The sequence below is a fragment of the Rhizobium altiplani genome (assembly GCF_001542405.1).
Classification (GTDB): Bacteria; Pseudomonadota; Alphaproteobacteria; order Rhizobiales; family Rhizobiaceae; genus Rhizobium; species Rhizobium altiplani.
The window spans coordinates 56,612-140,439 of the sequence record NZ_LNCD01000034.1 but is presented as its reverse complement, the minus strand read 5'-3'; the positions used below and the strand labels follow the sequence as shown (position 1 = coordinate 140,439).

At 60.0% G+C, this 83,828-nt stretch carries 68 protein-coding genes and 1 pseudogene (1 of these 69 cut by a window edge); 32 read left to right on the top strand and 37 right to left on the bottom strand.

The features are described from left to right. The first annotated feature begins 129 nt into the window (after positions 1-129). The gene (locus AS026_RS07400) at positions 130-1,050 is read left to right on the top strand and encodes an ArdC family protein (protein ID WP_062369212.1); all 921 of its coding nucleotides are present in this window, start codon (positions 130-132) and stop codon (positions 1,048-1,050) included. Positions 1,051-1,251: 201 nt separating this feature from the next. Here AS026_RS07400 and AS026_RS07395 read toward each other — a convergent pair whose 3' ends face one another. Then, entirely contained in the window at positions 1,252-2,964 is a 1,713-nt protein-coding gene (locus tag AS026_RS07395; RefSeq protein ID WP_062369211.1) for a type IV secretory system conjugative DNA transfer family protein, read from the bottom strand. Then, the gene (locus AS026_RS07390) at positions 2,961-3,266 is read right to left on the bottom strand and encodes a hypothetical protein (protein WP_062369210.1); all 306 of its coding nucleotides are present in this window, start codon (positions 3,264-3,266) and stop codon (positions 2,961-2,963) included. The genes AS026_RS07395 and AS026_RS07390 overlap by 4 nt, the downstream gene beginning before the upstream one ends. Before the next feature lie 282 nt (positions 3,267-3,548). Between AS026_RS07390 and traA the strand changes: the two genes are divergently transcribed. Together traA and AS026_RS07380 are read left to right on the top strand one after the other, a co-directional pair. Next, positions 3,549-6,803 carry a Ti-type conjugative transfer relaxase TraA gene (gene traA, locus AS026_RS07385; RefSeq protein WP_062369209.1) on the top strand — a complete coding sequence of 1,085 codons (3,255 nt, stop codon included), beginning with the start codon at positions 3,549-3,551 and terminating at the stop codon, positions 6,801-6,803. 115 nt (positions 6,804-6,918) lie between these two features. Continuing rightward, a complete protein-coding gene (locus AS026_RS07380; protein ID WP_062369208.1) occupies positions 6,919-7,935 on the top strand; it encodes a LacI family DNA-binding transcriptional regulator in 1,017 nt (338 codons plus the stop codon). A gap of 19 nt (positions 7,936-7,954) precedes the next feature. Here the strand turns inward: AS026_RS07380 and AS026_RS07375 are convergent, their stop codons facing one another. The 8 genes from AS026_RS07375 to AS026_RS07340 form a co-directional block, all read right to left on the bottom strand. Beyond that, positions 7,955-8,479, bottom strand: coding sequence for a hypothetical protein (locus tag AS026_RS07375; RefSeq protein ID WP_062369207.1), 525 nt, complete (start codon positions 8,477-8,479; stop codon positions 7,955-7,957). 101 nt (positions 8,480-8,580) lie between these two features. Further along, positions 8,581-9,978, bottom strand: a complete 1,398-nt coding sequence (lpdA, locus tag AS026_RS07370; protein WP_062369206.1) for a dihydrolipoyl dehydrogenase — start codon at positions 9,976-9,978, stop codon at positions 8,581-8,583. Positions 9,979-9,983: 5 nt separating this feature from the next. Then, positions 9,984-11,240, bottom strand: a complete 1,257-nt coding sequence (locus AS026_RS07365) for a dihydrolipoamide acetyltransferase family protein (RefSeq protein WP_062369205.1) — start codon at positions 11,238-11,240, stop codon at positions 9,984-9,986. A gap of 3 nt (positions 11,241-11,243) precedes the next feature. Beyond that, entirely contained in the window at positions 11,244-12,257 is a 1,014-nt protein-coding gene (locus AS026_RS07360) for an alpha-ketoacid dehydrogenase subunit beta (protein ID WP_018857997.1), read from the bottom strand. Position 12,258: 1 nt separating this feature from the next. Beyond that, positions 12,259-13,491 carry a thiamine pyrophosphate-dependent enzyme gene (locus AS026_RS07355; RefSeq protein ID WP_062369204.1) on the bottom strand — a complete coding sequence of 411 codons (1,233 nt, stop codon included), beginning with the start codon at positions 13,489-13,491 and terminating at the stop codon, positions 12,259-12,261. Positions 13,492-13,559: 68 nt separating this feature from the next. After that, positions 13,560-14,687: an acyl-CoA dehydrogenase family protein gene (locus tag AS026_RS07350; RefSeq protein WP_062369203.1), complete on the bottom strand. Its 1,128-nt coding sequence runs from the start codon at positions 14,685-14,687 to the stop codon at positions 13,560-13,562. A 22-nt stretch (positions 14,688-14,709) separates the two neighbouring features. Then, entirely contained in the window at positions 14,710-15,897 is a 1,188-nt protein-coding gene (locus AS026_RS07345) for an acetyl-CoA C-acyltransferase (protein WP_062369202.1), read from the bottom strand. A 25-nt stretch (positions 15,898-15,922) separates the two neighbouring features. Then, the gene (locus AS026_RS07340) at positions 15,923-16,690 is read right to left on the bottom strand and encodes a 3-hydroxyacyl-CoA dehydrogenase (RefSeq protein WP_062369201.1); all 768 of its coding nucleotides are present in this window, start codon (positions 16,688-16,690) and stop codon (positions 15,923-15,925) included. Between the two features lie 154 nt (positions 16,691-16,844). On the opposite strand from AS026_RS07340, the gene AS026_RS07335 reads away from it, so the two are divergent. Both AS026_RS07335 and xdhC read left to right on the top strand, forming a co-directional pair. After that, complete coding sequence (locus AS026_RS07335; RefSeq protein ID WP_062369200.1) at positions 16,845-17,897, top strand: AraC family transcriptional regulator; 1,053 nt, start codon at positions 16,845-16,847, stop codon at positions 17,895-17,897. A 246-nt stretch (positions 17,898-18,143) separates the two neighbouring features. Beyond that, positions 18,144-18,998, top strand: a complete 855-nt coding sequence (gene xdhC / locus AS026_RS07330) for a xanthine dehydrogenase accessory protein XdhC (protein WP_062369199.1) — start codon at positions 18,144-18,146, stop codon at positions 18,996-18,998. A 399-nt stretch (positions 18,999-19,397) separates the two neighbouring features. On the opposite strand, the gene AS026_RS07325 is transcribed toward xdhC, so the two are convergent. After that, on the bottom strand, positions 19,398-20,363 hold the full coding sequence (locus tag AS026_RS07325; protein WP_025660210.1) for a S1C family serine protease: 966 nt from the start codon (positions 20,361-20,363) through the stop codon (positions 19,398-19,400). A 278-nt stretch (positions 20,364-20,641) separates the two neighbouring features. Here AS026_RS07325 and AS026_RS07320 point away from each other — a divergent pair, with 278 nt between their 5' ends. Further along, positions 20,642-21,418 (top strand): DUF1194 domain-containing protein, encoded by a 777-nt coding sequence (locus AS026_RS07320; protein WP_062369198.1) that lies wholly within the window; start codon positions 20,642-20,644, stop codon positions 21,416-21,418. A gap of 22 nt (positions 21,419-21,440) precedes the next feature. On the opposite strand, the gene AS026_RS07315 is transcribed toward AS026_RS07320, so the two are convergent. Next, on the bottom strand, positions 21,441-22,856 hold the full coding sequence (locus tag AS026_RS07315; RefSeq protein WP_205634453.1) for an aminotransferase-like domain-containing protein: 1,416 nt from the start codon (positions 22,854-22,856) through the stop codon (positions 21,441-21,443). A gap of 89 nt (positions 22,857-22,945) precedes the next feature. On the opposite strand from AS026_RS07315, the gene AS026_RS07310 reads away from it, so the two are divergent. Beyond that, positions 22,946-23,809 (top strand): DMT family transporter, encoded by an 864-nt coding sequence (locus tag AS026_RS07310; protein WP_018858007.1) that lies wholly within the window; start codon positions 22,946-22,948, stop codon positions 23,807-23,809. A 28-nt stretch (positions 23,810-23,837) separates the two neighbouring features. Here the strand turns inward: AS026_RS07310 and AS026_RS07305 are convergent, their stop codons facing one another. Both AS026_RS07305 and AS026_RS07300 read right to left on the bottom strand, forming a co-directional pair. After that, positions 23,838-25,181 (bottom strand): GAF domain-containing protein, encoded by a 1,344-nt coding sequence (locus AS026_RS07305; RefSeq protein ID WP_062369196.1) that lies wholly within the window; start codon positions 25,179-25,181, stop codon positions 23,838-23,840. Continuing rightward, positions 25,178-25,651: a pyridoxamine 5'-phosphate oxidase family protein gene (locus tag AS026_RS07300; RefSeq protein ID WP_245307381.1), complete on the bottom strand. Its 474-nt coding sequence runs from the start codon at positions 25,649-25,651 to the stop codon at positions 25,178-25,180. Before AS026_RS07300 ends, AS026_RS07305 begins: the two co-directional genes overlap by 4 nt. 276 nt (positions 25,652-25,927) lie before the next feature. On the opposite strand from AS026_RS07300, the gene AS026_RS07295 reads away from it, so the two are divergent. Both AS026_RS07295 and AS026_RS07290 read left to right on the top strand, forming a co-directional pair. Continuing rightward, on the top strand, positions 25,928-26,389 hold the full coding sequence (locus AS026_RS07295; RefSeq protein WP_018858010.1) for a cupin domain-containing protein: 462 nt from the start codon (positions 25,928-25,930) through the stop codon (positions 26,387-26,389). A 70-nt stretch (positions 26,390-26,459) separates the two neighbouring features. Further along, complete coding sequence (locus tag AS026_RS07290) at positions 26,460-27,305, top strand: arylamine N-acetyltransferase family protein (RefSeq protein WP_062369195.1); 846 nt, start codon at positions 26,460-26,462, stop codon at positions 27,303-27,305. Between the two features lie 226 nt (positions 27,306-27,531). Here AS026_RS07290 and AS026_RS07285 read toward each other — a convergent pair whose 3' ends face one another. Further along, complete coding sequence (locus AS026_RS07285; RefSeq protein WP_062369194.1) at positions 27,532-28,071, bottom strand: Pycsar system effector family protein; 540 nt, start codon at positions 28,069-28,071, stop codon at positions 27,532-27,534. 111 nt (positions 28,072-28,182) lie between these two features. On the opposite strand from AS026_RS07285, the gene AS026_RS07280 reads away from it, so the two are divergent. Together AS026_RS07280 and AS026_RS07275 are read left to right on the top strand one after the other, a co-directional pair. Beyond that, a complete protein-coding gene (locus AS026_RS07280) occupies positions 28,183-31,959 on the top strand; it encodes a FecR domain-containing protein (protein ID WP_062369193.1) in 3,777 nt (1,258 codons plus the stop codon). Next, positions 31,959-33,944: a CHASE2 domain-containing protein gene (locus AS026_RS07275; RefSeq protein ID WP_062369192.1), complete on the top strand. Its 1,986-nt coding sequence runs from the start codon at positions 31,959-31,961 to the stop codon at positions 33,942-33,944. The genes AS026_RS07280 and AS026_RS07275 overlap by 1 nt, the downstream gene beginning before the upstream one ends. An 84-nt stretch (positions 33,945-34,028) precedes the next feature. Here AS026_RS07275 and AS026_RS07270 read toward each other — a convergent pair whose 3' ends face one another. From AS026_RS07270 to mtnK, 5 genes are read right to left on the bottom strand one after another with little or no spacing between them, the layout of a single operon-like run. Further along, positions 34,029-35,165, bottom strand: a complete 1,137-nt coding sequence (locus tag AS026_RS07270; protein ID WP_062369191.1) for a RuBisCO large subunit C-terminal-like domain-containing protein — start codon at positions 35,163-35,165, stop codon at positions 34,029-34,031. Next, positions 35,165-36,166, bottom strand: coding sequence for a transketolase family protein (locus AS026_RS07265; RefSeq protein ID WP_062369190.1), 1,002 nt, complete (start codon positions 36,164-36,166; stop codon positions 35,165-35,167). The genes AS026_RS07270 and AS026_RS07265 overlap by 1 nt, the downstream gene beginning before the upstream one ends. Before the next feature lie 2 nt (positions 36,167-36,168). Continuing rightward, positions 36,169-37,104 (bottom strand): transketolase, encoded by a 936-nt coding sequence (locus AS026_RS07260; protein ID WP_062369189.1) that lies wholly within the window; start codon positions 37,102-37,104, stop codon positions 36,169-36,171. A 3-nt stretch (positions 37,105-37,107) separates the two neighbouring features. After that, a complete protein-coding gene (mtnA, locus tag AS026_RS07255; RefSeq protein WP_062369188.1) occupies positions 37,108-38,202 on the bottom strand; it encodes an S-methyl-5-thioribose-1-phosphate isomerase in 1,095 nt (364 codons plus the stop codon). Continuing rightward, positions 38,199-39,470, bottom strand: a complete 1,272-nt coding sequence (mtnK, locus tag AS026_RS07250; RefSeq protein WP_062369187.1) for an S-methyl-5-thioribose kinase — start codon at positions 39,468-39,470, stop codon at positions 38,199-38,201. The genes mtnA and mtnK overlap by 4 nt, the downstream gene beginning before the upstream one ends. 187 nt (positions 39,471-39,657) lie before the next feature. On the opposite strand from mtnK, the gene AS026_RS07245 reads away from it, so the two are divergent. The 3 genes from AS026_RS07245 to AS026_RS07235 all read left to right on the top strand — a co-directional run bounded on the left by AS026_RS07245 (position 39,658) and on the right by AS026_RS07235 (position 43,348). Then, complete coding sequence (locus AS026_RS07245) at positions 39,658-41,169, top strand: sugar ABC transporter ATP-binding protein (protein WP_062369186.1); 1,512 nt, start codon at positions 39,658-39,660, stop codon at positions 41,167-41,169. Positions 41,170-41,231: 62 nt separating this feature from the next. Continuing rightward, complete coding sequence (locus AS026_RS07240) at positions 41,232-42,233, top strand: ABC transporter permease (RefSeq protein ID WP_062369224.1); 1,002 nt, start codon at positions 41,232-41,234, stop codon at positions 42,231-42,233. A 62-nt stretch (positions 42,234-42,295) separates the two neighbouring features. Beyond that, positions 42,296-43,348 (top strand): substrate-binding domain-containing protein, encoded by a 1,053-nt coding sequence (locus tag AS026_RS07235; RefSeq protein ID WP_062369185.1) that lies wholly within the window; start codon positions 42,296-42,298, stop codon positions 43,346-43,348. Between the two features lie 115 nt (positions 43,349-43,463). On the opposite strand, the gene AS026_RS07230 is transcribed toward AS026_RS07235, so the two are convergent. Both AS026_RS07230 and AS026_RS07225 read right to left on the bottom strand, forming a co-directional pair. Then, complete coding sequence (locus tag AS026_RS07230) at positions 43,464-45,518, bottom strand: bifunctional aldolase/short-chain dehydrogenase (RefSeq protein ID WP_062369223.1); 2,055 nt, start codon at positions 45,516-45,518, stop codon at positions 43,464-43,466. A gap of 64 nt (positions 45,519-45,582) precedes the next feature. Beyond that, entirely contained in the window at positions 45,583-46,554 is a 972-nt protein-coding gene (locus AS026_RS07225; protein ID WP_100248133.1) for a sugar-binding transcriptional regulator, read from the bottom strand. A gap of 352 nt (positions 46,555-46,906) precedes the next feature. Here AS026_RS07225 and AS026_RS07220 point away from each other — a divergent pair, with 352 nt between their 5' ends. Genes AS026_RS07220 through AS026_RS07195 form a run of 6 tightly spaced genes read left to right on the top strand, consistent with a single transcriptional unit; the run spans position 46,907 to position 53,149 of the window. Then, positions 46,907-47,884 carry an AAA family ATPase gene (locus tag AS026_RS07220; RefSeq protein WP_062369183.1) on the top strand — a complete coding sequence of 326 codons (978 nt, stop codon included), beginning with the start codon at positions 46,907-46,909 and terminating at the stop codon, positions 47,882-47,884. Next, the gene (locus AS026_RS07215) at positions 47,881-48,837 is read left to right on the top strand and encodes a DUF58 domain-containing protein (RefSeq protein ID WP_062369182.1); all 957 of its coding nucleotides are present in this window, start codon (positions 47,881-47,883) and stop codon (positions 48,835-48,837) included. Before AS026_RS07220 ends, AS026_RS07215 begins: the two co-directional genes overlap by 4 nt. Continuing rightward, positions 48,837-49,349 carry a DUF4381 domain-containing protein gene (locus AS026_RS07210; RefSeq protein WP_062369181.1) on the top strand — a complete coding sequence of 171 codons (513 nt, stop codon included), beginning with the start codon at positions 48,837-48,839 and terminating at the stop codon, positions 49,347-49,349. Before AS026_RS07215 ends, AS026_RS07210 begins: the two co-directional genes overlap by 1 nt. Further along, positions 49,336-50,325, top strand: coding sequence for a vWA domain-containing protein (locus tag AS026_RS07205; protein WP_062369180.1), 990 nt, complete (start codon positions 49,336-49,338; stop codon positions 50,323-50,325). The genes AS026_RS07210 and AS026_RS07205 overlap by 14 nt, the downstream gene beginning before the upstream one ends. Continuing rightward, positions 50,322-51,875 carry a VWA domain-containing protein gene (locus tag AS026_RS07200; protein WP_062369179.1) on the top strand — a complete coding sequence of 518 codons (1,554 nt, stop codon included), beginning with the start codon at positions 50,322-50,324 and terminating at the stop codon, positions 51,873-51,875. The genes AS026_RS07205 and AS026_RS07200 overlap by 4 nt, the downstream gene beginning before the upstream one ends. Then, entirely contained in the window at positions 51,872-53,149 is a 1,278-nt protein-coding gene (locus tag AS026_RS07195) for a BatD family protein (protein WP_062369178.1), read from the top strand. The genes AS026_RS07200 and AS026_RS07195 overlap by 4 nt, the downstream gene beginning before the upstream one ends. Positions 53,150-53,261: 112 nt before the next feature. Here AS026_RS07195 and AS026_RS07190 read toward each other — a convergent pair whose 3' ends face one another. From AS026_RS07190 to AS026_RS07180, 3 genes are all read right to left on the bottom strand, one after another. Further along, a complete protein-coding gene (locus AS026_RS07190; protein WP_062369177.1) occupies positions 53,262-55,046 on the bottom strand; it encodes an ABC transporter ATP-binding protein in 1,785 nt (594 codons plus the stop codon). 61 nt (positions 55,047-55,107) lie between these two features. After that, complete coding sequence (locus tag AS026_RS07185; protein ID WP_062369176.1) at positions 55,108-56,211, bottom strand: glycosyltransferase family 2 protein; 1,104 nt, start codon at positions 56,209-56,211, stop codon at positions 55,108-55,110. Between the two features lie 3 nt (positions 56,212-56,214). Further along, the gene (locus AS026_RS07180; RefSeq protein ID WP_062369175.1) at positions 56,215-57,402 is read right to left on the bottom strand and encodes an acyltransferase family protein; all 1,188 of its coding nucleotides are present in this window, start codon (positions 57,400-57,402) and stop codon (positions 56,215-56,217) included. Between the two features lie 557 nt (positions 57,403-57,959). On the opposite strand from AS026_RS07180, the gene AS026_RS07175 reads away from it, so the two are divergent. From AS026_RS07175 to AS026_RS07165, 3 genes are read left to right on the top strand one after another with little or no spacing between them, the layout of a single operon-like run. Beyond that, positions 57,960-58,811 carry a D-amino-acid transaminase gene (locus tag AS026_RS07175; RefSeq protein WP_062369174.1) on the top strand — a complete coding sequence of 284 codons (852 nt, stop codon included), beginning with the start codon at positions 57,960-57,962 and terminating at the stop codon, positions 58,809-58,811. 14 nt (positions 58,812-58,825) lie between these two features. Further along, positions 58,826-59,863 carry a DmpA family aminopeptidase gene (locus AS026_RS07170; protein ID WP_062369173.1) on the top strand — a complete coding sequence of 346 codons (1,038 nt, stop codon included), beginning with the start codon at positions 58,826-58,828 and terminating at the stop codon, positions 59,861-59,863. Further along, entirely contained in the window at positions 59,860-60,660 is an 801-nt protein-coding gene (locus AS026_RS07165) for a M55 family metallopeptidase (RefSeq protein WP_062369172.1), read from the top strand. The genes AS026_RS07170 and AS026_RS07165 overlap by 4 nt, the downstream gene beginning before the upstream one ends. 24 nt (positions 60,661-60,684) lie before the next feature. Here the strand turns inward: AS026_RS07165 and AS026_RS07160 are convergent, their stop codons facing one another. After that, complete coding sequence (locus AS026_RS07160) at positions 60,685-61,626, bottom strand: LysR family transcriptional regulator (protein ID WP_062369171.1); 942 nt, start codon at positions 61,624-61,626, stop codon at positions 60,685-60,687. A 218-nt stretch (positions 61,627-61,844) separates the two neighbouring features. On the opposite strand from AS026_RS07160, the gene AS026_RS07155 reads away from it, so the two are divergent. The 7 genes and pseudogenes from AS026_RS07155 to AS026_RS41960 all read left to right on the top strand — a co-directional run. Beyond that, complete coding sequence (locus tag AS026_RS07155; RefSeq protein ID WP_062369170.1) at positions 61,845-63,473, top strand: amidohydrolase; 1,629 nt, start codon at positions 61,845-61,847, stop codon at positions 63,471-63,473. Positions 63,474-63,536: 63 nt separating this feature from the next. Then, entirely contained in the window at positions 63,537-65,129 is a 1,593-nt protein-coding gene (locus AS026_RS07150; protein WP_062369169.1) for an ABC transporter substrate-binding protein, read from the top strand. 97 nt (positions 65,130-65,226) lie between these two features. Next, positions 65,227-66,162 carry an ABC transporter permease gene (locus AS026_RS07145; protein ID WP_062369168.1) on the top strand — a complete coding sequence of 312 codons (936 nt, stop codon included), beginning with the start codon at positions 65,227-65,229 and terminating at the stop codon, positions 66,160-66,162. Between the two features lie 4 nt (positions 66,163-66,166). Further along, on the top strand, positions 66,167-66,988 hold the full coding sequence (locus tag AS026_RS07140) for an ABC transporter permease (RefSeq protein ID WP_062369167.1): 822 nt from the start codon (positions 66,167-66,169) through the stop codon (positions 66,986-66,988). Continuing rightward, positions 66,985-67,893 carry an ABC transporter ATP-binding protein gene (locus tag AS026_RS07135; protein ID WP_062369166.1) on the top strand — a complete coding sequence of 303 codons (909 nt, stop codon included), beginning with the start codon at positions 66,985-66,987 and terminating at the stop codon, positions 67,891-67,893. Before AS026_RS07140 ends, AS026_RS07135 begins: the two co-directional genes overlap by 4 nt. Beyond that, entirely contained in the window at positions 67,890-68,855 is a 966-nt protein-coding gene (locus AS026_RS07130; RefSeq protein ID WP_062369165.1) for an ATP-binding cassette domain-containing protein, read from the top strand. The genes AS026_RS07135 and AS026_RS07130 overlap by 4 nt, the downstream gene beginning before the upstream one ends. Positions 68,856-68,867: 12 nt before the next feature. Beyond that, positions 68,868-69,032: pseudogene (locus AS026_RS41960) on the top strand (Hint domain-containing protein); the annotation flags it as partial. A gap of 160 nt (positions 69,033-69,192) precedes the next feature. Here AS026_RS41960 and AS026_RS07125 read toward each other — a convergent pair. The 8 genes from AS026_RS07125 to AS026_RS07090 form a co-directional block, all read right to left on the bottom strand. Further along, positions 69,193-70,170 carry a L,D-transpeptidase family protein gene (locus AS026_RS07125; protein WP_062369164.1) on the bottom strand — a complete coding sequence of 326 codons (978 nt, stop codon included), beginning with the start codon at positions 70,168-70,170 and terminating at the stop codon, positions 69,193-69,195. 145 nt (positions 70,171-70,315) lie between these two features. After that, positions 70,316-71,095, bottom strand: a complete 780-nt coding sequence (locus tag AS026_RS07120) for an ABC transporter ATP-binding protein (protein WP_062369163.1) — start codon at positions 71,093-71,095, stop codon at positions 70,316-70,318. 569 nt (positions 71,096-71,664) lie between these two features. Then, the gene (locus tag AS026_RS07115) at positions 71,665-72,003 is read right to left on the bottom strand and encodes a slr1659 superfamily regulator (protein WP_025660241.1); all 339 of its coding nucleotides are present in this window, start codon (positions 72,001-72,003) and stop codon (positions 71,665-71,667) included. Positions 72,004-72,021: 18 nt separating this feature from the next. Further along, complete coding sequence (locus AS026_RS07110; RefSeq protein ID WP_062369162.1) at positions 72,022-72,576, bottom strand: slr1658 superfamily regulator; 555 nt, start codon at positions 72,574-72,576, stop codon at positions 72,022-72,024. 4 nt (positions 72,577-72,580) lie between these two features. Continuing rightward, positions 72,581-74,938, bottom strand: coding sequence for a SpoIIE family protein phosphatase (locus tag AS026_RS07105; protein ID WP_062369161.1), 2,358 nt, complete (start codon positions 74,936-74,938; stop codon positions 72,581-72,583). Then, positions 74,935-76,113, bottom strand: coding sequence for a class I SAM-dependent methyltransferase (locus AS026_RS07100; RefSeq protein ID WP_062369160.1), 1,179 nt, complete (start codon positions 76,111-76,113; stop codon positions 74,935-74,937). The genes AS026_RS07105 and AS026_RS07100 overlap by 4 nt, the downstream gene beginning before the upstream one ends. After that, positions 76,110-76,607 (bottom strand): hypothetical protein, encoded by a 498-nt coding sequence (locus AS026_RS07095; RefSeq protein ID WP_062369222.1) that lies wholly within the window; start codon positions 76,605-76,607, stop codon positions 76,110-76,112. The genes AS026_RS07100 and AS026_RS07095 overlap by 4 nt, the downstream gene beginning before the upstream one ends. 14 nt (positions 76,608-76,621) lie before the next feature. Next, positions 76,622-78,349: a putative bifunctional diguanylate cyclase/phosphodiesterase gene (locus tag AS026_RS07090; protein WP_062369159.1), complete on the bottom strand. Its 1,728-nt coding sequence runs from the start codon at positions 78,347-78,349 to the stop codon at positions 76,622-76,624. A gap of 703 nt (positions 78,350-79,052) precedes the next feature. Between AS026_RS07090 and AS026_RS07085 the strand changes: the two genes are divergently transcribed. Beyond that, positions 79,053-79,490, top strand: a complete 438-nt coding sequence (locus tag AS026_RS07085; RefSeq protein ID WP_062369158.1) for a hypothetical protein — start codon at positions 79,053-79,055, stop codon at positions 79,488-79,490. Between the two features lie 105 nt (positions 79,491-79,595). Here the strand turns inward: AS026_RS07085 and AS026_RS07080 are convergent, their stop codons facing one another. Then, positions 79,596-80,228: a hypothetical protein gene (locus AS026_RS07080; protein WP_062369157.1), complete on the bottom strand. Its 633-nt coding sequence runs from the start codon at positions 80,226-80,228 to the stop codon at positions 79,596-79,598. 492 nt (positions 80,229-80,720) lie between these two features. On the opposite strand from AS026_RS07080, the gene AS026_RS07075 reads away from it, so the two are divergent. Next, entirely contained in the window at positions 80,721-81,998 is a 1,278-nt protein-coding gene (locus AS026_RS07075) for a DUF3422 family protein (protein WP_025660250.1), read from the top strand. 106 nt (positions 81,999-82,104) lie between these two features. Here AS026_RS07075 and AS026_RS07070 read toward each other — a convergent pair whose 3' ends face one another. Together AS026_RS07070 and AS026_RS07065 are read right to left on the bottom strand one after the other, a co-directional pair. Further along, a complete protein-coding gene (locus tag AS026_RS07070; protein ID WP_062369156.1) occupies positions 82,105-83,646 on the bottom strand; it encodes a SpoVR family protein in 1,542 nt (513 codons plus the stop codon). 11 nt (positions 83,647-83,657) lie between these two features. Further along, on the bottom strand, positions 83,658-83,828 hold the final stretch of the coding sequence (locus tag AS026_RS07065; protein WP_062369155.1) for a YeaH/YhbH family protein. 1,146 nt of this gene lie beyond the right edge of the window; 171 of the gene's 1,317 nt are visible here — the last part of the coding sequence; its start codon lies beyond the right edge, outside the window; the stop codon is at positions 83,658-83,660.

Here is an 83,828-nt window from a genome sequence, read left to right as displayed (position 1 = left end):
CTGGCCGCAACGGCGTTGCCGTCCTCCACTGGCGTTTCGGCCCTTCGGGTGCCGGCCAGCGCTTGAAGCCCGGCTTTTGGACCGCCGTAGCAGGTCGCGATGGTCGCGACCCCAAGCGGAGGTTCCAACATGACAAGGCAGCAAACCAGCCAACGATCCGACATCCACGGCCGCATCACCGACACAATCATTGCCGCTCTCGAACAGGGTGTCCGTCCCTGGACCCAACCCTGGCATAGCGCTTATCCGTCCGATCCGGTCTCACGACCGCTGCGCTTCAATGGCGCACCCTATTCCGGGATCAACGTCATCCTCCTCTGGTCGGAGGCAATCACCCGCGGCTTCGCATCCTCGACCTGGATGACATTCCGCCAGGCGCTCGAACTTGGCGGCGCGGTTCGCAAGGGCGAGAGCGGAACGACCGTCGTCTTTGCCAGCTCGATCATCCGCACCGAAACGGCTGATGGCGGCGATGACGTCGAACGCTCCATCCCCTTCATGAAAGCCTACACCGTCTTCAATGCCGATCAAATCGATGGCCTCGATGCCCGGGTCCAACCAACAGCAAGCCTCTCGGACCCATTCGACCGCATCGGTGAGGCCGGTCGCTTCTTTGCCAACACCGGCGCCATGATCCGTCATGGCGGCACATCGGCCTATTATGCCGCAGCCCACGACTATATACAGATGCCGCACTGCGACGCCTTCCGGGACGACGCTTCATACGTTGCCATCCTCAGTCACGAGATGACGCACTGGACTTCAGCCAAGGGACGGCTCGATCGCGATCTCAGCCGCTATGGGAAGGATCGCAGTGAGCGCGCCCGGGAAGAACTGATTGCCGAACTCGGCAGCGCATTCCTGTGCGCCGATCTCGGGATCGTTCCGGAACTTGAACCGCGTCCCGATCATGCAAGCTACATCGACAGCTGGCTGACGGTGCTCAGCGGCGACAGGCGCGCGATCTTCCAGGCCGCCTCACAGGCGCAGCGTGCCGTCGATTACCTGCATCACCTGCAGCCACGCATCGCAGGCGAGGGGGCGGCGTGAGCCGCCCTTTCACGCCTGACGATGCTGCCGCATGGAAAACAGGACCCCGCCCAACCCGAGCGGGGGTCTTCCCATTTACGTGTTCAGTGCATCCTTTGGGCAACTCGCGGGCGATGACCGCTGCTCGCCGCTGGCCAAGATACTGACGTCTCGGACTTGGTGTGTAACGAAGGAATGGCGCGCTGAAGAGCACCCGGCAATTTAAGTTTGAGGCTCTTCGAACAGTCCTGCAAATTCCGGATCCGCGTAGTATCTGAGCTTTCCGGCAGCGATCGGCCGCTGTCCGGCGATGAACAGGATCTCGACACTGGCGGGTAGGTTGCGGACTTCGTCGGGTGTCAGAAGCGGGCGGGCGACATGCTGCTCGGCCAACGAGAGACCGGTCTTTTCGGAATCGAGTGCGCGCGCAATCGTATTGAACACGACAGTCTCCTCGCCGAGCAGGTCGGAGACCAGCCGGGCACTGTCATGATCATTGACCCCGAAGACCTGCAACACGCCGGCATTCGACAAGAACGTGCCGGCCCGCTGGCCATAGGTGGCGCGTAGCTGATGAATGTCCTGGACGATCGGCCAGAGCTGCACGCCATACCCTGCCATCAGCCCCATGGCCCGTTCGATCGGGGCCAGATGGCCAAGGGCTGCAAACTCATCGAGAAGATACAGGACGGGTGGTGCCGACGAACGTGACGCCGATGAAACTGACGCCGATGAGTGTGACGAAGGTGGCGTGCGCGCCATCTCGATCAGGCTCTGGGAGATCAACAGGCGCAGCCAGCGCGAATAGGCCGCAAGCCTGTCTGGCGGCAACACCAGAAAGACGGTCGCCTTTTCGGCCTTCAGATCGCCAAACCGGAAATCCGATCGCGACAGCACGTTGGTCATGCGCGGGCTGTCGAGGAAATGCGTGTGCCGCTGTGCGGCCGAAAGCACGCCGCTTGCCTCGCGATCGGACTTGCCAAGATGCCGGTTGGCCGCACGCGCGATCAGTCCATTGACCGCATCACTGTCCTGCATCTCGTCGAGCAGGATGCGGAACGCTTCTGGTGCCAGCGTCAGCATGTGCCTCAGCATCGTCAGTGTGCGCCTGTCATCGGGCTGGGTTGCAACGACATGGAGAAGCAGTCCCGCAATCAGGGCCTTGGCTTCCTCGTTCCAGTGAGCATCACCCGCAAGGCCTGGTTCGTCGAACACGAGCGCATCGGCAAGCGTGGCCGCGTCCTCGGCGACATCGATACTGTCAGCGTCAAAGCCGCTGAGAGGATTGAAGTCGGCAGATGGCTTGCCGGTAATGCCGAATGGATCGAGGATATGAACCGGTCCAAAGCGGAGCCGTGCGTCGCCCGCTACCCTTGCATTCTCGCCTTTTGGATCGACGCAGATGATCGAACGATCTGCCGTCAACAGGTTCGGGATGATCGTCCCGACACCTTTGCCACTGCGCGTCGGCGCCATCGTGATGAGATGCGCCGGTCCGTCATAGCGAAGAAGCCGGCCCGAGCCAGGCGCGCGACCGATCAGCAGACCGTCAGGTGATCGCGTCAGCGGTTTGATTTCCTTTTTGCTGGCCAGGCGCGCCGAGCCATGCGTGTCGTCACTTGCCATTCCAAAATGCGTGATCAGGGGGGCGGACAGCATCCGCAGGAGCAACGCCAGTGCAAACAGGAAAAACACGCAGTTGCCGACAAGGACGAGGATGCCTCCTTCGCTGCTGCCGGGAAGGCGCCGGGTCAGATAGTCGATCCCGATTGAGACAATCAGGATGATCGAAACATAGCTCATCGCATGCATGGCGAACGACTTTGCGTAGCGGAACGGAAACGTGATCATTGCGACGATCGCCCATAATGGGTCGCGCGCGGCCATGCGGATCATGTTTTCCACAGCACGTTTGACGAGAGCAGACTGGGTCATTGACCCACCTCACTGTCAACGGTCTCAGTGCCCGACGTTGGCGCCTGCACCGTGAGCAGGTCGTCAAACAGTTGCCGGTCGGCGTCCCGGACCAGGAACTTCGGCAGTTCGGATCTGAGCCACGTGGCAAGCCCTTCCGATATCTGCACATCACGGTTGGTCAGCCGATGCAGGATGAGGGCGCCGATCAGCACCTTGCGCCTGGTGTCGATGCTGCGCTCCTGCTTGCTGAGGCGGATCTGCAATGTCTTTCGCCGCGCTTCCAGCTGCGCCAGCCGTTCGCCGATCGATTTGCGTGCCACGTTGCTGTCTCCCCTTTGAACTGTTGCTGAAGCGCATGTCCGGCCAGGTGTCGTCCGCGATGAATGCGCGGCCATGAGGCTCATCGAACCCTTGCAATCCGGCAACTCGCAAATCTGCGGGTAGATGCATGCAGCAGGCAGCGAAGACACTGGTCGCGGGCATCGCCTGCATGCTCCCACCAGGGCCGGAGGAGGCAAGCCGACGAGGGCACAAGGGCGCACTTACGAGTTGCGGGGCAACTCAGTGCGCGGGCCGGCAGACCCCGCGGGAAGAGGAGGACTATGGCGATCTATCATCTCAGCATGAAGGCGATCGCTCGCAGTGGCGGGCGCAGTGCTGTCGCCTCCGCCGCCTATCGTGCTGCGGCGAGGCTCACCAATGAGCGCGACGGGATGATCCATGACTTCACCAACAAAAAGGGAGTGGAGCATGCCGAGATCGTATTGCCCGCTGAAGTGTCGGCTGATTGGGCAATGAAGCGATCGGTCTTGTGGAACGCCGCCGAGCGTGCGGAGAAGCGAAGCGACGCGCGTATCGCCCGGGAATTCGAGATCGCGCTGCCGCACGAGCTCAATCCAGATCAGCGCTTGGCTTTGACCCGTGCGCTTGCCCAGCATCTCGCCAATCGCTATGGCGCGGCCGTCGACTTCGCAATCCATCAGCCCGACGTCAAAAGCGATCTGCGCAACTGCCACGCGCATCTGATGATGACGACCCGAGAGGTGAAAGAGTGTGGCCTTGGCGATAAGACGCTGCTTGAGCGAGAGAACCGATGGCTTCTCGCCAACCATATGCTCCCATCGCAGTTGCAGCTGCAGGAGCTCCGGCAAGCCTGGGAGCACCTCGCCAATCGGCATCTTGCGAAAGCAAGCGTCGATGTTCGCATTGACCACCGCTCCCACCTGGAGGCTGGGCTGACGATCGAGCCGACCGAACATGTCGGTGTTCACGCGACCCAGATAGGTCGCCAAGGTGGGCAAGTCTCGCGTGCCCGCATCGCTCCGCAATCGGCCGATCGAAATGCAGAGACCATTCGCCGGCGTCCCGAAGAGATTTTGAAGCTCATCACCAACGAGAAGAGTGTCTTCAACCGTTACGACATTGCCCGGGCCCTGCACCGCTACATCAATGATGATCCGCAGACATTCCAGAATGCCTTTGCATCAGTCATGTCGTCCAAGGCACTGGTCGAACTGAAACCTGAAACAGCTGATCGCGGCGGCAGCGGAGAGGCACGCTATTCGACGATGGAGATGGTTGCGGTCGAGGGTGCGATGGCAACCTCGGTGGTGGCAATGAAAGGACGTCAAAAGCACTGGGTCTCGAAGCGGCACGTTGAAAAAGCGATTTTCGATCAGGACCGGCTGATCAAGGCGAGCGGTGCTTCGTCGGGGCAGGGCCTGTCGGGCGAACAGCGTCGTGCGATCGAACATGTCACCGCGCCTGGTCAGATCGCGGTGGTGCTCGGCATGGCAGGTGCTGGCAAGAGCACGATGCTGGCAGCCGCTCGGCAGGCCTGGGAGGCTCAGGGCTATCGTGTTCACGGGGCAGCGCTCGCCGGCAAGGCGGCGGAAGGGTTGGAGGAATCGTCAGGCATAGTGAGCCGTACTCTTGCGTCCTGGGAATACAGTTGGCAGGCCGGTCGCAGTCGCCCCAAATCGAGGGATGTGTTCGTCATCGACGAAGCCGGAATGATTGGAAGCCGGCAGCTTGCGCGCTTCGTCGAGGAGATCAGAGAGGCTGGAGCAAAACTCGTCCTTGTCGGAGACCATGAACAGCTCCAGGCGATTGGAGCAGGAGCGCCGTTTCGAGCAATCGCAAACGTGGTCGGACATGCGCAGCTTTCTGAAGTTCGCAGGCAAAGATCGGATTGGCAAAAGCGGGCCTCAATCGACTTTGCCTCTCACCGGACCACTGCTGGGCTGTCAGCCTACAACGCACACGGAAATCTCCATCTGAAGGCAAGCCGCGAGGATGCTTTGAAGGCGATCATTGCGGATTATGTTGCTGACCGATCGGCAAACCCTGATGGTACACGCATTGCGATGGCGCACAGTCGCAAGGACGTGGCTTCAATCAATGCTGGAATACGGGCAGCATTACAGGAGTGTGGTGGCCTTGCGAAAGGCGCTAAAGGATCGGACGTCCAGGGTCATGAACTCACTTACCGCACGAACAACGGGATACGCGCCTTCGCCCGGGGCGATCGGATCGTTTTCCTGGAAAACGATCGCGACCTCGGCGTCAAGAACGGCATCTTGGGTGAAGTGATGTCTGTCGCGCCGGATGCAATACAAGTCCGGCTTGATGGAAGCGCACAGGCGGCAAAAGGCCAACGCTGTGTGACCATGCCGGTCAATAGCTATCGGGCGTTTGATCACGGCTACGCGACAACAATCCACAAGACCCAAGGGTCGACGGTGGATTGCAGTTTCGTTCTGGCATCGAGGACCATGGACCGACATCTGGCCTACGTCGCAATGACCCGTCATCGTGAGAAGGCACAGCTTTATGCGGGGTTGGACGAGTTCAAGACGGTGCGGTCCTTGAGTGAGACACTCAGCAGGTCAGGGGCCAAGGAGACCACGCTCGACTATGCCCCATCGGTTGCCGGCCGACACGGCATAGGTGATCACCATGGCAAGGGCGGTGAGGCCGAGAAGGAGGAGCGGTCCGTTCCGGCAGGAAACACTGTCGCGCCCACGCACCAAACGCCGTCGCTGAGTGGTCATAATGTGTGTGAAGGCATCGGTCCTGAGAGGCTTGACCACGGTCATGATCGTCCGGTGCTAGTCCCGGCAATCGCCAAGTATGAGAACAGCGTGGATGACGTAGCACGCTTGAAAGCGATGCCGGTATTTGAACGCGATTGGGAATCCGCGAAGTTGCTTGCCCGACGGATATACTCCGACGCACATGCCGCCATTGACGGGTTGCGGGGCCGCATTGTCGAAGGAAACGCAGACCCTGCTGAACTCGGGAAACAGCTTCGCTCCACACCGGAGACAGTCGGCACTCTCGTGGGAAGGACAGGAACATTCGGAGAGAACACTGAGCGCCGACAGGCACTTGGCCTCGTCAACGCGCTTGCGTTTCGTGTCGAACAGTCCGGAAAGACTTGGCAACGCCGTTTTGAGGCGGAATGCAATTCCGAGCAATGGAGGCGAGAAAAGGAGGATGTGATCGACGTGCCTGGTCTCAGCAACCATGCCGAAGCGCTGCTACGGAAGCTCGATGATCTGCCTTACGCGGAAAAGGGGGCGTTCGTTGCACAGCTAAAGGCGACGATCGAGGGCTCCAAGGCGCTCGACGAAGCAAGGGAGACGGCGAGTGCGGTCGAAAAACGCTTCGGCCGCGCCAATCCGTCTGATCTCGCCGGGCAGCTGAGGAGGGCTGGGCTTGATCAGACTGGCGATATCGAGCGCATCCGCGACGTCGTGCGCCTCGCCGATCGTAGCCATCGGGCCGAACTCACTCGGCAGAGTGAGATGAAGCGCTCGCTTTCACGGAGGAAGGGGTTGCGATTGGGGATGTAGCGTCGACAATGCCGAACGCATGGCTGTCATCAGGTGGTCATGGCGGAAGGCAAAAACTCGACTTGTGCGCCGTTCAGCAATGTGCAGATTTCATGTGGGTGGGAGACGGAATCGCGTGTCGGAGAAGGTATTCGTAAGTGCGCAGGAAGTCGCTGACAGAGCGGGGGTTTCACGATCCGCTGTGTCGCGGACGTTTACGCCGGGTGCCAGCGTCTCACCCGAGACCCGGCGACGGGTGCTCGAGGCAGCCGAAACGCTCGGCTACCACGTAAATGCTCTTGCCCGCGGTCTCATGCGCAATGAAAGCGGCATTGTTTGCCTCATCGTGTCCGACGTGGCGACACCCAATCGTTCTGCTTTGCTACGCGAACTGACAATGTTGCTGCAGAATGCCGGCAAGGTGGCGATGTTGATCAACACGGACCGCTCGGACGGCAGCGTGGACCAGGCCCTTCGCCAAGCGATCCGCTATCGCGCAGATGCTTCGATCATCCTGTCCGGAATGCCGGACAAATCCATCGCACAACTCTGTCTGCGAAGCGGACAGCGGCTTGTCCTCATCAATCGCGATGACGAACAGCCAGGTCCCTTGCGGATCAATCTTGATGATCGCGAGGCGGCTGGGCAGGTGGTGACAGCCTTCGTCAGAGCTGGATGCCGGAAGCTGGCTTTTGCCAACTCGGAAGCCGGAACACCAAGCTTGATGGCTCGTGAGCGGGGATTCGTCGCGGCGGCGAATGCGCTCGGAATGGCGGTTTCTGTCGAACGTCATGGGTGGACGGGTTACGACGCGGGAAAAGTCCTCGCACAGCGAATGTTGACGCGCCCGCAACGCCCGGATGCCGTCTTCTGCGCGACCGACCTCCTCGCATGCGGGTTCATGGACGCCGCCCGCCACCAGTTTTCGATATCGGTGCCAGACCAGCTGTGCATTGCAGGCTTTGACAATATCGAGCAGGCCTCATGGTCCTCGTATGACCTGACGACCTTCGCCCAGCCGGTTTCAGCGATGGCTTCCAAGGCGATCGACTGGCTCTCGCATTCGCAGCCGGACAATGATGGCGCCGTCCACGAGCAGTCGATCAGACTTCATGCCGAACTGGTTTGGCGCGGCTCGATTCGGGGCGGCTAAGTCGATCTGCCCGGCCGCGTTATTTCCATTCCCAGAACAGAGCAGATGCAAAAGGCCTGCGCAGCACCAAACTGTCCGTTCGAGCCGTCTGCTCGTAGGATGTGGCTTCCGCCTCCCCATTTAAACCGACAAAGTGCATCCGGGTGGACGCCGTCTTTGGTTGTCCCTTCCGACGGTAGTCAAAATGTACCGCACAGGTCGGGTACTGCCAATTATCGGTTAGAAGCTCGGCGAACTGTTTGGCATCCTGCTCGCGCCCCTGTCCGGTGAAGGCCAGAAACTGGCCAAGATTGAAGAACCCGCTGAACAGCGCATAGGCGCTTTCCTGCTGCATCCGGACAGCTTGCCCCGTCGTAAAGTCCCGTCGATAGGAGAGGCCTTCCGTTTGCCCCTTCGCTTTTTTTGCGGAGTAGCTGACAAGGTTCTTTTGGGCCAGCAGTTCCATCGTCAACGCGTAGCTCTGATAGCTCTCCGCGTTGGTGTGCAGGTCATCGATCCTGGCTTTCAGGTCAACGATGTAGTCTCGATACAATGCGGCGGCCATCTCAACTGCTCCGGTGACGGTGGAGCGCGCTTGCTATCAGATTGTGCGGCGTGGCCAAACCGATATCGCGCCTCCCAAGCCGTTCCTGCGGAAAAATCGTATCAGATGTGCAGCGCGTGCCCCAACGCCTTCAGTGCTGCTTCCTGCACGGCCTCGCTCCGTGTCGGATGCGCGTGGATTGTGCCCGCGAGGTCCTCCAGCCGTGCGCCCATCTCGATTGCCAGCGCAAAGTTCGCCGACAGTTCTGAGACACCCGCACCGACGGCCTGCAGGCCAAGAACGAGACCGGTATCCGCACGCGCCACGACCCGCACGAAGCCTTCCTCAGACACCATCGTCATTGCGCGGCCGTTTGCGCTGAACGGGAATTGACCGACCCGGATCGCGTAGCCTTGGGCGCGTGCCTCCTCCGGCGAAAGTCCTGCCGTTACGATTTCCGGATCGGTAAAGCAGATCGCCGGGATGCAACGCTTGTCCCAGGCACGCTGCTTGCCGGCAACGATCTCCGCAACCATTTCGCCCTGCGCCATGGCGCGATGGGCCAGCATTGGCTCGCCGGTAATATCACCGATCGCATAGACGCCCCGCATCGAGGTGCGGCAGCGATCGTCGATACGCAGATATGGTCCTGTACGATCGAGATCGAGTTCCTCGATACCCGATCCCGATATTTTGGGGCGGCGACCGACGGTCACCAGCACGCGGTCGGCGGGAAGCAGTTGTTCTTCGCCGTCCGACGTCTCGATGGCCAGCGCATTGCCGTCGTCCGAAAGGCCCTTCGCTTTTGCGCCTGTCAGGACCCGAAGGCCAAGTTCGCCAAGCCGTCGTGCAACCGGCCGCACGAGATCGGCATCATATTGCGGCAGTATCTGCTGCATCGCCTCGACGATCGTTACCTCCGACCCCAGCTTCGCAAATGCCGTGCCGAGTTCGAGGCCGATATAGCCACCACCCACGACGACAAGTTGCTTCGGCAGTTCGGCCAGCGAGAGCGCCTCCGTGGACGAGATGACCCGACCTCTGAACGGCAGGGCTGCGAGTTCCACAGGTTCGGAACCCGTAGCAATCACCACCGTCTCGGCACGAACGACCTGCATGCCGACCTCGGTTTCGACCTCCACGGTTTTGCCGTCGCGGAAGGCCGCGCGGCCGTGAACGATCTTGACCCTGGCCTTCTGCAGCAGGGCGGAGACGCCTCCATTCAGCCGGCCGACGATCCCATCCTTCCAGGCGATGGTTTTTCCAAGGTCGATCGAAGCTGCCTCGACACGAATGCCCATTGCGTTCTTGCCAGCAAGCATCTGTCTTGTGGCCCCAAACTCCTCGGCCGCATGGATGAGCGCCTTTGACGGAATACATCCGACATTCAGGCAAGTGCCGCCGGGCTTGCCCGCCTCGACGATGACGGTATCAAGGCCGAGTTGTCCGGCCCTGATAGCGCAGACATAGCCGCCCGGCCCGGCGCCGATGACGAGAAGCTTGCAGACGATCTCTTTCATGGATGTTAGCCTTCGATGAAGATAAGGGCGGGCGTCTCGAGAAGGACCCGAACACGTTGGACGAAGGTGGCGGCATCCCATCCGTCGATGATGCGGTGGTCGAAACTCGAGGAGAGATTCATCATCTTGCGCGGCACGAATTGGGTGCCGTCCCAGGCCGGGCGCACAGCGATCTTGTTGACGCCAACGATCGCGACCTCAGGGTGGTTGATGACAGGCGTCGAGACGATGCCGCCAAGCGCCCCAAGCGAGCTGATGGTGATGGTCGACCCGCTCAATTCATCGCGGGTTGCGGTGCCCGCGCGCGCAGCATCCGCCAGGCGGCCCATCTCGGTCGCGCAATCCCAGATCCCACGCGCCTCCGCGTTCTTGACCACAGGGACGACTAGCCCGGCGGGCGTCTGCGCGGCAATGCCGATATGGACACCGCCATGCCGGGTGAGGATGCCCTTGTCGTCGTCGAAGGTCGCGTTCACGTTCGGTTGTTCGGCGACGGCCTTCACGATTGCCCGCATCAGGAACGGCAGGACAGTGAGCTTCGGCTGCTCCGGCTTGCGGTCGCGGTTCATGGTGGCCCGCAATTCCTCCAGGGCCGTCATGTCGACTTCCTCGACATAGGTGATGTGGGGAATGCGAGAAGTCGACAACGACATCTTTTCGGCGATGCGGCGCCTGAGGCCGGTGAGCTTGATCTCTTCGGTCGACGTCCTTTTCGCGATCGCCACCGGTTGGGACGGCACTTCGCCGCGCGCGATGAATAGCTCGACATCATCGCGAAGAATGCGGCCGGCGGGTCCCGATCCCTTGAGTTGGCGCAGGTCGACACCACTTTCCCTTGCAAAGAGCCGCACGGATGGTGATGCCAGCGGCTTTTCTGCCGGCGCCGGAGCCTCGTGGCGAAGCACACTCGCGGCCTTGGTGACAGGCCGGGTGTCCGTCTCGACGGCAGGGGGTGGACTGTCGGCAGCTTTCGCCGGTGCCTCGGCAGGAGGTGCCTTCACGTCGCCTGACGTCTCGCCATCGCCAGTCTCGATCCTGACAAGCGGCGCCTTGACGGCGATCTTGTCGCCAATTTCAGCGCCCAACCAGACGACGGTCCCCGTAACGGGCGAAGGGATCTCGACCGTCGCCTTGTCGGTCATGACGGCGGCGATGACCATATCCTCCTTGACCGGGTCGCCCGCCTTGACGTGCCATTCAACAAGCTCGGCTTCCGCCACACCTTCGCCGACATCGGGCATCTTGATCGTGAATTCGCCCATGTGTCAGGCCTCCATGACTTCGGCTAGCGCCCGTCCAACCCGTCCGGGGCCGGGGAAGTAGTCCCATTCCTGCGCATGCGGATAGGGCGTATCCCAGCCGGCAACGCGCATGACCGGCGCTTCGAGATGGTAGAAGCAGTGCTCCTGCACGAGAGATGCGATCTCTGCGCCGAACCCCGACGTCAGGGTGGCCTCGTGGACGACGACGCAGCGCCCGGTCTTGTTGACGGACTGCACGATGCTATCGAGGTCGAGCGGCAAGAGGCTGCGCAGATCGATCACCTCGGCATCGATGCCCGTGTCTTCGGCGGCAGCAAGCGCCACGTGCACCATCGTGCCGTAGGCGATGACCGTCACGGCTGAGCCTGAGCGCCGAATGTCGGCCTTGCCGATCGGGATCGAGTAATGGCCCTCGGGCACCTCTCCGAGGTCGTGCTTCGACCATGGCGTGACCGGACGCTCGTGGTGGCCATCAAATGGCCCGTTGTAGAGCCGCTTCGGTTCCAGGAACATCACCGGATCCGGATCCTCGATCGAGGAAATGAGCAGCCCCTTCGCGTCATAGGGATTGGAGGGTACGACGACCTTCAAGCCGCAGACATGTGTGAACAGTGCTTCCGGGCTCTGGCTGTGGGTCTGGCCGCCGAAAATGCCGCCGCCAGTTGGCATTCGCAACACGATCGGACATGTGAAGTCGCCGTTCGAGCGATAGCGGATGCGGGCGGCCTCCTGGGTGATCTGATCGTAGGCCGGATACATGTAATCGGCGAACTGGATCTCGACACAGGGCTTCAGGCCATAGGCCGCCATGCCGATAGCGGTACCGACAATGCCGGACTCGCTGATCGGCGTATCGAAGCATCTTGTCTTACCGTACTTCGCCTGCAGTCCTTGGGTACAACGAAACACGCCGCCGAAGTATCCGACGTCCTCGCCGAACACCACCACGTTGTCGTCGCGCGCCATTGAAACGTCCATGGCGCTGCGCACCGCTTCAATCATCGTCATCCTGGCCATGTCAGAAACCTGCCTTCTGCCGCTGGCGACGAATGTGTGGCGGCATTTCCGCGTAGACGCCTTCGAAGATGTCTCGCACCGAGGGCTTGCCCCCTGCATGCAGCGTGCCGTGGTGCTCGGCCTGCTTCTGGGCTTCAATCACCTCATCCATGATTTCCGCTTCGGCCTGGACATGCCGCTCTTCCGACCATGCGCCCCTGATGATCAGGTGCTTTTTCAAGCGCAGCACCGGATCGCCCAGTGGCCAGGCTTCGGACTCCGTCTTTGGCCGATAGGCGCTCGGATCATCAGATGTCGAATGGGCGCCAACGCGGTAGGTGACATATTCGATCAGGGTAGGTCCGAGGTTTCGCCGCGCCCGCTCGGTTGCCCAACGTGCGACGGCGTAGACCGCAAGATAGTCGTTGCCATCGACGCGCAAGGCCGGAATGCCGAAACCAAGTCCGCGCGCTGCAAACGTGCCGGAGCCGCCGCGGGCGATCCCCTGGAATGTCGAAATCGCCCACTGATTGTTGACGATATTGAGGATGACCGGGGCTTTGTAGGTAGAGGCGAACACCAGAGCGGAATGAAAATCAGACTCCGCCGTCGAGCCGTCGCCGATCCAGGCAGCCGCGATCCTGCTGTCGTTCTTGATGGCCGACGCCATGGCCCAGCCGACCGCCTGGACATATTGGGTGGCGAGGTTGCCCGAGATGGTGAAAAAGCCGTGTTCCTTCGACGAATACATGATCGGCAGCTGGCGCCCTCGCAACGGATCGCTTTCGTTCGAGAAGATCTGGTTCATCATCTCGACCATCGGATAGTCGTCGGCGATCAGGAGACCTGCCTGGCGGTAGGTCGGGAAGTTCATGTCGCCCTTGCGAAGCGCCTTACGGAAGGCGCAACTGACGGCTTCCTCGCCGAGATGCTGCATGTAGAAGGACGTCTTGCCCTGCCGCTGTGCCATGAGCATTCGAGCATCGAAGGCGCGAAGCTTCATCATGTTGCGCAGGCCGGTCAGCAACTCTTCGTCGGAGAGCATGCCCGACCATGGGCCGACAGCCTCTCCCTCGCGGTTGAGGACACGAATGATCGAGTAGGCGAGGTCGCGGATCTCTTCCGGCGCAACGTCGATCTCGGGGCGCGGCACCACGCCTGCCTTGGCTATCTTCACGTTGGAGAAATCGGGTAGGCCGCCCGGCCGGACGGCAGGTTCCGGCACATGAAGGCTCAGTTGAGCTGTGTCCGTCATATCGTATTTTCCCTCCCAACTGCGATGTTCGCTTCTCTCCTCAAAGAGGAACGCCGCAGTTCTTGTTCTTATAGATTGCGCGCGATCACCATTCTCTGCACGTCGCTCGTGCCTTCATAAATCTGGCAGATGCGCACATCCCGATAGATGCGCTCGACCGGATAGTCCGCCATATAACCGTAGCCCCCATGGATTTGGATCGCATCCGAACAGACCCGCTCTGCCATCTCGGACGCGAAGAGCTTGGCCATCGATGCTTCGGAGAGGCACGGCAGGCCATTGTCGCGCAGCGCCGCAGCGTGAAAGACGAGTTGGCGCGCTGCTTCGATCTGGGTCGCCATATCGGCGAGGCGAAAGGCGACGGCCTGGTGCTCGATGATCGCCTTGCCGAAAGCCGTGCGTTCGCGTGCATAGTCGCGCGCTGCCTCAAAAGCGGCGCGTGCCATGCCGACAGCCTGAGCGCCGATGCCGATGCGACCGCCTTCGAGGTTCGCAAGTGCGATCCGGTATCCCTCACCCTCTGCGCCCAACCGCAATTCGGCCGGGACGCGCATGCTGCTGAAGGCGATCTGACAGGTGTCGGTCGAATGCAGGCCAAGCTTTTCCTCGACGCGGACGACTTCGTAGCCCGGCGTGTCGGTCGGTACGATGAAGGCGGTAATCCCCTTCTTGCCGGCATCCGGATCGGTCACCGCAAAAACGATGATCATCTGACCGTTCTTGCCCGACGTGATGAATTGCTTGGCGCCGTCGAGCACGTAGTGATCGCCATCGAGGCGCGCGCGGCTGCGCAGGTTGGACGCTTCCGAACCTGCTTGCGGCTCCGTCAGCGCAAAGCCGCCAATCCATTCGCCGCTGGCAAGCTTCGGCAGGAAACGCTGCTTTTGCTCCTCGGTGCCGAACTTCAGGATCGGCACGCATGCGACCGAACTGTGGACGCTCATGATGGTCGAGCATGGCCCGTCGCCTGCAGCGATCTCCTCGAGAGCTGCTGCATAAGCGAGCGTTCCGGTATTGGAACCGCCATATTCCTCGGGAACCAGCATGCCAAGCAGGCCGAGTTCGCCCATCTCGCTCAGCTCTGCGCGCGGAAACCTGTGTTCCCGATCACGTGCTGCCGCACCAGGGGCAAGTTGCTCGCGGGCAAAATCCCGTGCCAGATCGCGAATTTGCTGCTGGAGATCGGAAAGAACCATGCTTGCCTCCTTGCTGTCCGCTCTAGTGCCGCTCGATGGCAACGGCGGTCGCTTCGCCGCCGCCAATGCACAGAGCTGCCATCCCGCGCTTCAGGTCGTAGCGCTTGAGGGCGGCAAGCAACGTGACCAGGATACGCGCGCCGGATGCGCCGATCGGGTGGCCAAGAGCGCAGGCTCCGCCGTGCACGTTAACCTTTTCCTCCGGCAGCCTGAGGTCGCGCATCGCAGCCATGGCGACAACCGCAAAGGCTTCGTTGATCTCGAAGAGATCGACGGTCTCGAGCGGCCAGCCGGTGCGATCGGAGAGCTTCTGCAAGGCGCCGATCGGAGCCGTAGCAAAGAGATTGGGCGCCTGCGAGTGCGTGGCGTGTCCAGTAATGGTCGCGAGCGGTGCCAGTCCCCTGCGCTCGGCCTCGGAACGACGCATCAGCACGAGGGCGGCCGCACCGTCGGAAATCGAGCTGGAATTGGCAGCCGTCACGGTCCCGCCGTCGCGAAAGGCGGGCTTGAGGAGAGGGATCTTGTCGATCTTCGCCTTGCCCGGCTGCTCGTCCCGGCTGACCGTTTGTTCGCTCTTTCCCGCAGCGATCGTGACTGGCGTGATCTCGGCGTCGAAGCAACCGGTGTGGATCGCCTCTTGCGCTCGGGTCAATGATGTCACCGCATAATGGTCCTGCGCCTCGCGCGTGAACTGGTAAGCTTCGGCGCAGTCCTCGGCGAAGGTGCCCATCAAACGTCCCTTGTCATAAGCATCCTCCAGCCCGTCGAGGAACATATGATCGATGACGCGTCCGTGGCCGAGCCTGTAACCGCCACGGGCACGATCGAGAAGATAGGGCGCGTTGGTCATGCTTTCCATGCCGCCGGCGACGCCGATCGTGGCGCTGCCTGCTGCCAGGAGATCATGTGTCAGCATGACGGCTTTCATGCCGGAGCCACACATCTTGTTGACGGTGGTTGCACCGGTCGAGAAAGGCAGGCCGGCGCCGATCGCCGCCTGCCGGGCAGGCGCCTGGCCGAGGCCGGCCGGGAGCACGCAGCCGAAGACGACCTCGTCGACGGCATCCAGCTCCACGCGGCTTCGTTGAAGTGCCGCGCGGATCGCGGTGGCACCGAGGTCGGGCGCCGTTGCCCCTTTGAGTTCGCCTTGGAAGCCGCCGATCGGCGTGCGCGCCGTTCCGACAATGACGACAGGGTCCTGCAAAGCCATGTTCAAGTCTCCTGGTCAAAACGCGCTAGCGCGCGCTCATGCGCAGTGCGCCGTCGAGGCGAATGACCTCGCCGTTCAGCATGCTGTTTTCACATATATGGCGCACCAGCGCCGCAAATTCCGCAGGCCTTCCGAGGCGCGGCGGGAAGGGCACGCTCTTGCCGAGCGCTTCCTGCACCTCATGTGGCATGCCGGCCATCATCGGCGTCTCGAAGATGCCCGGGGCGATCGACACGACCCGAATTCCATGGCGGGCAAGCTCGCGTGCAATCGGAAGCGTCATCGAGGCAATGCCACCCTTGGACGCTGCGTATGCGGCCTGTCCAACCTGTCCATCGAAGGCCGCGATCGATGCGGTGTTGACGATGACGCCGCGCTCCCCCTCAGCGTCCGGGTCCTGCTGCTGCATGGCAGATGCTGCCAATCGGATCATATTGAATGTGCCAACGAGGTTGATGGTGATCGTGCGCACGAAGCTGTCGAGGTCGTGGGGGCCGTTGCGACCGATGATCTTCTCGCCCGGCGCCACGCCGGCGCAGTTCACCAGCCCGCTCAGGCCGCCAAAGGCCTCCATCGCAGCGGCTACGACAGCTGCAGCATCCCCGGCGCTTGTCACATCGGCCTTGACGTATCTTGCGTCCCCCCCGAGTTCCGCGGCGATCGCTTCGCCGGCAGTCTCGTTGAGGTCGGCGATGATGACGCGCGCGCCGTTCTCAGCCAGCATGCGCGCCGTGGCAGCGCCCAGGCCAGAACCTCCACCGGTAACGATAAAGCTTCCTTCACGGATCAGCATCGGTTTGCTCCCATCACCTCGCGATCGTCTGCCCGAACCGTGCCACCCTCCCCGGCCCAACCCAAGCCGACGGATTCTATTCCGTCGCCATATTGCAAGCGATGACAAAAATGCTGCATTGTTTCGGACAGTTTTGCCATAGGTGGAGGAGCTGGTGGCTGACATTGAGAGACGCATGATCGCGCGCGGCTTCGTCGAGGAGGCGCTTGACAGCTTGCGCCGAACAGGGCGGCCGACAGCGCCAATTCTTGTGTCGCTGGGGCTGCCCGAGGTTATCGATGAGCCCGTATCCGCCGAGAGCTATGGCGCTCTCTGGCTTGCGATTGCCAGGGAGCTTGATGACGAGTTTTTCGGGATGGGCGGGCGTCCGATGCGCAGCGGCAGCTTTACGCTGCTTTGCCATTGTGTTCTGCACGCGCCGACGCTCGGCCATGCGCTGCGACGGGCACTGCGTTTCCTCGACGTGGTGCTGGACGATCCGCGTGGCAAGCTTGTTGTCAGAGACGGGCTTGCCCAGATCGAATTGACGGACGCCTGTGAAGCACGGTCGGCCTTCGCCTATCGCACCTATTGGATCCTTATCCATGGGATAACCTGCTGGCTGGTCGGCAGACGCATTCCGATTCGGCTTGTCGATTTCCGTTGCGCCGAGCCGACGCAGGGGGCTGACTATCGGCTCTTCTTCGGAGCGCCCGTCAGGTTTGGACAACCAACCAGTCGCCTCGGTTTCGACAGCGCAATGCTGGATTTGCCGGTCACGCGCACGGAACAGGCGCTGAAGCAGTTTTTGCGGGGCGCACCGGCCAATATCCTCGTGCGCTATCGCTACGATGCGGGGCTCGCCTCCAGCGTCAGGCGGCGCCTGGACAAGGTGCCTCCGGCAGCATGGAAGACATTCTCGGATCTCGCTGTTGAAATGCGGATACCGCCCTCAACCTTGCGTCACCGCTTGCGTGACGAAGGCCAGAGTTACGCCGGCATCAAGGATGACATACGCCGCGATCTTGCCGTCGATCTGCTGCTCAACACGTCGAAGACAACAGGCGATATCGCCGCCCAGCTTGGCTATTCGGAGCCCAGCGCCTTCTTCCGAGCCTTCCGCAAATGGATGTCGAAAAGCCCCGACGCGTTCAGGCGCGAAGGCAGTGGCGCGGCCGGGCAGGACGGGCGCAGTTCGCGGACGATGCGTCACATCTCCCGGATCTAGCCCTGAACGTTTCAAAAGTCCGTCACTCGGCGCATGAAAATACCCGGCTGACGATAGTAATTAGACGGCGCACCATTGCCGTGCCGAGTACGAGGGGCCGCTGTCAGGGGAGGGCAACCAGGGATGTGGCGGCAGCGAGCATTGCGGACTATCATGTTCCTTCGTGCATCGTGCTTCGGCCACGCCGGAACGTGTGTTGAGGGCCATCGAGCGCATGCGTGTTCTTGAAAGGAAAGGTTGATCGGTATGCCTGCCGCTCGCGAGGATTTGCGGGACTTTTTGCGCGGAGAACCGGATTGCATACTCGTCGAAGTGACGGGAGCAGTCGGCTCGACGCCGCGCGATACCGATGCCTGGATGCTGGTGTCCAGGAGCCGTTCCTTTTCAACGATCGGCGGCGGCCAACTGGAATACATGGCGATCGACCAGGCACGACGGGCGCTCCGCCAGTCCCAATCGGTAGCGACGATGAGCATTCCTCTCGGACCGGAGATCGGCCAATGCTGCGGTGGTCGCGTTGGCCTTTCCTTCACCGCGGTCACAAGCGAACTGGCCGATGAGTTGATTGCTCGGGCCGATGACGAGATTGCCCAACGGCCCCATGTCTATGTCTTTGGAGCCGGTCACGTCGGCGACGCATTGGCCCTTGCACTGTCACTGGCCCCATTGCGCACAATACTGGTCGATACCCGTGAAGACGAGCTTTCCGCCTCACGTGCTTCGGGGATCGAAACGTGCCTGACCGCAATGCCCGAGGCGATCGTGCGCAATGCACCGGCAGGAAGCGCGTTTGTCATCCTCACCCACGATCACGCGCTCGACTTTTTGATTACCACGGAAGCACTGCGTCGGGACGATGCCGCCTATGTCGGGATGATCGGCTCGAAGACGAAGCGTGCGACCTTCAGGAATTGGCTATCACGCGAAGAGGGTAGGCCAGAGCTCCTTGATCGCCTCGTCTGCCCGATCGGCGGCACCGCAATAAAAGATAAGCGCCCCGCGGTCATCGCAACGCTGGCGGCTGCCGAGATTATGGTGGCGGTGCTATCTTTCGGCGCGGGGGCCGTTAGCGGAAAGCACAAGCTTAAGGCTGACGAATGACCTTTCGACTACCGCTCCCTCGAGGCAGCCGTCGGGTTCCTGACCGACCGTGATTTTGTACGATGTTCACGATCGGTGGCTATCCGATGCCAAAGGGAACTCTTGACAGAGGCGTATGAATTTCGCGCCTTCGATGCAATGTTGTTCTGCCTCGCGCGGCAAGCAGCCTATCCATTTCATGCCGGGAGCTGCCGAAACTGGTCAGCAGCCGCCGCGCTTCTCCCTTGTCGAGGCAATACTGTCTCTGCAACATGGCCGGTGAATACGATATCTCGCGTAACTCTTCTCTCATGACGTCTCCCTTTCAACTAGGAAACAATCGCGGGCGGTCGGTCGTTCCTTCACTGCTTGAGACCGCGTGTAAGATTGGGCGAGGTCGAGGGCTACACGGCCTGACGGTTAAGCCGACTTCGGTCGATGGGTCGGACGGACCGTGTGGCGTTCGATCCGCCCCGCGACTGAAAAGATCAGCACCTCGACGTCCATGTCGATCCTGTCGCCATCCATGAGCCTGACCACGTCGTCGATACCCGAGGTCGGGTGGCCATCAATCGCAAGCAGATAGTCACCTTCCCGAAGCCCGGCTCGCGCTGCGGGACTGTCAATTTCGACCCGGCGCAGTCGCACTGCTGTTGTCTGGACAAGCCCGGCTTCCAGGGCCACGCGGCGTTGCAGTTCCACGGTATCCGCCGCGATGCCGATGTAGGCGCGCCGCACATGGCCGAACCTCAGGAGTTCCGACACAACATGCTTGGCGGTGTTGGAAGCGACAGAGAAGGCGATGCTTTGCGCACCTTGGATCACGGCCGTGTTGACGCCAATGACCTCGCCTGCCGAGGACACGAGCGGGCCTCCGGAATTTCCCGGATTGAGCGCCGCATCGGTCTGGATGATGTCATCCATCAAGCGTCCGCTGGCGGCGCGCATCGATCGGCCGAGCGCGGATACGATGCCAGCCGTCACCGTCCACTCGAAACCGAGCGGATTGCCAATTGCGATTGCGATGTGGCCGCGCTTCAAGCTCTTCGAGTCCCCAAGCTTGGCCCAGGCGCCCGGCCAGTCGTTCGCTCGAATGAGGGCGAGGTCGCTGTCCGGATCCCGGCCCAGCACCTTGCCCTCGATCACAGCGCCATCTGGCGTTTTGATGCGAACGGTCTTGGCATCGTCGACGACATGGTTGTTCGTCACGACAAGACCATCGGGAGAGATCGCGAAGCCGGAACCGTGTCCGGCGCGGCCGCCCACCCTTTCAATGCGACTGACCGCGGGGCCGACGAGGTCGACCGCGTTCGATACAGAATGAGAATAGGCATCCAACAGGCTAGCGTCCTGAGACGGTTGGATGTCACGATCCAGGAATCCCATGAAAACTCCTCCGACGCGCAAGCGTCGCTTTGAGGAACGGCAGCGGCTGCAAAGGCGAGGGGCTGTCGGTTCGACAGGTTGAAATAGTGTCTATTCAGATGAGATTGCGCGCAACTCAAATCAAGGGGTGTCCAAGCTGCTATGTTTGGCAGGTTTCAAAGACACCAGCATCGAGCCGGCCCATCACTGAAATTTGACCCAGGGGATGCAAGGCAACGTCGCCTGCATGTGAAGCTGTGCTACATTTTTGACTGCTTGGATAAGGGGATTGGAATGCCATGTTTGCGACGCTCGCGATGCTGATCAGCCTCTCCGGTGCAACCCCCGCTGTGGCGGAACCCGGGGGAGGCGAGGTTGACGTAAAACTCGTCCTCGCAGTCGATACCTCTCGATCCATGGATCAGGAAGAGGCTCGCATCCAGCGCGAAGGCTATGTCGAGGCTCTCAAGCACAGAGAATTCATCGATGCGGTGACCGGGGGGCTCACAGGACGCATTGCGATCAGTTACTTCGAATGGGCGGGCTATGTGGTGCCGGATTCCGTCATCGACTGGCATGTGATCGCGACGGAACAGGACGCGATCGACTTTGCCAACAAGCTCGAGCAGCGTCCGATCGCCACGCAGCGCCGCACGTCGATCTCCACCGCGATTGCGCAAGGGGCTGCGATGATCGTCTCCAGCCCCTACACCGGTATGCGACAGGTGATCGACGTCTCGGGAGACGGTACGAACAATTCCGGCAGTCCGGTTGCGCCAACTCGCGACAAGGCAGTGGAGACGGGCATGGTCATCAATGGACTTGCGCTCATGCTGCGCCCGTCCGGGGCTCCAGGCGGTCTCGACAGGTATTATGCGGATTGCGTGATCGGTGGCCCCGGTTCTTTTGTCTTGCCAGTCTACAAGATCGAGGATTTCGCCGTCGCGGTGCGGCGGAAACTTGTGCTTGAGGTCAGTGGTCTTCCTCCGCCGCCGGCGACACAGCGGATCGCCGGCCAACCCGCGACCGACTGCATGATCGGCGAGCGGCAATGGCAGGACATGTTCGAGCGATGATCGCGAACCGGCTGCCGCCCTCTCAGCCCCTCAATGTGTCGCGCAGCACATCGAAGACGCGGGCATCCAACGTCTGGGAAACATTGAAGCGCATAAAGTTCTGGGCTGATTGTGAAAGGCTGAACGCGTTTCCTGGGGCGAGGACAATTTTCCGTTCCAGGGCAGCGCGTGCAACATCGGCAGCGTTGACGTCTCCGGGCAACCGGCACCAAAGGAACATGCCTGCCGAGGGTTCCAGCCAGGGAACGATGCCGAGGTTCTTCAGCTTCGCCGAGACGTTAAACATCGCCTCCGAGAGCCGGCTGCGCAGAGCCTCGACATGCTTGCGGTAGCTGCCATCACTGAGGACCTTATAAACAAGTTCGGACGAAAGCCGCCCGCCGCCGAATGTGGTGGCGATCTTGAGATCGATCAGTGCATCGACCCATTCCGGCTTTGCGGCGATGAAACCGCAGCGGGCCGAGGCCGACAGGGTTTTGGAGAAGCTTCCTATATGGATGACCCTGTCCAAGCCATCAAACGCCGCAAGACGGGGCGCCGGCGTGTGCTCGAAATCGGCGAAAATATCGTCCTCGACGATGGTGAGTTCGAATTGATCAGCGATCTTCAAGACCTTGTGGGCCGCAACAGGAGAAAGCGTCGCGCCTGTCGGGTTGTGGATTGCCGAGTTGGTGATGTAGAGGCGTGGTCGGTGTTCAGCCACAACCTGGCTGAACAGTTCGATGTTCGGACCTGAGGGCGTATAGGGGACACTGACGATCCTTGCGCGATGGGCCCGCAGCAGCGCCTGGAAATTGAAGTAGCAGGGATCATCCACCAGCACGACGTCATCAGGTTCGAGAAGGAAACGGCAGAGAAGATCGATCGCCTGTGTGCCCGATTCCGTCAGCATGATTTGATCCGGGGAGGCCTCCACGCCTCGCTCCGCCATGCGTCGCGCAATATGCTGGCGTAACGGCGGTAATCCGAGGGGCGAGCCGTAGTCGGCGAACGCCCTGTTGTCGGCACGCGACAGTGTTCGCAAGGCCCGTCGAATGCCGGTTTCCGGAAGCCAGGACGGTGGGAGCCAGCCGCAACCTGGCTTCAGATCTCCGTCATCGGCTTCAAGCGACTGCCGGGAAACCCAGAACGGATCGACGGCTCGGTCCAGCTTGGGGCCGATGTCGGAGAGGGAAAATGGAGCGGCCTGGTTTGCGACGTAGAAACCGGAACCTGGTCGAGACAGGATCACGCCTTCGGCAACCAGGCGCTCATAGGCGTCGACGACCGTCGACGTGGAGACGCCGGATGCTTTGGCCATTGCCCGAACGGATGGCAATTTTGCGCCCGGCGTCAGGTTGCGGCCGGCGATCCGTTGCCGGATCGTGGCCATGACCGTCGCCACCCGGCTGGTGTTGAGCTCCGTATTTACATCCATCTGTACTGCTACCTCAGGCATAACAGTTTTGTTGAACTGTACCAGATTGTCGCTGGCGCTGCCATGGCTTTGGGCCGATAAGAACGGCATGTGAGAAAGGCAGTGTATACATGGACCGCACCGCATCTGGGTGGCTTAACGGCCTTATTGGCGTAGTGATTTTCAGCGGCTCCCTGCCCGCCACGCGTGTGGCGGTCATGCAGTTTGATCCGGTGTTTCTGACAGTGGCGCGAGCGGGAATTGCAGGAGCACTGGCGCTTTTGCTGTTGCTGCTGTTCAAGGAGAAGCGTCCGGCAAGAGATGATCTGATATCGCTGGTGGTGGTTGCCGCAGGCGTGGTGGTCGGCTTTCCATTGTTGACTGCGCTTGCCCTGCAGCATGTTACCTCGGCACATTCGGTGGTCTTTATCGGGCTCCTGCCACTTGCCACCGCCATCTTTGGCGTGATCCGCGGCGGGGAACGTCCGAAGTTGGCATTCTGGCTCTTTGCAGTGATGGGAAGTGCGCTGGTCTGCAGTTTCGCCGTGGCGCAAGGACTGAGTGCTGCGCCCCTAGGAGACGCCTTGATGATGGCGGCGATCGTCGTCTGCGGGCTTGGTTACGCCGAGGGGGCGAAGCTCTCGCGGAAACTCGGGGGATGGCAGGTCATTTCCTGGGCGCTCGTTCTGTCGCTGCCGCTGATGATCCTTGCATCGATCTGGTTCATGCCGACAAGCTTCTCGGGCATCAATGCCCCTGCGTTGGCGGGCCTCGTCTATGTCTCTTTATTCAGCATGCTGATCGGCTTTGTTTTCTGGTATCGGGGCCTGGCACAAGGCGGAATCGCGAGCGTCGGTCAACTGCAATTGCTTCAGCCCTTCCTCGGCCTGACGCTTGCCGCAACGCTGCTGCATGAAACGGTGACCTGGACGATGTTTGCGGTAACCGCAGCGGTGATTGCCTGCGTGGCGGCTGCCCGCAAATTCGCCCGATAGCGCGACGCCTCGTCGTCGGCAGCGCTTTTCAAGCGCCGTCGAACCTGAGTGCTCCTTCCGCTTCCAGACGAACGCGGCCCCTTCCGACCCTGACAATCCGGATTGGGGCCCGCTTCTCTTCGAGCCGCCGGCGCAGCAGCAACAGCCGGGTCTCGAGATTGTCCTTGATCTCCGGCATCCGGCCGCCAACGGCCAGCCGCATCTCCCTGTTGGTGAACTCGTTGCGGCCCTCGCTCAGGTGCCATTCGAGCATCAGACGAAGCAGCGTACCGGCAATGCCCTTCACGATATAGGTACCGTCGACGAACACGCTGTCGTCCACGCGATGATGGACAACACGGATATCCCGGCCGCTGGCCGCAGGTTCGGATGCAAGCGCGGGTGCACCCTGCGCCGGCTCGGCCGACGCCGCCTCCCGTTCGCTCGCCCTTAAGGCGCTGGCGGCCTGTCCCGCCAGAATTTCAAGGGCTGCCTCATCTTCCTCGCGAAAGGCCAGCCGTTCCGCGCTTTCGACGAAAAGTACTCCGGTCACGGTGCCTCGAGCTGACATGGGAACGGCGATCTGGCTCATTACCATGGGCAATTGCGGAAAGGCGACGATACGCGTGGCGTTTTCCGATGCCTCTGCCTCCATGCCGATCGCTTCCCCGAGCCGGCGCACGCGGCTCATGTCGCTGACCTTGATCGTTTGCCCGCTCGTTGCCGCCGCGCCGATCAGCCCCTCGCTCCCGGCGATTTCGGATCCCAGTCCCGAGCGGTCGTAGCCGAGGCTGCCGGTCGTGATCAGGCAGCCGCGATGGCTATCATGGATGAGCACGACCGCATTTCGATATCCGAGAACGCGCTGAATACCGGCGAGGAGGCTATCGATGATCTCGTCCGCTTCTCCCTGCCGTTCGATGGCCCGGATTGCGTCCGAGAGAGCGGGAAGGCTGACGGGATCACGGCCTGTCGGGCTACGCGCGGTTTCCACCGGGGAGGGGACCTTCTCGATCCGGCGCACACGGAAGATATCAGCGCTCCGCAGCCGCATTACCTCCGACATGCCGACCTGCGCGCTGCTCGCCTTGAGCTGGAGCGCTATCTTGTCGAACAGCTGGCCGGCATCGACGGAGCGCACGAAACCGATGTCGAGCAGGAATTGGTCGCCCGTGAAGCCATCGACGAGGATCAGCGCGACCTGAGGGTTGGCGCGCACGTTCGCCGCCGTCTTGGCAAAGAACTGATTGGAGAGGGCAACGTGGTCTTCGTCGACCCGCACCACATGAGAAAGATAGGAGATGTTCGGCGTTCCGTCGGCCGCGGCAGTGGCGATGATGGAGGGAATGACACCTTCGAAGCAGGCTGACAGGTCGCTGAGACGCAAGCTCATCTGGGCCTCGCGAAAGCCAGCATGCCGGCAAGCGGGCCGGGCGTCTGGATGTATATTTCACTCACGGAAAGCCTGACGACCTTGGCCTCGCGAGCAGTAAGCCACGGCGTAATGATGCGTCCGGGCACTCCAAGGGCTTCAAGCTCGCCCGTGGCTGCCGCGATGAAGCGGTCGGCACAATCGATATCATGTGCCTCAGTTTCCCGCATCGAGGCGGCCCCCTTGAGCTGAAAGCTTACATAGTCAGATGGACTGACGAAGGTGGCGGCAATCCGGCCCGTCTGCCGGACGGAGGTTTCGAGCCGAGGCCATTGCCAGGACGAGAAGATGACGTCGATCGTCTCCCGGTCGTCGAAAATGTGGAAGCCGACTCCGCGTCCAGCGGATGGGTGCCCCGTTTCGTCGGCGGCGGCGATGATGCACATAAGCGGTCGCTTGAAGAAATCGAGAAGCTTGTCGTCGACCTGCACCGCCGCCCCCCTGCGTGTCCTAACCCTCTTTAGCATCCTTTTAGGATATTCGGCACGGTTTGCACATTCTTTTAGGAACGCGCGTTTTTCCTGCGCGCTATAGAAACGCCGCACGGATTGGACCGTCTGGATAACCATCTGCCCGGTCGTTTGTGGATCTATGCCACCGAAGCTGCAAACGCCGAGATCATGCCGGCATGTCGGACCGGCACGGCATCCGAACCCGTCCGTGCACGAATTAGTCGCAACCGAAACGGCTGAAGCCTGGAGTGAATGATGGAGAAGTTTACGCATGCGGCGGTATCGCCGCCGAACCATGGAACGCCGGCAATGGCGTTCGGCAAGCATGTCATACGCATGATGGCGGCCAACACCGGCGGTTCGTTCGGTATGTTTGAGGCCACCGTTCCGCCCGGAGAAGGTCCGCCGCTTCATATGCACGAGCGCGAGGATGAATTCTTCCGTGTCCTGTCGGGCCGCTTCGGTTTCTGGTGTGCCGGTGACTATGTCGAACTGACGGAAGGGGGCTGCATCGCGCTGCCACGCGGCGTTCCGCATCGCTTCCGGAATGTCGGCGAAAGCGAAGGCCATATCATGGTCGTTGTGACGCCCGGCGGGTTCGAGAATTTCTTTCCGATCATCGAGCTTTGCAAGCCCGAAACGCCCGAGCAAATCGCCTCTGTCGCGATGGATTTCGGCCTGACCTTCCTGCCCGTCGAAGGCCGCAAGGTCGCCTGATCCGGCGACAAGCCACCCTGAAATACAGCATCGAGAATTCAATAACGGTCCATCGAAAGGAGACCGAAGGATGACACGCGCGCCTTCAAACGAAAACGAAATGACGCTGACAGCCAATCAGCTGGATGCCTATCTTGCTAAGATCGGGGTCTCCCGGCCTATTTCTCTCGACCTTCAGAGCCTGTCGAGACTGCATCGCGCCCACCTCATGACATTCACATGGGAAGCGCTGGATGCCTTCATGGAGTGGCCGTCCTCGATCACACCAAGATCGGCTTTCGCCAAGATGGTGGAAGGAAGGCGCGGCGGTTGGTGCTACGAGATGAATGGCCTCTTCGGTGCGGCTCTCGATGCACTCGGCTTTCGGGTGACCCGCCTTTGCGGCGGCGTCGACCGTGAAAAACTGGGGGACATCGCGATCGGGAATCACCTGACGCTGCGGGTCGATCTTCATCGACCTTATCTCGCTGAAGTGGGCGTGGCCGACGCCATCATCGAACCCGTCCCGCTTGCCGTCGGACCCATCAGCCAGCGCGGTTTCGATTTTTCGATCATGCCGACAGATGACGGCTGGTTGCGCTTCAACAATCACATGCGGGGTATAGCGCCCAGCTTCGATTTCCGGGCGGACCACAGCGACGAGGCGGCCATGGCAGCGACGCATGCCTGGTTGACGCAGGACCCGGGGTCGCCGTTCACAAATGCGCTTGCCGTTCTGCGTCATACCACGGACGGCTATGTCGCCCTGCAGAACGATCGTTTGCGCAGCGTAACGCCAAACAGCGTTCGCGAGCTGCGCATCACAAGCGCGGACCATCTCGCGGACACGTTCGAAACCTTTTTCGACCTCGACGTTCCCCACCTCGGACGGGTCTGGGAAAAGATCCAGGCGATTGGTCATAACAAGGCGGCCTGAAAAGGCCGCCCATCAACACTCTGGAACTCGAGGAAACATCGATGCTTCACATAATTCTATGACCGTCTCGCCCTGAACACGGCACTCGCCATTGGCGGGGTTCAGGTATCGGCATAAGGTTCCGCGTGCGGGGGCGCCCAAAAGCCCGTGAAACCTGAGAGCTCCGCATTACGACATGGCCAAAGCGGGGCCGTGCCATGCGAGGGATGCCAAAAGACAGAGCCTCTTACGTCGCTGCAAGCAAGAGAATGTAAGCCACGACGGTCACCATCAGCCCCCGGAATGCGCAGACGACGCACCGGTATTTTCCACGCGCGATGGTCGAAAGAATGTCGGCGTTTTCGAGGTATTGTTCAAACAGATAGCCGGCGTCGCGCTTGCCCGCGGCTTCACAAAAGTGTCCTCGGTGCTTGTGCCAGGTGCCCCAGAACAGGGATGTTGACGAATTCAAGTGCCGAGGCAGGACGACGAGAATCGCAGAAAGAATCGAAAAGATTGAAGCCAGAGCAAGCGCGCCGGAGAAAAGAATGCCTACCGGCGTCCCGTGGGCGTAGCGGCTCCAGGCAAAAACCTCACGTCCCTCGCTCGATGTAACAAGAAACGCGAGCATGAATGTAAAAATATACGCAGCTTTTTGGTCTGAAATCTTGATTTGATCGTAGAATATATCGTTTATCTTCTTGATGTGATCGAAGTACTCTGAACTGATATCAGTATTTGATGGCGAACTACTCAAAAAGTCCGTGGTGTTCTCGACGTCACTCACATTGCATCCCCATGCTGAAGTGTTTCCCTAATATTACACTCCGGCAACAAAGCAAATCCCTGTGGTCCTCGCGCTTGACTTTTCAACTATAGGCAGACAAATCCTTCCAATATGTGGGGTAGATTTACGAGATACGCGTGCGGGGGCACAGCGATCGCGGTGATTGCGTTATATTTGACGCATCCCGCCGCAGCAGAGCCTATCCAGCGAACCGCGCGAGCTGCCGGCTCGGTGATTGACCGCAAGACGGGAGAAGAGGTTCGTTTCGTCGATCTTTCCGATTGGCAGAACGTCGCTCTTCATCAGGACTTGCTCGGCGGCGACGTGCTGCGCACCAATGCCAATGGTCAATTGGCGATCCTGTTTGCCGATCACACGCAGGTGCGCCTGGGCCGCAATTCTGCGCTGCAGGTCAAGCAGATGGCTGCCGACGGTGACACGATTCTCAATTTGCAATCTGGTACGATCTGGGCACGCGCTCAGCGCGGTGGCCAGGGCCTGACGGTCGAGACACCGGCCGCAGCCGCTGCCATTCGTGGCACCGACTGGACAATGACGGTCAAGGGCGACCAGACCTCGCTGATCGTGCTCGAGGGCCGGGTAGAGCTTAAAAACGAGCACGGTAGCGTCGAAGTCGCACAGGGCGAAGCGGCAGTTGCGACGATCGGACAGGCACCGCGCAAGCTGGTCATTGTGACACCAGACGATCGCGAGCAGATGCTGTTCTATCTAACGCTGCGCGGTGGTTTTACCTTCATGCCTGCCTCGCCCCTGCCGATGGAGAAAATGAGGTCCGAGCGCGGCCGCATCGAGGCCAGGACACCGGAAGCAAGAACCGCGGAAGACTGGTTGACGCTCGCCGAAGTACAGTTGTCATTTGATGGTCGCCGGGAGGCACTCAAGTCGTTGGCGAGAGCTCGGGCGCTCAAGTTGTCGGTTACCCAAAGCGCCCGTGCAGATTTGATCGAAGCCCTGATCGCCGGTGCTGAAAAACGCTATGACGATGCAGCACGACTGTTTTCACGGGCCGAGCCTGCACTCGATCCGCAGCGCCGGAGCATTGCCGCCTACGGTGGCTACTATTCCCGCTCGCTACGCGACCCCGATCATGTGGAGACGCCCCCCGCATCGATCACAGGTCCCTATGCTGCGGCTATGAAGGCCTATACGGCCGGCTTCCTCGAAGATATTCCCGCGGCCATCAGGACGATGAAGGAAGCAGAAGCGCGTTATCCGACGGATTCGCGGCTGCCGGCACTGCGCGCACAGCTGGCCCTTCTGATCAATGACCGCGCCCAGATGCGGGAGGCGATCGAACGGTCACTTTCGATCGACCCCATGGATCCTGATGGCTTGCAGGCCCGCGCTCGTATGCGCGCCGACTTCGAGGGAAATCTCGATGCAGCGCTTGCAGACCTGAACAAAGCGATCGAGATTGCGCCAGGCTCCGCGATGGCATGGAATGATCTCGGCCTGCTGCAGGACGCTCGCGGTGCCAGCCGTGAGGCGGAGGTTGCCTTTAAAAAGGCGATCGAACTCGATCCCGACGATCCGATCAGCCACGCCAATCTTGCGATCCTTTATCTCGACCAATCGCGCATGAAGGAAGCCAAGCGGGAGATCGACCTGGCATTGGCCGCCGATCCAGCCTTCGACGTCGCACTGCTTGCGCGTGGACGCTACTATCTCCAGACGGGTGAACGAGAAAAGGCGATCGAAGACCTGCTGGCGGCATCCACCGCCAATCCGAGCTACTCGCAAGCGCAGCTCATGCTGGCCGCAGGCCACTATGAGCGTGGCAACAGGGACCCTTCAAATCAGGCGCTCGAGAATGCCGACCGACTGGACAAGAATGATCCCGTTATTGCAGCATTCCGAACCGCCGTTGCCATTGACGACTACGATGCCGACGGCGCGATAGCAAACGCTCAGGAGTTTCTGAGGCGCGCGCGTGCCCGCGGCGGGGATTTCAGCGCGCTTGGAGCCAACCAGGACGCCGGATCTACGCTCAACAACGCGTTTCGCTTGCAGGGCCTCGACGCCTGGGGCCGATATTACGGCGACGCGGTCTTTGATCCGTTTGAAGGTAGCGGGTTTACTGACCAGGCCCTCAAGGGAAGTATCAACCCGTTCAAGAACGCCATTACCTTTGGCGACAGCGTGATTGAAAACACCGCCAACGCAACGAGCTTTTCCTCCCTGTTCCAGGGACTGCTGCTCGATCCGCACATGTTGTCAGGTCGGTCGAGATCGGCCACGCTCCTTCGCACGCCATTTATCGAAGGTTCTATCGGTGGCGGCATAAACAGCGTTGGCGGCCACACCGGGCGTGTCGGTGAAGCCGAGATTCAGGGCTTTGCCAACGAGACGATCCCGATCAGCTTTTTCGGCAATTTCGAGTGGGAGGAAATTCCAGCCGAGGGAGATTATGCCAACTTCGGAAACTTCTCTACCGAGAACAAGCTGCTGAGCGCCAACGGCTATATCACGGCCACTCTAACCCCTGAGGATCGGCTGGTTGCCTTCATCAATCAAAGCCGAAGCGACTTCGACCTGAATTCGCTGACACTTGATCCATCGCCTTCGGCCCGGTTCAATGACGAACTCTTCTTTCCTCTTCTCGGATTTGACCTCGCTCCGCCCGAACTGCCCTTCTATCGCAGCGAACACAACAGTCTCGATAATCTCAACAGTGGCGTAGGCTGGAGCCATACATTCGGCTACCGAAATATCGTTAATGCGGCACTGCTTTATTCTGAAGTTAAGTCGCAGAGTACGAATGACTTCGTGTTCGATCAGTCAGCTGTGCCTTTCCTCGGAGGGCCCCCGCCGGACCTCGTTCCCTTCGGGCACACAAATGAAAGCCTATCGTCCAAAAGCTATGTCGCAGCCATCAGTCACAGCCTTGGCACTGACAACGGCTTGACCTGGCGCTACGGACTTGAGGGAGGATGGATCGACACGCGTGCCAGCGGCTTTGCCGAGTTCTTCGAGCTGTTTTCCCTTTTTGTCCCGGATGTGACGATCGACCCTGAAGAAGCATCCAATCGAACAAACCTGACGCGCGCCTACGTAGACTTGCTGCACGAGATCACTCCGGACCTGAAGGCTGAATACGCGCTCCATGCCACGTGGCTGGATGGAGACGGTACGGATGTCAGCCGGCTGGAGCCGCGATTGGGCGTGGCCTGGGCGCCGGTCGAAGATCAATGGTTGCGCGCCGCATTCATGCGTCAGAGCGTCGAGATCGGCGTTCCGACACTTGCCCCGATCGGTATTGTCGGGCTGCAGCCCAATCAGATTGCGGTTGGAGTCGATGGCTACGTCGACACGGCTCAACTACAATGGGATTCCCAGTGGACGGACAGGTTCTTCACGTCCATGAGCTATCAGCACCAGGAATTGCACGACATGACGATCGGGCTGCCGCTGACGGCGCTTCCCGCCTTCGATAGCTTGACTTTGGAACGAGCAAGCCTCGACCGCGCAAGCGTCACGGCAAATTTTGCGTTGGGGAACGGGTTTGGCCTTTCCGCGACCTATGCTCGTATGGACTCGGAGAATAAGGATGAAGCAAGCGTCAACTTTGGCGGTGCGCTTCCGTTCGTGCCACGCAACTCGGGTCAGGTCGCTCTAACCTGGGTTAACGAAGCGAAGGTGAAAGCGACGATCGCTGCGAATTATATCGGCAAACGGGACGGAGACGACATCGGGACGGAGCTTGATGACTTCTGGACGCTTGATGCCAATATGATATGGGAGCCGTTCGACAAGCGCTTTGCTCTTGAAGTGGCTGCGTTCAACCTCCTCGATGAGAAATTTGAAATAACGCCGGGTGTTCCTGGTTGGGGACGTGCCGTGAAGGGCACATTCAAAGTTCGTTTCTGATGAACAAGACACCGACCCTTGGTCCGGCTTCAGGATCTGCCGGTTGGCTGTTCAGCAACCGCAGCCTCCGGCTGCTCGTCCTTATTCTCCTGACATTGATCGGGATCTCGCTACTCTCGCGCCTGCCAGCTTGGCCGCTGCTGGAGCTCAAATCCTTCGACTATCTGTCGACGATCGATGGCCTGGTGCCGCCGGGGGAGGGGCCGGTGATCGTTGCCATCGACGAGCCTTCGCTTGCTGCGATCAACGCACAATGGCCGTGGCCGCGCAGCCTGCATGCTCAGTTGATCCGGCAATTGCGAGAAGCCGGCGCAAAGGCAGTCGGCCTCGATATCATCATGGCAGAGCCCTCGACACCGGAGAACGATACTGCAATTGCCGCCGCGGTCGGCCCTGACATCGTGCTTGCAGGCGACGAAACCTTGATCGAAACGCCGCAAGCCGACCAACTCGTGCGGGCTACACCTTTGCCGCAACTCACCGCGGCCGGTGCTCGCACGGGCATTGCCTCAATCGAACTTGGTGGGGACGGTGTCTTCCGGACCATCCCGATCTACGAAGACGGCTTTGCCGCCACGCTTTTGCGAGCCGCTGGCCACGATGGAGTGCCGGTCCCGCAGGACGCGATGATCCAGTCCTTTGGCCCGGCACGGAGCTATCAGACGGTCTCATATTATCAGGCACTCGACCCGAAGACGTTCCTGCCCGAAGGAACGTTCAATAACCGCGTTGTCCTGGTGGGTCTTAGTCTCCAGAACGCCCCGGAGATCGACAAGGGAGGTGCTGATGCCTTTGCCACCCCATACACGATGCACACGGGGAAGCTAACGGCCGGCGTCGAGATCCAGGCAACGATCTATGACAATCTTCGGCAGCGGCTGTCGATCAATCGCACGAGCCTGGTGCCTTTTATTGGATTTGTTCTGCTCGCAGCCGCATTCGCTGCTGCAACCGTCTGGAAATCGACTGGCTGGCTCACCCTCCTGGCAACTGTTGTCGCCATCTGCTTATTCGCACTGCTGTCCTACGCAGGCCTGCGTTTCGGCCATTTCTTCGTATCACCGCTTGGGCCGACCGTTGCATTTGCCTCGGTCGCCTTCGGCCAGGCCGCTTTCGACTTTGCGGAAGAGCGCCGAAACAAGCAACGCATTACCCGCGCATTTTCTCAATACATTTCACCCGATCTTGTCAAAAGGCTATCGGATGACCCTTCGCAGCTGAAACTCGGCGGCGAAAGACGAACGTTGTCGGTGCTATTTTCCGACGTTCGTGGCTTTACGACAATCGCCGAAACGATGAAGGATGATCCGGAAAAGCTAACCGGTCTGATCAACCGCCTGCTGACGCCGCTCTCCGATATCGTCATGGATCACGGAGGGACAATCGATAAGTACATGGGCGACTGCATCATGGCATTCTGGAACGCTCCCCTCGATGACCCTGAGCACGCGCTCCGCGCTGTTCAGGCATCGATTGCAATGCAGACGGCCATCGGGAGGCTCAACAAGGAACTCGAGATAGAAGCGCGAGCAAGCGGGTCACCACAGCATGTTCTCAAGATGGGCGTTGGGATCAATACAGGCGAATGTGTCGTCGGCAACATGGGCTCGAGCCGGCGTTTCGACTATTCCTGCCTCGGGGATTCCGTCAATCTCGCCTCGCGCCTGGAAGGGGCGTCAAAAAACTACGGCGTCGCTATCTTGCTTGGGGAGGAAACTGCACGTCTCGTAGGCGGGTTTTATAACGTGATGGAGCTCGACCAAATCGTCGTGAAGGGACGAACGACGCCGTCGCCTGTGTATACGATTGTTGAGGACGCGAGCGCGGAGCTGGTGGAAGTGCATAAAGCTTTCCTGGCCGCTAAGTACAATAGAACGTTGCTTCCCCTCGATGCCATGTTTGAGACGCTCACCGCGGCCTTTCCATCGCTTCGTCTCTATTACTCAATTGTCCAAAGCGAGTGTGCGCGGCGGGTCGACGACTAGTCGGACAACGGCGATCTCGGCCATCTGATCGACACGGAGTTTGCCCTGCGAGCGGTCTCGCGGAGGCGTGCGCAGCGGAGGGCGTTAGTTGGCCGGGAGAGATAGGTCAGCGATGCGCGCTCGCAACGCCCGGCACGCGGATGCGAGATCGCTCTCGCGCAAAAGCGCGCCGCCGATCAGATAAATCACATGGTTCCCGTAAACCTGCTGCATGTCGGCTATCCGCTCGAACGTCATGCCGCCTCCAGGCGCAGGAAAAATGGGCTTCAGCTCGCCAAGATCCTCCGTGCAACCGTGGAGGATGGACAGACACTCTTCGCGCGAGAAGCCGAACCGCCCGCCGAAATTCGGAAACACGACCGCATCGACACCCATGAGCCTTTGCAGCGTTCCGAAGTAGAAGCGGTGCGAAAAACCCGTCGTTGGCGTGATGACATTGGCGCCGGCAAAAGTCGGATGCGAGATGATCGGCAGACAGAAACCGGGGTCGGCGGCAAGCGTACGGGACACGTCAAAGCCGACGAGTGACGGTGCCAGCATAACCGCACCCGCGCCCGCTTCCTTTGCCAAGAAGGCGCGCTCGAAGATCTGCGACGCCGGTCCTGTGATGTTGGGCACGTATGCGCATTGAAATCCGGTGCTGGCATTTGCCTCGGCAACGGCTTCGACGCAGGCCTTAAGGCGCTCGGGATAAGGTGAGGTCGGCTGATCAACGAGCCCGTGGTCGTCCTTGATAAGATGCGTGCCACCCAAGGCAAAGCGGTGAGTGAGATCGGCGAGTTCGGACGTCGATAGACCCACGGGTTTGATCGCCGACATGATGAGCGGACCAGAATTGACCTCTGTTCGGGCGCGCAATCCGGCAGCGCCGAAACGTGGTCCAGGGCAAAGCTTGCGCAAGCCGTCCGACAGCTGCAGAGATTCGACGCGCGTACCGGTTTTGATCGAGGAGTTGCCAAAGACGATGTTCAGAAGCTGCAGGAAATCGCCACCCACATCGTCCTCGCTGTAGGAAATTTCAGCCAGGAAGCCGCCGCGCTCGGCGTCGGCGGATTTCAGGTTTTCCAACCGGCCGAGAATCTCGTCCTCAACGTAGCCACGCGGCACGATCTCTCTTGGGATTTCCACCGTCTGTTCGACTGCGATATCCAAGGCTCGCGCTCGCGCTTCTTTTTCGCCGGTGGCGTCGAGCCAGTAGCTGACGGAAAAACGCGATGCCATCAGAGCGCCTCTGCCTTCTGTACCGAATGAACCGTGTCGAGGCGGACCGCTTCGAACTCAGGATCGGCTATGTCGAGGGCGCGCCCCAGGAGATTGCCGATCGCCTGCGTCAGTGCGCTGGCATCGAGCCCGTACTTCTTCATAAGATAGGGTTTGGAGGCGCCATGCGCGAAGGTGTCTTCCAGTCCCAGTCGGCGAAGGCGGATGCCAAGCCCTTCCTCGGCAAGAATTTCGGCGACCAGCGATCCGAGTCCGCCATTGATTGTGTGGTTCTCGAGCGTGACTATACCTTTCTTGCCGCGTGCCGCCTTCAGCAGGCCGTCGCGATCAAACGGCTTCAGCGTCGAGGCATGCAGGTGGTGGATGCCGATCCCGCGGTTTTTCAGCGGCCCGGCAGCACGTAAGGCCTCTTCGGTGCACACGCCCGAAGAGACGACGAGGATATCGCCTCCCTCGCTCAGCGTCCGCAGTCGGTTGAATTCGAAAGGTGTCGAAAAAAGCCGCGGGACCTCGCCGCGCAGAACTCGGACGTACACCGGGCCGTCGATGCTGTCTGCCACCTCAAGAACGCTCTCCACTTCGGTGGCATCGCCGGTTTCGAGGACCGTCATGTTCGGGATGGCGCGCATGACCGATATGTCTTCGATCGCCTGATGGGTGATGCCGCCCGGTGTCGTAATTCCGGGCAGGAAACCCATCATTCGAACCTTGCGGTTGGAGTAAGCGATGGAGTTGATCAGTTGGTCGTAAGGGCGGCGATAGAGAAAGACGGAGAAGGTATGGACGAAGGGTCGGAAACCCTGCATTGCAAGGCCGCCGGCAAAAGACAGCATGTTCTGTTCGGCCATGCCGAGCGACAGAAACTGATCGGGATAGCGGTCGCGAAAGCCGTCGACTTCGCAGGATGATGTCAGATCGGCGGACAGGCAAAGCACTTCCGGGCGCGAGGAAGCGAAGTCCTCGAAGGCTCTGGCATAGGGGCGGTTGACGATTTCGACCATGATCAGGCCCTCGCGATTTCAGCGGGATCGACGCGAAGCTCGGTGCCGATTGCCGTCTGCATTTCTTCGCGCTCTTCCGCCGATTTGAAACGGACGTAGTGAAGGCGAGGGAAGCGCTTCTTTAAGAACGGCATGCCCTCGTAGGGCGATGTATTGGCAAGGATGACCAGAGGCCTGCGTGCCTCTGAGCTATTGGCTGCAGCCCGAAATGCCTGCAGATCATGTCCGTCAATCGATCGACAGGTAGCGCCGAAGGAAGCGATGCGCGCCGGCAGGTCGCCGAGATCAAGAACCGAGGACATCGCCCCATCGCATTGCTGCCGATTGACATCGACGACGACGCGGATGTTGTCGATGCCGTGATAGCTCATTGCCGCCAGGCATTCCCACGTCTGCCCCTCCTGGAATTCGCCATCGGACATGTAGACCCAGACCTTGCCTGGTTCGCCGCGGCGCTTGCGCGCCCAGGCTATGCCCGATGCCATCGATAGCCCTTGCGCAAGCGATCCGGTTGTCACTTCCATGCCTGGGCTGTGCTCGGCGCCGATCATTTCGACTGACCCTCCGTCCCGATTGAAATGATCAAGCGCGTTCTCGTCCATCCGGCCGACCTGAATCAACGCCGAGTATATGACCAGCGCATAGTGGGCGGGCGAGACGATGAAGCGGTCGTATTCCGGAGCAAAGGCGCCATGATAGCCGGCGCCGGTAAATGCGTCGGGATTTTTGGACGACGGCACGCCCGCGAAGGGCAGAGGGGTCTTCGGCAGCGTCGGTTCGCCAAGGACGAGCGCTTCGTTATAAAGGAACGCCAGACTCTCGGCCGCGGAACAGGCCTGGCTGAGGTAGCCACCGTTGTTGCGCATCGTGTGCACGAAGACACGCCTGCGAATGCCGGCGGCGACATCCTCCGTCGTCTGCTTGTTCGCGATGGTCATGAGTTATCTCCGTTCGGGAAAAAGCGCCTTCAAACCGGCGGGCGATGCTTCTGCAATGCCGCGTTCGGTGATAAGGCCAGTGATCAGACGCGCCGGAGTAACGTCGAAAGCAGGATTGGCTGCGGGGCTTCCTTCCGGCGAAACCCGTACGCTCGCAATTTCGCCGCCCGCACCACGTCCTTGCACGAAGGTGACCTCGTCGCCGCTACGTTCCTCGATCGGGATTTCGCGTACACCGTCCTGCACCGTCCAGTCGATCGTCGGTGAGGGGAGGGCAACATAGAATGGTACGTTGTTGTCCTTTGCGGCGAGCGCCTTCAGATAGGTGCCGATCTTGTTGCAGACGTCGCCGCTGGCCGTGGTCCTGTCGGTGCCGACGATTACCATGTCGACCTCGCCATGCTGCATCAGATGGCCGCCGGCATTGTCGACGATGAGTGTATGGGGAATGCCGTGGCCCTTCAGTTCCCAGGCCGTTAGCTGAGCGCCCTGGTTGCGGGGGCGTGTCTCATCGACATAGACATGGACAGGAATCCCCTCTTCAGCCGCGAGATAGATCGGAGCCGTCGCCGTGCCGTAGTCAACCGTCGCAAGCCAGCCGGCATTACAGTGAGTGAGAATATTCACGGGCTCGCCGGGCTTCTTGCGAGCGGCGATCTCGCGAATGACTGTGAGGCCGTTCATGCCGATGCTGCGGTTGAGGTCGACATCCTCGTCGGCGATGGCGGCAGCACGCCTGTAGGCGGCTTCAGCGCGCTGACTCTCCGGGAGCTCGAGCAGGAAGCTGCGCATCGTATCCAGTGCCCAGCGCAAGTTGATTGCGGTCGGTCGCGTTTCATGGAGTGTATTCCACACTGCGTCGAGGGAGGTGTTCCTGCTGTCGGCGGCCATGGCAAGCGCGACCCCGTAGGCTGCTGTCACGCCGATCAGTGGTGCTCCGCGCACCCACATGTCCCTGATCGCTACTGCGACGTCATCGACGCTCTTCAGCGTAACCACGCGAAACTCGTGCGGCAGCCACCGCTGGTCAATAATGTCGACTGATGCGCCGTCGTCATTCAGCCAGATGGTGTGGTAGTGACGCGCTCCAACTTTCAAATGACTGTCTCCTTCTCGAGTCGTTTGGCGAGCGAGTTGATCTCCGCGAGGCTGTGAATATGCCGGCGATTGACGGCGAGATGGCGGCCGAGTTTCAATGCCTTGCACTCGCAGCGTGCTCGCAAATCCAAATCCGCGATGGTTTCGAAATCGGCATTATGGGCGAGGCCAAGGATGCGACGGTGGATCTCGACGCCGGCAAAGCCGAGCATGTCGGTCCAGATCTCGTGCAAGACGTGATCGAGTGCCTGTTCGGCGCCGAGCAGGTCGCCGCGATCTTCGAAGAGCGAGCGCTGATAGAGGATGCCGTTGCGCTCGCTACGCCACAGGTCCGAAAACTCCTCGCAGAAGGTTGCCCAGATAGTTTCGATGACGTTGAGCAGATAGTCCCGCATAGCCTCGCGATTGCCGTTCTGTTCGTGGCCCGCCTGCGAGAAATAGCTCATCCAGAAATTGGCGATCATCATGCCGACGTCGAAGGCGATTGGGCCATAGAAGGCGAATTCCGGATCGATGACGCGGGTTTCATCCATCGTCACCATCACGGAGCCGGTATGAAGATCGCCATGCAGCAAGGTCTCGGCCTTGGTGGCGAAAAGGTGCTTCAGCTTTTGTGCCTCGACCTTCAAATCGCGATCCGCCCTCAGTTCGGCCACGATCCCATCGAGCTGTGGTGATGTGTGACGATTGAGCGACGCCTCGAAATAGGGGTCTGAAAAGACGAGATTCTCCGTGATGTCGCACAGTTCGACATTGTCGGAAAACAGCGCCAGATCCTGTTTTCGCTCGCGGGCGGTCATGGCGAGATCGGAGCCGCGGAAAAGCGTGCGTGCAGCAAATAGACCGAGATCACGGCCGATCCTGGGCAGTCGCTGGCCCTCGATGAGAGCACGCCTCAGAATGATATGGGGTGACAGGAATTCCATGACGATGATCGCCTGATCGACGTCGAAATGGAAAATCTCCGGTACCATTCCGGGATCGCGGTCCGATTGGCGCATCAGCGCATGATACTCAAAGTAAGAGCGCTTGAGCGGCAGCGGCCAACTCTCGCCGACAAGGCGGACATAGGGCAACGCCTGCTTGACGATCACCTTTCCTCGCTCGCCTTCCACGATGAAGACGAGATTAAGGTTGCCGTCTCCGACTTCCTTGACGCGCCAGCTACCCTGGTTCTCGCCCAATTTTTCAATGAGTGCCGCTAGGCCTCCCAGCCGCTGCGGCAACGTTTCGGGGCACAGGGCCACGAACGGCTTCGTATCCGTCATTTCTTCCTCCCCGGACCGTTTTCGCGGTGCCAACTCCCTCCGCGCGGCTGACTTCCCTCCTCTTTGGGCAGTCAGCGATCTTGCACTCTTCGATCGTGATGACATTTGATATGGGTCGATTTGTCAAATGTCAACGAGCTTGACAAATGATGACGCCCCGGCCTAGCATCACCGTGGGAGGACGGAGATGAACGAAGAACCTGTGTTCCGCGTCGAGGGATTGCGGAAATCTTTTGGTCGTATCCAGGTGCTCGGCGGAGTCGATCTGTCGCTTCGCGCCGGTTCTGTAACCGCACTTATGGGTGCAAACGGTGCTGGCAAGTCTACGCTCGTGCGCATCGTAAGCGGTGTCTACACGCGTGACGCCGGCCATATTTCGCTGGCGGGGCAGATTTTTTCGCCGTCGTCACCGGCTGAAGCCATCCGCGCCGGCGTCGTTACCGTTCATCAGAATATAAACGATGGGGTGGTAGCTGATCTGGATGTCGCAACAAACCTGACGCTTGACCGGCTGAACGGGCGTTCCGCGCGCTGGTTTTTCAATCTGAGGCGCGTGCGGCGCGAAGCCAAGGCAGTGGCCGATCGCATGGGCCTTTCCCTTGATCTCGGCGTTGGCATCTCGGGCCTATCTCTTGCCGACCGGCAGATGGTGGCCATCGCCCGTGCGATGGCCCACGAGCCAAAGGTACTTATCCTCGATGAACCGACGTCTTCGTTGTCAAGCGCCGAGGCCGAGCGACTCTTCCAGCTTGTCGATCGCTTGCGCGCACGGGGTGTCGCCATCCTCTATATTTCGCACCGCATGTCGGATATCCGGCGCCTGGCAGACAGTATCGTCAGCCTGCGTGACGGACGTATTACCGGCACCTTCACGGGACCTGACCTCGACTATGAGGGTGCGGTGAATGCGATGCTCGGCAAAGCGATCAGCCATGACGGCATTGCCGTTCGCGACGGCGGGGCGACAGTCCTCGGCGCCGAAGAGCTCATGCTCTCGCCGAGCGCACGTCCTTTTGATTTCGTGCTGCGTGAGGGAGAAGTCGTTGCCGTCACCGGTCTCGTCGGTGTTGGCAAGACCGCGCTTGCCGAGACGCTTTTCGGCGCCAGACAGCCGTTTGCAGGACGCATGTCGCTTGATGGCAGGCGATATCAGCCGCGCACACCTCAAGAGGCCATTGCCGAAGGAGTTTTCCTCGTCGCCAAGGACCGCGCGGACAATGGCATCGTCCCCGATTTCAATATTTACGAGAATATCAGCCTTCCTTTCCTGAAGCGGCTCGCCCGTGTCGGCGGCATCTCCAGCCGCGGTTCGGAGCGCGGCGAAGCTAAACGGCAGATTTCCGCTCTCGGCATCGTTTGCCGATCGGAACGAGATGAGATGCACACGCTCTCCGGTGGCAATCAGCAAAAGGTGATGGTGGCCCGCTGGCTAAGCCAACCCTGTCGATTGCTGGTTCTCGATGAACCTTTCCAGGGCGTCGATATTGCCGCGCGCCGCGACATTGCCGAGAAGCTTCGAGCATCGGCGCAAGGAAGAGCCACTGTTGTGTTCCTGACGGAGCTCGATGAGGCCTTCGAAATTGCCGACCGCATTCTGGTGATGTCCGAACAGACGCTGGCCGGCGAGCATCTAAACGCCGGTATCGATGTCAGTAAACTCCTGGCCGAGATCGCGGGCCAGCATGAAATGGTGAATTGATGACTGATCACGACACGCCGATCGCGGCAGCGCAGCCGGCAAAAATCGTTCCACCGCAAGCAATGGGCGCCAATATTCGCGAGCTCGCTATCCGCTATGGCTTTCTGCTGCTGCTTGCTGTGATGCTCGTCTACTTCTCTATAGCTACGAGCGGGTTTGCTTCGCCGCAAAGCGCCGTCTTCATCCTGCAGTCGGTATCGATCACAGGCATTCTGGCGCTTGGTGTCACAGCGACCATGGTCGTCGGTGGCTTCGATCTGTCGATTGGTTCGGTCGCAACGACAGCAATGATGGCGTCGTCATACATCATGGTGATCTTGAACGGCGATGCTTTGACGGCGATCGCCGTCTGCCTGCTGATCGGCATAGTGATCGGGTTGGTCAATGGTTTCCTAGTCGTCTACATGCGCGTTCCCGACTTGCTGGCAACGCTCGGAATGATGTTCCTTCTTGTCGGGCTGCAGCGCATTCCGACCGAGGGTCGGTCGATCGCGACCGGGATGAGCCTGCCCGATGGCAGTACCGCAACTGGCAGCTTCAGCCCGGCCTTTTTGGCACTTGGACGTCACAAGTTTGACTTCCTTCTTCCGAATCTGGTGCCAGTTTCGGTCGTCGTCCTGATCGTGCTCGCCATCCTTATCTGGTTTTTTCTGGAATATACCCGCTTCGGTCGGATGATGTATGCCGTCGGCTCGAACGAGCGTGCTGCGGAACTCGCTGGTGCGCCTGTCAATGCCTACAAGATGTTTGCCTACGTCATCTCAGGCGTCTTCGCTTCGATCGGTGGCATTCTGCTTGCTGCGCGTCTGGGTCGTGGTGACATCGCCTCCGGCAACAATCTTTTGCTCGACGCGGTCGCCGCCGCCCTGATTGGCTTTGCCGTGCTCGGAGTCGCCAAGCCGAATGCCTTTGGGACTGCAGTAGGGGCCCTTTTCGTCGGTGTCCTGCTGCAGGGCCTCACGATGATGAACGCGCCTTACTATACGCAGGACTTCGTCAAGGGCGCGGTGCTCGTCATCGCGCTGGTCTTTACCTTTGCTCTTTCGGAGAGAGGCAAACGATAGGGCTGGGAGGCCCTTCGCGCATACGCATGAACAACAAAGCGTCTACTGTGGAGGAGACAGGAATGAAGATTACGCGTAGAACACTCGGCAAGCTGACAATAGGCCTCATGGGAGCGACAGCCTTCTCGGGCTTTGCCCTTTCGGCCGACATGCCCAAGCCCTTCGACAACCCTGGCCAAGTCAAGATCGCTCTCGTGCGCTATCTGTCGACCGGCGATTTCTTCCAGTCGTACCTGTCTGGCGTTGAGGCGCAGGCCAAGGCCCTGGGTGTCGATCTGCGCGTGCTGGATAGCCGCCAGGATGCGGCGCTGCAGGCTGATATGGTCGATCAGGCAATTGCATTGAAGGTCGATGGCATTATCATCCAGCATGGCCTTACGGAGTCGATGAAGGAAGCCGCCAAGCGTGCTGTTGACGCTGGCATCAAGGTCGTTGCCTTCGATGTCAACGTCGAGAACCCGAAGATCCCGCAGATCGAGCAATCGGACCGCGATCTGGCGCGCCTCGCGCTTGAGCAGGCGGTCAAGGACAATGGCGACGCCTGGAAGGCCGGCTACGTCTACGTCGCTGGCATTGCGCCGCTCGATCGTCGCGACGAAACCTGGAAGGAGTTCAAGACAAAGTACCCGGGCATCAATGAAGCGGCGATGTTCGGAACAATGGATAATCCGATCGCAAACTCCGTCGCCAACCAGGCACGCTCCGTGCTGTCGGCCAATCCTGACGTCCAGGTGATGTTCGCACCCTACGACGAGTTCGCCAAGGGCGTGAAGATCGCGGTGGACGAAGCTGGTCTTTCAACCAGCGTGAAGATCTATTCGGCCGATATTTCGACGTCTGATATCGCCGCTATGCGCGAGCAGGACAGCGCCTGGGCAGCTACAGCCGCTACCAACCCCGCCGTCGTTGGCCAGGTCTCGGTACGCGCGCTTGCCATGCTGCTTGCCGGCGAAGATCCGGGCCACAATGTGATTGTCCCGCCGACGCTGATCACGCAGAAGGACCTGAAGGACGCAGATATCAAGAATATGGAAGAACTTGGCGCCAAGTTGCCGCAGTTCGCTCATGCTGATGTGGCCGTTCCAGCCTGGATGCCGCTGCCGAACAAGAAGTAATAAGACACCTGAGGAAATGCGAGGCGGCCTTCGGGCCGTCTTACGTGTTGTTAGGGTCAGCAAAAGCCTCGGCGGGCCATTTGCTCTCCTGTTTGAAGCAGGAGAGCAAATCGCGTCAACGCAGCGCTGCGGCGATATTGCCGCCGTCGACGGTTGTCACATCGGCCGTTGTCCGGTCGGCCAACGCGTGGTGCAGGAATGCCTGCGCCACGTCATCGGCAGTTACTTCCTGGCCGAGAAGGTTGCCGCCCATGTAATCCTGCGCCGACAGACCGCGCGCTGCCGCCCGGTTGGCAATCATCTCATCGTTCAGTAGACCGGAACGAATGCGATCGGCGTTGACGGCGTTGGAGCGGATTCCATCGGCTCCATGTTCCAGAGCATACTGCCGCGACAGAAACAACGTAGCCGCCTTGGGCAATCCGTACGCACCGAATTTGGAGCCTGGATTGACCGCCTGCTTGCTGGCGTTGAAGAGCAGTGCACCGCCAGTCCTCTGTTCTTTCATGATCCGGACCGCATTTTGCGCAACGAGCTGGTGTGAGAAGAAATTGAGTTCGAAGCTCTTGCGCAGGAGGCTGTCATCGAGCGTCGCGATCGCTCCCTCCCAGGCCGCGCCGGCATTGGAGACGACAATATCGACGCCGCCGAAGGTCGAGATGGCCCTATCGAAGGCGCCGCGAACCGAAGCCGGATCGGTCACGTCGCAGGCGACGCCGATGGACTGGTTACCGATCGCCCTGGCGACGTCGCCGGCTTTGGCCGCATCGAGATCGGCGACCACGACGTGGGCACCCTCACGCGCGAAAAGCTTTGCAGTCGCCGCGCCGATCGCGCCGGCCCCCCCGGTAACGAGGGCCACCTGCCCTGTGAGAGGCTTCGGCTTGGCGCCGGCAAGCTTGGCCTGTTCCAAGGACCAGTATTCGAGATCGAAGAGATCCGGCCGGCTGACCGGCTCGAAGCGGCCGATGGATTCCGCGTCGCGCGCGGCCTCGATCCACATTTCACCGACATCTGCTGCGATCTGTGCATCCCTGAGCGTGCGACCGTGGCCGAACAACCCGACGCCGGGAACCAAAGTCAGCCGCGGCATAGGGTCGATCATGGTGCGCTTCACGTCGTCGCGAGCATCGTTCTCGCGAAAGTACGCGGTGTAGGCGGCGACAAACGCGGCGACGCGCTCATCGATCACCGACCGGAACTCCGCGAGCTTGCCTGCCGCTGGAGGCGGCAGCACAAGCGGGCCGGTCTTTATCCGGATGGAGAGGTCCGGTGTTGAAACGCCGCGCGCCGCCATGTCCTTAACTTCTGCCGCATTGACGAAATCAAGGATCGCCGGGGACACACGAAACTCGCTTATCATCCGGTCGAACCGGCCTTCGCCGCGGGCGACAGCGACTGCGCCGCGTAACATTGCAGCGATCTCATTGGCCGCCGCCGTCTGTTGCGGTAGGCGTCCAGACGTGAATGGAGTCTTGCCGCGACGACGGACGTAGTCCTCAGCCAACGTCACATAGTGGATCATCCGGTCATAGGCTTGTTTTGCCGTGTCGGCGAAGGTGAATATGCCGTGCTTGTCGAGGATCAGGCCCTCCACGCTCGGATCGCGATCGAAGACCTCGGCAGCGGCCTTGGCCAGCGCGAAGCCAGGCATGATGTAAGGCACGAAGCCCATCTTCTTGCCAAAAACCTCTGAGCTCATCTCCTTGCTTCTTGCCTGGTCGGCAATGGCAAGGATTGCCGTCGAATGGGTGTGATCGACGAATTTATGCGGCAGGAACGCATGCAGGAGCGCCTCGACAGAGGGGTTGGGGGAGGCGGGATCGATAAGATTGGCCCGCTGTAGCGTGACCATGTCCTCGTCGGACAGTTTCTGCAGCTTGCGCGCTTTCAGCAGCGGTGCGATTTTGACGGCGGGCAATCCCTCGGGTTCGATCGTTCCCATATCCCAACCACTGCCCTTGACGCAAAGGACGTCCCAGTCCTCGCCGATCAGATCGCGGACGGCCGTTTTCACGGATGTATTGCCACCGCCATGCAATACCAACCGAGGTTCGCTGCCAAGCAGTCGCGTCGTATAGGTCCGGAGCGCCAGGTCACGGTTGACGCCCCTCCGACCGTAAGCTTCGACCATTGCTTCGGCATCACTGTCGCGCCAAAGATTTTCCATCATGTCCTCCTCCACTCGCGCAAAGCAGGCGCCAAGGCGCCGCCTTGTCTGACATAAGCTGAAATCACTCCGTTTTGGCGGCCACAGTGGCGCTGCCCAAGCGCTCGAGCAGGCGGCGAGCCATGGAGGCTGTGACGATGAGATGTGACGCAAATCCGCCCTTGATGGCGGCTACAAGCGGCTCGAGCTTTTCATCTTCCTGAACCACCATCATCCGCTTCGGAATGGACCGGATCGAATCGAGGTCGGCCGAGATGCAGCGACGGTTGTGGGCGCAATCCATCAATTGCCCGTCTCGATCGATCACCTGGCCGGCGATCACGCCTGCCGCGCCCGCCTCTCCGAGCACTCGCAACTCCTCAGCCGTCAACGCACCGCACTTTACCAAATGGCTATCGGCCTCAATCCCGCCGACTGAATAAAGGGCAAGTGTGCAGTGGGGGATGGTCGCGAGTTGTTCCTGAATCACGGGCTCTTGACGCAACTCCTGCGCCAGCCTTTCCGAACTGAGAACGAGCGGTGCATAGAAGTTGATACCCTGGGCGTTCAGCCGCCTTGCTATTTCCGTGGTGCATTGATCCGGTCGGTATGAATAAGGCGCTCCAAGATTGCCGCAGAGCTGGACGACGGTCACCCCCTGCAGGTCCGCAAAAGGCATGACGTCGGCGATGTGATAGACGGTCCGGCCCCAGGCAACACCAATTCTGTCATCCTTGCCGATCAGTTCCAGGAATACCGCCGCGGCGACGACAGGCATTTCCGCCGTTGGGTCGAGGGCATGCCTGTCTTCTGGAACAATCCAGACTGCCTTCAGTCCAGCTGCGTCTTCCAACTGCCGGGCCAACACGTCGTCTGCGAAGAGTTGCGTTGATGTCGCGATGTTGACGATGCCGGTTTCCCTCGCGCGCCGCAGGTAGGTCGCAACAGAGGCGCGGGAGATGTCAAGATGCTTTGCTACCTCATCCTGCCGCATGCCGTGTGTGTAGTAGAGCCAGGCGGCCTTGTGAAGGACCTGGTCGGTAGAGCGTATTGGCATGCGGATCGTTCCAGAATGATTGATTTCGACATTATTCATGCGCGCTGACAAAAGTCAAACAGCATGATTGTTGCTTATTTCTTGCGTTACAGCCGTGTCAACGTTGCCGTGCAACCTTCGTCAGGCATGGGCAAGCGCCACCTAGCAGCCGCGGATTTGCGCCGCAACCGATCCGCGTTGCCGGCAGGCGGAGCCAATGGCCATCCACCTGCACAAGGGTTGGAATGTTACGCCCGGTTCCGGTGGATTTACCGTTGCGTACTTCAGTCGCAACGAATTGAAGGCAAAACTCGATACGGATGGTGGTGGGGGAGGTCGGCTCCCTCGCCGCCGGATATCGGAGGAAGTCTGAATGACGGCGCGTGACGATATTTTCGAGCTTGGCAAACGGGTCAGCCAATCCATCATTGGTCAAAACACAATGGTCGAGCGGCTGATCATCGGTCTCCTTGCAAACGGGCACCTGCTTGTCGAAGGTCTTCCGGGGCTTGCCAAGACGCGAGCGATCAAGAGCCTGGCGAAGAACCTCGATTCAGAGCTGTCACGCGTGCAGTTCACGCCGGATCTGCTTCCCGCCGACATCACGGGTTCGGAGGTGTATTTTTCCGAAGGTGGAAAGGGCGAGTTCAAATTTCAGCAGGGACCGATCTTCGCAAACCTTATCCTCGCCGACGAGATAAACCGCGCGCCAGCCAAGGTCCAATCCGCGCTTTTGGAAGCGATGGAGGAGCGGCAGGTGACCGTCGGCGGCACAAGCTATCCGCTGCCCGACCTTTTCATGGTGATGGCGACGCAGAACCCTATCGAGCAGGAAGGCACCTATCCCTTGCCGGAAGCTCAGCTTGACCGCTTCCTGATGCATGTCGAAGTCGGCTACCCCGACGAGACGTCCGAGGCCGCAATCATGCGCCTCAATCGCGACGAGGAGAATGCAGGGCAGAACAAAGACAAGCACGCCGATGCCCCGAGACTCAATCCCCAGGCAATATTCGACGCGCGGAAGGAAATCGGTGCCACTGCGGTTTCAGAGCCGGTGGAGAAATACATCGTCGCTCTGGTGATAGCCACGAGGTACCCGGATCGCTACGACAAGGATCTCGCCAAGCTATTGCATGTCGGGGCGAGCCCGCGCGGCGTCATCAGCCTAGACAAGGTTTCACGATCGCATGCCTGGCTCAAGGGGCGCGACTATGTGACGCCTGACGACGTCAAGGCGGTCGTCAACGACGTCCTGCGCCATCGCCTTATTCTGTCCTATGAGGCGCATGCCTCTAATACGAGCGCGGATGAGGTGATCAATCGCATCACTGAATTGGTGGCAGTCTCATGAAGGCCCCGACACCGAGCATCGGGAACGGCATACATGTCACGACCCAGGAACTTGTTGCCCTGGAGGGACGCGCGCGCGACCTGGCTTTCATACAGCGTGCGCGTAGCCATCAGCAGCTTGCGGGGCGCATGCAGTCCTCGGTGCGTGGCCGGGGTTTGATTTTCGAAGAGCTGCGAGAGTACCTCCCCGGTGACGACGTCCGCGCGATCGATTGGCGCGTCACCGCCCGAACGAGGAAGCCTGTCGTTAGGGTCTACGGCGAGGAAAAGGAGCGTCCTGCAATTGTTGTCGTGGACCAGCGCATCAACATGTTCTTTGGCAGTCGCTTCGCGATGAAATCGGTAGCAGCCGCGCAAGCGGCGATGCTCGCGGCCTGGCGCATCCTGGGGTCCGGTGACCGCGTCGGCGGCTTCGTGTTTAATGATGAAGACATCAGCGAGATCAAGCCGCACCGCAGCCGGAATGCCGTGATTGCGCTGGCGGACAGGATCGCCGAAAAGAACGGGATGTTGAAGTCCACCTATGCGGGGGTGCCATCACCCGAGGCATTGGACAACGTTCTCCGGCAGGTCGCGGGCGTCGCACATCACGATTTTCTCTTGGTTGTGGTCAGCGACTACGATGGCCATGGGGACACAACGCGGCAGCTCCTTCTCGAGCTTTCAAGCCGCAACGATGTCATCTGCCTGTTGATCTACGATCCGTTCATGCTCGAATTGCCGACAACCGGAGATATTGTGGTGAGCGGCGGTGCGCTGCAGGCGGAGCTCTCGTTCAGACAAGCAGCCGTGCGCCAATCCATCGACACCTTTGCCCGTGATCGCGGTCGCGAATTGCGGGAATGGCAACGGCAACTCGGCCTTCCGATGCTTCCGATTTCCACCGCAGAAGAGGTCGCTCCACAGTTGAGAAGCCTGCTTGAGCAATCCGCCTGGCGTCAGCGGAGGCGCTGATGGACTCCGAACCCAAACTCGACCCCATCACCGAAATGGCGCTTCGTTCGCTGAAGGACATCGCGGTTCCCGCGCCGGTTTCCTGGATGCCTCAAACCTGGGGCTGGCTGATTGTCGCGCTGCTCCTGCTCTTTGCAACCTTGCTGTGGTGCGCGCTCGCCTATCGTCGGTGGCGGAAAAATGCCTACCGCCGAGAAGCCTTGAAGCACCTTGAAGCAATAGAGGTCGCGGTTCGTGACGCCGATAAACGCGCGCGGGCACTCTGCGACCTTGGTGAATTGCTCAAGCGTACAGCTCTGGCGGCTTGGCCGCGACCGGATGTTGCCGCGACCTCCGGGCTGGCTTGGGCAGCGTTTCTTGTCGAGCATGGCAATATGAAGAATGGGGAAGCATTTCAGCGGTTCTTTGACGATCTTGAATACCAGGCGGCTACGCTGGTTTCCACAGAGGTTGCAGACGGACTTGTTCGCGACGCTCGACGCTGGATCGAGGGGCACCATGTACCAGCTTGATTTCCCCTGGCTGCTCCTGATCTTGCCGGCTCCCCTGATCGTGTGGTGGTTGTTGCCCCCGCATCGTGAAACGTCCGCCTCGATCCGCCTCCCATTTTTCAACGAGGTCGCACGCGCCGCCGGCGTGGAGCCCACCGAGGGCTCCGTCGTGCCGAAGAGGTCCTGGATGCAGGTCGCGGTCGATCTGATCGCCTGGTGCCTCATCGTTCTCGCTCTGGCCCGGCCGCAATATGTCGAGCCACCGGTCGTGAAGACCGAACCGCAGCGAGACATCCTGCTCGCGCTCGATCTCTCGCAATCGATGGATACGCGCGATTTCGCCGCGCCCGACGGTACGTCAAAGGCGCGCGTCGAGGCAGTTCGAACCGTTGTTTCCGATTTCGTATCCAGACGACCTGGGGATCGCCTCGGGCTGATCGCCTTCGGAGACGCGCCGTATCCCCTTGCTCCCTTCACGATGGACCACGCCCTTGTCAAAAACCTCGTGGAGAGCCTTTTGCCCGGCATTGCCGGTCCGCGCACGGCAATGGGGGATTCGCTTGGGCTCGCCATCCGAATGTTTGAGAAGACAACGGTGCCGCAAAAGGTCCTGATACTACTGACCGACGGGAACGATACAGCCAGCAAGATGCCGCCTCTGAAAGCTGCCGGCATCGCCAAAAGCAAGCAGATTGTCATCCACACGGTCGGTATTGGCGACCCTGCGGCGACGGGGGAGGACAAACTCGACACCGCGTCGCTCGAGAAGATCGCCACTGATACTGGAGGCCGCTACTTCTTTGGGGGTGATCAAAGCCAGCTTCAGGAGATTTACGACGAGCTTGATCGGATCACGCCTGAGGACCAAAAGCAGCTGTCCTGGCGTCCCAGAACCGAGCTGTTCTTCTGGCCGCTGGGCGGAGCGATCGCCACGATGCTCGCCTGGTATGGTCTAACCGGATTGTATAGCCTTGTTCGCAGGAGATTGCCGGCATGATCTCCGACTTTCATTTCCTGCGCCCTCTGTGGCTGCTCGCTCTTCTGGCGCCGCCGGCAATCGTCTGGATGGCATCCCGTTCAGGAGATATTCGCAATCGCTGGAAGGGCATGATCGCGCCGCACCTGCTCGACAGCCTCGTGATCGAGCCCGACGGGCGACGTCGGTATATGCCAGCCTGGATGTTGGCCGCCGTGATTTCGATAGCGGTGTTAGGCGCTGCCGGACCGACCTGGAAACGCGAAGCCCCTCCCTTCGTTGCCGACACGGCTTCCCTGGTCATTGCCATTGATCTTTCGCCGACGATGGACGCCATCGACGTCTCCCCCAGCAGGCTTGAACGGGTCAAGCTGAAGATCCACGACATTCTGGCTGGCCGGAATGGCGCACGAACTGCTGTCGTCGCCTACGCGGGTACGGCGCACCTGGTGGTCCCTCTGACCGATGACACCGACCTCATCGAGACCTATACCGATGCGCTCGCCACAGACATTATGCCAAAGTCCGGTAGGAATACCCCTGCGGCCCTGAAACTCGCGGATGGGCTGCTTCAACGGGATGGAGCTCCCGGAACAACCCTCCTCGTTACCGACGGCGTCGAGGCGCGAGCGACAGTCGCGTCCGACGGGCTGCATAGCGCAATTGTCATTCTCGGTGTCGGCACCCCGGAGGGTGGCGTCGTCAAGCGCTCCGACGGTAGCTTCGTCAATGACGCGGGTGGCGCTCGGATCAATGCCAAGTTGGATGTGGAAGCTCTGAAGAAGTTCGCGAATGACGCTGGAGCGGATGTCGCGACGATGACGGACGATGACACCGACATCAGGTGGGTCGGGCAGCGCGTAAGGACGAATTTCGCTCAACAAACGACATCCCAGGGAGATCGCTGGCACGACGTCGGATGGTGGTTCATCGCACCGGCGGCGGCGCTATCAGCGCTTTCGTTTCGGCGAGGCTGGTTGGTCAAGTTCGCAGCGATCGGGCTCTGCTTTCAACTGCTTCAACCTTCGTCCGCGGGAGCAGCCGGGTTCATGGACCTTTGGCTGACACCCGATCAGCAGGGCCGTCTTGCGTATGAGAGAGGAGACTATGCATCGGCCTCCGCGCACTTCCGCGATCCCATGTGGAAGGGGACGGCGCTCTATCGTGCCGGCCACTATCAGGATGCCATCGATGCGTTTGCGTCGATCGACAGCGCGGAGAGCTGGTACAATCAGGGAAACGCGTTCTTTCATCTGGGAGATCTGGAGGAGGCGGTTTCGGCCTACCAAAAGGCCTTGGAAAAACGGAAGGACTGGTCCGACGCGCAAGGAAACCTGACAATCGCGCAGCGACTGCTGAAGATACAGAAAGACAAGGAGCAGGAGCAGCAGCAGGATCCGAACGAGAAGCCCGACAGCGTTCAATTTGACAATAAAGCCGACAAGGGCAAGGCAGGCGAGGTCCAGACCGTCGAACAGACGTCGGAGATGTGGATGAAGAACATTCAGGTGAGCCCCGCCGATCTCATGGCGCGAAAATTTGCCATCGAGGCGGGTGAGACCAAGCCATGATGACGTTTCTGCCGGGTGTCTTTCTTTTGCTTTTACCGGCCCTGGCCTGGGGAGCGGAACCCTTTGCGCGCGCCACGGTCGAAGACAACGGCAACATAGTGCCCGGGCAGCAGGTGCGAGTTGATGTCGATGTGTTCGCGCCTGATTTCTTTACCTCGCCTCCGCAGTTTCCTCTTTTTGATGTTCCAGACGCTCTTGTCACTCTTCCAGAAGAGCGGACGCAGAACATCAGTGAAACCAAAGACGGCGTTCAATATTCCGGAATTCGGAAATCCTATGCCGTCGTGCCGCAGGCGCCGGGAAAGTTTGTTCTGCCTGAGATCGACATCGGGTTGGGCTATTCGGTCGATGGAAAGCCGACAAAGGCAACGGTAAAAATGCCTTCTGTTTCGTTCAACGCCGGAGAGGCATCCGGGGCCGCTGGGCAAAGGGTTGTCTTCGCAGCCAGCGATCTAACGATCGAACAGGTTTTCGACCCGAGCGCCCCGTCGCTCAAGGTCGGCGATGCTCTTGTCAGAACAATCACGGTGACGGCGGAAAACACGCAAGCCATGATGATACCCCCGGTTGGGGGCGGGACCGTTTCGGGGCTGCGTCAATACCAGAAGCAACCGAAGATCGAAGACGGCATCCCCGTCGGGCGCGAGACGGCAAGCCGCCGAACCGAAACATATGTGTACACCGCGGACAGGGAAGGGTCGTTTACAATCCCTGCGGTTTCCTATGATTGGTTCGATATCGCGCGCCATGAGCAGACATCCGCTTCGCTGCCGTCGGTAATGGTTGCCGTCGCTCCCGCCGTCGCCATGACGCCGATCAAGCCTGTACTGGATGACGTACGACGCCAGGCGCCCCACGTCATCAGACAGAAAGTCGCCCTGGCTATCATGGGGCTGTTGGCGGCGATGGGAGTGTTGTGGGCTGGCTTACGCTTTTGGCCGGTGATCAACAGTCTGCTGCAGAATGCAGGCCTGAAACACCAGGCATCGCACGGCTACCGCTTGAAGCGGCTCCGCCAACTCATCCGCTCGGGGAGCGAGCAAGAGATCTATAATGGTCTCCAAACCTGGAGCCGAAGTCTGGGGAATGGCACGCTGGAGGAATGGGTTCGTTTCGGCCCCGCCGACCTACAGCGCCAGGTCGACATTCTTTCTCAAAAGCTGTTCCGATCGGGGCGTGCTGAAATCGACAGGGAGCGACTGGCCGCGGTCGTTGACTACCGCCGACCAGCGCGCCTGGACGCGTCCCCCGTGCTTCCGCCGCTCAATCCTTGATCGGAAGCCATAGGATGGTTCGCCTTTGGTGGAGACCGTCCACTGGCGACGTTATCGGGGAATGCGAGCTTCTGGTGACCTGCTGGCCGCGGTGGTGGGCATGCGCCAACACCTAAGAGGAAGCCTTTTCAAGCTCGTAGAGCTGGTCCATGCTCAATGTCGCGATCTTGGCAAAGGAGGTCTGGTTCTTGACGCGGCCATCTTGAAGTATGACGACTTCGTCGCAGAACGAGATGGTGCTGCGATGATGGCTGATGACGATTGTCGTGCGCCGACCGGCTCTTGATTTCAAGGTTTCGACAATCGCCGCCTCCGACAGTCCGTCCATTGCATTCGTGGCCTCGTCCAGAATGAGGATTTCCGGATCGCGCACCAGGGCCCTTGCCAGCGCGATGCGCTGTCGCTGTCCCGCCGAAACGGTGGCTCCCCGGTAGCCGACAACGGTCTCATATCCATCTGGCAGCTTCTCGATGAATTCGTGCGCTTCAGCAAGTCTGGCTGCGTTCTTGACCTCTTCAAGCGAAGCGCTGTGGCCATAGGTGATATTTTCGAGAATGGTGCCGTCAATCAGCTCGAGATCCTGGCTGGCGAGCGCAATTTGTCCCCGCCACTGCATCGGATCGATTTGATTGAGTGGGGTGCCGTCGACCAGAATGTTTCCTCCGTCAGGTTCGACAAAGCGACATAGGAGATTGACGATCGTCGTCTTTCCGGCGCCGGATCGTCCAATTATGGCGGTTGAATGACCTTTGGGAAGATCGAAGGACGCAGCGCGCAGCACGACGGGTCGCGAGCCGGAGCCCGGATACTTGAACGTCACGCCATCGAATTTGATGTGCTGACGGAGGGCCTGAACCGGAGCATCGCCTGCCGGTGGGTTCGGCTTGTCGGACGGATCCAGTAACCATCTGACCTCTTCCAGGGACCCGCTCCAGCCTTGCACGGCGCTCCATGCCATTTGCAGCGCGCGAACATGCGGCTGCAGCCTGTAAAGCAAGACAACGAAGGCCACGATAACAGGAAAGCTTATACCCCAAAGCCAGGCACTGACGACGACAGTCAAAAAGAGAGCCGAATGCAGCACCTCTGTCAGTGGCGGCAATACCGCCTGGCGGGATTGGAGATCGAAGCCAGCCTCTCTGACCGCATCCGAAGAGGTATCGAAGACTGCTTTCTCGCGCTGTTCTTGTCCGAAGGCGCGGATAAGCCGCCCGGCGTGAACGAGATGAAGCATCTTGGCGGCAAGTTCACCGTTGAACGACGTGACTTTGCGGCTCGGGGCTCTGAGGCTGGCTGAAAGAAGCGCGTGCAGGGCCTGGATTATTACCAGCCCAAGTGCAACGCCAAGCGTCATCTGCCATGAAAGAAGCAGGAGAAAGGCGAGCAGAATGACCACAGCCGATGCGTTTACGATCGCTGCAAGTGTGGTCTGGATTGCGTCCGAAGCACGCCAGGACTCGTTTGATATGATGTTGAGCAATCGCCCCGGACTTTGCTGGAGGAAGAATGAGTATCCAACCGTCAAAAGCTGGCGGGCAAGAGAGCTTCGCATGGCATGGCCGGCCCTGCCGTAGATCAAATTGGTGAGCACAGCGTTGGCGAAGGCGAGCACATTCTTCAGGGTGATCAATCCGAGGATGGCGGCGGCAATCACAATCAGCCTTGCCCGCTCATCCAACCCGGCACCGACTTGCTGAAAGACCGCTGAGAGCCCCGCCATTCCCGACGGTTCCGCCCCGCCGGCGATAATGCTGAGCATTGGGATGATGAGACCGATGCCCGTACCTTCGAGAACGGCGGTGCTTAGTCCCAGTATGACGACGACCACCAGCAGACCGACCCGCCGGCCGAGTGCCTGACGCAATAGCCGAAAGCTCAACTTGGCGAACTCTAGCATGGCTGTGACCCCGGCAAGTGATGAACGCGTGCGCGCGGGAATTCGCGATACTTTCCGGCCATCATGCTAGCCCCTGAAGCGGCTGTACGGACTTGGCGGGCACCGATTGATAGTACCGCGTCATGAGATCCATGCGCCGGGTTGCACCGTCCGAGAAACGGCACAGCCACGGTGCATAAGCGGCGGAAAGAAGGCCGTATCGCTCTCGACGCCGGATCAGCCGCCACTTTCCCGTCTGCGTGAGAAAGGCGTGTGTCAGCTCCGGGCGCTGCTCATCGATAATGAGCTGATAGAGGAAATAGAAGAAGCACAAGGTTCCATGCGCATAACTCGAGGACGCGCGGCCTGCCTGCTCGGCGATTTTTCTTTCGATCGTGAGTATGCAATCCGCAGCGCGGCGCACGGTGTCATGGGTGACGGCAGCACCAATATCGTGAAGGGCGCCGGGATCGTCGCAGAGAGACTGTCGTTCAAGGTTCTCGGCCACGATCTTCAGGTGGGTTCGCCGCATTTGCCGCTTGTGCCTGCTTGAGACGCTGTCGCTATGAATGCGATAGGCGACCAGGCTCTCATCGATCATCGCTGCTGGAAATTGCCGTGCAATGCGTCCGAAGAGATCGAAATCCTCGGCATGGACATAGCCTGCATCGTACACCAGCATGTCTTCGGGAATGACATTGCGGTTGTACATCACTGTCGAATGCAAGAAGATGGTAAAAAACATCGACAAGATGTGCCAATCGCCGGTCTGATAGATTGGATTTGGCCTGCCGCGGACCACCCGGTTGCCGAGAAGCTGATCGATGCCGGTGCCGCTGATGGCGAGCTGAGGCTGTCGGGCAAAGAGCGCGACCTGACGCGAGAAGCGCGACGGGTAGGAAATATCGTCCGCATCCATTCTGGCGATGAGATCGCCTTTCGCCAAGGCTATTCCCTCATTCAGCGTCGCAATCAGCCCACGATTTTCCCGCGAGACGATCCGGATGCGATTGTCGGCGTTTTGATATCGTTGGAGGACCGCCAGCGAGCCATCGGTCGATCCGTCGTCAAGAGCGATGACCTCGAAGCGGGTGTAGTCCTGGCGCAGAATGCTTTCGAGTGCGGCGGCAACATGAGGTTCACCGTTATAGACCGGCAGCACGACGGAGATCAGTGGATCAGACATCCTTCAGCTCCCGCGTTCATCAGGGTTGGCGTAGCTCGGGCGATAGGCCGAAGCCTCATACCCCCGCTCGCCGGCAATGCTCGGCCGGGACGACGGCGTGCTCGGCCTGGCGGAGCTGACGTAGGGGAAATAGCGCTTGAGCTGGTTGAGCGGCCTCTCGAATGCCAGCCAGGAAATCGAAGCCAGCATCAATGTCGCTGCGGTCGCAACCACAAAACGACCGGGCCCCTGCTCTGAGACATTGACCGGGATCCAGGACTGAGCCTTGACGACCAGCGACAGCACAACCGGATGAAATAGGTAAACCCCGTAGCTCATACGTCCGATGGCCGTATTCGTCGGGCTTTCCAGCATCCGGCCGAATGCCCCCTGCATGCCCGAGGAGCAGCACCCGACCAGCATGACGAGGGGGATGAGGGGGAACACTTCCCCGCCGATCCATGTCACCCATTCCAGGGTCGGTGTCATGGACACCGACTTCAACCACAGGACCGTGATCGAGGCTATGGTTAAGGGCACGACACTTACCCCAATCCATCGGGGCCCAATCCATCGGGGCCCAATCCACCGGGGCCAAGCCTCGGTTTTCCTGCGGTAGACGGCAAGGAGAGCGCCGGCCACCAGCGCATCGACGGACGCTGGAGGAAGGAGGTCTCGCGCCAGAGATGGTGTACCCGTAAATGGCCAATAGAGGCGATAGGCCAGCGAGAACGCTATGACGGCGACGCAAACAGACGCAATCAGCCGGCGCGGAGCCAGCAGGATCACCAGAGGCCAGGCGATATAGAACTGTTCCTCGATGCTCAAGCTCCAGGCGTGACACAACACCCAGGGCGTCCATTCGTTTCGAAGCGCATACCAGAAGTTCGACAGATACAGCGCGTGCCACTTGAGGCTGCCCCGGGCGCCCTCAAGGTTGACAAACCATATGAAGGCCAACATCGCGAAGTAAGGAGGAAATATGCGCAGTGCGCGGCGAATGTAGAATGCCTTCAGCGCCGCACGCGGCTGGTAGTCGGCAAAGGAACGTGCGTCCAGCAGGAGCCGGGTTATCAGAAAGCCGCTGAGGACGAAGAACAGGCGTACGCCGAGATGGCCCAGGACTGATCCATTGACCGCAAAGAAATGGTGATAGAGGACCATTGTGACTGCGAGAGTCCGAAGTCCGTCCAGTTGCCGGTCGCGAGACATGAATCTCCTTGGCCGATCGGGACCCGCTCCTTGCGAGAGCCTTCCTCGATGGCATTCTTGCAGCTCGCATTGCTGCTGATTGTGCCGTCCCGGACGAGACGAACTGAAGTATCGACGCAGGCGCGAAAATTCTGGCGGAATCGGGCCAAACTGTGACCCTGGCGTGTGATCAGACTTTGGTCCGATGCCTCCGCGACAAGGCTTGCCTCGATCTCGGTGCTTCGCGTGTCGGCACTGATCCTCCAATTCTGCAGCCCAGATCGGGTTCCAAAAACCGCTCGCGGGCACCCGGAACATAACGGCTTGTCGATTGCCAGCTGACATCAGACGAGCCGCTGGCCCAGATGCACGAAAGCTATCCGGTGCTCGCTGCGAGCGCGTGAATTGCGCTCTCATTGCGGGGAGGGGAGAAGTCATCAGGCCCTCATCGAGGCGCGATGTTGCAAACCAAAGTCGAGGCTATTTCTGCATGACCCTTTGCCGAAATTGAATTGGTCAGCCGGCGCAAGTTAGCGTCAATGTGCCGGCCTGGGCCAAACAGTCGAAATGAGGGTTGCATGAGCAGGATCGTCTTTGTTCACGGGTCTTTCGTCCCCGAGGAGGAGGCGCGCATCAGTCTTTTCGATCGCGGCTTCCTGTTCGGCGACGCGGTCTACGAGGTCACGGCCGTGATTGATGGCCGGATGATCGACAACGATCTGCATCTGGCTCGGTTCGCCCGTTCTCTGAAGGAGATGAACATTCCCCTGGCCTTGTCACTGGATCGCATCGTCTCGATCCAGTTGGAGCTGATCGAACGCAATGACCTGCAGCACGGCACAGTCTATCTTCAGGTTTCGCGCGGCGAGGCTGATCGCGACTTCCTGTACAGCGACAAGATGGAGCCGAAGCTCGTCGGCTTCACCCAGGCGAAGCGGCTTACGGGAACCGCGGCGCAGCGCGACGGAATCTCCGTCGACCTGGCTCCGGATCAGCGCTGGCAGAGGCGGGACATCAAGACGGCAATGCTGCTCGCACAGGTCATGGCCAAACAGGCTGCACGCGCGCGAGGCTTCGACGATGTCTGGCTGGTCGAGGACGGGCTGGTGACGGAAGGCGCGTCTTCGACTGCGCATATCATCACCGCGGATCGACGAATCCTCACCCGTCCCGCTTCCCGTGCCACGCTGCCGGGCTGCACGCAGCGCGCCGTTGCACGTTTATGTGCCGAACAGGGATTGCTCTTCGAAGAGCGTGCCTTTACGCCCGAGGAAGCACAGGGCGCCGCCGAAGCGTTCCAGACCTCAGCCTCGAGCCTGGTCATGCCGGTCGTGCGCATTGCCGACAAGTCGATCGGAGACGGCAAGCCTGGCCCGATGACGCGTCACCTCCAGACGCTCTATCTGGAGGCGGCTGGCGTTAAGGCATAGACGAGAGAACAGAGATGAAAACAGCGCGGGAACTCGGACTGATAGTGGAGGGAGCGATGGCTCCCGGACCGGAAAACGCCATTACCGATGTGCCTGGCGTGGCGGTTGGGCACCGCTCGCTCCGCGCCGAAGGCATTCATACGGGCGTAACCGCCATTGTTCCTCATCCAGGCGACATCTTTCGCAGGAAGCCGCGTGCGGCGGTCGAGGTGATAAACGGCTTCGGCAAGTCGGCGGGACTGATGCAGGTCGCCGAACTCGGCACGATCGAGACACCGATTCTCCTGACCAATACGTTTGGTGTGGCCGCCTGTACCGAAGCGCTGATTCGCCGTGCGATCGCGGCAAATCCGGCCATCGGGCGCAAGACCTCAACGGTCAATGGCCTCGTCTTCGAATGCAATGACGGTAGCATCAGCGACATCCAGGCCATGGCGGTAACGCCCGCCGACGCCTGTGCGGCGCTTGACGACGCACGGACGGGTGAGGTGGAGCAGGGTGCGGTCGGAGCCGGATCCGGCATGACGGCGTTCGGCTTCAAGGCTGGCATTGGTACCGCGTCGCGGCGACTGCGGATTGCGAAGCGTGATTTCACCTTGGGAACACTGGTTCTTGCCAATTTCGGCGCTGCCGGCGATCTCATTCTGCCCGATGGTCGCCGTCCGGATCCTCGCCGTCCAGCCAGCCCGGAGCGGGGCTCCGTCATCGTCGTTATGGCGACGGATTTGCCGCTCGGCGATCGCCAGCTGCAGCGCGTCGCCAAACGCGGCGGTGCGGGGCTGGCGCGACTCGGTGCCTTCTGGGGCAATGGTAGCGGCGATATCTGCCTGTGCTTCACCACCGCCGATCCGGTCGATCATGAACCGGCGTCACCCATTACCGCCCAGGACCGGCTTTCCGACGCGTTCATCGACACCGCCTTCCGCGCTGCCGCTGAAACCACACAGGAGGCGGTACTGAACGCGCTCTGCATGGCGCCTGCAACGCCCGGCCGCAACGGCCGCCCTTATCCCGCCCTTGCCGACTGGCTACAGGAGAACCCGCTGCAATGAAAGTTTTCATCTCTGCCGATATCGAAGGTACCGCAGGTATCGTTCATTGGGACGAGGCCGAGCGCACGCATGCCGACTGGAACGAGTTCCGCGCACTGATGACTGCCGAGGTCGTTGCTGCCTGCGACGGGGCTCGCGCTGCGGGAGCGACCGAGGTCGTGATAAAGGATGCTCATGACAGCGGGCGCAATCTCATCCTCGATCGGTTGCCAGACTATGTCCGGATCGTGCGTGGCTGGTCGGGGCATCCCGATGCGATGATGTTCGGTCTCGATGCCGGTTTTGCGGCGGCGATCTACACCGGCTACCATTCCAAGGCAGGCAGCGAGGCCAATCCGCTCGCTCACACGTCCAACCTGCGCATATCGCGCCTGCTTCTGAACGGGGAGGTGGCTTCCGAATTCACCGTGAACGCGCTCTGCGCGGCGGGATATGGGGTGCCTTCCGTCTTCCTGTCCGGCGACGCGGCAATGTGCGCGGAAGCGCGCGCGATGGTGCCCGGTATGTCCACGGTGGAGACACTTGAGGGTAAAGGCCGTGCCTCCACGTCGATCTCGCCCGCTTGGTCGCGCCGGCTTATCCGCGAAGGTGTGGCGTCCGCGCTGTCGGCGGATTTCAGCCAGACGCTCCCCGACCGGGCCGAGCGCTACGAAGTGGTGATCGAGTTCAACAATCCGACCGACGCCTATCGTGCCGGCTGGTACCCCGGCGCACGAGCCCATGGCCCGCGCGCCGTTGCTTTCGCCAATGCGGATTTTGCCGAAATCCTGCGTGCACTCGTATTCATGAAGGTCTGAGCCTGCCGTTTCGTGAGCCGGTCGTCAGGCCGGCTCGCGCTCCAGCAGTTGCCTGGACATGCGCCAGAGTTCGTCGACCTTGCGATTGCGGCTCGCCGCATGGCGGTAGAGGCGGATTTCGAGATCGAGATTCCATCCCTCGTCCTTCGAGGCGGGCACGAGGCGCCCTGACTCCATCTCGTCGCGTGCGAGGCTTTCAGGCAGCCAGCAGACGCCGGCTCCCGCAAGCGCCATGTTCATCAAACCGGCACTGATCGTATTCTCATGTGTCGTCCGGCGGCGAAATGGTGGGCGGCGAAGCAGAAGACGCGAGAGAGCTACGCCGAAGAAGGAATTGAAGCCGTAGCTGAGATAGGGGATTGCCAGCCGCTGCTGCTCGACGGCCCGATCCAGCAAATTTCTTCCGGCTTGCGAGTTGCCGGAAACGATGACGTTCGGCGCCACCAGAGGGATCAGCCGGTCGTGGGCGACGGTCAGCCACGCGAACTTGCCGCGGTCGAGATGGAATGGCACCTCCGGATGGGCATAGGTCAGGAAGAAATCGGCCTCGTCGCCAACGAGCGCATCCAGGTTCGCCTCGATGCCACCTCGGTCCGGTATCAGCGAGGTGTTGAACGCTCCCCCTGCTTTCTCCAACGCCCTTAACCATTGCGGAAAGAATGTAACCGTCAGCGTGTGCAGTGCCGCGAAGCGAATGAGGCCGGGTTCATGTGACGGACGCAGGGCCTCTCGCGCCGCATAGCATGACCGGATCGTTTCCTGTGCGACGGGCAGGAAATTCCGGCCCGCCGGCGTCAGCTCGGCAGGCATCGCCGCACGGCTGATCAAGGTCGCGCCCAGCCACCCCTCGAGCTGCTTGATTCGGCGGCTGAAGGCCGGTTGTGTCACGTTGCGCAGTTCAGCCGCTCTCGAGAAACTGGAGGTGTCCGCAAGGGTTACGAAGTCCTCCAGCCATTTGATTTCCATTCCATTCTCCTCCCCAATGCTCCTCGCCCAATTCAGCATAAGTCATTCATCTTGAATAGATATGCCAAATTCGCATGAGGTTGTGCCAAAACCGAATTGGCCAAGCCTGCCACAAGCTTTCACCTTGTCACACGACAGAAATTCATGGACGGCGCGAGCGCTTCGCATCGCCTGTCCTTAATGCCGGGTTCGTCCGGGTCGTGACAACGGAGCAGTTAATGGCAGTCAGAATTGAAGCCGATCTCATCCTTCACAACGGCCGCATATGGTGCGGTCGCGAGGAAGGATCCTGCGAGGCGGTGGCCGTCTGGCAGGGAAAGGTTCTCGCAACCGGCAGTAATGCAGAAATGCTGAGCCTTAAGGGATCGCGCACCGAGGTCATCGATCTGGACGGCCGTTTTGCCAGCCCGGGGCTGATCGACAACCATCTGCACCTGATTTCGACCGGCATCGTCATGGGCTGGGTGGACGCGACGCCTGCCGCGGCCCCCACCCACGCCGCGCTGATGCGCCAGATCGCCGAACGCGCGGCGGTGACGCCGAAGGGCGAGTGGGTTCGCGCACGTGGTTATGATCAGGTCAAGCTCGATACGGGCCGGCATCCGACACGCGCGGACCTTGATCTCGCTGCGCCAGATCATCCGGTTCTGGTGACGCGGGCGTGCGGCCATGTGGCGATCGCCAATTCGAAAGCTCTGATGCTGGCAGGCGTGACCGAGGCGACACCGGTGCCGGATGGCGGCGTCATCGGCCTGACGGACGGCAAACTGAACGGCCTACTGGCGGAGAACGCCATGAACCTCGTCAGGGCCGTGATCCCGTCGGCCACGACCGCCGAACTGATCGATGGGATCGAGCGCGCCGGCCAATATCTCTTGTCCCTCGGCATTACGAGCTGCATGGACGCCGCCGTCGGGCAGCTTTCCGGCTTTGAGGAAATTCAGGCCTATGAAATGGCCAAGATCGCGGGTCGCTTGCCCGTGCGCGTCTGGCTGACCCTTCTTGGTGATCCCGGCGTGTCGATCGTCGAGGATTGCTGGCGCGCGGGCCTCATCTCCGGCGCCGGCGACGACATGCTGCGCGTTGGCGCGGTGAAAATATTCCTTGATGGATCGGCCGGCGGACGCACGGCCTGGATGACCAAGCCTTACAAGGACGAGCCGGAAAACCTCGGCGTGCAGATGCTTCCCGACGCGGTCGTCGAGGAGATTGTGCAGTCCTGCCATGACCGCGGCTACCAAATGGCCTGCCATGCAATCGGCGACGGCGCTATCGAGCAGTTGATCACGGCTTACGAGAAGGCGCTTGCTGCCAATCCTGATCCGGATCGCCGCCACCGTGTGGAGCATTGCGGCTATCCGTCTGCGGAGCAAAACGCACGCATGAAGGCGGCGGGCATTCTGCCGGCGCCGCAGATGGCCTTCATTCACGATTTCGGCGACAGCTATATCTCCGTCCTCGGCGAGGAGCGCGGCGTTAAGTCCTACCCGATCGGCACGTGGGCGCGCATGGGGCTCAAACCCTCCACCGGCTCCGACTCACCGGTCTGCTCGCCCAATCCTTTCCCCGACCTCTACGCGATGATCACCCGCCAGACCGGCAAGGGCACCGTCATGGATGCCTCCGAGAAGCTTAGTCGCGAGGAGGCGCTCCAGGCCTACACGGAATACGGTGCCCATTCGCAGAAGGCTGAAAACGTGAAGGGGCGGCTGGTCGCTGGTCAGTGGGCTGACATCGCGGTCTTCGACAATGATCTTCTCACCGCATCGCCCGAGGCGATCCTGTCGGATACGCGCTGCCTGCTGACGCTGCTGGCGGGCCGCGTTGTGCACGACGCGCGAGGCTGAGCCACTCAAAAAATGACTGACACGATGCCGAAAAGGGAACCCGGCACATTGAGGGAGAACGAAATGCTGAAGAGACTTTCAATCGCTGCGATGCTCAGCCTGGGCGTCGCGACCATGGCGTTTGCGGAAGGCGAGCGTCATGGCGGTACACTTGTATTCACCGCGCCTTATGGCTCCAGCTTCGCGACGCTGGATGTTCAGTCGAGCCCCAACACACAGGAAGAATTCATCACCCAGGCCATTCACCGGGCGCTGTACAGCTGGGACTCGATCAACAACAAGCCGGTTCTGGAATTGGCGACCTCGGCTGATGTTTCCGAGGACGGGACGACTTACACCTATCATCTGCGCGACAACGCCGTCTTTCACAATGGCAAGCCGCTGACGGCCGATGACATCATCTACAGCTACAAGCGCATCGGCAACCCGAAGAACGCGTTCCCCGGTGCCAGCTATATCGCCATCATCAAGGGGGCCGACGACTATATCGCCGGCAAGGCGCAAGACATCAGCGGCCTGAAGAAGATCGATGATCACACGCTGCAGGTCACCTATACCGGGCCAATCAATCCCGGCTTCTCGTTGATGCAGAACACGACGGTGATCTATCCCTCGAACGTCACGGACGAGTCGACCTTCGGCAAAAATCCGATCGGTCTCGGCGCCTTCGCCTTCAAGGAATACACGCCTGGCTCGCAGGTCGTCGTGGAGAAGTTCGACAAGTACTACGAGAAGGGCAAGCCCTATCTCGACCGCGTGAAGATCGTGCTGATGGGTGAGGATTCCGCCCGCGACGTGGCCTTCCGCAACAAGGAAATCGACGTGTCGATCCTTGGGCCTACCCAGTATCAAGCTTACCAGGGTGAGGATGCCCTGAAGGACCATCTGCTGGAGGTCGCCGAGGTCTACACCCGCAACATCGGCTTCAACCCGGCCTTCGAGCCGTTCAAGGACAAGCGGGTGCGCCAGGCCATCAACTACGCAATCAACACGCCGCTGATCGTCGAGCGCCTGGTCAAGAACAAGGCCTACCCGGCTTCCGGCTGGCTGCCGCTCTCCTCGCCGGCGTTCGACAAGGAAAAGCCTGCCTATGCTTACGACCCGGAAAAGGCCAAGGCGCTTCTCGCCGAAGCCGGTTACGCCAAAGGCTTCTCCTTCGAAGTGACCGCCAGCCCGAACGAAAGCTGGGGCGTGCCGATCGTTGAAGCCGTCCTGCCGATGCTGCAGAAGGTCGGCATCACGGTGAAGCCGAAGCCGGTCGAAAGCTCGGCACTCGGCGATGCGGTGACGTCGAACAATTTCCAGGCCTTCATCTGGTCGAACCTCTCCGGCCCGGATCCGCTGCAGGCGCTTCGCTGCTACTATTCCAAGACGCCGCAGTCGGCCTGCAATTACGAGAGCTTCTCGAACGCCGATTTCGACAAACTCTACGAAGCAGCGCAGCAGGAACGCGACCCGGCCAAGCAGAACGAACTGCTACGCCAGGCGAACAACCTGATCCAGGACGAAGCGCCGGTCTGGTTCTTCAACTACAACAAGGCGGTGATGGCATACCAGCCGTGGATCCACGGGCTTGTTCCGAATGCGACGGAACTGGCCATCCAGCCTTACGATGAAATCTGGATCGACGACACGGCGCCGGACTCGCGCAGTTAATCCAAGAGTTCATGCCGGTGGCCACGGGATTTCCCGCGGCCACTCGAATTCGCATTGCCGCGCGCCTCCCTAAAGGGCGACCAAAACGGGTTTGTTCATGCTTCGCTTCACTCTGCGCCGCGTCCTGCAGATCGTGCCGACGGTGATCGTCGTGGCGTTGTTGATATTCGTCATCTTCAGCGTTGTGCCGGGCAGCTTTGCCACCAGCCTTCTTGCCGATGGCAAACGCACCGCTGACCCACAGCTGATTGCCCACCTCAACCAGGAATTCGGCCTCGACAAGCCGCTGACGGAGCGGTTCGTGAAATACGTCACCGACCTTGCGCGGCTCGACCTCGGGACCAGCTTTCGAAGTCGCCAGCCGGTGATCGATCTGATCGGCGACCGCATGTGGGCTTCGCTGGAATTAGCGCTCGCCGCCATGGCGTTCGCGGTCGTGGTCGGCGTGCCCCTCGGCTTTCTCGCCGCTCTCCGTCCCGGATCGATTCTCGACACGACGACGATGATCGGCGCGGTCTCGGGTCTTTCCATGCCCCAGTTCTGGCTCGGGCTCCTGATGATGTACGTCTTTGCGCTTCATCTGAACTGGCTGCCAAGCTTCGGCTATGGCGACGGATCGTTCCGTAACCTGATCCTGCCCGCCGTCACGCTCGGCGTTACGCCGCTGGCACTTCTGGCACGCACCACGCGGGCAGGGGTTCTCGACGTGCTGAACGCCGATTTCATTCGCACCGCGCATTCGAAGGGCATGAGCGAAGCCAAGGTCGTGCGCTGGCACGTGATGCGCAACGCTCTCGTGCTGATCGTGACAACAGTCGGCCTGCAATTCGGTTCGCTGATCGGGCAGGCCGTGGTGATCGAGAAACTTTTCGCCTGGCCTGGCATCGGCTCGCTCCTGGTGGACAGCGTGGCGATCCGCGACATTCCCGCGGTGCAGGGAACGATCCTGGTCATCGTCCTCTGGTTCCTCGTCATCAACACCCTTGTCGACGTGATCTACGCGGCGATCGACCCGCGCATCAAGCAGGGGTGAGGCGATGCGCTTTGGTTTCAATTTCATCCTCGGCGCGCTTCTCACGGTGCTCGTCATCCTCGCCGGCATCTTTGCTCCCTGGATCGCGCCGTTCGATCCGGTGTTGAATGCCGATCTGATGAATGCCGAATTGCCGCCCGATGCCACGTTCTGGTTTGGTACGGACGCTCAGGGCCGCGACGTCTTTACCCGCATCCTCTTTGGCGCGCAGATCTCGCTGACCGTCGGGATCGTCTCGCAGGTCATCAACTCCATCATCGGCTGCACGCTCGGCATGACTGCCGGCTACTGGGGCGGCTGGTGGGACGATCTCGTAAACGGTCTCACAAACGTCATGCTTGCCATCCCCTCCTTGATCTTCGCGCTGGCGGTCATGGCCGTACTTGGCCCGGGCCTGCCATCACTGCTGATTGCCCTGGGGCTCACGAACTGGAGCTGGACGTGCCGCATTGCGCGCTCCTCCACCCTGTCGCTCAAGTCGCAGGGATACGTGCAGGCTGCACAGACGCTCGGCTACGGCGATCTGCGCATCATGTTCACGCAGATCCTGCCCAACATGATGGGTCCGATCCTTGTCATGGCGACGCTGGGCATGGGCTCGGCGGTGCTTTCAGAGGCGGCTCTCTCCTTCCTCGGACTTGGCGTCCAGCCGCCCTTTCCGAGCTGGGGCTCGATGCTGACGGATGCGCGCCAGTTGATCCGGACCGCGCCCTGGGTCGCGGTGTTTCCGGGGCTCGCCATCTTTCTCTCGGTGCTGGGCTTCAACCTTCTGGGCGATGGGCTGCGCGACAGGCTCGATCCGCATATGAGGACGCGCACGCCATGACCGCTCCGCTTCTCGACATCAAGGAACTCAAGCTCGATGTTTCGGCCGGGCGCTCTCTTCTTCCGATCCTCAAGGGCGTCTCGTTCCAGATCATGCCGGGTGAGGCCTATGGGCTCGTGGGCGAATCCGGTTCCGGTAAATCGGTGACGTCGCTTGCCGTGATGGGTCTCCTGAAAAAGCCATTGCGCGTTTCGGGCGGTGAAGTCGTCTTTAAGGGCCAGAACCTGCTCGCCCTGCCGAAGCGGGAGATGAGGCGGCTACGGGGAAACCGCATCGCCATGATCTTCCAGGAGCCGATGACGGCGCTCAATCCGCTCTCCACGGTCGGGCGCCAGATCGCCGAGATGTTCGTCCTGCACCAGGGCAAGGACTGGGGCGAAGCGGTGAAACTTGCCGTAGACGCGCTCGCAAGCGTGCGCGTGCCCAATCCGGACCGACGCGCCACGAACTATCCGCACCAGATGTCGGGCGGCTTGCGCCAGCGCGTGATGATCGCCATGGCGCTCGCGTGCAATCCCGACCTCTTGATCGCGGATGAGCCGACAACGGCGTTGGACGTGACCGTTCAGGCCGAGGTGTTACGGTTGATCAAGGAACTCTGCGCCGCGCGCGGCACTGCGGTCCTGTTCATCAGCCACGATCTCGGCGTGATCGCCAGTGTTTGCCAGCGGGTGGGAGTGATGTATGCCGGTTGCCTGGTGGAGGAGAACGATACCGCTCTGCTGTTTTCCGATCCGAGGCACGAGTACACGCGCGGGCTTCTCGGAGCGCTGCCGCGGCTGGGGAGTCGCAGCCTGCATGGACGCCAGCGCCTGGTGGACATCGACAGCATCATCGCCGATCGCTCGAAGTTGACCGAGACGCGCTTCATTGCGCCACGCCGCGACGAAGGAGGAAAGCCGTGACCGGGTCTTTGCTGCAAGTGGACGACCTGCATGTGCGCTTTCCGGTGTCTGGCGGCGGGATTTTGGGAACCGGACGGCGGACGCTTTACGCCGTAAACGGCATCAGCTTCGAATTGGGCAAGGGTGAGTGTCTGTCGATCGTTGGCGAATCAGGCTGCGGCAAATCCACGACGGCGCTGTCGATCCTCGGTCTGCAGGCGCCGACCTCAGGAACGATCCGCTACCGGGGTCAACCGCTGACCGGACCTGGTGCGCCGGGGCGCATGCAGCGCGCCAAGGCGGTGCAGATGGTGTTTCAGGATCCTTACGCCTCGCTGAACCCCCGCCAATCGATAAGGACTTCGCTCGCCGCACCCCTGCGCCTTCATGGTATCACAACGGCATCGGAGGTTTCCGACAGGATCGAGGCGATGCTGATCGATGTCGGGTTGAAGCCGGAACAGGCCAGTCGCTACCCGCACGAGTTCTCGGGTGGGCAGCGCCAGCGCATCGGCATTGCCCGCGCACTCATCCTCGAGCCCGAGATCGTCGTATTGGACGAACCGGTATCGGCCCTCGACGTCTCGATCCGAGCCCAGATCATCAATCTTCTTCTGGATCTGCAGGAAAAGCTTGGTCTTTCCTATCTGATGATCAGCCATGACCTAAGCGTGGTGGAGCACATGAGCGATCGTGTGCTGGTGATGTTCTTCGGCCAGGTCGTCGAGGAAGGGGGGTGGCGACAGATCTTCGAGACGCCGGCCCATCCCTACACGCGCCGCCTCATAGGGGCCATTCCCGATCCCGAAATCGCCATGAGCGGGCAGCCGAAGGCGAAACGCTTCCATGATGCCCAGCTCCCGGCCGGACGCGGTTTCGGATCGGACGGTAGCCCGGCACCGGATGTCTTTGCCGCGCCGACCCCGTCGGAACTGGTCGAAATCGCCGACAATCACAGGGTGAGGCTGTCTGTCGCGGCTTGATTGAATTAGGGCCGCACTGCAATGACGTCTTATGCCCCGGTTGCCGGCGAGGAAGGCGGTTGGAAGCATTTGAAATCGCTTTTGCTGCTTGGTGCGTCGCGTTTGATCCCGATGCGTGACCCATACGAAGAGGCTTGCGAGAAGATCAACGCCCGCGCCAGGGAACTGTCGAGCTGATACCGTAGACTGTCGCTGGCGCCTGCGGCAAAGGGACAGCATATAGAGGCCTGGTCGCCGGCCAGCCGTGACGGCTGTCGAACACCTCATCCAGGGACGTGGTGTCCTATTTGACAAGAAAGCGCTGAGCCTTGTCAGCAAGACAGCTGACGGGCTCGCGTCAGTCGACAAACTCGACAGTCACGCCTGGTTTTACCATCGCGGCCAATTCCTCGGCGTCCCAGTTGGTCAGGCGGACGCATCCATGTGATCCGATCTTGTCGATAAGGGAGGGTTCCGGTGTGCCGTGAATTCCATACGTCGGCTCTGTCAGATCGATCCAGATGGTTCCAACCGGGCCGTTGGGACCTTTGGGCAGCGTTAGGGGCCTGGTGTTCTTGCCCTGCTGAAAGTTGATTTTCGGATCGTAACTGTATGGCGGCATTCGCGCGACGCCCTTGACCTTGTGGGTTCCTGAGGGCGAAGGCGTTTGCCTGCTGCCGATCGTGGCGGGATAAACGGCCAGCAGGGAGCCATCCTTGGCAAACGCCAAGACTTGCCCAATTCGTCGTCGCACTTCAATCCTCTTGACCGTATCTTCTTTCGCGTTGCCGGGCATCGCCACCAGTATTGTCTTTCCGACCGTAAACGGCGTGCCGGCGTTCAGCGCCTTCAGAAGATCGATGTCCATGTGGAACCGCTCGGACAGTTTCTCGGCAACACTTGTGTATCCGAGATACCTCATCTTGGCTTGCCTGGCGTAGTCTTTGGGAATGCGGTCGACGAGATCTTGTGTGTCTTCCGGGGAGATTACATAGGTCCCGATGACTGGCTGGTCGTCAAGCAAGAGGCGAATGACCTCAGGATCCAGCTTTCCATCGGTCGGGATGCCCCGCATGGCTTCGAGGCCAGCGATCGCCTTGGTGACGTTCTCGCCGTAATGCCCGTCTATCACCCCGGGAGACGACCCCAAGCGATCCAGAAGCACCTGCAAACGTGTGACAGCAGGCTCTGGTTGAGGGGAGGCTTTGGCTGGTCGCTCTGCTGGAATGGAGTCGAGCGAGGCACCGTTGATGGTTTCCGCACGAAGATCCTGGGCGCTTGCGTTGCCAAGCAGGCCAAGGATCAGCGACACGACGAGAAAGATCGTTGTTTTCATGAGTGTGAAATCTACGACCGGCCAAGTTGTTCCAACGGCGGCGTCCGTTGAGGCAGTCGCCAGTCCAGTGTCATCAAATGTTAAGCAGAAAGCTCTCACGCGGTCACTGCAGGTCACACGTCAGCCAGATTGCAAGACTGCGTCTTTAGAGAACGTAGCTGATCGGATCGTTGCTGACCGGATGCGGAAAGACGCCCATTTCCAGATCGAAGACCGACTTGAGCACATCGGACCTTACGATGTCGGCTGGCGTGCCGTGTGCCGAGATGCGGCCTTTCCTCAAGGCCACGATCTCGTCGCAATAGCGGGCGGCCAGATTGATATCGTGGAGGACGACGACGATCGTTAGCCGGCGCTCGTGGCTGAGTTCGCGCAGCAGTGCCAGCACGCTGTCCTGGTGTAGCAGATCCAGCGCGGAGGTCGGCTCATCAAGAAGCAGGCACTGCGCATTCTGCGCCAGCATCATGGCGATCCAGGCGCGTTGCCGCTCGCCGCCGGACATGCTTGCGACCGGGCTGTCTGCAAAACGCTCGAGATCGGTTCGCTCTATGGCCTCGTCGACAAGTTTCTGATCGGCGCTGGTGAAACGGCCGAGCGTGCCGTGCCACGGGAATCGGCCAAGCGCCACCAGTTCACGAACCGTCATGAAATCGGTCGCTGGTGTGAACTGCGGCATGTAGGCAACCTGCCGGGCGAAGGGTCTGGCGCCCCAGCGCGAAATCGCCTCGCCTTTCAGCTCGACCCCACCGGATGTCGGGGCAATCTGTCGGGCCATGATTTTCAGAAGTGTACTCTTGCCGCTACCGTTCTGCCCAACCAGACCGTAGATGCGTCCGCTCTTCAATGTCAGGTCTATCCCGGAAAGGATGCTCTTTCCTGCCGCGTGATAGGCAATCTGTGACGTTGTCAGGAAGGGTGTCGACATGCGGCTTCTCTTTGCTTGCATCAGATAGCGATCGCGGCTCTGTACGCGCTCGTGCAAAACTTTACCGTTACTGTCAACTTATATATTCTCTGGCGAGCAATTATTTCGAGATGAAGCTTGGCCGCCTTGAGACTGGTTGCCCCGGACGCCGTCTTAAAGAGGTTGACACTTTCCGTGCATTCGCAAACAGCGGCCGAAATCGAGCTCGTCAAGTTGCATCCTAAGGCTTGCGAGTTGGTTGGAAGAGCAGCTGCCTGCCATGTCCGCTGATTTGCGGGTTGAGATCAATGATTTCCGACAAGCGAACGCGGTCGCGCTCCGCGTCAAGCGAGGCAAGCACTGGGCGGTCGTCTTCTCTGCAATTGCGCCATCGATGGGAGCGTTGACGAGAGCCAAGCGTGCGTTGACGGTGCCGTCTGCGACTGGTTTGGCCGGTGAATTGCTGGAAATGAGACCAGAACTGCCAGCGCAAGTGGTTGCAACGGGATTACTTTCGAAGGGAGCACCAGAGTACCAAGCGGGCCAGAGGGAGACCCGCCGTCCGTTCTGCGCGGCGGCACAGGCGGCTGTCAGGTCATCCTCAGATCGACGCCGGGGTGCAGCTTCTTCAGATTGGGTAGCGATTTCGTCTGCCACGAAATTTGGGAGGAACCCAGAACGGTCAAATGGATCTCCGGGCGTTTGCGCGCTTCGATTGTCAGCTTGGCAAGCAGATTTATGCCGGAGGAATTGAGGAACTCCAACCCCGTTAGGTCCAAAGTGGTTTTGCCGCTGCCATTTTCGAGCGCCTTCATGGCGAGTTCTTGGACCGGGGCGTAAGCGTCAGGCCCCGATAACCGCATTGTCCCATCGAAATAGACGGTGCTGCCTTCGGACCAGACGCGGTAGGCTTCTTCTCTAATTTCCATCGCGCACCTCTTGCTGTTTCATGCCGGAATTGACATAGCTGCATAGGTTTCAAGCCTTGTTCGGTCGTAAGGGTCGTCCTCCTGGAAGAGCCAGGCCAATTGCACTTCGTAGTCGCTCATCAGGGTCAACAATCCGAGGCCCGATGCATTGCCTGTCGTGGCCGTGGCGTTTGCTTCGATCTGCCTGATAAGCAGCTCGCTCGGATCACCGCTCGTTACCTTGCGGAGCAGTTGCTTGAATCTACCAGCCGTTTCACGGTCAACGAAATTGGACACCCTAAGCCGCAAACAATCGGCTTGCGCCAAGGCTTCGACAACCACTTCGCCGCGAATGCGAAACTTAATAGCGTTCTCTATCAGCTCGTTTGCAAGGTAACCGATGTCCTGTTTGAGCTGGTTGTAGATCCGTTTCGGCGGCCGAAATCTTGAGACCATCATTTCTGCAATGAAATCAGACGTCATGCCGGAGTGCTTCCAGGCAAGATCAAGTGGGCCATCAAGCAACCTAAGCCGAATTGCGTGGGCTGCAGTGGAGGAGGCGAGGTGCTCCTGCCCATAGAGTACGACTGCCATGTCATCACCTATGCCGCATCACGACCAGCGTGATGTCATCATGTATTTTTTGAGTTCCGATGTAGGCCATCAAACCTTCGACGATACCATCCTTCACTTCCTCCGCGGTCTGGCCATGCAGAAGCCGCGCACTCTGACAGAGCCGGTCGATGCCGAACAGCTCGCCACGCGGATTTTCGGCTTCCGTAACACCATCCGTATGGAGCACGATAAGGTCGCCCTGCTTGAACGATATCTCGCGAGTATCAACAAAAGGCGAAATATCGGATTCAAGCCCAACCGGCAGACCGAGGTCACCGGTATCGATCCGCTCGACTTCACCTGTCTTGCGGATGACGATAAGGTCTTCATGCTGTCCTGAAATGGTGAGGCGATCGCCGTCATAGTCAAGAAATGACAAAGTGAGGTGCTTGTCGGTTTTTGTCCTCTCGATATTCTTGAATATCGCCCGATTGAGATGTGCGAGGAATTTCGAAGGATCGGTTTCTCCGGCTTCCTGGAGGGCACGGGCGACCGACTGCACCATCAGCATCAGCACGCCGCTTTCCAGCCCGTGACCCGTTACATCGCCAATGCCGATCTTCAGGCTTCGGCCGTTTTGCAGGACATCATAATAGTCGCCACCAACCTCGTCGGCCGGACGCATATAGGCGGCAATCTCGACGTGTTCGACCGCTCCAAGCTCAGCGGGCCGTGGCAAAACCATCATCTGGATGTGGCGTGCTACATCGAGCTCTGCGCCGAGGCGCAGGTTCTCGCTCTTCAGCTGCGTATTCAACGCCTCGATTTCTTCCTTCGCCGCCTCGATTTCCTTCGTCCGTTCATCGACCAGCTTTTCAAGATTCTCCGTATGGAAGCTGATCTGCTCGGCCATGCGATTGAAGGCAAGCCCAGCCTGCGCCACCTCATCCTTGCTGGTAATCGCCACCCGAACGGAATAGTCCTTCGCCTCAATGCTCCTTGCAGCGGCCGCCAAGGCGCTGATCCCGCCAGTGATGCGCTTCGACGCCGCAAATACTGCGGCCGCAACGATGAGCAACGACACCAGAACCGCAAGAATCTGGTAAAGCAGGATACGATTGGTGGCACTCGCTATCTGCTCTCGAGCAGCGATAAGCGACGCATAAATTTCGTGCTCCCGTACGACGATACCAAGCGACATGACCTCGCGTTGAACCGGACCGTTGACCCAAAGATTCGATGGGAGGAGCTGTTTGGTGACCACCAGATAGGGCACATCCTCGCCATTCTCTCTCAGTGAAATGTGGTGAATGACGCCGTCGGCGTCGAGTGGAAGCGAGGCAATAGCTTTCTGCGAACTGTTTCGCAGCGAGCGGTCAAGGCCGGTCACGCCCTGGTTGGTCGCGTCGCTTGCCGCGCGCAAGCCGATGATCTTCTCCCCCGTCCGGCTAATTGCGGCAACATTGCCGTTGGACATGGCAAGGAAGCCGAAACCGGTTTCGGCGACCTTCACGTGTTCGACGATTTCGGCCAGCTGGTCGAGCGTTATGTCGGCGCCGGCTATCCCGGCAACGTCGCGGCGATCTGCCGTCCAGAGAGGATGGAAAAAGCTGACGATCAGCTTTCCCGTTATCGCGTCTGTGTACGGTGCAGTCTGGGTAATGTCTTCAGGAACCGGGCGTGAGGCTGGATTTCGCGCCCACTGCTGCCACGACTCGTAGATGCCCGGAAAGAAGAAGGTCCAGAAGTTTTCTTTATTGTGGCCGGGGTAGAGCCTGTCGAACGTCTGCGCCTGGACCGTATAGGGAGCCGTTCTAAAGATCGGCCGCTCTTTCGGACCGATATAGTACATTTGAAGTTTGGAGGCCCCGTTTTGCAGGAGGTTAGGAGCAACCAGATCAAGAACGGCGCTGGTTTCGATGTCTGTCTGCACTTGCGGCAGCGGACGATGATCCTTGTCGAGAAGGTAACCCCAGACACTAACGACGGATGGTGACCCGGGTGCGTTCTGCGCCCAACCGCCGCCGCTGTCGAAAGTGACCGTCACGGCGTTAGGATCAGCTTTGGCCATTGCGGCCCCAACCTTATTGTTCCTCGTCGGCCGATCTATCTGCGATTGCAACACGCCAGCGAGCGCCTTAACGTCGGAATGCACCTGATTAAGAAGCAGCCCAACCTGTGCAACTGTGGACTCGGTGGACGAGCGAATATAGTCTTGGCTTGCCTTTTCAAGCCCTTCTCCGACTTGAGTGGTCGCGTCACGCGATAGCCGTTGCACGTTCCAGAGCGCCAGGCTGCCGCTGACAAGAAGATCGAAAAGCACGGCGCCGCCGACGACAAGAATGAATTTCGTCCGAAAGGAGCGTAATCCGAGGCTTGGCTTCTTTGGCGCAGCGCTCATAGCGGTTTCTGCCCCGACGCCGCCCAGATCGGCCAGCCGGCATAGCCTCTCGGGTGAAGCGCGGCAAAGATATGATCCCTGAAGCCCTGCCTGAACCGTGCGACGAACTCGGGAGAGTCCCCGCGTCTAGCGGACATCTCGCCCGCGTAGACATCTTCCCAGGCTTCAATGACATCGGCGAACTCCTGCGGGTCGCCGTCGTGGTTGGTGACCATGAAACTTTCGATCCTTACATCCTCGAAACCGGTATCCAGCAAGAGGCGAGAACCCTTTGGTCCCATTTCGACGTCCATGTCGAAATGGCGAAAGAGCTTGGCGACCTCGTTATAGGTCCATTGGATACTTTCGGCGCGCGGTTCACCCAGGCAGTGAGAGTTCTTTTCGTTTGTGATGTAGACCCGGCCACCCGGCTTGCAGATCCGATAGAGTTCTCTCAGAAGGAGCTCGGGCCGATCGAAGATCTGTAACGAGTGGCGGCACGTCACAAAATCAAACTGGTCGCTTTCGAACAGCATCTGTGATGCATCGCCAAAGGTATATTCGATATCGCGAACGCAGAAGTCTTCCGCTACGGAGCGCGCATAGTCGAGGCTGGCCACGGAATGATCTAGCGCGACAATCCTGGCGGGGTCGAATTCTTTCCTGACAAGCATAGCGAAATCACCGATGCCGCAGCAAATGTCGGCAATCGCCATGCCGCCGCGCAGACCGTGCCGTGGTAAAATCGTCCGTTCGTGACGCCAGGTCATTTTCGTCTGGGTCCGGAGAATCGGTATGAAGCTCTTATCCTCGACGAACGCCTGACCAGGATAGAAAGCAGAGTCATAAATCTCCATGGAAATGTTGGGCGAAAGTTCCCCAAGGTGCCGAAACATCTGCGTCGCCCATGTGACGACACTTGATGCGAGCACGACAATCTTGAGTTCGGGTCGGGAGTACGAGGCATCGACGAGAACACGCACCAGAGCGCCGAACGCCGTGCTGTTCATGTGGGTGACGCGTTTCAGATTGACGTAGAAGACGCCGTGCACCTTTTCGATTTTGTCGCGCAGCAGAAGCAGATCGTCCGCAATGTCTGCGATCGAACGAGGCCGGAAGACGCCGGTTGCCACGAATTCCTGGTTGCTTGTGTCGAATTGCGTTGTAAAGGCGGGGGAGGGGTTGTTCGCGGTCAAGTGAGGAGCCTTTCAAGAGGCAGGTCGACAACGAAGGTGAGCGCCTCGGCTGCCGAAGCGCGCAGCTCTATCTCCGCATCATAGTTGACCGCCAATCCCAACAGGATCGCTTGTTCCAGGGGAGCCGTCTCGTCGGCGATGACCTTCACGTAGTTCGCCAGTTTTCCACCGTGTTTCAGACCCCGGACGAGTTCAGCGTAAAAGCGGTGCTGTTGCGATGGGCACGGAAAACTCAGCTCGATCCGCTCGATTTGTTCATGACGATAGAAGACGCATGCTAGTTCCCCCTCTTGCGCGGCCGAGCGAAACGACATCTCGAGGAGTTCGTTGAGGGCGGAGGACAGAAGGTTGGAATGGCGCAGTGGATCACGGCGGTCATGGCTGACCATTTGGGCGACGTAGTTCGAGAGCTGGTCGCAATGCAGCCAGTCGGACGTGAACGTTGCCATCTCCATTTCAAGATTGAGGAGCTGCTCAAAAGCTGCGTCTGCCATCGCCTCCTGCCTTTTCAACCTGCACCTCCCTGGCCGATCGCCATCCCAGTTGCATCCCGGCCCCTGCCGCCGTTTCCCCGCCGTCCTTTGCGGGGGGCGATGAATTGGCGAATGTCATCGACATGCATCGGCGGGCTCAGGAAATGCCCCTGCAGTCTGTCGCAGCCTTCCTCCAGGAGCCACGCGGCCTGTTCGCCAGTCTCCACGCCTTCGGCAGTGACGCGCATGCCGAGCCCATGCGAGAGCGCAATGACGGAACGTACAATCGTCCGGCTCTTTTCGTCGCTTAGGAGGTCGTTGACGAAGTATTTGTCGATCTTGATGTTATCGAAAGGAAAATTCTTCAGGTAACTCAGGGATGAGTACTCCGTCCCGAAGTCGTCGAGCGAGATCTGGATGCCAAGCACGTTCAGGGTGTTCAAAGTATCGAGATTGTTGGTCGTGCGCTCCAGAAGGACGGTTTCCGTAATCTCGAGTTCCAGGCGTTCGGCGGGAAGACCGATAAGGTCGAGAGTTTGCGACACGCGATCTGTGAAACCTGCTGTCAAGAATTCCGCCGGGGATAAGTTGACGGCAACGGTGTAATGGTCCGGCCAGCTCAGAGCTTCCCGACAGGCCTGTTCCAGCACCCATTGGCCGATTTCGCTCATCAGCCCATCGGCCTCTGCCATTGGGATAAAGGCAATCGGAGGAATCACGCCGAGCCTCGGATGGCGCCAGCGCAGGAGAGCCTCGAAGCCGGTTACGGTGCGTGAGCGGTCAACAAGAGGCTGATATTCGAGGAAGAACTCGCCATGCTGGAGCGCGACCCTGAGGCTGCGCCTCAGCAACTCCCGTTGTTCCAGGACCACCAACATACTGGGATCAAAGGTTCGTGCGCGACGGCGTCCTTCCTTTTTGGCAGCATAGAGGGCGACGTCGGCTGCTTTCATCAATTGCTCGCCCTCATCGCCATCGCGGGGCGCAATCGCAATGCCGATACTGGCTCCCACAAAGACAGTGATGCCGTCCACCACGAATGGTTTCTTGAATTCGCCAACAAGCGCATCTGCCAGTCGTTCTGCCTCTGCGGGCTGCTCTTGAGAAGTTTGAATGACGGCAAATTCGTCGCCAGCAAGTCGGAAGGCTGTTTCGCCACTACCGAGCACGCTTCGGATTCTGGCTGCTGCAAGCTTCAGAACGATGTCTCCGGCGCCGTGTCCCAAGGTATCGTTCACCGGCTTGAAGTCGTCCAGATCAATCTGCATCAGGGCGAGACCGCATCCGCCGCCGGTCGGAAGAAAGCGCCCCAACTGGTCGCTGAACTGCCGGCGGTTGGGAAGCCCGGTCAGGGCGTCATGGGTTGCCTGATGCAAGAGGAGAGCCCGTTCCTGTTCATGCGCAGGTGTCGGTTCAATACGGTCAGCAACGGCGATCTCGATAACTGCCAATCCCTCCTTTGCCGGCAGTAGCAGGAGGTCATAACCGTTGTCGGTCGACACACCTATCCGTAGCGATTGTGGCGTGCCGTTCTTGATGACGAGTTGTACGAGGTCCGCTGAGGGAGCGGCTTTCAACATGGGGTAAATGTCGCCCAGCCTCGTGGGTTGCTGCCTGTTGAAGCCCGAGCGTTTCGCGAGTGTCTCAGACCAATCAATAAGAACGAGGTCGAGATCCCATAGCGAGAAAACAGCTGCGACACGGCGGAAGAATTCGGATCCATGTGGAACTAGCGTAGGCCAATTCTCACGATTTTCCGGCATATGGGTGGGCCTCCACGTTGTGCCTGCGCCTAGGTTTTTCCGATGCATCCCACACATGCTGAATCAGCAATCTCTAAGAAAGCTAGCGTATGCCGTGTTGCAGTCAATAAAAAACGCTACCATAGGGCAGTATTGTCCCTCCACCAGACTGCAATTGTCGAAATGTACGCGGAAGGGAAAGTTAGCTAAGCGCCACCCAGGCCCCCTCTTCGAGGGTCCGTCGGAGCCTGTAACCGGGCAAAAGCGCGGTCATTCGAGTCGAGCCTATTGAGGCTGGGCGTGGCTCTCGCGCATCGGATAGCAGAGAGCGCGGGGCTGGATATTGCGACAGCAGCAGTACAATTCCGCTTCGGGATCCCATGGTAGTTCCCGCAGTACTCGGGTCGACCCAGCCTTGCGTATAGCTGCAGGTGTCTCCGGACAAAATGATGAGATTCCTGAGACGATCTTGGGCCAGTTCACGTCCGCCGCGCTTAACTAAAACAAAACTGTCGCTGAGTTCGGGTTCGGCCGCGGTCGCCGACGCGAAGCAACGCTGTTCAGCAAGCTCTGCAGGCAGAATGCAGTCCGTCGTTCAACTTGTTTCCGACCTGCATAAATCCTTTCGTAATGATCTTGATTGGGCCTCGCTGTCCCCTAGCTCAATTATTCAGGGCGTACGCGGCAATGGGGCTGCGCAAATTTCAGCCGAATGGAGCCCACCATGAAACATCAGACATTGGAGCAACTGCAGAATATTGCGGATATCGACCAGGCATTTCCGCACCGCGTCATGTCCCGAAGCGAGCGTCTCGAGCGCTGGGTGGAGCTTCTCGAGTTGAGCCCGCATCGACGACTGGCTACCCTCTACCAGACCGAACATCAGCCGACCTCAGTGCTATCGCTCCTGCGTAGCGATAACTCGCCGATCTCGGTCGCCTTTGAGGACCCGATCCTGCGAGCAGCGGGGCTTGAGAACGATACTTATGGCCAGGCCAAGAAGTTCTTCAGTCTCACCGACGGCGAACTGCATAACGTTCTTTGCTACTGCCATTTCGGCGCGACGGTCAGCGCCGCCACAGCCGCCCACTATGTACGCGGTATTCTTGGCGTGGATCGCCCAGGTTTATTCGCTCGCCTGCGGGCACTGTTCACATCTTGACTGGAACGAGACCAGGCGCCATTCGAACACCTGATCACTGCTCCCGTCTTCAAGCCGCCGCTCCGGCGGTCGCCGGCTTTTGGCTTGCGATCGCCAGCTAGCTGATCACTCACCATCCGCGCCAGACAGTCCGGTCTGCTGCTCCAGACTGCTCAGGCAGGCATCGTTATGGGCAAAGCGGAAAATGCTGTAGACCGCCAGTCCCCAGTCCTCACTTCCAGAAATCGTGACGCTGGCCGACTGGGCATTCTGAAACTTTGTGCTCAGATTGTCCCATTGCTCGAACACCTGCCGCTCCTGAGCGATGACCGCCTGCCGGAACATGCCGTCCTTTCCGAATTTGGACGTGGCGACATGGTCGACCTTCTCGTCCGCTGGCCCGAACTGGGAAGCGAGCAGCGAAGCCGCCTCCTTGTAAACCTGCCGTGTCGTCGTGCCGCGCTGGTCATCGTCGATGTAACGGGAAATCGCGACGACGTTGCATATTCCCATGCCGTGGACATAGGCGAGCACATATTGGTCAAAGAGGTCGCTTCCGCCAGGCAGAACGTTGCACGAGTACTGGCCTGTCGTATCCGGCTGCTCGCCATTGATCGATTTGCAGCCGAGCGCTGACGGCAGCGTATCCTGCGAAACGCCGAGCGGCCGGAAGGCAGGAACATTTGTCTCGGACGGTGAAATGGACGCAGTCATAGTTGCGGCAAAAGCCACGGACGCCAGAATATCGATTACGGCCATCGAATCTCTCCCGAGTAAGATCGGGCAATACCACAACAGCAGCCGTCAGAAACCCGATCTGCGCGCCAGGCAGGGTGCCGCAAGTTGACTTTCCACAGCCTTTCGCGTTCAGCACATTCGCGCCTAAGGTTGAAATCCAATGGTCGGGAATTGTTCCATCACGATTTTGTGGCGAGCGGTGCCGCACTGTCCGCATAGGGTGCTATTCAAGCATGAGTTGCTTGCTGGTTGGAGTGGCTGTGGCAAACGGTCGCGCGGACCGATCGTGCTAGACAGGCATATGAGGAGATGCTTGCATGCCGTCAGCTGAGGGGCCGATGTAGGGATAAGACCATGGACATTCGAAATCTTTTTGCGAATGGCAAAAAGAACTTGAACGTGTCGCCGATCAGAGGTGAACCAATCGAGGTTGTTCAGTCGCGCTCCCGGGCTCAGCCGAATCACAGTATCGATAGCGACGAGCGGGAAACACACACCGAAAGGAGCGCACGCATGACGCAAGGAAGCTTCGGCTTTCCACCTGCGGATCTTCGATTACGCGCCTTGGGGGAAATTCACGCGCGACCCTATGCGCTCGTTCAGGCGCGACGCGTCATCTTCCAGCTCGCTTTCCTGACGGAGAGTGCCGGTGACAATGACCATGAGATGCTTGCCGATCTTTCCCGATCCAGCGGTGTTGCTCCGCCGACCCGCGAGACCAGCCATCATGCGATAAGCTGGGGCCAGGGCACGTTGCGCTGGGAACGGCACACCGAATTTTCGACCTACTTCTGGGATTGCCCCGCACCAGAGAAGTTTGGCGCCCCGATCGCCGTTCATCCTTTCGGCGACAGCTTCTCGCCACCAGGTCCGTTCATATCGGGCATTCGCCTGGAAATACGCCCCGACACGCCCGAGACAGTGCAGGAAATTGCCGTTTTCGATCCGACCAGCCTGTGTCGAAGCGAGCTCAGAAACGGTCAGGCAACGATCCTCACCGATTTCCGCCAGGATGGCGACGGATTGACGAAGTTTCTGGTGATCGATCGCGGCATGTCCGACAGCGCACGCGGCGCGCTGGTCCAGCGCCTCCTGGATATCGAGACCTACCGCACGCTGGCGATGATGGGCCTGCCGCTTGCGCAGTCACTCTCGCCCGAAATCCGCCAGATCGAGTCCGGCCTGACGGCCATTACGCAGCGGATGAAGCTGCATGCACGGGATGAAGCGGACCAGATGCTGTCCGAGATCACGCGCCTTGCGGCCGAACTCGAGGCGAATGCAGCGCTCAGCCTCTATCGGTTCGGGGCAAGCCGCGCCTACTACGAGATCGTTCAGGAGCGCATTCGGGCTCTTGCCGAGACGGCAATACCAGGCAGCGAAACACTCGGCTCATTCCTGGAACGACGACTGGCGCCGGCCATGCGAACCTGTCAGTCGGTCGAGGAGCGCCAGGCGAATCTTTCGCGCAAGCTTGCCCGGGCCACGGCCCTGCTGCGAAGCTGGATCGACGTCGAACTCGAGCGTATCAATACGACGGTGCTGAATTCGATGGATCGCCGGGCGCAACTGCAGCTGCGTTTGCAGCAGACCGTTGAAGGCCTGTCGGTGGCGGCCATCTCTTACTACGTCGTCGGGCTCTTCGGTTATGTGGCAAAGGGTGCGCACAATGTCGGCTTCGAGGTGTCCCCCGAGACGCTGACAGGTCTCTCGGTACCGATCGTGGTTGCCGGCATGTGGCTTGTCGTGCGAAGCATCCGGCGAAGACATGCCGAAGAGGACAAGCGTTGACGTTTGGCGTCGTAGGCTGCCACTGCCCTGTCAGCACGCGCCGGCCGGCCAGACGATGCCAGGAAGTCTGTCATGGACGTCACCATTCCGCTAATCCCAGCTGGCTTCAGAGTTGCGCTGTCGAACACTCGTAGAGCGCCGCGCCCGTTCCAGCATCGACACCACTCAGGCTCACGTCGTAACCCCAGAGGTGGCGAATATGGCCGAGCGTGGCATCACGGGTGCTCTCTTCCAGGAGGATGCCGTTCTTCACATTATGCTGCAGCCGAAGTTGCCGGTCACCCAGCAAGTCCACGTCGATAACCTGGATATCGGGCTGTCTGGCCCCGACGTCGTAACTGTGGGCAAGCGCAGAGCGGATCCTGGAATAGCCGCGCTCATTATGGATTGCGGATACTTCGCAATAGCTGTCGGTGGCGCGATCGGAGAGCAGGAACAGCCGGAACTTGCGGATCATCGCCGGGCTCAGATATTGGAGCATGAAGGACTCGTCGCGGTGGTTTGCCCAGGCGTCGAGCAGCGTCCCCTGCCAATCGCCGTTGCCGGCAAACGACGGAAACCAGTCGCGATCTTCCGCCGTCGGTTCCATGCAGATGCGCTCGATGTCCTGCATCATCGCGAATCCCAGTGCGTAAGGGTTGATGCCCGGGAAGCGCGAATCATCGAAGGCCGGTTGAAAAACGACGTTGGAGTGGCTTTTGAGCAATTCCAGCATCGCCCCTTCGCTGATCCGGCCCTGATCGAAGAGGCGGTTGATGATCGTGTAGTGAACGAAGGTCGCGCAGCCCTCGTTCATCACCTTGGTTTGGCGCTGTGGATAGAAATATTGCGCAATGACGCGAACGATCCGGAGAAGTTCGCGCTGCCATGGATCGAGGATGAGGCTGTGCTTTTCCAGGAAGTAGAGCAGGTTCTCCTCCGGAAGATTGAGAACCTTTTTGCGTTCGGACGCGTCACGTTCGGCCTCTTCCGGATTGCGGATTTCCGTTGCCAGCGGCAGCGTGCGCCACAGATCGCTGTAGGTCTGCTCTTCATATTCCAATCGCTCTCGGGCGCGTTCTCGGACTTTTTCGGAGGAAAGGCGGGGCGGGCGGCGGTAGCGGAAGACGCCCTGGTCCATCAGGGCGTGCGCTGAATCGAGGATCGCCTCCACGGCGCTCAATCCATGCCGCTCCTCGCACTTGGCGATGTATTTCTTGGCGAAGTCCATATAACTCAGGATGGAGCCGGCGTCCGTCCACTGGCGGAACAAGTAGTTGTTCTTGAAGAAATGATTGTGACCGAAGGCTGCATGCGCGGTCACCAACGCCTGCATCGGCATGGTGTTTTCTTCCATGAGATAGGTGATGCAGGGGTTGGAGTTGATGACCAACTCGTAGGCGAGGCCGCGCTGTCCCTTCCGATACAAGTGATCCTCGAAGATGAAGCGCTTGCCGAAGGACCAGTGCTGATACATCAGCGGCATTCCAACCGACGAATAGGCATCGAGCATCTGCTCGGAGGAAATGATCTCCAACTGGTTGGGATAGACGTCCAGTCCCATCTCATCGAGCGCAACGGTCTCTATCGCATCGTAGGCGCGCGAAAGGGTGGTGAAATTCCAGTCGGAACCATCAAACAGCAGGCCTGAACTCGAACGTCTCGCCATTCGGTCGTCCCTTACTTACGCGTGCGCATGGCAGGCTGTCGGGTAAAGAGCTTGCGGAACACGGGGTAGATGTCTGCCGGTCTGGAGATCCGCGTCATCTGGAAGTTGGGCACTTCGCCATCGACCGTGCGATAGGCGCGCCACAGCGACGTGCCGTTGTCGGTCGCTCCAAAGATTTCGGT

What these genes read in the sequence shown, in the direction of transcription:
- xdhC (WP_062369199.1), top strand. Translation starts at nt 18,144, where the DNA reads ATGCCTGCCGCTCGCGAGGATTTGCGGGACTTTTTGCGCGGAGAACCG.
- AS026_RS07225 (WP_100248133.1), bottom strand. Translation starts at nt 46,554, where the DNA reads ATGCCAATACGCTCTACCGACCAGGTCCTTCACAAGGCCGCCTGGCTC.
- AS026_RS07310 (WP_018858007.1), top strand. Translation starts at nt 22,946, where the DNA reads ATGGACCGCACCGCATCTGGGTGGCTTAACGGCCTTATTGGCGTAGTG.
- AS026_RS07160 (WP_062369171.1), bottom strand. Translation starts at nt 61,626, where the DNA reads ATGGAAATCAAATGGCTGGAGGACTTCGTAACCCTTGCGGACACCTCC.
- AS026_RS07325 (WP_025660210.1), bottom strand. Translation starts at nt 20,363, where the DNA reads ATGGGATTCCTGGATCGTGACATCCAACCGTCTCAGGACGCTAGCCTG.
- AS026_RS07180 (WP_062369175.1), bottom strand. Translation starts at nt 57,402, where the DNA reads ATGTCTCGCGACCGGCAACTGGACGGACTTCGGACTCTCGCAGTCACA.
- AS026_RS07340 (WP_062369201.1), bottom strand. Translation starts at nt 16,690, where the DNA reads ATGCTGATCCGTGAAGGAAGCTTTATCGTTACCGGTGGAGGTTCTGGC.
- AS026_RS07375 (WP_062369207.1), bottom strand. Translation starts at nt 8,479, where the DNA reads ATGGCCGCCGCATTGTATCGAGACTACATCGTTGACCTGAAAGCCAGG.
- AS026_RS07195 (WP_062369178.1), top strand. Translation starts at nt 51,872, where the DNA reads ATGATGACGTTTCTGCCGGGTGTCTTTCTTTTGCTTTTACCGGCCCTG.
- AS026_RS07085 (WP_062369158.1), top strand. Translation starts at nt 79,053, where the DNA reads ATGAAACATCAGACATTGGAGCAACTGCAGAATATTGCGGATATCGAC.
- AS026_RS07355 (WP_062369204.1), bottom strand. Translation starts at nt 13,491, where the DNA reads ATGACGGACACAGCTCAACTGAGCCTTCATGTGCCGGAACCTGCCGTC.
- AS026_RS07320 (WP_062369198.1), top strand. Translation starts at nt 20,642, where the DNA reads ATGTTTGCGACGCTCGCGATGCTGATCAGCCTCTCCGGTGCAACCCCC.
- AS026_RS07125 (WP_062369164.1), bottom strand. Translation starts at nt 70,170, where the DNA reads ATGAAAACAACGATCTTTCTCGTCGTGTCGCTGATCCTTGGCCTGCTT.
- AS026_RS07360 (WP_018857997.1), bottom strand. Translation starts at nt 12,257, where the DNA reads ATGGCCAGGATGACGATGATTGAAGCGGTGCGCAGCGCCATGGACGTT.
- AS026_RS07140 (WP_062369167.1), top strand. Translation starts at nt 66,167, where the DNA reads ATGCGCTTTGGTTTCAATTTCATCCTCGGCGCGCTTCTCACGGTGCTC.
- AS026_RS07070 (WP_062369156.1), bottom strand. Translation starts at nt 83,646, where the DNA reads ATGGCGAGACGTTCGAGTTCAGGCCTGCTGTTTGATGGTTCCGACTGG.
- AS026_RS07185 (WP_062369176.1), bottom strand. Translation starts at nt 56,211, where the DNA reads ATGTCTGATCCACTGATCTCCGTCGTGCTGCCGGTCTATAACGGTGAA.
- AS026_RS07260 (WP_062369189.1), bottom strand. Translation starts at nt 37,104, where the DNA reads ATGACCATCGCGAACAAGCAGACGACGGAGGATGTCGCCGCCGGCATT.
- AS026_RS07145 (WP_062369168.1), top strand. Translation starts at nt 65,227, where the DNA reads ATGCTTCGCTTCACTCTGCGCCGCGTCCTGCAGATCGTGCCGACGGTG.
- AS026_RS07315 (WP_205634453.1), bottom strand. Translation starts at nt 22,856, where the DNA reads ATGCCTGAGGTAGCAGTACAGATGGATGTAAATACGGAGCTCAACACC.
- AS026_RS07150 (WP_062369169.1), top strand. Translation starts at nt 63,537, where the DNA reads ATGCTGAAGAGACTTTCAATCGCTGCGATGCTCAGCCTGGGCGTCGCG.
- AS026_RS07135 (WP_062369166.1), top strand. Translation starts at nt 66,985, where the DNA reads ATGACCGCTCCGCTTCTCGACATCAAGGAACTCAAGCTCGATGTTTCG.
- AS026_RS07235 (WP_062369185.1), top strand. Translation starts at nt 42,296, where the DNA reads ATGAAGATTACGCGTAGAACACTCGGCAAGCTGACAATAGGCCTCATG.
- AS026_RS07105 (WP_062369161.1), bottom strand. Translation starts at nt 74,938, where the DNA reads ATGAGCGCTGCGCCAAAGAAGCCAAGCCTCGGATTACGCTCCTTTCGG.
- AS026_RS07175 (WP_062369174.1), top strand. Translation starts at nt 57,960, where the DNA reads ATGAGCAGGATCGTCTTTGTTCACGGGTCTTTCGTCCCCGAGGAGGAG.
- AS026_RS07170 (WP_062369173.1), top strand. Translation starts at nt 58,826, where the DNA reads ATGAAAACAGCGCGGGAACTCGGACTGATAGTGGAGGGAGCGATGGCT.
- AS026_RS07230 (WP_062369223.1), bottom strand. Translation starts at nt 45,518, where the DNA reads ATGGAAAATCTTTGGCGCGACAGTGATGCCGAAGCAATGGTCGAAGCT.
- AS026_RS07165 (WP_062369172.1), top strand. Translation starts at nt 59,860, where the DNA reads ATGAAAGTTTTCATCTCTGCCGATATCGAAGGTACCGCAGGTATCGTT.
- AS026_RS07200 (WP_062369179.1), top strand. Translation starts at nt 50,322, where the DNA reads ATGATCTCCGACTTTCATTTCCTGCGCCCTCTGTGGCTGCTCGCTCTT.
- AS026_RS07240 (WP_062369224.1), top strand. Translation starts at nt 41,232, where the DNA reads ATGGGCGCCAATATTCGCGAGCTCGCTATCCGCTATGGCTTTCTGCTG.
- AS026_RS07265 (WP_062369190.1), bottom strand. Translation starts at nt 36,166, where the DNA reads ATGGTCGAAATCGTCAACCGCCCCTATGCCAGAGCCTTCGAGGACTTC.
- lpdA (WP_062369206.1), bottom strand. Translation starts at nt 9,978, where the DNA reads ATGAAAGAGATCGTCTGCAAGCTTCTCGTCATCGGCGCCGGGCCGGGC.
- AS026_RS07090 (WP_062369159.1), bottom strand. Translation starts at nt 78,349, where the DNA reads ATGCCGGAAAATCGTGAGAATTGGCCTACGCTAGTTCCACATGGATCC.
- AS026_RS07350 (WP_062369203.1), bottom strand. Translation starts at nt 14,687, where the DNA reads ATGGTTCTTTCCGATCTCCAGCAGCAAATTCGCGATCTGGCACGGGAT.
- AS026_RS07295 (WP_018858010.1), top strand. Translation starts at nt 25,928, where the DNA reads ATGGAGAAGTTTACGCATGCGGCGGTATCGCCGCCGAACCATGGAACG.
- AS026_RS07365 (WP_062369205.1), bottom strand. Translation starts at nt 11,240, where the DNA reads ATGGGCGAATTCACGATCAAGATGCCCGATGTCGGCGAAGGTGTGGCG.
- AS026_RS07120 (WP_062369163.1), bottom strand. Translation starts at nt 71,095, where the DNA reads ATGTCGACACCCTTCCTGACAACGTCACAGATTGCCTATCACGCGGCA.
- AS026_RS07080 (WP_062369157.1), bottom strand. Translation starts at nt 80,228, where the DNA reads ATGGCCGTAATCGATATTCTGGCGTCCGTGGCTTTTGCCGCAACTATG.
- AS026_RS07345 (WP_062369202.1), bottom strand. Translation starts at nt 15,897, where the DNA reads ATGGCTTTGCAGGACCCTGTCGTCATTGTCGGAACGGCGCGCACGCCG.
- AS026_RS07220 (WP_062369183.1), top strand. Translation starts at nt 46,907, where the DNA reads ATGACGGCGCGTGACGATATTTTCGAGCTTGGCAAACGGGTCAGCCAA.
- AS026_RS07275 (WP_062369192.1), top strand. Translation starts at nt 31,959, where the DNA reads ATGAACAAGACACCGACCCTTGGTCCGGCTTCAGGATCTGCCGGTTGG.
- AS026_RS07400 (WP_062369212.1), top strand. Translation starts at nt 130, where the DNA reads ATGACAAGGCAGCAAACCAGCCAACGATCCGACATCCACGGCCGCATC.
- AS026_RS07210 (WP_062369181.1), top strand. Translation starts at nt 48,837, where the DNA reads ATGGACTCCGAACCCAAACTCGACCCCATCACCGAAATGGCGCTTCGT.
- AS026_RS07395 (WP_062369211.1), bottom strand. Translation starts at nt 2,964, where the DNA reads ATGACCCAGTCTGCTCTCGTCAAACGTGCTGTGGAAAACATGATCCGC.
- AS026_RS07155 (WP_062369170.1), top strand. Translation starts at nt 61,845, where the DNA reads ATGGCAGTCAGAATTGAAGCCGATCTCATCCTTCACAACGGCCGCATA.
- AS026_RS07190 (WP_062369177.1), bottom strand. Translation starts at nt 55,046, where the DNA reads ATGCTAGAGTTCGCCAAGTTGAGCTTTCGGCTATTGCGTCAGGCACTC.
- AS026_RS07075 (WP_025660250.1), top strand. Translation starts at nt 80,721, where the DNA reads ATGACGCAAGGAAGCTTCGGCTTTCCACCTGCGGATCTTCGATTACGC.
- AS026_RS07290 (WP_062369195.1), top strand. Translation starts at nt 26,460, where the DNA reads ATGACACGCGCGCCTTCAAACGAAAACGAAATGACGCTGACAGCCAAT.
- AS026_RS07115 (WP_025660241.1), bottom strand. Translation starts at nt 72,003, where the DNA reads ATGGAAATTAGAGAAGAAGCCTACCGCGTCTGGTCCGAAGGCAGCACC.
- AS026_RS07305 (WP_062369196.1), bottom strand. Translation starts at nt 25,181, where the DNA reads ATGAGCTTGCGTCTCAGCGACCTGTCAGCCTGCTTCGAAGGTGTCATT.
- AS026_RS07280 (WP_062369193.1), top strand. Translation starts at nt 28,183, where the DNA reads ATGTGGGGTAGATTTACGAGATACGCGTGCGGGGGCACAGCGATCGCG.
- AS026_RS07245 (WP_062369186.1), top strand. Translation starts at nt 39,658, where the DNA reads ATGAACGAAGAACCTGTGTTCCGCGTCGAGGGATTGCGGAAATCTTTT.
- traA (WP_062369209.1), top strand. Translation starts at nt 3,549, where the DNA reads ATGGCGATCTATCATCTCAGCATGAAGGCGATCGCTCGCAGTGGCGGG.
- AS026_RS07110 (WP_062369162.1), bottom strand. Translation starts at nt 72,576, where the DNA reads ATGGCAGTCGTACTCTATGGGCAGGAGCACCTCGCCTCCTCCACTGCA.
- AS026_RS07270 (WP_062369191.1), bottom strand. Translation starts at nt 35,165, where the DNA reads ATGGCATCGCGTTTTTCCGTCAGCTACTGGCTCGACGCCACCGGCGAA.
- AS026_RS07205 (WP_062369180.1), top strand. Translation starts at nt 49,336, where the DNA reads ATGTACCAGCTTGATTTCCCCTGGCTGCTCCTGATCTTGCCGGCTCCC.
- mtnK (WP_062369187.1), bottom strand. Translation starts at nt 39,470, where the DNA reads ATGACGGATACGAAGCCGTTCGTGGCCCTGTGCCCCGAAACGTTGCCG.
- AS026_RS07095 (WP_062369222.1), bottom strand. Translation starts at nt 76,607, where the DNA reads ATGGCAGACGCAGCTTTTGAGCAGCTCCTCAATCTTGAAATGGAGATG.
- AS026_RS07215 (WP_062369182.1), top strand. Translation starts at nt 47,881, where the DNA reads ATGAAGGCCCCGACACCGAGCATCGGGAACGGCATACATGTCACGACC.